General features: G+C 65.7%; 83 protein-coding genes (1 of these 83 running past the window's edge). 46 read left to right on the forward strand and 37 right to left on the reverse strand.

The annotated features are described in order from the left end of the window. Positions 1 to 225, reverse strand: the start of a protein-coding gene (gene phhA / locus DVT68_RS11665; protein ID WP_114825361.1) for a phenylalanine 4-monooxygenase. 669 nt of this gene lie to the left of the window's left edge; 225 of the gene's 894 nt are visible here — the first part of the coding sequence; the start codon lies at positions 223 to 225; its stop codon lies beyond the left edge, outside the window. Positions 226 to 375: 150 nt separating this feature from the next. Here phhA and DVT68_RS11670 point away from each other — a divergent pair, with 150 nt between their 5' ends. The 13 genes from DVT68_RS11670 (at position 376) to DVT68_RS11730 (ending at position 9226) form a co-directional block, all read left to right on the forward strand. Beyond that, positions 376 to 852 (forward strand): Lrp/AsnC family transcriptional regulator, encoded by a 477-nt coding sequence (locus DVT68_RS11670; RefSeq protein ID WP_114825214.1) that lies wholly within the window; start codon positions 376 to 378, stop codon positions 850 to 852. 55 nt (positions 853 to 907) lie between these two features. Next, on the forward strand, positions 908 to 1723 hold the full coding sequence (locus DVT68_RS11675) for a lysophospholipid acyltransferase family protein (RefSeq protein WP_114825215.1): 816 nt from the start codon (positions 908 to 910) through the stop codon (positions 1721 to 1723). Beyond that, on the forward strand, positions 1720 to 2724 hold the full coding sequence (locus tag DVT68_RS11680) for a YheT family hydrolase (RefSeq protein ID WP_114825216.1): 1005 nt from the start codon (positions 1720 to 1722) through the stop codon (positions 2722 to 2724). Before DVT68_RS11675 ends, DVT68_RS11680 begins: the two co-directional genes overlap by 4 nt. Before the next feature lie 128 nt (positions 2725 to 2852). Then, positions 2853 to 3257 carry a DUF3224 domain-containing protein gene (locus DVT68_RS11685; RefSeq protein ID WP_114825217.1) on the forward strand — a complete coding sequence of 135 codons (405 nt, stop codon included), beginning with the start codon at positions 2853 to 2855 and terminating at the stop codon, positions 3255 to 3257. Positions 3258 to 3319: 62 nt separating this feature from the next. Then, positions 3320 to 4414 (forward strand): PQQ-dependent sugar dehydrogenase, encoded by a 1095-nt coding sequence (locus tag DVT68_RS11690; RefSeq protein WP_199536030.1) that lies wholly within the window; start codon positions 3320 to 3322, stop codon positions 4412 to 4414. Positions 4415 to 4458: 44 nt separating this feature from the next. Beyond that, complete coding sequence (locus DVT68_RS11695; RefSeq protein WP_114825218.1) at positions 4459 to 5079, forward strand: YbhB/YbcL family Raf kinase inhibitor-like protein; 621 nt, start codon at positions 4459 to 4461, stop codon at positions 5077 to 5079. Between the two features lie 132 nt (positions 5080 to 5211). After that, the gene (locus DVT68_RS11700; RefSeq protein ID WP_114825219.1) at positions 5212 to 5367 is read left to right on the forward strand and encodes a DUF1328 domain-containing protein; all 156 of its coding nucleotides are present in this window, start codon (positions 5212 to 5214) and stop codon (positions 5365 to 5367) included. Between the two features lie 88 nt (positions 5368 to 5455). After that, positions 5456 to 5824 carry an ElaB/YgaM/YqjD family protein gene (locus tag DVT68_RS11705; protein WP_114825220.1) on the forward strand — a complete coding sequence of 123 codons (369 nt, stop codon included), beginning with the start codon at positions 5456 to 5458 and terminating at the stop codon, positions 5822 to 5824. A 34-nt stretch (positions 5825 to 5858) separates the two neighbouring features. Then, positions 5859 to 6326, forward strand: coding sequence for an ABC transporter ATP-binding protein (locus DVT68_RS11710; protein WP_114825221.1), 468 nt, complete (start codon positions 5859 to 5861; stop codon positions 6324 to 6326). Beyond that, entirely contained in the window at positions 6323 to 6613 is a 291-nt protein-coding gene (locus DVT68_RS11715; protein WP_114825222.1) for a hypothetical protein, read from the forward strand. The genes DVT68_RS11710 and DVT68_RS11715 overlap by 4 nt, the downstream gene beginning before the upstream one ends. Then, a complete protein-coding gene (locus tag DVT68_RS11720; protein WP_114825223.1) occupies positions 6610 to 7776 on the forward strand; it encodes an AI-2E family transporter in 1167 nt (388 codons plus the stop codon). Before DVT68_RS11715 ends, DVT68_RS11720 begins: the two co-directional genes overlap by 4 nt. Further along, complete coding sequence (locus tag DVT68_RS11725; RefSeq protein ID WP_114825224.1) at positions 7776 to 8234, forward strand: GNAT family N-acetyltransferase; 459 nt, start codon at positions 7776 to 7778, stop codon at positions 8232 to 8234. The genes DVT68_RS11720 and DVT68_RS11725 overlap by 1 nt, the downstream gene beginning before the upstream one ends. Positions 8235 to 8269: 35 nt before the next feature. After that, entirely contained in the window at positions 8270 to 9226 is a 957-nt protein-coding gene (locus tag DVT68_RS11730) for an alpha/beta hydrolase family protein (protein ID WP_114825225.1), read from the forward strand. A 79-nt stretch (positions 9227 to 9305) separates the two neighbouring features. Here DVT68_RS11730 and DVT68_RS11735 read toward each other — a convergent pair whose 3' ends face one another. The 4 genes from DVT68_RS11735 to DVT68_RS11750 all read right to left on the reverse strand — a co-directional run bounded on the left by DVT68_RS11735 (position 9306) and on the right by DVT68_RS11750 (position 16313). Continuing rightward, positions 9306 to 10067, reverse strand: coding sequence for an SDR family oxidoreductase (locus tag DVT68_RS11735; RefSeq protein ID WP_114825226.1), 762 nt, complete (start codon positions 10065 to 10067; stop codon positions 9306 to 9308). Next, positions 10064 to 11545 carry an efflux transporter outer membrane subunit gene (locus DVT68_RS11740; protein ID WP_114825227.1) on the reverse strand — a complete coding sequence of 494 codons (1482 nt, stop codon included), beginning with the start codon at positions 11543 to 11545 and terminating at the stop codon, positions 10064 to 10066. Before DVT68_RS11740 ends, DVT68_RS11735 begins: the two co-directional genes overlap by 4 nt. A 109-nt stretch (positions 11546 to 11654) precedes the next feature. Continuing rightward, positions 11655 to 14855 (reverse strand): efflux RND transporter permease subunit, encoded by a 3201-nt coding sequence (locus tag DVT68_RS11745; RefSeq protein WP_114825228.1) that lies wholly within the window; start codon positions 14853 to 14855, stop codon positions 11655 to 11657. Between the two features lie 261 nt (positions 14856 to 15116). After that, on the reverse strand, positions 15117 to 16313 hold the full coding sequence (locus DVT68_RS11750; protein WP_114825229.1) for an efflux RND transporter periplasmic adaptor subunit: 1197 nt from the start codon (positions 16311 to 16313) through the stop codon (positions 15117 to 15119). A gap of 145 nt (positions 16314 to 16458) precedes the next feature. Between DVT68_RS11750 and DVT68_RS11755 the strand changes: the two genes are divergently transcribed. After that, positions 16459 to 17409 carry a LysR family transcriptional regulator gene (locus DVT68_RS11755; protein ID WP_114825230.1) on the forward strand — a complete coding sequence of 317 codons (951 nt, stop codon included), beginning with the start codon at positions 16459 to 16461 and terminating at the stop codon, positions 17407 to 17409. Positions 17410 to 18031: 622 nt separating this feature from the next. Here DVT68_RS11755 and DVT68_RS11760 read toward each other — a convergent pair. Next, positions 18032 to 18826 carry an undecaprenyl-diphosphate phosphatase gene (locus DVT68_RS11760; protein ID WP_114825231.1) on the reverse strand — a complete coding sequence of 265 codons (795 nt, stop codon included), beginning with the start codon at positions 18824 to 18826 and terminating at the stop codon, positions 18032 to 18034. Positions 18827 to 19202: 376 nt separating this feature from the next. Here DVT68_RS11760 and glnA point away from each other — a divergent pair, with 376 nt between their 5' ends. The 4 genes from glnA (at position 19203) to DVT68_RS11780 (ending at position 23857) form a co-directional block, all read left to right on the forward strand. Continuing rightward, positions 19203 to 20618: a type I glutamate--ammonia ligase gene (glnA, locus tag DVT68_RS11765; protein ID WP_114825232.1), complete on the forward strand. Its 1416-nt coding sequence runs from the start codon at positions 19203 to 19205 to the stop codon at positions 20616 to 20618. Positions 20619 to 20977: 359 nt separating this feature from the next. After that, positions 20978 to 22507 carry a copper-containing nitrite reductase gene (nirK, locus tag DVT68_RS11770; protein WP_114825233.1) on the forward strand — a complete coding sequence of 510 codons (1530 nt, stop codon included), beginning with the start codon at positions 20978 to 20980 and terminating at the stop codon, positions 22505 to 22507. Continuing rightward, positions 22507 to 23280 (forward strand): formylglycine-generating enzyme family protein, encoded by a 774-nt coding sequence (locus DVT68_RS11775; protein ID WP_233523439.1) that lies wholly within the window; start codon positions 22507 to 22509, stop codon positions 23278 to 23280. Before nirK ends, DVT68_RS11775 begins: the two co-directional genes overlap by 1 nt. Positions 23281 to 23290: 10 nt before the next feature. Beyond that, a complete protein-coding gene (locus DVT68_RS11780) occupies positions 23291 to 23857 on the forward strand; it encodes an SCO family protein (protein ID WP_114825234.1) in 567 nt (188 codons plus the stop codon). Between the two features lie 33 nt (positions 23858 to 23890). On the opposite strand, the gene DVT68_RS11785 is transcribed toward DVT68_RS11780, so the two are convergent. The 5 genes from DVT68_RS11785 to DVT68_RS11805 form a co-directional block, all read right to left on the reverse strand. Beyond that, positions 23891 to 24232 carry a zinc ribbon domain-containing protein YjdM gene (locus DVT68_RS11785; RefSeq protein ID WP_114825364.1) on the reverse strand — a complete coding sequence of 114 codons (342 nt, stop codon included), beginning with the start codon at positions 24230 to 24232 and terminating at the stop codon, positions 23891 to 23893. Positions 24233 to 24305: 73 nt separating this feature from the next. Further along, positions 24306 to 24977, reverse strand: coding sequence for a MarC family NAAT transporter (locus tag DVT68_RS11790; protein ID WP_114825235.1), 672 nt, complete (start codon positions 24975 to 24977; stop codon positions 24306 to 24308). A 276-nt stretch (positions 24978 to 25253) separates the two neighbouring features. Then, a complete protein-coding gene (locus tag DVT68_RS11795; RefSeq protein ID WP_114825236.1) occupies positions 25254 to 29405 on the reverse strand; it encodes a response regulator in 4152 nt (1383 codons plus the stop codon). Between the two features lie 36 nt (positions 29406 to 29441). After that, positions 29442 to 30572 carry a response regulator gene (locus DVT68_RS11800; protein WP_114825237.1) on the reverse strand — a complete coding sequence of 377 codons (1131 nt, stop codon included), beginning with the start codon at positions 30570 to 30572 and terminating at the stop codon, positions 29442 to 29444. A 348-nt stretch (positions 30573 to 30920) separates the two neighbouring features. After that, a complete protein-coding gene (locus DVT68_RS11805) occupies positions 30921 to 31634 on the reverse strand; it encodes a DUF6796 family protein (protein WP_114825238.1) in 714 nt (237 codons plus the stop codon). A 129-nt stretch (positions 31635 to 31763) separates the two neighbouring features. On the opposite strand from DVT68_RS11805, the gene DVT68_RS11810 reads away from it, so the two are divergent. Together DVT68_RS11810 and DVT68_RS11815 are read left to right on the forward strand one after the other, a co-directional pair. Continuing rightward, entirely contained in the window at positions 31764 to 32411 is a 648-nt protein-coding gene (locus tag DVT68_RS11810; RefSeq protein ID WP_147281720.1) for a hypothetical protein, read from the forward strand. 165 nt (positions 32412 to 32576) lie between these two features. Continuing rightward, a complete protein-coding gene (locus DVT68_RS11815) occupies positions 32577 to 33440 on the forward strand; it encodes a TOBE domain-containing protein (protein WP_233523440.1) in 864 nt (287 codons plus the stop codon). Between the two features lie 44 nt (positions 33441 to 33484). On the opposite strand, the gene DVT68_RS11820 is transcribed toward DVT68_RS11815, so the two are convergent. From DVT68_RS11820 to DVT68_RS11850, 7 genes are all read right to left on the reverse strand, one after another. Beyond that, entirely contained in the window at positions 33485 to 34813 is a 1329-nt protein-coding gene (locus tag DVT68_RS11820) for a hypothetical protein (protein ID WP_114825241.1), read from the reverse strand. A 405-nt stretch (positions 34814 to 35218) separates the two neighbouring features. Next, positions 35219 to 36211, reverse strand: coding sequence for a hypothetical protein (locus tag DVT68_RS11825; protein WP_114825242.1), 993 nt, complete (start codon positions 36209 to 36211; stop codon positions 35219 to 35221). A gap of 162 nt (positions 36212 to 36373) precedes the next feature. Then, positions 36374 to 37180 carry a MipA/OmpV family protein gene (locus DVT68_RS11830; protein ID WP_158543496.1) on the reverse strand — a complete coding sequence of 269 codons (807 nt, stop codon included), beginning with the start codon at positions 37178 to 37180 and terminating at the stop codon, positions 36374 to 36376. 110 nt (positions 37181 to 37290) lie between these two features. After that, positions 37291 to 37752 carry a thioredoxin domain-containing protein gene (locus DVT68_RS11835; protein WP_114825244.1) on the reverse strand — a complete coding sequence of 154 codons (462 nt, stop codon included), beginning with the start codon at positions 37750 to 37752 and terminating at the stop codon, positions 37291 to 37293. Beyond that, positions 37749 to 38933 (reverse strand): sialidase family protein, encoded by a 1185-nt coding sequence (locus DVT68_RS11840; RefSeq protein WP_114825245.1) that lies wholly within the window; start codon positions 38931 to 38933, stop codon positions 37749 to 37751. Before DVT68_RS11840 ends, DVT68_RS11835 begins: the two co-directional genes overlap by 4 nt. Positions 38934 to 39024: 91 nt before the next feature. Then, positions 39025 to 41463 carry a TonB-dependent receptor gene (locus DVT68_RS11845; RefSeq protein WP_199536031.1) on the reverse strand — a complete coding sequence of 813 codons (2439 nt, stop codon included), beginning with the start codon at positions 41461 to 41463 and terminating at the stop codon, positions 39025 to 39027. 105 nt (positions 41464 to 41568) lie between these two features. Beyond that, positions 41569 to 41964, reverse strand: coding sequence for a DUF2946 family protein (locus tag DVT68_RS11850; protein WP_147281721.1), 396 nt, complete (start codon positions 41962 to 41964; stop codon positions 41569 to 41571). An 803-nt stretch (positions 41965 to 42767) separates the two neighbouring features. Between DVT68_RS11850 and DVT68_RS11860 the strand changes: the two genes are divergently transcribed. The 3 genes from DVT68_RS11860 (at position 42768) to DVT68_RS11870 (ending at position 46524) form a co-directional block, all read left to right on the forward strand. After that, a complete protein-coding gene (locus tag DVT68_RS11860; RefSeq protein ID WP_114825248.1) occupies positions 42768 to 45062 on the forward strand; it encodes a TonB-dependent receptor in 2295 nt (764 codons plus the stop codon). Between the two features lie 65 nt (positions 45063 to 45127). Next, the gene (locus tag DVT68_RS11865) at positions 45128 to 45814 is read left to right on the forward strand and encodes a Fe2+-dependent dioxygenase (protein ID WP_114825249.1); all 687 of its coding nucleotides are present in this window, start codon (positions 45128 to 45130) and stop codon (positions 45812 to 45814) included. Then, the gene (locus DVT68_RS11870; protein WP_114825250.1) at positions 45811 to 46524 is read left to right on the forward strand and encodes a tetratricopeptide repeat protein; all 714 of its coding nucleotides are present in this window, start codon (positions 45811 to 45813) and stop codon (positions 46522 to 46524) included. The genes DVT68_RS11865 and DVT68_RS11870 overlap by 4 nt, the downstream gene beginning before the upstream one ends. Before the next feature lie 59 nt (positions 46525 to 46583). Here the strand turns inward: DVT68_RS11870 and DVT68_RS11875 are convergent, their stop codons facing one another. Together DVT68_RS11875 and DVT68_RS11880 are read right to left on the reverse strand one after the other, a co-directional pair. Further along, on the reverse strand, positions 46584 to 47267 hold the full coding sequence (locus DVT68_RS11875; RefSeq protein ID WP_114825251.1) for a Fe2+-dependent dioxygenase: 684 nt from the start codon (positions 47265 to 47267) through the stop codon (positions 46584 to 46586). A gap of 11 nt (positions 47268 to 47278) precedes the next feature. Then, positions 47279 to 49672 carry a TonB-dependent receptor gene (locus tag DVT68_RS11880; protein WP_158543497.1) on the reverse strand — a complete coding sequence of 798 codons (2394 nt, stop codon included), beginning with the start codon at positions 49670 to 49672 and terminating at the stop codon, positions 47279 to 47281. Positions 49673 to 50020: 348 nt separating this feature from the next. Here DVT68_RS11880 and DVT68_RS11885 point away from each other — a divergent pair, with 348 nt between their 5' ends. From DVT68_RS11885 to DVT68_RS11910, 6 genes are all read left to right on the forward strand, one after another. Next, a complete protein-coding gene (locus tag DVT68_RS11885) occupies positions 50021 to 50707 on the forward strand; it encodes a response regulator transcription factor (protein WP_114825253.1) in 687 nt (228 codons plus the stop codon). Then, positions 50704 to 51999, forward strand: coding sequence for a sensor histidine kinase (locus tag DVT68_RS11890; protein WP_114825254.1), 1296 nt, complete (start codon positions 50704 to 50706; stop codon positions 51997 to 51999). Before DVT68_RS11885 ends, DVT68_RS11890 begins: the two co-directional genes overlap by 4 nt. A gap of 237 nt (positions 52000 to 52236) precedes the next feature. Further along, positions 52237 to 54366 (forward strand): TonB-dependent siderophore receptor, encoded by a 2130-nt coding sequence (locus DVT68_RS11895; RefSeq protein WP_114825255.1) that lies wholly within the window; start codon positions 52237 to 52239, stop codon positions 54364 to 54366. 248 nt (positions 54367 to 54614) lie between these two features. Further along, a complete protein-coding gene (locus DVT68_RS11900) occupies positions 54615 to 55625 on the forward strand; it encodes a two-component system sensor histidine kinase NtrB (RefSeq protein ID WP_114825256.1) in 1011 nt (336 codons plus the stop codon). After that, the gene (gene ntrC, locus DVT68_RS11905; protein ID WP_114825366.1) at positions 55618 to 57015 is read left to right on the forward strand and encodes a nitrogen regulation protein NR(I); all 1398 of its coding nucleotides are present in this window, start codon (positions 55618 to 55620) and stop codon (positions 57013 to 57015) included. The genes DVT68_RS11900 and ntrC overlap by 8 nt, the downstream gene beginning before the upstream one ends. Before the next feature lie 11 nt (positions 57016 to 57026). After that, positions 57027 to 57485, forward strand: coding sequence for a GNAT family N-acetyltransferase (locus DVT68_RS11910; RefSeq protein ID WP_114825257.1), 459 nt, complete (start codon positions 57027 to 57029; stop codon positions 57483 to 57485). Between the two features lie 14 nt (positions 57486 to 57499). On the opposite strand, the gene DVT68_RS11915 is transcribed toward DVT68_RS11910, so the two are convergent. Both DVT68_RS11915 and DVT68_RS11920 read right to left on the reverse strand, forming a co-directional pair. After that, positions 57500 to 59965, reverse strand: coding sequence for a sensor domain-containing protein (locus DVT68_RS11915; RefSeq protein WP_114825258.1), 2466 nt, complete (start codon positions 59963 to 59965; stop codon positions 57500 to 57502). Between the two features lie 199 nt (positions 59966 to 60164). After that, on the reverse strand, positions 60165 to 61292 hold the full coding sequence (locus DVT68_RS11920) for a hypothetical protein (protein WP_114825259.1): 1128 nt from the start codon (positions 61290 to 61292) through the stop codon (positions 60165 to 60167). A gap of 117 nt (positions 61293 to 61409) precedes the next feature. Here DVT68_RS11920 and DVT68_RS11925 point away from each other — a divergent pair, with 117 nt between their 5' ends. Together DVT68_RS11925 and DVT68_RS11930 are read left to right on the forward strand one after the other, a co-directional pair. Next, a complete protein-coding gene (locus DVT68_RS11925) occupies positions 61410 to 62693 on the forward strand; it encodes an acetyl-CoA C-acetyltransferase (RefSeq protein ID WP_114825260.1) in 1284 nt (427 codons plus the stop codon). A 31-nt stretch (positions 62694 to 62724) separates the two neighbouring features. Continuing rightward, complete coding sequence (locus DVT68_RS11930) at positions 62725 to 63261, forward strand: energy transducer TonB (protein WP_114825261.1); 537 nt, start codon at positions 62725 to 62727, stop codon at positions 63259 to 63261. Positions 63262 to 63358: 97 nt separating this feature from the next. Here DVT68_RS11930 and DVT68_RS11935 read toward each other — a convergent pair whose 3' ends face one another. The 5 genes from DVT68_RS11935 to DVT68_RS11955 all read right to left on the reverse strand — a co-directional run bounded on the left by DVT68_RS11935 (position 63359) and on the right by DVT68_RS11955 (position 68055). After that, positions 63359 to 65224 carry a phospholipase D-like domain-containing protein gene (locus tag DVT68_RS11935; protein WP_114825262.1) on the reverse strand — a complete coding sequence of 622 codons (1866 nt, stop codon included), beginning with the start codon at positions 65222 to 65224 and terminating at the stop codon, positions 63359 to 63361. Positions 65225 to 65246: 22 nt separating this feature from the next. Beyond that, positions 65247 to 65810: a YceI family protein gene (locus DVT68_RS11940; protein WP_114825263.1), complete on the reverse strand. Its 564-nt coding sequence runs from the start codon at positions 65808 to 65810 to the stop codon at positions 65247 to 65249. Continuing rightward, positions 65807 to 66280 (reverse strand): SixA phosphatase family protein, encoded by a 474-nt coding sequence (locus tag DVT68_RS11945; RefSeq protein ID WP_114825264.1) that lies wholly within the window; start codon positions 66278 to 66280, stop codon positions 65807 to 65809. The genes DVT68_RS11940 and DVT68_RS11945 overlap by 4 nt, the downstream gene beginning before the upstream one ends. A gap of 42 nt (positions 66281 to 66322) precedes the next feature. Next, positions 66323 to 66955 carry a ParA family protein gene (locus tag DVT68_RS11950; RefSeq protein WP_114825265.1) on the reverse strand — a complete coding sequence of 211 codons (633 nt, stop codon included), beginning with the start codon at positions 66953 to 66955 and terminating at the stop codon, positions 66323 to 66325. 83 nt (positions 66956 to 67038) lie between these two features. Beyond that, positions 67039 to 68055: a hypothetical protein gene (locus DVT68_RS11955; protein ID WP_114825266.1), complete on the reverse strand. Its 1017-nt coding sequence runs from the start codon at positions 68053 to 68055 to the stop codon at positions 67039 to 67041. A 376-nt stretch (positions 68056 to 68431) separates the two neighbouring features. Between DVT68_RS11955 and DVT68_RS11960 the strand changes: the two genes are divergently transcribed. Continuing rightward, entirely contained in the window at positions 68432 to 68632 is a 201-nt protein-coding gene (locus DVT68_RS11960; protein WP_425477484.1) for an antitermination protein NusB, read from the forward strand. 166 nt (positions 68633 to 68798) lie between these two features. Here the strand turns inward: DVT68_RS11960 and speE are convergent, their stop codons facing one another. Then, positions 68799 to 69653 (reverse strand): polyamine aminopropyltransferase, encoded by an 855-nt coding sequence (gene speE, locus DVT68_RS11965; RefSeq protein WP_114825267.1) that lies wholly within the window; start codon positions 69651 to 69653, stop codon positions 68799 to 68801. A 277-nt stretch (positions 69654 to 69930) separates the two neighbouring features. Here speE and speA point away from each other — a divergent pair, with 277 nt between their 5' ends. From speA to DVT68_RS11990, 5 genes are all read left to right on the forward strand, one after another. After that, entirely contained in the window at positions 69931 to 71820 is a 1890-nt protein-coding gene (speA, locus tag DVT68_RS11970; protein WP_114825268.1) for a biosynthetic arginine decarboxylase, read from the forward strand. A gap of 279 nt (positions 71821 to 72099) precedes the next feature. After that, positions 72100 to 72885 carry a 3-hydroxybutyrate dehydrogenase gene (locus DVT68_RS11975; protein ID WP_114825269.1) on the forward strand — a complete coding sequence of 262 codons (786 nt, stop codon included), beginning with the start codon at positions 72100 to 72102 and terminating at the stop codon, positions 72883 to 72885. Positions 72886 to 73000: 115 nt separating this feature from the next. Further along, the gene (locus DVT68_RS11980; RefSeq protein ID WP_114825270.1) at positions 73001 to 73753 is read left to right on the forward strand and encodes an acetoacetate decarboxylase; all 753 of its coding nucleotides are present in this window, start codon (positions 73001 to 73003) and stop codon (positions 73751 to 73753) included. Between the two features lie 5 nt (positions 73754 to 73758). Next, a complete protein-coding gene (locus DVT68_RS11985) occupies positions 73759 to 74949 on the forward strand; it encodes a DUF3734 domain-containing protein (RefSeq protein ID WP_114825271.1) in 1191 nt (396 codons plus the stop codon). 16 nt (positions 74950 to 74965) lie between these two features. After that, positions 74966 to 75826: an NAD(P)-dependent oxidoreductase gene (locus tag DVT68_RS11990; RefSeq protein WP_114825272.1), complete on the forward strand. Its 861-nt coding sequence runs from the start codon at positions 74966 to 74968 to the stop codon at positions 75824 to 75826. A gap of 162 nt (positions 75827 to 75988) precedes the next feature. On the opposite strand, the gene DVT68_RS11995 is transcribed toward DVT68_RS11990, so the two are convergent. The 4 genes from DVT68_RS11995 to DVT68_RS12010 all read right to left on the reverse strand — a co-directional run bounded on the left by DVT68_RS11995 (position 75989) and on the right by DVT68_RS12010 (position 80589). Further along, on the reverse strand, positions 75989 to 76735 hold the full coding sequence (locus tag DVT68_RS11995) for an SPOR domain-containing protein (protein WP_114825273.1): 747 nt from the start codon (positions 76733 to 76735) through the stop codon (positions 75989 to 75991). After that, the gene (gene argS, locus DVT68_RS12000) at positions 76736 to 78427 is read right to left on the reverse strand and encodes an arginine--tRNA ligase (RefSeq protein WP_114825274.1); all 1692 of its coding nucleotides are present in this window, start codon (positions 78425 to 78427) and stop codon (positions 76736 to 76738) included. It lies immediately after the preceding gene. 481 nt (positions 78428 to 78908) lie between these two features. Further along, on the reverse strand, positions 78909 to 79577 hold the full coding sequence (gene radC, locus DVT68_RS12005; RefSeq protein ID WP_114825275.1) for a RadC family protein: 669 nt from the start codon (positions 79575 to 79577) through the stop codon (positions 78909 to 78911). Positions 79578 to 79683: 106 nt separating this feature from the next. After that, entirely contained in the window at positions 79684 to 80589 is a 906-nt protein-coding gene (locus DVT68_RS12010; RefSeq protein ID WP_114825276.1) for a LysR family transcriptional regulator, read from the reverse strand. Positions 80590 to 80707: 118 nt separating this feature from the next. Between DVT68_RS12010 and DVT68_RS12015 the strand changes: the two genes are divergently transcribed. The 5 genes from DVT68_RS12015 to DVT68_RS20715 all read left to right on the forward strand — a co-directional run bounded on the left by DVT68_RS12015 (position 80708) and on the right by DVT68_RS20715 (position 86526). Then, positions 80708 to 81448, forward strand: coding sequence for an SDR family oxidoreductase (locus DVT68_RS12015; protein ID WP_114825277.1), 741 nt, complete (start codon positions 80708 to 80710; stop codon positions 81446 to 81448). Positions 81449 to 81501: 53 nt separating this feature from the next. Beyond that, the gene (locus tag DVT68_RS12020) at positions 81502 to 82401 is read left to right on the forward strand and encodes an SDR family oxidoreductase (RefSeq protein WP_114825278.1); all 900 of its coding nucleotides are present in this window, start codon (positions 81502 to 81504) and stop codon (positions 82399 to 82401) included. Between the two features lie 84 nt (positions 82402 to 82485). Next, complete coding sequence (gene coaBC / locus DVT68_RS12025) at positions 82486 to 83691, forward strand: bifunctional phosphopantothenoylcysteine decarboxylase/phosphopantothenate--cysteine ligase CoaBC (RefSeq protein WP_114825279.1); 1206 nt, start codon at positions 82486 to 82488, stop codon at positions 83689 to 83691. After that, a complete protein-coding gene (dut, locus tag DVT68_RS12030) occupies positions 83688 to 84143 on the forward strand; it encodes a dUTP diphosphatase (RefSeq protein ID WP_114825280.1) in 456 nt (151 codons plus the stop codon). Before coaBC ends, dut begins: the two co-directional genes overlap by 4 nt. A 67-nt stretch (positions 84144 to 84210) precedes the next feature. Continuing rightward, entirely contained in the window at positions 84211 to 86526 is a 2316-nt protein-coding gene (locus tag DVT68_RS20715; RefSeq protein WP_114825281.1) for a phosphomannomutase/phosphoglucomutase, read from the forward strand. A gap of 85 nt (positions 86527 to 86611) precedes the next feature. Here DVT68_RS20715 and DVT68_RS12040 read toward each other — a convergent pair whose 3' ends face one another. The 3 genes from DVT68_RS12040 to DVT68_RS12050 all read right to left on the reverse strand — a co-directional run bounded on the left by DVT68_RS12040 (position 86612) and on the right by DVT68_RS12050 (position 88533). After that, positions 86612 to 87253 carry a DUF4124 domain-containing protein gene (locus DVT68_RS12040; RefSeq protein WP_114825282.1) on the reverse strand — a complete coding sequence of 214 codons (642 nt, stop codon included), beginning with the start codon at positions 87251 to 87253 and terminating at the stop codon, positions 86612 to 86614. Between the two features lie 111 nt (positions 87254 to 87364). Then, positions 87365 to 88012: an orotate phosphoribosyltransferase gene (gene pyrE / locus DVT68_RS12045; protein ID WP_114825283.1), complete on the reverse strand. Its 648-nt coding sequence runs from the start codon at positions 88010 to 88012 to the stop codon at positions 87365 to 87367. Between the two features lie 23 nt (positions 88013 to 88035). Further along, positions 88036 to 88533, reverse strand: coding sequence for a GNAT family N-acetyltransferase (locus DVT68_RS12050; protein ID WP_114825284.1), 498 nt, complete (start codon positions 88531 to 88533; stop codon positions 88036 to 88038). A gap of 45 nt (positions 88534 to 88578) precedes the next feature. On the opposite strand from DVT68_RS12050, the gene DVT68_RS12055 reads away from it, so the two are divergent. The 3 genes from DVT68_RS12055 to DVT68_RS12065 all read left to right on the forward strand — a co-directional run bounded on the left by DVT68_RS12055 (position 88579) and on the right by DVT68_RS12065 (position 91057). Continuing rightward, positions 88579 to 89349 (forward strand): exodeoxyribonuclease III, encoded by a 771-nt coding sequence (locus tag DVT68_RS12055; RefSeq protein WP_114825285.1) that lies wholly within the window; start codon positions 88579 to 88581, stop codon positions 89347 to 89349. Beyond that, positions 89339 to 90658: an AmpG family muropeptide MFS transporter gene (locus DVT68_RS12060; RefSeq protein WP_425477486.1), complete on the forward strand. Its 1320-nt coding sequence runs from the start codon at positions 89339 to 89341 to the stop codon at positions 90656 to 90658. The genes DVT68_RS12055 and DVT68_RS12060 overlap by 11 nt, the downstream gene beginning before the upstream one ends. A 99-nt stretch (positions 90659 to 90757) precedes the next feature. Continuing rightward, entirely contained in the window at positions 90758 to 91057 is a 300-nt protein-coding gene (locus DVT68_RS12065; protein ID WP_114825369.1) for a hypothetical protein, read from the forward strand. On the opposite strand, the gene DVT68_RS12070 is transcribed toward DVT68_RS12065, so the two are convergent. Beyond that, the gene (locus DVT68_RS12070) at positions 91054 to 92172 is read right to left on the reverse strand and encodes an anhydro-N-acetylmuramic acid kinase (RefSeq protein ID WP_114825286.1); all 1119 of its coding nucleotides are present in this window, start codon (positions 92170 to 92172) and stop codon (positions 91054 to 91056) included. The genes DVT68_RS12065 and DVT68_RS12070 overlap by 4 nt on opposite strands. 5 nt (positions 92173 to 92177) lie before the next feature. Next, the gene (locus DVT68_RS12075) at positions 92178 to 93617 is read right to left on the reverse strand and encodes an OapA family protein (protein WP_114825287.1); all 1440 of its coding nucleotides are present in this window, start codon (positions 93615 to 93617) and stop codon (positions 92178 to 92180) included. Positions 93618 to 93800: 183 nt separating this feature from the next. Here DVT68_RS12075 and tyrS point away from each other — a divergent pair, with 183 nt between their 5' ends. Next, a complete protein-coding gene (gene tyrS, locus DVT68_RS12080; protein ID WP_114825288.1) occupies positions 93801 to 95012 on the forward strand; it encodes a tyrosine--tRNA ligase in 1212 nt (403 codons plus the stop codon). Positions 95013 to 95297 lie beyond the last annotated feature (285 nt).

Here is a 95297-nt window from a genome sequence, read left to right on the forward strand (position 1 = left end):
GATGCCGCCGTCGCCCAGGCCGAAGCGCTCCACGCCGGCGAGGAACTCCTGGCAGGCGCGGCCCGGCAGCAGCTCGCGCTGGCGCTTGTAGAGGGTGTCCCACACCTCGTGATCGGTGCGGCTGTAGTCCGCCCAGGGCTGCTCGACCACGCCGGTGGCGTACACCGGCACATAGCCCCGGTCGGTCTGATGGTGTTCGACGCGACGTGGCGTGGTGGAGTTCATGCTGGGCTCCTGGCGGCGGCAGCCGTCGGCTTGCTCGGAATGGCCCAGCATAGGGCCGATGCCGCGCACGATGATTGTTTTGTTGCTCCATTAACACGCTGCAGAGCAATAATCTTGCGCGATCGCGAACATCATTGGAGTTTCCTTGCCATGGCGAACCTGGACCGGATCGACCTGCGCATGCTCGCCGTCCTGCAGACCGACGGCCGCATCACCAACGCCGACCTGGCGGAACGCGTCAGCCTGTCGCCGTCGGCCTGCCTGCGTCGCCTGCAGCGGCTGGAGTCCGAGGGGATTCTTACGGGCTACACCGCCCAGGTGGATCCGCAGGCGGTAGGACTGGGCCTGGAGGCCTTCGTCAGGGTGCAGCTCAGCAAGCATGAGAGCGCCGCGGTTGAGCGCTTCGTGGAACTGGTGAACGGCTGGGACGAGGTGGTGGCCTGTTATGCGCTCACGGGCGCCATGGACTACCTGCTGCACGTCTATGTGACTGACCTGCAGGATTTTTCGCGCTTCCTGCTTGATCGTTTGCTGAACGCCGCGGGCGTCGGCGACGTCAATTCCAGCTTTGTCCTGCGTACAGTGAAGCGTTCGGCTGCTTTACCGCTGGCCCAGTTGGAGCGCTGAGGGGAGGCGCGACACGGGGCGCAGGGATGCCACTAACGCTAAACTAACCCGACTGATGAACACCCACACCGTTTCCGCCCCGGCTCGTCGGGACATCCTGCGACCCCTGCGTTACGTCTGGCGCGTGCCGCTGCTGCTGCTGCACGTGGTGCTGGGCGTGCTGCTGTGCTCGCTGATCCTGAGCTGGGGGCGCCATGCGGTGATGAAGAATGGCCGCGAGCCGTTCCCGCACCGCACCATCCGCTGGTGGTCCACCGCGCTGCTGCGCATCTTCGGACTGCGTTCGGTGCGGGTGGGCAAGCCGCTGGCCGATCCGGTGCTGTTCGTGGCCAACCACACCTCCTGGCTGGATATCGTGCTGCTGCACAGCCAGCGCGCGGTCTGCTTCGTCGCCAAGGCGGAGATCGCCCGCTGGCCGCTGGTCGGCTGGATGGCCGCCAGCGGCGGCACCATCTTCCATCGCCGCGGCAGCAACCATTCGCTGGCGGCGGTGATGCAGTTGATGGTCGAGCGCCTGCGCGGCGGCCGCTCGGTGGCGGTGTTTCCGGAAGGCGGCACTGGCCACAACGGCGTGTTGCGGGTGTTCCACGCGCGCATCTTCCAGGCCGCGCTGGACGCCGAGGTTCCGGTGCAGCCGGTGGCGCTGCGCTTCGCGCGCGACGGGCGTCGGGTGATCGACACCGGTTTCCGCGAGCACGAGAACTTCATGCAGAACTTCCTGCGCCTGCTCGGCGATGCGCCGCAGGACGCCGAGGTGCACTTCCTCGAGCCGGCGCCCGCCACGCCGGAGGCGCGCCGTCGCATGGCCGAGCTGGCCCGCGAGCGCATTGCGCTGGCGCTGGAAGACAAGCCGGGCCAAGGCAACGCATGAGTCTGCCGAGGGGGAAGGATTTCCTGCCGCCGTGGCCGCTGCGCAGTGGCCACCTGCAGACCATGCTCTCTTCCAGTGGCGTGCGTCGGCTGATGCTGCCCAGGGCCGCCCAGGTCGTGCAGGACGGCGCCGAGCCGGTGCTGGTGAATGGCGGCGACGGCGTGCGCCTGACCGGCGCCTATACCGCGCAGAAGGCGATACCGCAGTCGCGGGGCCTGGCCGTGCTGTTCCATGGCTGGGAAGGCAGCGTTGACTCCACTTATGTGCTGCAGACCGGCAGCCGCCTGCTCGCCGACGGCTGGGACATCTTCCGGCTGAATTTCCGCGACCATGGCGACAGCCATCACCTCAACGAGGCGCTGTTCCACTCCTGCCGCATCGACGAAGTGGTGTACGCGCTGGTCGACATCGCGCAGCGCTACCCGACGCGGCCGATGGCGTTGGCGGGTTTCTCGCTCGGCGGCAACTTCGCCCTGCGCGCGGCGATGCGTGCGCCCGCCCTGGGCCTGCCGCTGAGTTATGCGCTGGCCGTCTGTCCGATCATTGATCCCCGCGAAGGCCTGTTTTCGCTGGAGGAGGCCGCGCCGTGGTTCTACCAGGCGTACTTCATGCACAAGTGGCGGCGCTCGCTGCAGGCCAAGCAGGCGGCGTTTCCGCACCGCGACTACTTCGAGCTGTCCGAGCTGAAGCAGAACCTGCGCGGCCTGACCGCATCGCTGGTCGCGCGCCACACCGACTTCGGCTCGCTGGAAGCGTATCTGGACGGCTATTCGGTGGCAGGCCGCGCGTTGGAGAGCCTGCACGTCCCGGCCACCATCCTGACCGCGCGCGATGACCCGGTGATTCCGGTGGACGCGTTCGAGAAGCTCGACCTGCCGGCGAACGTGGAACTGGACATCGCCGCCTATGGCGGCCATTGCGGCTTCATCCGTGGTTGGGACATGACCAGCTTCACCGACGAGTACATCGCCGCGCGCTTCAACGCGATCGTCGCGGACTGAGCACCCTTCGACATGTACGAGCGCGCTCTGTGCGCCGACGCAAGGGAGCGCATACGGGTAGCCTGACGTGGCTGCGGAGCTGCCGAGGGTGGTACGGTGCCTGCAGCCCATGCGAGGAAGCCGCCGAAATGACCAGGCAAGCCCGTGGAAGCTTCGAGGTGAAGATCACGCCCCAGCCGCCGCAGGAAGGCGTGGGCGATCCCGGCGTTGGTCGACTCGCCATCGAAAAGCAGTTTCGTGGCGACCTCGAAGGTAGCAGCCGGGGCCAGATGCTGGCGGTGGGCACGGCCGTCGACGGCTCGGCCGGTTATGTCGCGATGGAGTGGGTGAGCGGCAGCCTGCACGGCCGGCGCGGCAGCTTTGCGCTGCAGCACAGCGGCAGCATGCATCGGGGCTCGCCGCAGCTATCGGTGACCATCGTGCCCGACTCGGGAACGGACGCGCTGGCGGGGCTGGCCGGCACGCTGGACATCAAGGTGGCCAACGGCGAACACCACTACGAACTCGACTACTCGCTGCCGGATCTGCCTTGAGCATTTCCCTGACAGCCGGAGTAGCGTTACGCTTTTTCATCGCCCCTTGGGATACACCGTCCATGCGCAAGTTCATGTTCGCCCTGTTGGGGCTTCTTGTCGCCCATTCCGTCGCCGCCTCGCCGCAGCTGGACAAGCTCACGCTGCCCAAGGGCTTCCAGGTGGCGATCTATTCCGACCAGGTGCCGAACGCCCGCGAAATCACCCTGGGCGCCAAGGGCACCGTATTCGTCGGCTCCAACAGCGCCGGCAAGGTTTATGCCCTCACCGACAGCAAGGGCGTGGGCAAGGCGGACAAGGTGCGGGTGATCGCCAGCGGCCTGCAGCTCCCGGTCGGCGTGGCCTTCAGGAATGGCGACCTGTACATCTCGGCGGTCAGCAAGATCCTGGTCCTGCGCGACATCGAGAATCATCTGGACAACCCGCCCGCGCCAGAAGTGGTCTACGACAAGTTTCCGACCGAGACGCACCACGGCTGGAAATTCATCGCGTTCGGGCCGGACGGCAAGCTCTACGTGCCGATCGGGGCGCCGTGCAACATCTGCGACAAGGACAAGGATTACGCCAAGCTCACCCGCATGAACCCCGATGGCAGCGGGTTGGAGGATGTGGCCTACGGCATCCGCAACACGGTCGGCTTCGACTGGCAGCCGGGCACGAAGCAGCTGTGGTTCACCGACAACGGGCGCGACCTGATGGGCGACGACATGCCCAGCGACGAGCTCAACAAGCTCAGCCACATCGGCGAGCACTTCGGTTATCCGTATTGCCACCAGGGCGACACGCTCGATCCGGAGTTCGGCCAGGGCAAGAGCTGCAAGGATTACACGCCGCCCGTGCTGAAGCTGGGCGCGCACGTCGCCTCGCTCGGCATGCGCTTTTACGAGGGCAGCCAGTTCCCGGCCAGCTACAAGGGCGCGATCATCATCGCCGAGCATGGCTCGTGGAACCGCACCAAGAAATCCGGCTATCGGGTGATGACCGTGCGCCTCAATGGCGACAAGGTCGTCTCGTACGAGCCGCTGCTGGACGGCTTCCAGCAGAACGAACAGGCGTGGGGCCGCCCGGTCGACGTGCAGCCGCTGCCCGACGGCAGCCTGCTGGTGAGCGACGATCTGGCGGGCGCGGTGTATCGCGTCACCTACAGCAAGCCCTGAGGCGACGCCTGCTTCATCGAAATTCATGTTCCAGGAGAACGACCTTGCAACTGCGCAGCGACAACTTTGAACACGGCCAGCCCATTCCGGCGCGCCTCGCCTTCGGCAAGCGGGCGTCGCCGTTCGCACTGTCGGACAACCTGAGTCCGCACCTGGCATGGAAGGATGCGCCGCATGCGACGCGCTCCTTCGTGCTCACCTGCCTCGACTTCGATGTGCCGAGCAAGCCCGACGACGTCAACAAGGAAGGTCGCACCGTGCCGGCCGACCTGCCGCGCGTGGAGTTCGTGCACTGGCTGATGGCGAACATTCCGGTGGAATGCGGCGAGCTGGCCGAAGGCGCCTGCAGCGACGGCATCGTGGCGCGCGGCAAGCGTGCGCCGTATGGTCCGCCCGGCAGCGTGCAGGGTCTGAATGATTACACCGGCTGGTTCGCTGGCGACCCGGACATGCGCGGCGAATACCTCGGCTATGACGGCCCGTGCCCGCCGTGGAACGACTCGCTGCTGCACCACTACCACTTCCGCCTGTATGCGCTGGACGTGGACACGCTGAGGCTGGCCGATGGCTTCACCGTGGCGGAGCTGCGCGCCGCGATGGATGGCCATGTCGTCGCGGAAGCCGAGCTGATGGGGACCTATACGCTCAATCCGGCGCTGGCCTGAATCGCAGCGCGCGGAGAGCGTGAACGGGCCACAACGCGTGGGCGCCGTGAGCGATTCTTCACGCCCGCAAGGCATGCCCTGTGGGTGAATGGCGGCGGGGCGATTCGCTGCCCCGCCCTTGAGGAACGCATCATGCTTCACTACGCCCTGGTCTTCCTGGTTATCGCCATCATTGCGGCGCTTTTCGGTTTCACCGGCATCGCCGGCACGGCGGCGGGCATCGCCAAGATCCTGTTCGTCGTGTTCCTCATCTTCGCGGTGATCGCCTTCTTCCGGCGCGCGAGCTGAGTGGCGGCGTGGCGAAGCCCTCGGGCTTCGCCAGAGCCTGACCGGCAGCCTTGGGTTACAGTGATCCCCCGCCTCATCGGAGAACGTCATGAACAAGCAAGTGCAGACGAATGAGGAAGAAAGCGGCGCAGCCGGTCGCATCGAGGAACGCGCCGAACGCATCAAGCAGGCCACCTCGAGCGCGGTGGCGAGCACCAAGGAAGCCGTCGAGCGCGCCGCCGACTACGTCGAGGAAAACCTGCATCGCGCCACCGACAAGGCGGCCGACGCCGCCACCCGCGCCAGCGCCAAGACCGATGAATACCGCGAGCGCAGCCGGGAAGCCTACGACCAGGCGATCGACCGCGCCGACGAATGGCTGGACCGCGCGCGCGACTACGTGCGTGAGAAGCCCGTACAGTCGGTGGTGATCGCCCTTGGCGCCGGCTGGCTGCTTGGCCGCATACTTCGCCGCTGACACCACGACGCTCAACCAGCTCTGAGGACAGCGGATGGACCAGACCGGACGCGATGACGCGCCCGCGGCTCCCGGCGAGACGCCGGCGCCGCCTGCACCGCCCGGTCTGCTGGAGGACATCAGCCGGCTTGGGCAAGCCTTCCGCAAACTGTTTGGCGCGCAACTGCACCTGCTGGCGGCCGAACTTGGACTGGCCCGCCGCGCCGTGCACTGGCTGCTGGCGGCGGGTCTGGTGGCCACCGTGGCCGCGGTCGGTGTCGGCATCACCCTGCTGGGACTGGCTGGCGTGCTGCTGGCCCGCTGGTTTGACTCCTGGGTGTGGGCGTTGCTGGTATTGACTTTGCTGGAGCTGGGGGTACTGGTGGGCGCCATCATGCTGTTCCGCCGCTGCATGCACTGGATGAGCCTGCCGGCGACGCGTGGCGAGTGGAATGCGATGATGCGTGAAACCCTGCAACGCACCGAGCCGCAGGGCGAGTCCCGTTCGGAGGACAGGCCATGAGCCTGATCAAGCAGCTGCATGCCGTGCGCACGGCAAGGCATCACGCACAGACGGCTCGACAGGAGCTGGCGACGCCGGCGCACGCCCTGTTGGCGCGCGGCCGGCAGTACCCGTTGACCACGGTGGGCGTCGCGGCCGGCGCCGGCTTCGTGCTCGGCCAGTTCGACGTCCATCCGCTGCGCGTGCCCGGCCTGGGCGCCCTGCTGGGCGGCACCGCCGCCGAAGTGGTTGGTCAGGCGGCCCGCCTTGTCGCCGAATACGTGCAGGATCATTTCGACACGCCATGATGACCACTGAGTCGCCTGTTTCGCCGGTCACCAATGGGGACGCGGCGCGTACGCCGCCGCCCGCCGAGGCCATGGCGCCGCCGCGCGAGCCGCGGCCGGCCTTGGTGCGCGTACAACGCACGCAGAGCGCGCGCCGGAACCTGCGTGGCATCCGCATCGTGCTGAACATCTTCCTGACGCTGGCGCTGCTGTACACGGTGACGCTGACCAAGGACTTGCTGATACCGCTGGTGCTGGCCTCGTTCATCGGCCTGGCGCTCAACCCGATCGTGGCGCGTTGCGCGAACCTGGGCGTTCCACGCTGGCTCGGCGCGAGCGTGCTGATGATCGGACTGATCACCGCCCTGGGCGCCGGCATCGGCATGCTGACGCAGCCGGCGCTGGGTTGGTTCCACGAGGCGCCGACCGCCATCCGCAGCTTCGTACCCAAGCTGCGCTCCGTGATCCAGCCGCTGGAAGCGGCCAATCGCGCCACGCAGAGCCTGACCGGGCCGGTGCACGCACAGCAGGCGACGCCGCCATCGTTGTCCATCACCGCCTGGGACGTGGTGTCCACGACGCCGAAGGTGCTCGCCGGCGTGCTCACCGTGGTGCTGCTGGTGTTCTTCTTCCTGGTCTATGGTGATCTGATGCTGCGGCGACTGGTGCAGGCATCGCCCGGCTTTGGCTACAAGCGCCACGCGGTGTCGATCGTGCGTGGCATTCAATACGAAGTGTCGCGTTACATCCTCACCGCCACGCTGATCAACCTCGGCCTGGGCGCGGTCACCGCCGGCATGCTGTGGCTCTACCACATTCCCGATCCGGTGCTGTGGGGCACGGTGGCGATGCTGGCCAATTTCATTCCCTACGTGGGCGCCATCAGCACGACCGCGGTGCTCGCCGTGGTTGGCCTGCTGAACTTCAACGACGCCGGCTCCGCCCTGCTGCCGGCGCTCACCTTCGCCGGCATCACGGCGTTCGAAGGCAACGTGGTGACGCCGCTGATCCAGGGACGCCGCATGCGGCTGAGTCCCATCGCCATCCTGTTGTGGCTGCTGATCTGGGGCTGGCTGTGGGGAATCCCGGGCGCCCTGCTCGCCGTGCCGATGCTGACCAGCGCGAAACTGGTGGCGGAACGCGTGCGCGGCTGGAGCTGGTTCGCAAAGATGGTGCAGCGCTGATGAACGCGCTGGTGGTGCGTGACATCGCCCCCAGCGATTTCGAGGCGTGGAAACCGCTGTGGGATGGCTACAACGCGTTCTACGCACGCAGTGGGGCGACAGCCTTGCCGGAAGCCATCACGCTTTCCACCTGGGCGCGCTTCTTCGACGCCGACGAACCCGTGCATGCGCTGGTAGCCGAACGCGACGGCCAGTTGCTCGGCCTTGCGCATTACCTGTACCACCGCAGCACCATCAGCATCGGCAACAACTGCTACCTGCAGGATCTGTTCACGGTGGAAGCCGCGCGTGGCATGGGCGTGGGCCGTGCGCTGATCGAGGCCGTGTACGAGCATGCGCGACAGGCCGGCTCACCGCGCGTGTATTGGCAGACCCACGAGAGCAACGCCACCGCCATGCAGCTCTACGACAAGGTGGCCGAGAAGTCGGGATTCGTGGTGTACCGCAAGCTGCTTTAGCGCCGCGCGAAATCTTCCGCAGAAGGGAACATCCGATGCGAGTCGAACCACTGACGCCGGTACGCACCAACCCCTTGCGAACGCGGGTCGTCGTGTTCCTGCTGATGCTCGCAGGGACGTCCCTTTGGTGGTCCCAGCCCGCGCACGCAAGCGGTGACCAGCAGCTTTGCGCTCCATCGTCGAACGCCGGCGGCGTGGCGACACGACGAGCGACTCTCGCCGGCGTTCCCGCCATCCTGCGCATGCCGGCGCACACGACCAGGCCGCCCATCATCCTCTGGCACGGCTTTGGGCCACCCGCCAGCGCCGCCGCGATCATGGAGGCGTTGCCACTCGATGAGGTCGCTGCGGTAAAGGTGTATCTGGACCTGCCGATGTTCGGTGAGCGGGCGCCTGCGGGTGGCACGAAGGAGCTGGCGCGACGGCAGGCGAAGGACGTGGGGCTGGAGGTATTTGAGCCGATCGTGGTGGGTGCAGCCGATGAGTTGCCGCGAGTCGTGCAGGCGCTGGAGCAGCAGGGATGCGCGAAGAGGGCTGACGCGATCGGGCTGGTGGGCTTCTCTGCCGGCGGCGCGGCGGCTCTCTACGCCATGTCGCAACGCGAACAACCGGTGGATGCCGCGGTGCTGATCAATCCATCGACCGGGCTCACCGCATCCGTGCAGGCCTTCGAGCAGGCGACTGGTCATCATTACGCGTGGTCGCCTGCCTCACGAGCGTTGGCGCGGCAGACGGATGCCGCCGGCCATGCCGCCGAGATCGCCGGGACCGTGCCGCCGCCTGCGCTGCTGTTTCTGCAGGGCGCTGACGACACGGTGATGGATTCGCGCTCCATGACGGAGCTCGACGCAAGCCTGCAGAAGTTCTATCGCAGAAGCGAGCAGCGACTGAAGGTGACGCGCCTGCCAGGTGTCTCCCATCAGTGGGCCGCCGATCCGCAAGCCCTCGCCAGCGTGCGCCAGGCCGTGGCGGCGTGGTTCAACGCATACTAACGAGCGGTGGATACCTTCCAGCCGAGATTTGCCCATCGCGGTTTACATCAAGAATCGCTGCATACCGCAGTACTCGTGATCACCAATCGATGCGCTGCCGGTCGCGAAAGAATCCACCGTTGACGGCCGGGCGCGAGGGCAGGGTGGCGGCCCATACGATGCCCGCCGCGCCATCGGCGACGGGACGGCCTCCGTGGCCGCCCATGTCGGTGGCGACCCAGCCGGGACATACGGCGTTGACCAGGATGCCGGTGCCGGCGAGTTCACCAGCAAGCAGGCGCGTGTGGCTGTTGAGCGCGGCCTTGGACACGCGATAGGCGGGACAGCCTGTGCCTTCGCTGTCCATCGCGCCGCAGCCGCTGGAGACGTTGACGATGCGGCCGTAGCCGTGGCGCTGCATCAGCGGCAGCATGGCCTCGGTAAGTTGCCAGGCGCCGAGCAGGTTGGTTTCCAGCGCCTGGCGCACGATGCCCAGGTCCACCGAAGAGGCCTGGCTGTCGATGTCGAAATACGCGCCGGCGTTGTTGACCAGGATGTCGAGCCGGCCGTAGTCGGCATCGATGCGCGCGACCAGCTCCTCGATATCCCGCGTCAAGGTGACGTCGAGCTTCACCGGGATCACCGCACCACCTTCGCGGCGCAGTTGCCGGGCGGCCTTCTCACCGGCCAAAGGCCTGCGGGCGCCGAGCAGCACGGTCATGCCCAGCTGCGCCAGTTGCCGCGACACCTCGAAACCCAGCCCGCGATTGCCGCCGCTCACCAGCGCCACCCGTTGCGACGGTTCCGGGTCGGGCGCCTCGCGGCGACGGTGCGGCCTCCCCGGAAACGTCACCGCGTTCATGGCGCCGCGGCCAGTTGGTCGCAACGCTCGCTGGCGCAGGCCTGCCAGCCACCCCCCAGCGCCTTGTACACCGACACCGCCCGCACATTGATCGCGGCCTGTGCATCGGCCAGCGAATCCTCGGCCTCGAGCTGGGTGCGTTCGGCATCCAGCAGCTGCAGGAAGTCGGCGGCGCCCTCCTGGTAGCGGATGCGCGCGAGGTCGGCGGCGTGGCGGCTGTTGGTCACCTGGTCCTCGAGCTTCAGCACCCGATCGCGCTGCAGGTTGTAGCCGACGATCGCGTTGTCGACGTCTTCGACCGCCTGCAACACGGTGCGCTGGTAGTTGGCCAGCGCCTCGTCAGCACGCGCCTCACTGGCATGGACGTTGGAGCGCACGCGCTGCACGTTGAGTCCCGACCAGGTGATGCTGGGCGCAATCGACCAGGCGCGCGACGCAGGCCCGCCGAAGTCGTTGCTGCGACCGGCAAGGAAGCCGAGGAAGCCACCCAGCGAGATATGTGGGTAGTAGTCGGCCTTGGCCACGCCGATGCGCGCGTTGGCGGCGGCGAGTTCGCGCTCGGCCACGCGCACGTCCGGGCGGCGCTCCAGCACGTCGCCTGCGTTGCCGATGGCAAGCGCGACGTCGATGGGTTTGAAGCCCTGCGGCGACAGGTCGACGTCCAGTTCACCCGGGCGCTCACCCAGCAGCACCGCCAGGCGGGCGGTGTCGTTCTGCGCCAGTGTCTGCAGCGTGGGCAGCTGCGCTTCCACGAACTTCAGCCGCGCGGTGGCGCTGGCCACGTCCTGCTCCGAGCCGGTGCCGATGTCGGAGCGCGCATGGATCAGGCGCAGCGACTCGCGCTGGTTCTCGATGTCGCGGTTGGCCACGTCGATGCGCAGCTGCACGCCGCGCAGGTCGAAGTAGTAGCGGGCCACCTCGGCAAACAGCGTCACCTGCGCATCCTGCAACGACGCCTCGCTGGCGCCGGCGTCGGCGCCGGCCGCCTCCACCGAACGGCGGATGCCACCGAACAGATCGATTTCCCAGCTGGCGTCGAAACCCGCCTGGTAGCTGGTGACGGTGGTGCGCTGGTCGGTGAAGCCCGGCTGCTGCCCGCGGCTGCGCGAGTAGTTGGCGACCGTTTCGACGTCGGGAATCTGCTGCGACTTGGCCACGCCCAGCAGCGCGCGCGATTCACGCAGGCGCGCATAGGCGATCCTCAGGTCCGGACTGTTGGCCGCCGCTCGCTGGATCAGCCCATTGAGCGTGGGGTCGTTGAACTGCTTCCACCAGTCGGCCTGGAAGCCTTCCGTGGACTCGTGCGTGGCGTTGACGCCCTGCATGGCCAGCGGCTGCTCCTGCGGCGCGTGATAGTCGGGGCCGACGCTGACGCAGCCGGACAGCATGATGGCGGCGGCGATCGCCGTGGCTCGCTTGGCTTTGGTGCGTGCAGAGAGCGGTCGGCAGGCGTGTGCCGTGGTTGCGGCCAGGTCCATGAAGCCGACGCCAGCTGAAAGCGAGTCGCCAGGTTGACCCCTCACCCCAGCCCTCTCCCCGTAGGGAAGAGGGAGAAGCGCGTTGGTGAAGTTCTTGAAGAAGGACATATCAATGCTCCTCAATGAGGTTGCTGGCCTGCGCGAGGCGCGCGGCCTTGCGGGCGCGGCGGCGTTCGCTCGAGCGTTCCGCCCAGCCGCGCACCAGCACGTAGAACAACGGAGTGAAGATGAGACCGAAGAAGGTGACGCCCAGCATGCCGGCGAACACCGCCACGCCCATCGCGTGGCGCATCTCCGCGCCGGCGCCGTGCGAGGTCACCAGCGGCACCACGCCCATGATGAAAGCGAACGAGGTCATCAGGATCGGACGCAGTCGCAGGCGAGCGGCTTCCAGCACGGCCTGCACGCGGTCCATGCCTTCGATGATCTGCGCTTCGCGGGCAAACTCCACGATCAGGATCGCGTTCTTGCACGCCAGGCCCACCAGCACGATCAGGCCGATCTGGGTGAAGATGTTGTTGTCACCACCGGAGATCCACACGCCCGAGATGGCGGACAGCAGCACCATCGGCACGATCAGGATCACCGCCAGCGGCAGCAACAGGCTCTCGTACAGCGAGGCGAGCACCAGGAACACCAGCAGCACGCACAACGGGAACACCAGCACCGCGGTATTGCCGGCGAGGATCTGCTGATAGGTCAGCTCGGTCCACTCGAACGACATGCCGTTGGGCAGGTTGTCGTGCGCAAGCTTCTCGATCGCCTCCTGCGCCTGACCGCTGCTGAAGCCCGGCGCCGGACCACCGTTGATCTCCGCGGTCGGATAGCCGTTGTAGTGCTGCACGCGATCCGGGCCCACGCCCTGACGCACGGTGAGGAAGGACCCCAGCGGCACCATCTCGCCGCTCGCGCTGCGCGTCTTGAGTTGCAGGATGTCCTGCGGCTCATGGCGGAAGCCGGGCTCGGCGGACACGTTGACCTGGTAGGTGCGACCAAACCGGTTGAAGTCGTTGACGTAGAGCGAGCCGAGGTAGGCCGTCATGGTCTGGTACACGTCGGACAGGTCAATGCCCTCCGCCTTGGCCTTCTCGCGGTCCACGTCGGCGTCGACCTGCGGCACGCTGACCTGATAGCTGGAGAACAGGCCGGCCAGCGCGGGCACCTTGCTGCTGGCCTGGATCAGGCCCTGGGTCTGCTTGTACAGCTCCTCGAAGCCGGCATCCGAGCGGTCCTCGATCTGCATGCGGAAGCCACCGATGGTGCCCAACCCCATTACGGGCGGCGGCGGGAACACCGCGATATAGGCATCCTGGATCGCCGCGTACTTCTGGTTCAGCGCGGCGGTGATGGCTCCGGCCGACAGCGAGGCGTCACGGCGCTCCTCAAACGGCTTGAGCGTCACGAACACGATGCCGGAGTTGGTGCTGTTGGTGAAGCCGTTGATCGACAGGCCCGGGAACGCCACCGCACTTTCCACGCCCGGCTGCTTCAACGCGACATCGCTCATGCGGCGGATGACATCCTCGGTGCGGTCGAGCGAAGCGGCATCGGGAAGCTGCGCGAAGGACACCAGGTACTGCTTGTCCTGCGCCGGCACGAAACCGGTCGGCACGTGGGCGAATCCGAACAGGCCAAGCAGAACAAGACCGCCGTAGATCATCAGTGCGATCGAGCTGGAGCGCAGGATGCGCTTCACGCCACTGACGTAGCGGTTCGCGCCGCTGACGAACAGGCGGTTGAACGGGCGGAACACCCAGCCGAACGCGCGGTCGATGAACAGGCTGAGCTTGTCCTTCGGGGCGCCACGTTCCTGCAGCAGCAGGGCGGCCAATGCCGGGCTGAGGGTCAGCGAGTTGAATGCCGAGATCACCGTGGAGATGGCGATGGTCAGCGCGAACTGGCGATAGAACTCGCCGGTGAGGCCGCTGATGAACGCAGCCGGCACGAACACCGCGCACAGCACCAGCGCCGTGGCCACGATGGGCCCGGTTACCTCGTTCATCGCCTTGCGCGTGGCTTCCTTCGGCGACAGACCGTGCTCGATGTGGCGCTCGACGTTCTCCACCACCACGATCGCGTCGTCGACCACGATGCCGATGGCCAGCACGAGGCCGAACAGCGACAGCGCGTTGAGCGAGAAGCCCGCCAGCAGCATCACCGCGAAGGTGCCGATCAGTGACACGGGCACCGCCACCAGCGGGATGATCGAGGCGCGCCAGGTCTGCAGGAACAGGATCACCACCAGCACCACCAGCGCGATCGCTTCGAACAACGTGTGCACCACCGCCTCGATCGAGCCGCGCACGAAGATGGTCGGGTCATAGACGATCTGGTAGTCCACGCCCTGCGGGAAGTCCTTCTTCAGGTCCGCCATCAGGGCGCGGACTTCGTCGGAGATCTGGATCGAGTTGGACCCGGGGCGCTGGAAGATCGGCAGCGCCACCGCCGGCTGGTTGTTGAGCAGGCTGCGCAGCGCGTAGTTGTTGGAACCCAGTTCCACGCGGGCGACATCGCGCAGGTGCGTGAAGGAACCATTGGCATCCTTGCGCACGATGATGTTGAGGAAATCCTCCTCGGTGATCAGGCGACCCTGCGTGTTGATGTTGAGCTGGAAGGCCGAGTTGTTCGGCCCTGGCGGCGCATTGAGCGCGCCCGCAGCCACGGCCACGTTCTGTTCCTGGATCGCATGCACCACGTCGCCGGTGGTGAGCTGGCGCGACGCCAGGCGCTCAGGGTCCAGCCACACGCGCATGCTGTACTCGCCCGCGCCGAAGATCTGCACGTCGCCGACACCGTCGAGACGCGCGAGCTGGTCCTTGATGTGCAGGCGCGCGTAGTTCGACAGGTAGAGCATGTCGTAGCGCTTATCCGGCGAGATCAGGTGCACCACCATGGTGAGGTCGGGCGAGCTCTTCTGGGTGGTGACGCCCAGGCGCTGCACTTCCTCAGGCAGACGCGGCAGCGCCTGCGACACGCGGTTCTGCACCTGCACCTGCGCGTTGTCGAGGTCGGTGCCCAGCGCGAAGGTGACGGTGAGCGTCATCGCGCCGTCGCTGGTCGACTGCGAGCTGGTGTACAGCATGCCTTCCACGCCGTTGATCTGTTCTTCCAGCGGCGTGGCGACGGTCTCGGCGATCACCTTGGGGTTGGCGCCGGGATAGCTGGCGCGCACGACGACGGTCGGCGGCACCACCTCGGGGTATTCGCTGATCGGCAGCTTGAACAGCGCGATGCTGCCCGCGATGAGGATCAGCACGGAAAGGACGCCGGCCAGAATCGGCCTGTCCACGAAGAATTGGGCGATTTTCATTGCGTTCGTCCTGTTGCGCTTTGGCGCCATTCCCGCGCGAGGCGGGGACTTGGGAAGGCTTGTTCGCGAAATGCGGGGACAAGCCGGCCCTGGCCCTCTTCTCAAACGAGATAGGGCATTCATTTCTTGCCGTTCACTTTTCCAACCCGTCATCCCGGCGCAGGCCGGGATCCAGCAGAACCAGTCGTGATACGTGCCTATACCTTCATGCGGTATCGCTACTGGATTCCGGCCTGCGCCGGAATGACGGGCTAAAAGCCGTTATTTCTGTTGCGCAGCGTTCTTCCCACCGCTGCTACCCGCCATGGCGATCTGCTTGTTCGGATCCAGGCTGCGGGTCTCCATCGCCACCTTGGTCGGGTTCACTTCCACGCCGGGGCGCACGTGCTGGATGCCGCTGACGACCACGGTGTCCTTGGCGTCCAGGCCTTCCGTCACCACGCGCAGCCCGTCGAGCAGCGGACCGGTGACCACGCGGCGGTATTCCACCTTGCGGTCCTTGTCGATCACGTAGACGAACTTGTTGCCGAGGTCGGTGGCGATGGCGCGATCGTCGACCAGTGCACGCGGCGTACGGCTGTCGCTGCGCAACTGGATGCGGACATACAGTCCCGGCGTGTAGCGCGAATCGGCGTTGTCGAACACCGCGCGCAGGCGGATGGTGCCGCTGCCGGCGCGCAACTGGTTGTCGACGAAGTCGACGCGGCCGGTGTGCGGAAAGCCCTGCTCGTCGGCCAGCGCCATCGAGATGTCCGGCGAGCCGCCGTGTTCGCGACGCAGGCGATCGAACTTCAGGTAGCTGTGCTCGTCCACATCGAAGTAGGCATAGATCGGGTCGATGCTCACCACGCTGGTCAGCACATCGTTGCTGGTGACCAGGTTGCCGGGGGTGACCAGTGCATTGCTCACGCGGCCGTCGATCGGCGCACGGACTTCGGTGAAGCCGAGGTTGAGTCGTGCGGCGTCCAGCGCCGCCGTGGTCGAGGCGACCTGCGCCTTGGCGCTCTGCGCCGCGGTGGCCTCGCGCTCGGCTTCTTCCTTGGCGATGGCGTGCTGCTCGAGCAGGCGTTCGGCACGCTCGGCGTTGGACTGGGCCAGCGCCTGTTCCGACTTCGACTGGCTGAGGTTGGCGCTCAGGCGGTCGACTTCGGCCTGGTAGGGGCGGGGGTCGATGCGGAAGAGCAGGTCGCCCTTGCGAACGATCGCCCCTTCCGTGAAGTGCACCGAGTCCACATATCCACTGACGCGCGGGCGCAGCTGGATGGTGTCGACTGCTTGCAGGCGGCCGGTGAATTCGTCGGCGTCGTCGACCGGGCGCACCAGCACCTGGGCCACGGTGACTGCGGGTGGCGGCGGTGGGCCGGCCTGGGCGTGGGTGTCGCTGCTATGGCCCAGCAGGGCCCAACTGCCGCCCACCACGGCTAGGGTGAGAATGGCGAGGATCCATCGTTTTTTCATGTCGCGCTCCCAGAATGATCCCATCGGGGTCGGGGTACCCCGGCGGACAGGCTCGAGAGAATAGGTGTACGATATAGTTCAATAAATACCTTTTTGTGCAACGCAATAGTGACTGCCAGTCACGAATGAGGTAAGAAACGGGCCTATGGAAGACTTTGCCGCAATCTCCGCGTTTGTCCGCGTGGTCGAGGCCAAGAGCTTCGCCGCTGCCGCCGCCCAACTGGGCATGACCCCCTCGGGGGTAAGCCGCGCCGTGTCGCGGCTGGAGGAACAGCTGGGCGCCCGCCTGCTGTTCCGATCGACCCGATCGTTACGATTGACCGACGATGGGGCCTCGTTCCATGCGCGTTGCAAGGAGATCCTTGCCGATCTCGCCGAGGCCACCGAGGCGCTCGGTTATGCCGCGCGCAAGCCCACCGGCAAGTTGCGCATCGGCGCTCCGGCTTCCGTGGGCCGCACGGTGCTGATCCCGCGCCTGGCCGAATTCGAGCAGCGCTACCCGGACATCCGGCTCGAGCTGTCGATGTGCGATTACCCGTACGACCTCAACGAGGAAGGCATCGACTGCGCGGTGCGGGTCGGGCCGCTGGAGGATTCCAGCCTGATCGCGCGCAAGATCGGCTACCTGCGCAACGTAATCATCGCCTCCCCGGACTACCTCGCCCGGCACGGCGCCCCGCAGAGCATCGAAGACCTGAAGAACCATCGCTGCATCAACTACATTCAGCCCAACGGCCGCCCGCGGCAGTGGCAGTTCGACACGCCCAGCGGGCAGGTCGGGATCGACATCGACGCCCACATGCTGATCAACGACGCCGAGTCGGTGATCCAGGCGGTGGTATCGGGGTTGGGAATCACCCAGGCCCCCCACGTCATCGCTTCCTGCATGCTCGACTTCGGCAAGCTCGAGCTGGTGATGACCGACACCATCTCCACCGGCAAGCCGGTATGGATCGTCTACCCCCAGAAAAAGCACCTGTCGGCCCGCGTGCAGGCCTTCATCGAGTGGGTACGCGAGGTGTTCGAGCAGACCAACGAACCGGGCAAGCACAAGAAGCCGGCGGTGGCTGCGGTGCAGGAGCGGTTGAGCGCGTGAGGGTTGGCGAAGCTGAGTGCGCTCCGCAATGACGTTCCGTTGCGAAAGGTAGGCGGCGCTGTCGCGAGCACCCGCCCCTAACCATCGTAGAGGTGGCTATGTCACTGTGAAAGTGGCAATGCCCCGGCCTTCTCCCCGGAGGGGAGAGGGAGAAGTCACGAAGCGAGGCGAAGAAGGGAGTTGCTTTAAGTCCTCTTGGCAACGGCGCGTTGCGGTGTAGCCGCACCGTTCGAGGTAGCAAGTAACTTATCCGGCTTGCGCCAGTCGTCAGGCTCTATTCCCCATATCGCCACGAGCCCTGGCTCTGAAGGCCATTTCTTTGGGTTACTTTTCTTTGGGCCAGCAAAGAAAAGTGACTCGAGCGCCGGCAGGGGATCGAAACGCCCGCCGCGTAGGCGGCACGCCGGCGGGAACGCGACAACCGGAGACTGACGCGACTGGGTGACTCGCTTCGCTCGCCCCTTCGGGGCCGCCCTTCGGGGCCGCCCTTCGGGGCCGCCCTTCGGGCGTTCTCCGCGCTTCGCGCTCCGTCCGGCCTACGCCGGGACGACGAAACCGAAGACCGAGGCGACAGGCTGTCGCGCCACAGATGCTCTCCTGCGACGAAGATGGGCGCGTTAGCTCACGCGCCCGCCGGCACCAGCAACAACAACGCGATACCCAGCACGATGCGATAGATCGCAAACGGCGTGAAACGGTGGGAGCGGATATAGCCCAGCAGCCACTTCACCGCGATGAAGCCCACGATGCCCGAGACCAGGAAGCCCACGATCAGCGCCGTCCAGTCTTCGTGCACGCCGCCTTCCTTGACCACCTTGAGCAGCTCGTAACCGCTGGCCGCGTACATGGTGGGAATACCCACCAGGAAGGCGAACTCGGTGGCCGCTGCGCGGTTGCTGGTGCCGGCCAGCATGGCCGTGAAGATGGTGGCGGCCGAACGCGACGTGCCCGGGAAGATGCCGGCGATCATCTGCGCGATGCCAACCAGGATCGCCACGCGCCAGGTCACCTCGCTGCGATCGGGCTGGCGTGCGGCCAGGCGTTCGGCCGCGAGCATCCACACGCCGCCGATCACCAGCGCCCACGCCACCGGCGTCACCGCCTCGGGCAGCTTGAAGCCGAGCTTCACTGCAATGAAGCCGAGCACCGCCGTGATCAGGAAGGCCACGATGAGCTTGGCCAGGTAGTCGCGGTTGGCCGGGTCCCGCCACTGGGTGAACAACTGCCAGATGCGGTTCCAGTAGATGAAGGTCACCGCGAGGATGGCGCCGGCCTGGATACCCACGTTGAACAGGTCCGAGCGCGCGCCGAGCCCGAACTTCTCGGCGATCAGCAGGTGGCCCGTGCTGGAGATGGGCAGGAACTCGGTGATGCCCTCGACGATGCCGAGCAGGATGACGTTGATCAGGTCGCTCACGAAATCTCCAGAAAGTTGGCCGGCGCCGGTTCCATGCCGGCGCAAAGCGGCATAGCTTAGGGGACTTGAGTGGCGTTTTTGGGGCGCAGCCGGAGGGTTGTGCGCCTTTGATCCTGTCATCCCCAGCGAAGCAGTGATTCAGCGCCTTCGGGGGCTTGCCAGGACGACGCTGGATTTCTGCTTGCGCATCAAAGGCGAGCATGAAGTGTATTGCACCATCATGGTGCTAGTGTACGCTTCATGATCGTGCAACACATTTGCTCCACGATCGTCCGTGATAGCCTAACTTGTTGATGTACAAAGAACCGTCAGCTTGGCACAAGCCTTGCTCAGACGCTTGTCGTTTTCCTCATCTATTAGCCCGCCGAGGTTGTCCATGTCGTCCGCCGTCCAGAAAGTGCTCGATCTGATCCAGGAACACGAAGTCGAATTCGTCGACTTCCGCTTCGCCGACATGCTCGGCAAGCACCACCACACCACGTTCCCGGCCCACGCTATCGACGAGGGCACCTTCGAGGACGGCAAGATGTTCGACGGCTCGTCGATCTCCGGCTGGAAGGGCATCAACGAGTCCGACATGATCCTGATGCCGGATCCGGAAACCGCTTACATCGATCCGTTCAGCTCGCACACCCAGATGGTCCTGCACTGCGACGTGCTCGAGCCGTCGACCATGCAGGCCTATGGCCGCGACCCGCGCTCCATCGCCAAGCGCGGCGAAGCGTTCCTGAAGTCGACCGGCATCGCCGACACCGCCTTCTTCGGTCCGGAGCCGGAATTCTTCATCTTCGACTCGGTGCGCTGGCAGAACGACATGGGCCGCGTGTTCTACGAAATCGGCTCCGAGGAAGCCGCGTGGAGCTCGCGCTACAAGTACGAGGACAACAACACCGGTCACCGTCCGGGCGTGAAGGGCGGCTACTTCCCGGTCAGCCCGGTCGACTCGCTGGGCGACCTGCGCGCCGACATGTGCAAGGTGCTGGAGTCGCTGGGCCAGGTCGTTGAAGTGCACCACCACGAAGTGGCCAATGCCGGCCAGTGCGAAATCGGCACGCGCTTCAACACGCTGGTGAAGAAGGCCGACGAACTGATGACCATGAAGTACGTCATCAAGAACGTCGCCCACCAGAACGGCAAGACGGTCACCTTCATGCCCAAGCCGATCGTCGGCGACAACGGCAGCGGCATGCACGTGCACCAGTCGCTGTCGAAGGACGGCAACAACCTGTTCGCGGGTGACCTGTACGGCGGCCTGTCGCAGACCGCGCTGTGGTACATCGGCGGCATCTTCAAGCACGCCAAGGCGATCAACGCGTTCGCCAACTCCACCACCAACAGCTACAAGCGCCTGGTGCCGGGCTTCGAAGCGCCGGTGATGCTGGCCTACTCGGCCCGCAACCGCTCGGCCAGCTGCCGCATTCCGTACGTGTCGAGTCCGAAGGGCCGCCGCATCGAAGTGCGCTTCCCCGACCCGATGAACTCCGGCTACCTGGTGTTCACCGCGCTGATGATGGCCGGCCTCGACGGCATCATCAACAAGATCGACCCGGGCGCGCCGGCCGACAAGGACCTGTACGACCTGCCGCCGGAAGAAGAGAAGAACATTCCGCAGGTGTGCTCCAGCCTCGACCAGGCGCTGGAATCGCTGGACAAGGACCGCGACTTCCTCAAGGCCGGTGGCGTGTTCACCGACGACTTCATCGATGCGTACATCGAGCTGAAGATGAAGGAAGTCACCGCGTACCGCGCCAGCACCCATCCGCTGGAATTCCAGATGTACTACGCGATCTGATCGCGACCCACCCGGTGGGAAGGAAGAACGGGCGCTTCGGCGCCCGTTTTTTTGTGGCGGCAACGGTGGCGCCGTAGAGACGTGACATGACTGACCCAATGGCAGTCCGCCGGAAGGGCTTCGACAGCGCCATTCATACCTGGAGCGCGCCGGCCAGGTGCGCGCTAAAACCAGTGGTGCACGGGCCTTGCCGTCCGCGGTCGACCCATGGATGCCGCCGCCAGTCTAGTCGCTGAATGTTGACGGGTTACTCACGGTAGGCGTGACAAGCTGATTTTTGATTAGCCGCATTCTCGTCGTCGACGCCTATCGGGAATGCCCCGGCCGGCGCGACTGTTGCGCCGAAAGGGGATACCACCATGAAACTGCTTACGACCATCCTGTCGTTTGGGTGCGTTCTGGCGTTGGCCGCCTGTTCGGGCAAACCTGCGGGCGATGCGGCGACGCCGGCCGCGGCGGGCCAGACCCAGGCTTCGGCCTCCCAGGCTTCAACCACGCCGGGCGATTTCGGCCCGCCGCAGGGCGAGCCCATCCATGCCGTACTCGGCGTGCCGCCGAACGTGCCGCCGCCGATCAATCGAAATTATCCGGCCAAGGTCATTGTCGATCTCGAAGTGATCGAGAAAGACATGGAGATCTCCGAAGGCGTCACCTACACCTATTGGACCTTCGGCGGCACCACGCCCGGCAGCTTCATCCGCGTGCGCCAGGGCGACACGGTGGAGTTCCATCTGAAGAACTCGCCGACCAGCAAGATGCCGCACAACATCGACTTGCATGGTGTCACCGGTCCCGGTGGCGGCGCCGCGTCGAGCTTCACCGCGCCGGGCCACGAGAGCCAGTTCACCTTCAAGGCGCTCAATCCCGGCATCTTCGTCTACCACTGCGCGACCGCGCCGGTGGGCATGCATATCGGCAACGGCATGTACGGCCTGATCCTGATCGAGCCGCCGGAAGGCCTGCCGAAGGTCGATCACGAGTACTACATCATGCAGGGTGACTTCTACACCACCGGCAAGTACCGCGAGAAAGGCCACCAGCCATTCGACATGGACAAGGCCATCGACGAGCATCCGACCTACGTGCTGTTCAACGGCCACGAGGGATCACTCACCGGTGACAACGCGCTGACCGCCAAGGTCGGCGAGTCGGTGCGTCTGTTCGTCGGCAACGGCGGCCCGAACCTGGTGTCGAGCTTCCACGTGATCGGAGCGATCTTCGACAAGGTCTACTACGAAGGTGGCAAGCACGCGCAGGAAAATGTGCAGACCACGCTGATCCCTGCCGGCGGCGCGATGATGGCCGAGTTCCATGTGCGCGTACCGGGCAGCTACGTGCTGGTCGACCACTCGATCTTCCGCGCCTTCAACAAGGGCGCGTTGGGCATCCTCAAGGTGGACGGGCCGGAGAACAAGGCGATCTATTCGGGCAAGGAAGTGGACGCGGTGTACCTGGGTGATCGCGCCGAACCGAACCTGCAGGCGGTGGCCGTCGCCGCCCAGGCGCACGCCACCGGCACGCTGAGCAAGGACGAACAGATCGCCGCCGGCAAGCAGCTGTTTACCGGCACCTGCTCGGTCTGTCACCAGGCCAATGGCGAGGGTCTGGAGGGCGTGTTCCCGCCGCTGGCGAAATCGGATTTCCTGGCCAAGCTGAGCAAGGAAGACCTGATCGGCATTCCGCTGCACGGCCATACCGGGAAGATTACCGTCAACGGCAAGGACTACGACTCGGTGATGCCGCCGATGGGCCAGCTCACCGACGACGAAGTGGCCAACATCCTCACTTTCGTACTGAACAGCTGGGGTAACCCGGGTGGGCAGATCAGCAAGGAAGAGGTGGCCAAGGTACGAGCTGCGGGGCCGCCGGCTCCCGCCGCAGGACACTGATGGGAACGTTCGTGATGCGTTGGGCGTGGTTGATCGTGGGCTTGGGCGCGGCGGCGCCGTCGCTGGCGGCGAACTACGTGCCCTTGCCCGGCGGCAGCTTCGCCAGTGTGATCGCCGCCGACAACAAGACCGCGCCCGCACAGATCGCGCCGTTCCGCTTGCGCACCGAGCCGGTGACCAACGCCGAGTTCCTGGCGTTCGTCACCGCGCATCCGGAGTGGCGGCGCGACCGCGTGGCCTCGGTGTTCGCCGATGGCCAATACCTCTCACATTGGGCCAGCCCCGACACGCTGGGCGCCGATGCGCTGCCGCGGCAACCGGTAACCCGGGTCAGCTGGTTCGCTGCGCAAGCCTTTTGCCAGAGTGAGCAGGCGCGGCTACCGACCTGGTATGAGTGGGAGTTCGCGGCCGCGGCCGACGCACACCGCCCCGATGCCCGCGGCGATCCCGCCTGGCGAGATCGGATACTCAGCTGGTACACGCGACCGTCCAACACCGCGCTCCCCCTGGTCGGGGGCGATCCGGATGTTCACGGCGTGCGCGACCTCAATGGGCTGATCTGGGAATGGGTGGACGATTTCAACGCGCTGCTGGTGAGCGGCGACAACCGCGACCAGGATGGCGCTGACAAGCTGCGCTTCTGCGGCGCCGGCGCCGCCAATCTGCGCGAGAAGGAAAACTACGCCACATTGATGCGAGTGGCGATGCTGTCGGCCCTGAAGGCTGCGGACACCACAAACAACATGGGCTTCCGCTGCGCGAGGCCCAAGTGAGGGTAAAGCTATGAAGCGCCTGTGGATCGCTTGCCTGTCCCTGCTGTTGCTCGCCCCGGCGTTCGCCGCGGCGCCGCTGCCGAGTGATTCGATCTACCAGCTGGGCGTCAAACTCACCGATCAGCAGGGACACAGCTGGCCGCTATCGGAACGACGCGGGCGGGTACAACTGGTGACGATGTTCTACACCTCGTGCACCATGGTGTGTCCGATGACCGTGGACACCATGAAGCTCACTCGCAAGGCCATCGACGAGCCTGCGCGCGACAAGCTGGATCTGCTGGCGGTGAGCTTCGATCCTGCGCGTGACAGCGTGGAAGCCTTGCGTCGCTATGCCGACAAGCGGCAGCTGGACGCTCCGCACTGGACGCTGGCCCGCGGGGATTCGCAGGATGTGCGCGCCCTGTCAGCACTGCTGGGCCTGCAATACCGGCAGTTGCCCGATGGCGACTACAACCACTCCACCGAGCTGATCCTGCTCGATCCGGATGGTCGCATCATCGCCCGCACTTCGATCATCGGGCGGCTCGACCCGACCTTCGTGGAAGCCGTGCGCAAGGCGCTCGCCACCGGCTGATGGCGGCGCCTCTCCCAGCGCGATTCGCCTGCATCACGCCTTCTTGAGGAAGCACACCTTCAGCACCAGCCCCTTGATCTTGTCGGAGTGGCCTTCGATGTGTTCGGGGTCACCGTCGACGAGGCGGATATTGCGGATCACCGTGCCCTGCTTGAGCGGGATGGAAGAGCCTTTGACCTTCAGGTCCTTGATCACCACCACAGTGTCGCCGGTGTTGAGCACGTTGCCGTTGACGTCGCGCACGACCATCTCGGCGTCCTCGGTCCGCGCGGCAACCTGCGGCCACTCGTGACCGCAGTCCGGACAGATGTAGTTGTCGCCATCCGGGTACGTGTTCTCCATGCCGCATTGCGGGCAGGCGGGGATATCGGACATGGGCATGGCAAGTTACCGCGCTGAAAAAACGCAATTATAAACCGTGCGCCGGTCGCTGCAGGCGCGACCTCGCTCAGCGCGCGATGATGCCCCACGCATTCAGCAGGTCGTAAATGCCGTTGATGGCGAACTGCACACCGATGCACACGAGCAGAAAGCCCATCACGCGCGCCATCGCATCCACGCCGTTTTCGCCGAACAGTCGCAGGATCGGGCTCGCGCCGCGCAGGCACAGCCAGAAGACCAGCCCGAACAGGACGGTGATCGTGATCACCGCCAGGTGGACGTTGTATGTGAGATTGCGCTCGGGAATGCTCGACGCGGCGCTGATGATGAAGGCGATCGTGCCCGGCCCGGTGGTGCAGGGCATGGTCAGCGGGACGAACGCGATGTCACGCACTGGCGTCGACGGCGAATCGCCAGCCATCTCCGCCTGCACTTCGTCCTCGCCAGCGCGGGCCGGCGGGAAGAGCATGCCGAAGCCGATATACGCCACGATCATGCCGCCGGCCAGCCGCAACCCGGGTATGGAAATGCCGAACACGCTCATGATGGCCCTGCCGGCATAGAAGCACAGCAACAGCACGACCATCACGTAAATGGTGGCGCGGAAGATCTGCCGATTGCGCTCTTTCTCGGGAAAGCGCCCGGTAAGCGCCAACAACACAGTGGCGCTGGTGAGTGGATTGGCGATCGTTATCAGGCCAAGCAAACCGACCATGACATCTTCGGAGAAAGTGTGCATGGACGTCGACTTCCCGTATGCGAAATGGGCGACGCGATCATTCTGGTGCCGAAGGGCATGACGAAACCGTGACTGACCTCGCTCCGGGTCGAGCTCGCGCTTGAACGGGCGGCGCCTGTCGTTTTCCTGAAGCCTGGTGCTCCCGCGCTGTGGCGCTTTGCTCCGCCGCAGAACGACGCAACGCGAGCACAGCAGAGATTGTGCGGCAGTCGATATCGTTGTGTTCACCCGCGCTTGACGAAAGCGTTGCTGATGACGAAAGCCGAATCGAGCATCTCAGCCTTGTCGCCGCGAGCGCGGTTCAGGCAGTACGCCAGCGGCATGCAGCTTGGCCAGGCCTTCGCGTACCGGATGGAGCGCCTCCATCACTTTGGCCAACAATTCCTCTATTCGTTCACGCGGCGCATTCGATTCGCACGCGTCCTCCAGCGCGCTGGCGACTACCGCCACCGCGTCGGCGCCGATATTGGCGGCGGAACCTCGCAAGGTGTGGGCCATGCGTCGGGGCGCGCCGGTATCGGCATCCGCCTCGGCGGCGTGGAAAGACTGGTCGAAGTCCGTGGTGCTCTGGAGAAACAGCGAGAGCACGCGCAGATACAAAGACATGTCGTTGGCGCATCGCGCTACGCCGCTGCGCTGATCGATGCCTGGCAAATCCAGCTCCTGCCCCGGATCGGAGGCCTTCGCCTCCCCACGACTTTGGGACGGCGTGATCCAGCGCGCCATGGTGGCGAACATCGCGCCGATATCGAGGGGCTTGGCGATGTGATCGTTCATGCCTGCGGCGAGGGCGCGCTCCCGATCGCCAGCCATGGCGTCGGCCGTCATGGCGAGGATCGGCAGCCTGGACAGGCCGAGACGCTCCCGAACGGCGCGGGTGGTGGCGTAGCCGTCCATCACCGGCATCTGGCAGTCCATCAGCACGCCATCGAAGCGGGTGTCGGTCGCCAGCGTTTCCAGCGCTTCCTGGCCGTTGGTGGCCATCACGACCTCCACCTCGGCATTGCGCAACAACTGCTGCGCCAGTTCCCGGTTCAATTCATTGTCCTCGACCAGCAGCACGCGGGCGCCGGCGAGTGCGGCCATGGCCTGGTTCTGGCGATCCTGCCGCTTGTCCACGCGCGCCACCGGCCCGGTGGTCTTGCCGACGGCCTTGGCAAGCGCGTCGAGCATGATGGACGGCGTCACCGGTTTGGTGAGCACGCTGCTCAGGGTGACACCACGCTGGCGTACCTCCTCCATTACCTCGTCGCGACTGAATGCGGTGACCATCACGATGGCCGGCGTGTGGCGGCCGCCAGATGACTGCAGGCGATGGACAGCCTCCACTCCGTCCATGACCGGCATCTTCCAGTCCATCAGCAGCACCTGGTAGGGACGGCCCTCGCTCTCGGCGTCGGCAACTCGCCGCAGGGCCTCTTCGCCGCTGCAAGCCACCTGGGCAAGCACGCCAAGCCCATTGGCCATCGCCGAAAGGACCTCGCGGGCGGACTCATTGTCGTCCGCCACCAGCACGCGCAGGTCGCGCAACTCGGCGGCAAGCGGCGCACGTTCCTGCCTGGCGCCCTGCGGCGCGCGGAAGCGGGCCTCGAAATGGAAGGTGGACCCGTGGCCTTCCTCGCTGTCGACCCAGATCCGCCCGTCCATCAATTCCACCAGCTTCTTCGAAATGACCAGGCCCAGACCCGTGCCGCCATAGCGCCGCGTGATGGACGAGTCGCCCTGCACGAACGACTGGAAAATGCGGGACCGCTGCTCCTCGCTCATGCCGATGCCGCTGTCCTTCACCCAGAAATGAAGCACGACCGAGTCATCCGCGCGCTTGACCTCGCCAACGCCGATGACGATCACCCCCTGCTCGGTGAATTTCACCGCGTTGTTGCCCAGGTTGAGCAGCACCTGGCCGAGACGAAGGGGATCGCCTATCAGCGCGGCGGGAAGGTCCGCCGCCATTTCGAACAACAGCTCCAGGCCTTTCTCCTGTGCACGGAAGCCAATGATGTTGGCGATGTTGTCCATCACGTCGTCGAGACGGAAATCGACGTGCTCCACATCCATCTGGCCGGCTTCGATCTTCGAGAAGTCCAGGATGTCGTTGATGATGCCAAGCAGGTTCTCCGCTGAGCGGTGCACCTTCTCGACGTAATTGCGCTGGCGGCCATCCAGGTCTGTCTGCAGGACGAGATGACTCATGCCAATGATGGCGTTCATCGGCGTCCGGATCTCGTGGCTCATGTTGGCCAGGAATGCGCTCTTGGCGTGCGTGGCCTCCTCGGCGATCTCCTTGGCCCGGATGATGGCCAACTGCGCGGCCTTGCGCTCCGTGATGTCGACGAACCACCCGAGCATCCCCGGCTCGCCTTCGTAGTCGATGGGCATGTAAGTGGCGAGCATGTCCCTCTCGCGCTGCTCGCGGTCGTACATGCAAACTTCCCGGCTGGCCACGACCTGCCCTTCGAGCAGGAGTCTGCCAATCTCGTCGCGTTCGTCGCGGTTGACGTACAGCCGGATGGCTTCCTCGCCGGGCTGGATGCCAAACGTTTCGGCGTATTTCGGGTTGGCGAAACGGAGCAGGCCGTGCGTCGAGATGGCGACGCCGACCGGGCCACGGTCCAGGATGTCGCGAAGCCGCTCCTCGCTCCGCTGCAACGCAGCCTCCATGGCGCGCCGGCTGCTCACATCGCGGACCGAGGCGCACACGGATTGGCCCTGACCCGCCAGCTCGGGCAGGAACGACAGGCCGATCTCCACCGAGATCTCCGAGCCGTCCTTGCGAATGCCGTGCAGGTCAGCGCCGATGTTGCCCATTTCGAGGCTGTCGCCCCGGTCAAAGAACTGGCGGCGCAGATTCTGGTGATGCAGGGCCGCCGCGTCCGGCACGAGCTTCTCGACACGGGCGCCGACCAGCTCGCCGGGGCCATATCCAAAGATCGCTTCAAGCTTGGTGTTGACCAGCACCATGACGCCACGCTGGTCGACGATCATCATGCCGTCGGGCGCTGACTCGATGATGCGCCCGTACCATGTCTTGGCCGTCTCGATGGTTTGCTGCTGCGCCTCGAGTTCAGCCGTTTGCTGCTTCAGGCTCTGCGCCTGCTGCTGCGTCTCGTGCAGCAGCTGGTTGGTGCGCAGCGTTCGGTGGATGATCTCCAGGTTCATGGCGAACATGGGCAGCAATTCATCGAGCAAATCGCGCTGGGCGGCGCTGAAAGTCGACAGGGTGGCGAGCTCGAGCACGCCCCACAACCGCTTCTTTCTCAGTACTGGCAGCACCAGCACCTCGGCGGCGGCGGCCGCGCCCAGCCCGGAGGCAACGCGCAGATAGTCGGCGGGTGGCTGGGCAAGGGTGATCGGTCGGCGATCCACCGCGCATTGCCCGGCAATGCCCTTGCCCAAGGCGATCGTCTGCTCGGCATGCTCGGCCGCATAGTGACCAAGCAGGCGCAGCGGCCCCCGTTCGTCTCCGAGGCTGTAGAACGCGCCGCAACCGACCGGAAGTAACGAGGCAATGGCCGACAGGAAGCGGTTCGCCAATCCGGCCGGATCCGACACCGACTGCATGTCGGCGGCGATCGCCGCGACATGGGTCTTTATCCACCGACCATCCGCGGCGCGCCTGGCCTCCTGCTGCAAGCTGCTGATGGCCCGGGCAAGGTCGCCCGGCTCGTTGGGATAATCCGTATAGGGCACCTCGACGTCCAGGCGGCCGGAGCCGAGTGCGTTCAGGGTGGCCCCCAGCCTGATGGCTGGCCGCCGGATGGAAAGACTGACCAGATAACCGAACAACACTCCGGCGCATACCCCCAGCGCCAGCATCCACACGGTGGTCCGCGTCGCCTTCTGGAAGCGGGCGGTGGCCAGCTTCACCTCCTCATCCGCGCCCTCGCGCTTCATCTGCTCGACGTGGGCGAGGAGATCCTTGGCGGTCGCGTCGGCATGTCGAAATTCGGGCGACATCAGCAGCGTAGGGGCGTCCCGATCGCTGCCGGCTGCGGTGGCCGTATCAAGCGCGGACAGCACCTGATCGATCTGCTGCTTGTAGGCGCTGAACGCCACGTCGAAATCGGAAAGGCTGCGCTTGATCGCGTCGCGATAGATATGCGCGCGCGTGAGCTCGACTTCCTGTCGCGTGAGGGCCTCGGCGTCGGCCAGGTTGCGCAAGGCCTCGCTCCGCTCCGGGCCCGCGTTCAGCAATACGGCTTCGCGAAGGTTCTGCCCGATGTCCGCGAGCGCCGCCCGGGCTGCCTCAATGTGGGCCAGGCCGACCACATCCTGCTCATAGAGCTGGCTGATCTGGTCACGCTGCTGGCGCAAGGTGTTCAGGCTGAACATCCCGAGTAGCACGGCCAACAGCAGGATGCCGCCAAAGCCGACCTGAAGGCGGAGGAGCAGTGTCCAGCGTTGCAGGCGATCGAGCAGGGCGCTCATGGTGAGGTGTGACTCCCCTGTGGCCGGGCTACAGCATCAGTCGACGGTGTTCTCCCGCTCTTGCGGATCATGGTCGACAAAACGTCGTGCAATGGCTTGGAAGGTACCCTGCAGCTCGACAAAGGCATCGACGATGTCGGGGTCGAAGTCGATGCCACGACTGGCCACGATCCGCGCGGCGGCCTCCTCATGTGGCATGGCCTTCTTGTAGACGCGTGCGCTTCTCAGCGCGTCGTACACATCGGCGACGGCCATCAGGCGCGCCGATAGCGGAATCGCTTCTCCCACCAGCGCATTTGGATAGCCGCTGCCGTTCCATCGCTCCTGGTGGCAGTAGGCCATCTCCTTGGCGACCTTCAGGAAGGGCACGTCCTTGCCAAGCCCATCCTCCGCACGCTGGATCGCGTCGCGCCCCAAGGTGGTATGCGTCTTCATCACCTCGTATTGTTCGGGCGTCAGGCGACCGGGCTTGAGCAGGATGGCGTCGGGAATGCCCACCTTGCCGATGTCGTGCAAGGGCGCTGAATGGAAAAGCAGCTCGCGCGTGCTGGGGTCAAGCTCACCGGCGAAGCGTGGATGATCCTTCAGGTGATCGGCAAGCGCCTTCACGTAGTACTGCGTTCGCCGGATGTGGTTGCCCGTTTCGTTGTCCCGAGTCTCGGCCAGCGAGGCGAGCGCATGAATGGTGACTTCCTGCACCGCCGTCACCTCCGCCGTGCGACGCGCCACTTCCTGCTCGAGAAAGACATTCTTGTCGCGGAGGAAATCGCCCGATGCCTTGAGGCGAAGGTGGTTAGCGATGCGCACCAGCACCACCGTCGGGTTGAACGGCTTGGTGATGTAGTCGACGGCGCCGAGGATCAGTCCGCGTGTTTCGTCTTCCATCGCATTGAGCGTGGTGAGGAAGATGATGGGGATGTCCTTCGTGGCCGGGTTCACCTTGAGCTGCTTGCACACGTCGAAGCCGGACATGCCAGGCATCACGACATCGAGCAGGATGATGTCCGGTCGCTCGCGGCCAGTCGCCACGCGCAGCGCCTCCTCCCCGTTGTCCGCCAGTTCGACGGTATAGAGCGGCTTGAGCAATTCCGACAGCATCAGCTGGTTGTCGAGCCCATCATCGACCACCAGCACCTTGGGAGCCTTCGCGACATCATTCCCACCCATGCCGACTTCTCCTACGCAGTCTTGTGCGTGAGTCGTGGCGCCCTTGGTGAGATGTCCACGGCTATGCCTCGCAGTATATCCGGCGCATCAGCGTGCCGTGCTCATGCGTTGCGTAGACGATGAAAATTCACGGGAAATTGACGGGTTTCGTTTGCATCGCGCGAAGGCACCATCGAGACCACAAGATATCCACGCCGCGTTGACGCCGGCGTATTCGGTCGAGGGATCGCGTCGATGCCAAGAAGCGACTCGTGCAAGAGAGTTCGCTCGCGCACATCGCCGTGGTTGTGGATAAGCGACGGAGCGTGACGTATCTGCCGGAGCGTCGGGCCAGCGAGAGACTCACGCTTAGCGCGCTGATGCCATCCCATCCATAACCTTGATCGCCGAATCCGCCGATCGCGTGGTGACGACAGACATGATGAAGAACAGCAAGAACGACAGGTTGATCGAACCGCCGACGAGCACCGAACCCAACGGCGCCGGAATGGCGGTGGCGAAGGTTTGAATCAGAAGCGCCGGCGCCGCAGGCGTGAACAGCGCCATCCAGCGCGGATAAGCAGTGCGCCTTAGTGCAATCAACAGCGGCAGCGCCAAAAGGCCTACATAGGAAAACACCTCGGCTCCCAGATAGAGCCGCGCGCCGAAGTCGTGAATCTGCGCGTAGAGCGTCATCAACGCCGGTGGCGCCATTGGCCTCGCTGCGGCGACGGCCTTCATGGAAAGCGCCTTGGCCGCCCAGTACACGTGATAGCTGGACCCGAACAGATAGATCATCGTCATGGCGAGGGCGATCGCAGCCCCGAGTCGCGGCTGGCGGTCGCGGATGTTGAGGTACACATGCCAGAAGCCGAACAGATAAAGCAGCGTGCACCAGGGCGCGATGCCCGCGCCGAGCAGCACGCGCCAGGTCGGCGCGGCCACCACGATCTCGCGCAGGTGAGCCTGGAACTCCGCGCCGCTCACCGCAGCGAAATACAGGCCCTGGTCCCCCAGGAAAAAGCCGAACGCGCCTATCGCGCCGAGGATGCCGGCCCATGTCCTTTGTTCGGATGGATGCATGGATCCCCGCGCGACTGGTTGAAGGTGGCCGCCGTGTCGCCATCCGGGCGTTCAGTGCCCACGATGGACGCCTATATCACGCCCGCACGGTTAAGGTCGTCAATCCGGTCGAAGCCTCGAGCAACTTCCATGGCGACCACACACATCAGCCCTCAGTGGATGTCAGGCCTCGGCCTGCGCGCGCGCAAGGGAGGCGCCGTGGCGGTCGGCGTCGCCGTTGCGGAAGGTGTGCCACGCGTCCTGCTGTCCACCAGGCTGCCTACCTGCGACGACGAGGACCGCCTTTCCCTCGAACCGTATCGCATGGCGGCAGACATGCCGCGCAGCCCGGAAGGCCGGGCGAGCGACGAAGCGATGGCGATCGTGGCGGAGGGCCGCCGCCGCCAGGATCAGATGGCGGCGGGCAACCTGCACGCCATGCTCCGGCAACTGGAGGCGCCCGGCTCCAAGCCGGCCGTCGCCGCGTTGTTGGTGAATCGCGCCGGTTGGATTACCGACCTTCTCGGGTACAGCCTGGCCTGGGCGCAACATGTGCCGGTCGCCGAGAATCTGGCCGTACGCGACGCGCTGCGCTTTGCCGCACGCCAATGCAGGATCGATCTGGTCGAGCTGGATGAAAAGTCCCTGCCTGACCTGGCTGTCACGACGCTCGGCATGTCCTCGATCGACATCGCGGCGCGCCTGAGGAAGCTGCGTCCCGCCAGGGGCAAGCCCTGGCGGAAGGAGCAAAAACTGGCTTGCCTCGCCGCTTGGGTCGCGCTGACAAACCGGCGCTGACGCGAGCGCTTCCGCCGTTGCTGGCTGAAGCGCTTGCCGCGCCTGGGATGGGCCGCCAATGGCACCCGTCACCTTGCGCCAAGGGGCGCCAAGCTCGACGCGCACGCTGACGCGAGTCGCAGTCACAGGGATGCCACCGGGCTGCCTTGCCGCCTCGCCAACGCGATGTCGTGCTCCATCGGCCAGCGGGCGGGCTTACACTTCACGCCATCTCAGCGAGGGAAGGCCGTTTGCATGCTCGGGCTCAAAGGCACGCTTTCCATCGAGGTGGACGGACACTTCCTGGGCGGTCGCGAGCGCATCGAGCTGCTGGCCAGGATCGGGGAATCGGGCTCCATCTCCGCCGCAGCGCGTGCCGTGGGCATGAGCTACAAGGGCGCGTGGGACGCCGTCGAGGCGATGAACAACCTGGCCGGTGAACCGCTGGTATCGCGCGCCGTAGGCGGTCGTCGCGGTGGCGGCACGCAGTTGACCGATCGCGCCAGGCGCCTTATCGAGGTTTACCGCGCCATGGAGACGGCGCACCAGCAGTTCATCCGACAATTGGGCGGGCCTCAACAGGCCGCGATGGGGGAGCTCGAACTCGTGAAGCGACTCATGATACGCACCAGTGCACGCAATCAGCTCGTCGGCGCCGTCGTGGCGGTGGAACCCGGCTCGGTCAACGACCTTATCCACCTCGAAATCCAGGGTGGGCAGCGGATTGTCGCGACGGTTACCCGCGACAGCACCCGCACGCTTGGCCTCGCGCCCGGCAAGGAGGCGATGGCCCTGATCAAGGCCTCCTCCGTGCTTATCGGATTGCCCGGCGAAGGCCTGCGCCTTTCCGCGCGCAATCAACTCGCCGGCAAGGTAAGCAAGGTCGTCCGCGGCGCCGTGAACGCCGAGGTCTCCATCCAGTTGCAGGGCGGCAACGTGGTGGTGGCCACCATCACCAACGCGAGCACGGAGGCGCTCGCGCTCGCCGAAGGGGTGGAGGTGCTGGCCATCATCAAGGCCTCGAGCATCATCATCGGCACGATGGACTGAGGCCTCGCCCGCCGCCCGTGCGAGCGGCGGCGCCACAGGCGATGTCAGAACTTGTAGGTGATCATCAACCGGTTGTAGGTAAACGGTTCGTTGCCGGGGTTGAGATTGTTGGCGCCGCCAACGGAGCGCTCCCAGCGATTGCGTATCGTCAGGCCCTTCAGCCACTGGTCCGCGTTGTAGATGATGTCGAAGTACACGTTGTGGCTGTTGCCGCGCAGCTCGGTGTCGTATTGGGCGTAGGCGGCGACCAGCTGCAACTGCTTCTGGAAGAAGTAGTAGGACGCGCGCGCTTTCCATGCATAGCCCGGGCCTTGCTCCACCAGGCCGCGGATCATCGACGTGGTGAACAGTGGGTCCGTCGCGTAGTTGGTGGTGTAGGGCGAAATGAGCGCACCGTTGCCGACCGCGCCGGACTGATGCTCGAGCTTGTTGTACGCAATGTCGATCTTGCCGTCGTAGATGGACGTTCCAAGATCGATACCCCAGGCCTCGCTGCTCACCTTGGAACCGGCGACACCAAACAGTTTGGTGTGCGTATCGACAAGGATGTTGCCGTCGCTGCTGTTCTGGTTGACGTACTGCGCCGATATGAACGGGTTGAAGTGCGTTTCCGTATGCAGCGTATAGGTTCCAACGAGGTACGCCATGCGGGCAAAATCGATGAAGTCGTAGTACCACGCTTCACCCTTGAGGCTGTCGCTGGTGTACGTCACACCCCCAGCCCAGGTGCCTTCGGCCTTCGGCGCCGTGGCCGGCAACGAGCCGTTGTTACCGTACATCTCGTCGCCATGGTAGATCGACGGGTAGTACAGATTGTCCGCATACATGCCGGTCGACGTGCGGCTCTTCCACGTGAACTGCCGAATGCCGATGAGGTTCCAGCCGGTCGCTGGCGTGACGATGGTACTGATGGCGTTGTAGGAGGACGGGATGACGCGCGAATCGTTGTTACCCATCCACGGCGTGCTGAGATACTGGTAACCGCCGCGCACCTGTATCCAGTGATTGGCGAATTGCGCGTAGGCCTGGCTGAAAGCGCCGATCGACGAATAAGGACCCATCAGGGACACGTCGATCTTGGCCGGGTTGTCCGATTGTGTGTTCAGTGACGACGCCACGGCGAACGAACCGCCAATGCTGAAGCCGCCGAGAAACGGGGCCGTGTTGGCATTGATCAATGCCGCCAGGGAGAAGGCATGAGCATCCGGTGTCGCATTGGTGTCGTACAAACGGCTGAAGTCGTAAGCCCGAAGCTCACCGTCGACGTGACCGTTGTCGAAGATGTCGTTGAAACTGGAATCGCTTGCGCGTGCCGGCGAGCCCAGCAGCGAAAGTACGGATACGGCCACCAACGCAACGAGCTTCTTGGGCATGACGTTCCCTTTGGCCTGGATGCAAAAAAATCTGCTGTCACTTGCAGCGCTAATGCGCGAAAAGCGCGAGCGAAAAGCGAGGGAGGATCAAACGTGCTCAGGGCGTTGGCCGCGACCCGGGGGGCGTCACCACCGCTATATATTTGACTATATAACGCTGCCTTTGGCGGTGCCAGCGGGCTGGCCTGCCTCTGGGCGCTGGGGTTTCTCACAGCCCGGTCAGCAGCTTGCTTGCATGCAAGTGCTTGAAAATACGAAAAAGCGCCGTTCGGCGGCGCAACCGCCTGCGTCAGCGATCGCCCGTCCGGGACATCCAGGTCCGCGCCGACCGGTGACTCAGACAGTTGGCTGCGACATTCCGAATGATGGTCGCCATTGTCGTTCCAGGCGCCATCCCACTCGCCATCAATGGATCGAGGCGGAAGGTATGACGCGGCAATCGAGCGAGCAGCCGAAATACGCCATGCCCCCGGGATAGTCGATCGTCATCACAAATTGGTGGAGCACGTTGCCGCCCACAGCGCCTTCCGGAGGCTTGTCCATGATCGACGCCATCATCTCGTGGAAGTTTGTGTCCGGCCGCTCGGTGAACCACACGGGGCCGACCGACCAGCCCGCGATTTCCACCAGCGGCACTTCAATCATGCGTGATCCGGAGCGGGGAAACAGCTTGTCGCCGTTCTCGACCCAACGCCACTCGGGGTGCGCCGAATGCCAGCGTTCCAGTTGGCTTCGCGTGATGTAGCTGGTCACGCCAAAGCCGTTGACGGTCGGCGTGCCGGTAACCCGCTGTCCCGACTCACTGGGGGCAGCCGTGGCGCCGGTGTCCAGCAGCATGTCGAGCAGCTGGCCGTCCACGCGAATCTCCACGCGTGGAAAGGCTCTCAACTTGCCGCCGTTTGCATCCTTCTGGAAGCCCAACGTAAATGCGTGAAGGTCCTGCGTCGGCGTCCAGTCCTCACTCTGAAGGATCAGCTTCTTCGACGGGTAATCAAACGTCCAGATCCGACCGTCGAGATAGCTCGAGCCAAGCAATCCGTCCGCTGAGCTGATGGGGTGTGCATCATCGTAAGTCATCGCCCCGGAGCACCTGCTGGTGGGCCCGGGAATGCCGCGTGCTTGCTTGTAGGTTGGGAGGGTCGCCGTGGGCACGTCGCCGCCATCGAATACGCAATGGCCGGCTTTCAATTTCAGGCGCGCGGCGACTGCCTGCCTCAGCAAATACAGTCCATCGACGCCACCGCCACCCGTATCGACGAGGAGCTTGAGGTGCTCTCCCGATTCGGTCTCAGGGGTGGCGAAAAAATGCCCGGCTTCGAAAACCGTGGGCACCTCGTAGGCAGGGGAAGGCGCGGTGGCCAAGCCTGCCGTGGCAATCAGACTCCATACGGATGGCACGTCAATGCTCCTTCATTGCACCAGCGTAGGCTCAATGAGGAGCAAGGTTGGGCGCAAGGTGCCGATCGTCACGTCTCAAAGTTAGTCTCTGGCGTGATGCATTGCGCCGCTGATCGATGGGCGCGCGGTACATGTCACTGCACGCCCCCGATCGATCGCCCGTCAGAGGAATCGATAGACAAACGCCAGCGTGCTGGTGAGCTGGTTTGGCGAGCCATACTTGCGCACCAGAGGACTGTCGCCTGCCGAGCCGATCAGGCGGGCATAGTTGATCGACAGCGCGAAGCCGGTGTGCAGGCTGGTGGGCATGAAGGCGGAGTACTGGATGACAGCCTCCTGCGAGCCGGCGCCGGGCTGCCAAGGGTCCACCCCCAGCGCTTGCGCCTGCACTGGCGTCACGCCGAAGTTACGGCGCATGGCTGCGCCGTTCGTGCCCTGCCACTGCAATTCAAATTCATGCATGTAGTACCAGATGCTCGGCAAGCCTACGGTGCTGTAGACGCGCCAGTAAGCGCCCGAGCCCCCGATGTCATGACTCAGATCGGTACCCACGCTCAGCCAGCTGGTGAAGTCGTGCTCGATGTAGCCACCCGCGTTGATGCGCGAGGAAAAGGAATCCATCGCGTCCAACGGCGGCGGATGCAGCTCCGAGCGATCACGCCCCCACGTAAAGTTGGCGTACAGCCCGCCATGCCATCCATCCGAATGAATGAAATCCACGGTCGCGCCATCGTAAGTCGACAGGGTGATGTGCCATGGAAGCTCGAGATGGACGAAGGGAACCACCACATTCCGGGAATTCTCGGCTCCCGGCCACGCCGGCAGGCGTTGCAGGCCAATGCCAAGGATCCGGTTGCTATCGTAGGAGCCGCCCTTGGTATCAGTATCGTCCTGGGCGTGTGCACCCACCGACCATGCGAGGGTCACGCAGATGGCGACGATCTCAAACCGCTTGTAGATCCCTTTCACCGCATCTCCTCCCTGCGCGCGTGCGCATATCCGGGTGACGACGAGGGACTCGGGGTACTTTACTGACTCAAGGTGATGAATCCGCGAAGCGTGGCCTCAAGCCGGCGGTATCAGGGCTCCAGTTGCTGCAGCACGGTCGCATTGAGCAGCCCGCTGATGCCACGTCGGCTGCCGTCGGAGCGGACCACGAGGACATGTGGCATCTCTCCGCCCCAGGTCGGATCGAGCAGGTAGTTGAGATGGTCCGGTACGTCCTCCGCATAGGCGCGAGCCTGGAACCCGTCCATCCCCGCACGGTGCAGACGTTGCGCGATCGAGTCGCGGGCAGCGATGGGGTCCGTCGCCACAATGACCAGTTCGATGCGATCCGGATGCGCCTTATGCAGGCGGGACAGCGCCTGCAGGTTGGCCTCGCAGTAGCTGCAATCGAGCGACCAGAGTGCGATCAATCGTTCGCCCTTCGCCGGCGCGGCAAGCAGCGCCGAAACCTGGGAGGCGTCGAGAGGACGAACGTCGGTGGCTGCGCAGGTGGTGGCGAGCGCCAGTGCGAGCATGGCCAGCAGGTATTTCATGGCGCCTCCTCGTTGGTGGGCAGCAGGCGGAAGCCAGTCGTCGTGTTCCAGGCGACGTAGGTCTTGCCCTGACGCATCAGCAGCTGTGGCGAGCCCACGGCGGCGACGCTTTCCGCCAACGCGCGTGGCGGCTGGAAGTTGGCGCCGCCATCCAGCGATTCACGAAGCATGAGTGTGTAGCCCTTGGCGTCCATCTGGTTCCAGACCAGCCACACATGGCGATCCTGCGCGGCGACATCCGCGTGAGATGCGCCGGCGCTGGCAAATTGCAGGGTGCGTTTCGCTGGGTGTCCCGGATCCAGTTGTCCGTACCACAGCGCCGGACCCTGGCTCGCTTCGTACCAGACCGCGTGACGTACGCCGTCATGGCTGATGGCCAGACCCGGTCCATGGTGGGGACAGCCGGCGATCTGCCAGTTCGAGAAGGTGGCGCGCTCGGCCGACGAAGGGTTCGCGCCAAGTCCGAGCACGGCATACGCATGGTCGCGGACGTTGTCGTCGTAGATCGCCCGGAAGAAAGCCGCGATGTTGCCATCTGGCGTTTGTGCGAGAGCGATGCGACAACACTCGCAGCTCTGGTCCGCCAACTTGCGCTCAGGGGCGAAATGCGCGCCTCGATCATCCGACCAGCTGTAGTACACCGCCGCGCCGAGATAGGGCTGGCCAGCGTCCTTGGCCGCATTCAAGTCACGCTTGTCGATCCAGGCGACCACCACTCGGCCGTGGCCATCCACCGCTAGAGCATCGAAGCGGTGAGTGATCTCCGCTGCATCGTGGTGCACGGTGAGCGGCGCGGAAAAGTGCGCGCCGCCATCCAGCGAACGGGCAAACCGCACGAAGCCGGTATAGGGCTGGGCGCGCGGCTGTGACCAGCTGACATAGACCTCCCCATCGGGGCCGAACGCCAGCTTGGGTCGATTTTCGCCTTCGGCATAGATCGGCTCGGCGTCCGCATTGACAGCGATCGGCTCGGCGAAATGGCGCCCGAGGTCGTCCGAGCGGCGCAGCCAGACGTGACCGTCCTTCGCATCGACCATCCACAGGTGGCCTTGAGGATCGAAGGCGGCGCTGGCGCCGAGTGGCGCGCCGCCTTCCTTCGACATCGCGGCGTCGTGCGCCGTGGCTGGTAACGCCACAAGCGCAAGCAGCGCAGCGAACACGAAGCCGCCGGCTCGATGCATGGATCGCAAGCGCAAGCAGCGGCGACGGACGACGTCGGCCATTCCGCCGACGGGCCACGGGAGAGCGGGAGACGCGCCCTCGCTGCGGAATTCAGTAGTCATAGTTCAATCCCACGAAGACAGTCCGCTGGGGATAGGGGTGCGGACTGACGAAGTATTTCTGGTTGCCGATATTGTCGACGCCGATCGAGGCGGTGAGACGCGGCTCCAGGCGGTAGCTGACCTTGGCGTCGAAAACGCTGTAGCTGCTGATGCCGCCGTAGACGTCCTGATTGATATCGGTGTTCAGCAAGGTGCTGTACGCGCCGCTGGAATAACGATAGCCCAGCGCATAAGTCAGGCGATCATTCGGGTGGTAGGTCGCCGACATCCGCGCGCGCCACCGTGGAATGCGCGGAAACTGCTTGCCGACCGCCGCCGGAGCCAGCGTGTCCTGCTGCACCACCGATTCGGCGTAGGTCACGCTGCCGGAGAAGTTCAGGCCTTCAACGAAAACATCTTCCTCGTCGAGCGCGGACTCCACACCCCGGATGCGCGCGCGATCAATGTTCTCGATCTGGGTGAGGTTGGGGCTGATGGAGGTGTCGGTCTGCGAGAAGAGAGCGTTGTGGCGATTTTCCTGGAACAGCGAGACGCGAAAGACGCCCGTGCCCCAGCTGTACAGCGTCGTCCAATCAAACGATCGCGAATCCTCGGGCTTCAGGTTCGGATTGTTCTGAACCAGCTGGCTTCCGCTGGTGACCTGCTGGTACAGCTCGGTCACCGTGGGATAGCGGATGGCGCGACCAAAGGAGAGGCGTGTCGCCAGCGCCTGGGTGATCTGGAAATCCAGGGCCGCCTTGGGCGAAAAATCGCTGCGCTGTTGATTGGGGTAGGTGGCCAGGTTCGGCGTGGTGGCCACGTTCCGGTTGAAGCCATCGAACGCGCGCCAGTATTCCTGACGTCCTCCCAGGGTCAGTGTCCAGCGCGGCGCGAGTGTCCAGACATCCTGCAGGTAAAGCGCCTGCGTGCGCGTTTCGCCACCGGAGGCCGCAGTCAACGCGCCGTTGGGACCCGAACTCCAGTTGGCAAGGGCGTAGGTGTTCTGCTTCAGCAGGAAATCATCGATGTGGTAGCCAAAGGTCAGCTCGTGGGTTTGCCCGAACAGCGGCGCCGGGCGCCACGTGCCGCGCAGATCACCGGTCTGCCAGCCAGTGCCGTCCTGGACCTGGTTGCTTCCCACATCGCTCTGCCCGTACCGAGATGCCGAGCGCGAATTGTCCTTGAGGAAACGGTAGTTGCTGTATGCCGCATGCCAATCAAAGGCGCCATGCGTGTCGCTGCCCACGGACAGTGCATTGACCATGTGCAGTTGCTCGGCCGAACCCGGATTGAGGCCCGAGACGGTATAGGCGTGGCCATCGATGCTTGCGCTGCCGTTGTAGAACGGCTGTCCGGTGGACGTGTTGGTGAGATAGCTCTGGACCGACGTCGTCGAGTCGTTGTGCCACAAGCCGAAGGTGTAGATGGCCTGGATCTCGGGCGTGATATCCCAGCCCAGCTTGAGCTTGCCCTGGTCCTGCAGCGAATGATCGATCGAGTAGGCGCCGAAGACCATGCGCGCCTTACCGCTCTGATCCAGGTCCTGATAGGCCCCGGTGACCGGCGTGGCTCCCGCTCCCGCAGCCTTGCTCGACAGTGCGCTGGTCGAGAAACTCATCGGGTGGCCCTGGGCGTCGAGATGATCGTAAGTGACCCAGAGTGAGATTGGCCCCCAGCGATTGCCCGCCGCCAGGTTGAAGTCGCCGCTCATGTTGCGCTGGCTCGTGCCGTACAGGTCGAAGTTCTCCATGGCGCCGGTAACGGCCGCGTGGAACTCCGCCTTGGTCGGCATGCGCGTCTCGAGGGTGACCACGCCGCCCATCGAGTTGCCGGGATAGAGCGCGCTGAAGGGCCCGTACATCACGTTCACCCGGGCGATCTCGGCGGGCGACACCAGGCCCCATCGCGGGGGAAAGCTGTAGCTGTTGCCGAGCAGGTTGGAGAGCAGCAGGTCGTCCGCATAGACCAGCGACTCGGCGCTGGACACGGTGCCGGTGGTGCGCGTGGCGACGATCCCGTTGCGGTCGCCGATATAGCGTTCGCGGACCTCGATGCTCGGCAGATACTTCAAGGATTCAGCCGTCGTCATGAGGTTGACGGTGTCGTGGATTTGCTGGGCGGAGAGGCTCTCGACCACGGCCGGCGCCGTGGCAAGCGCGATGGGGAGCGGCTTGTCGGCCGTGCCGGTCACTGTGACCGGCGCGAGCGTGGAGGCATCGTCGGGTGTCGCGACGGAAGCAACGGCGGGGAGAGCGGCCACCGCGGCGGGATCAATGGATTGCGCCAGCAGCCCGGGTGACATCGTGGTGAGCGCGCCAGCCAGCGCGGAGACGAGCGCGACGGACAACGTCGATCGACGCCATGCGATGCGCACATCGAGCGACGGGGGCAGGTGAACAACAGGTGCGACGGTGCGATAGCGACGGCGCGGATGATGGAGGCCAGTCATGGGGGAAAAAATCCAGCAGCGGGGAACGACGAGCTGCGCACAGGCGAGCGCGCATAGGCGCACGCCAACTTCGTGTGAGTCGCAGCAGTAGGGGTCGTGACTGGATTAGACGAGCGGTGGTCCGCGGGAATGCACGTCCAGCGGCGCGACCGACGGCGCGTCCGGAGCGACACGCGTGATCGCCGGGGAAGCCGCCGGCAGCGCCGGTGGCAGCACGAGCGCCGCGGCCATGAGCGCCGGGCTATGGCTGATCAGCGAGCAATAGCCGCAGGCGTCGGTCGAGGGTAGTTGCCCGGAGTCGGGTGGGGCGTGCCGGTGATCCTGGCTGGCGTGCTGTTCCGGGCAATCCGCGCCCATCGCCATGTCCATGTCCATGGCCATGACGTGGAGGGCCACCGGCGATTCCAGCACGCGCGACACCGTGGGGACGAGCGCCAGCAGCCCCATGGCGGCGATAGCCAGCCAGGCGATCAATCGCTGATGTGCGCATTTACGGAGCAACGCTGTCCTCGGAAACTCCAACCCTGGAGTGGGCGCAAGAATTATGCACGGGGCATCGATTCGCCGAAAACCGTTGCGGCGAATCACCACACAGTGTTACGGCCGGCCTTGAAGCTTCGGATGAAACAGAAGGAAGGACGTCGCTTGAGCCATGTCGGCTCGCATGTCGTCACAGGGCTACCGTGGTCCGAAATGCCGAGCTAATACGTTCACAGCATCGCCGCACATCGACCGCGCATGAGCATCGGCGTCTGCGGGATTTGCTCCTGGTCAAGCAAGCGCGAGTCGCCGTGGGCGCCGCCCGCATAGAGATGCCGAACCCACATGTGTGACGCGGCCAGGGTGATGCTGCTTCGGCGGTCAGGTAGCAGGGACGTCGGTGTGGTGCTGCAAGCTGCGAGCGCGCCGCGTGGCGTCACGAAGTCGAGGAAGGCGCGCAGCTTCAGCGGCAGCGGCGCTTGCCTCTTGTGTATGAGGTGAGTCGGTTGCGGCGCTACGTTGTGGCTGGCGCCCTGACCGGGGCGATGGCTCCCATAGCAAGAGTCCCTTCGCGCGGCGTGGCTGGTACTCCCGATCTCACAGGCGCCAACGGCCGCCGAACCCGGGCGAAGGCCGAAAGCAATTAGTTGCGAACTCATATTGCGAATCATTCGCATTTGACGATAGACTCGCCGGGCTGTCGTCGTCCGCAGCTATTTGCGGTCGGCTCTCAACACATCCCCATCAGTGCAAGGCGCCAACGAGCCCAGAGTTGTCTGGGCGCGACGGCTTCGGCTTGCCCAAGCGAAGGATCGACCGCCCCCATGTCCACCCAGCCCCACCTTTCCTCGACCGCCCACAGCCCGTTCAAGCTGATGGCCAGCGCCCTGGGCCTGGCGCTGGCGTCCACGACGGCGGCCGTCGCCTCGGATGTCGCGCAGGATGCTGCGGATGCGAAGAAGGACGCCAAGGATCTGGATGGCGTCAAGGTCGAATCCACCGTGGTCAATTCCACCTCTCCCAAGTTCACTGCACCGCTGCTCGACACCCCGCGCTCGGTGACCGTGGTGCCGCAGCAGGTGATCCAGCAGACCGCGGCGACTTCCTTGCTCGACGTGCTTCGCCAGGTGCCTGGCATCACGTTTGGCGCCGGCGAAGGCGGTAACCCGACCGGTGATCGCCCGATCATCCGTGGCTTCGACTCGCAGAGCTCGATCTTCATTGACGGTGTGCGCAGCTCCGGCTCGCAGTCGCGCGAAATCTTCGATATCGACCAGGTCGAAGTCACCAAAGGCCCGAGCTCCGCCTATACCGGCCGCGGCAGCGTGGGCGGCAGCATCAACCTTGTCACGAAGATGCCGCAGACCCAGGACTTCGTTCGTGCGACGGCAGGCATCGGCACGGACAATTACTACCGTGGCACGGTGGACTGGAACCAGCAGGTCGGCTCCGATTCCGCCATCCGCCTCAACGTGATGGGCCACGAGAACGACATCCCTGGCCGCAATGGTCCGGACTACAGCCGCTGGGGCATCGCGCCATCGGTCACGTTCGGCCTGCATGCGGATACCAGCGTCACGTTGAGCTATTACCACCTGAAGTCCGACGACACGCCGGACAGCGGCATTCCTTATAACAATCCGTTCGCCGCGACGAGCCCGAATGCACGCCTCAACGGCAACGGCAAGCCGATCTCCGTGCCGCGCGACACCTACTATGGTCTGCTCGATCGCGATTTCCAGAAGACCACCGACGACGCTGGCACGATCCTCGTCCGCCACAATTTCGGCGACGGCTGGGTGCTTCGCAACACCACGATGTATACGCGGTCGACCAACAATTACCTGTGGACCCAGCCGGACGACAGCAACGGCAATTTCCTCGTGAACGGTGGCGTGTGGCGTCGCGCCAACAGCCGTAACACGGCCACCACCAACCTGACCAACCAGACGGACCTTACGGGCGAGTTTGAAACCGGCTCGTTGCATCACACGCTGGCCACCGGCATCGAGCTCAGCGGCGAGAAGACCAACCGCACGCAGTACCTCGTCGACCCGGCGAAGAGCGCAACGGACACGCACAACATCGGCTCCATCGTGAACGGCGCCTGCAGCAGCAAGTACGGCATCGGGGCGGCGTCCAACTACTGGTGCGCGCCGGTCTACGACCCGAATCCGAATGATCCGTTCGTGGGTACCATCATCGGCGGCCAGAACCCGGCTCGCATCGTCACCGACTCCAGTTCGGCATGGGTGTTCGACACCGTGGACTTCAATCCGCAGTGGTCGGTCAACGGCGGTTTCCGCTTCGACAGTTTCCGCACGCGGTCGACGGCGACGACGACATCCACGGGCGTCGTCACCCGCGTCAGCAACGACTCCAATTTCTGGAACTACCAGCTCGGCGTGGTGTACAAGCCGGCCGCGAATGGCAGCATTTACGTGTCCTGGGGCACCTCGTCGAACCCGCCGGGTGTCGACGCCGGCGATGGCGCCGATGGCATCGCAGTCACCAACGCCGACCTCAAGCCCGAAGACAGCCGCAATATCGAAGTCGGCAGCAAGTGGGATGTGTTCAACCAGAAACTGTCGCTGACCGCAGCCGTGTTCCGCACCGAGAAGACCAATGCGCGCGTCGCCTCGGCAGGCCGCGGCAGCGCGCAGATCAACGTCGGCGAGCAGCGCGTGGACGGTGTGGAGCTGAGCTTCAACGGCAACGTGACGGATCGTTGGAACATCTTCGGCGGCTACACCTTCATGGACAGCGAACTGGTGAAGACCGCTCCTGCCGACGTGGCCAATCAGGGCAATGAATTTCCCAATACGCCCAGGAACAGCTTCACGCTGTGGACAACCTACGCGATCACCAGCAGCTGGTCGGTCGGCGGTGGCGCCTACGCGCAGAGCAAGGTCTACGGCGACACCGCCAACACCAAATGGGCGCCCGGCTATACGCGCTTCGACGCCATGGCGCAGTACCGCGTGAACGACCACCTGTCGGTCCAGCTCAATATCCAGAACCTGACGAACAAGTATTACTTCGATCAGGCCTATGCCACGCACTACGCGCATGTGGCGCCGGGACGCGCCGGCATTCTCACCTTCAATCTCAGTCTCTGATCTCCTGCATGGGAGGGCGGGCGCCGGTGTGGCGCCTTGCCTTCCCCTCAAAGGCCCACAGTCCCATGTTGCTCCATGTCGCCGACGTACTTACCCAGGATGAACTAGCCCAGTGCCGCGAGATGCTATTGCGAGCGGCGTGGGTCGACGGTCGCGTCACCGCCGGGCAGCAATCGTCCATGGCCAAGGACAATCTGCAGTTGCCCGAGGCGTCCGAAGAAGCCACGACCCTCGGCGCGCTGGTTCATGCCGCGCTTGAGCGCAACACGACATTCTTCGCGGGCGCATTGCCACGGAAGGTCTTTCCTCCCTTGTTCAATTGCTACCAGGGTGGACAGTCGTTCGGTTTCCACGTCGACAATGCCGTGCGCTACGACCGGACCACGGGAAGCGCCCACCCGGTCCGCACCGACATTTCCGCCACGTTGTTCCTGAGCGAGCCCGATGAGTACGACGGTGGTGAGCTGATCGTCGAAGACACTTACGGCTCCCATACCGTGAAGTTGCCGGCAGGGCATATGGTGCTTTACCCGTCGAGCAGCCTGCACCAGGTGACCCCGGTCACCAGGGGGCGCCGACTTGCTTCGTTCTTCTGGATTCAGAGTCTGGTGCGCGAAGAAAGTCGTCGCCGACTGTTGCTCGAACTCGACGTGTCCATCCAGAGCCTTCAGGCGGCGGGCGCCCATCAGCCCGATGTGCTGCGCCTGACCGGCGTCTACCACAACCTGCTGCGCGCCTGGTCCGAGACGTGAACGAAGAGGCGCTTGGCGAAGACCTGTTGCGCGACTTGCTCACCGCGGATCCGCAACGCGCACACGAGGAACTTCTGGCCCGCGCCCACAAGGGCGACGCGGGCGCTCAAGCTGTGCTGGCCCAGGCTTATCTCGAGGGCCTGGGCTGCGCTCCCGCCGCCGAGGAAGCTCACTACTGGTTCCAGCGCGCCGCCCATGCACGCGAACCGGAAGCGATGAACATGCTCGGTCGGTGTTACGAGAATGGCTGGGGAGCGCCTGTCGATTACATCATCGGCGCCACGTGGTATCGCCGTGCCGCCGAGTCTGGTTCCGCCTGGGGCATGTACAACTTCGCGCACGTGCTGGCGAATGGTCGGGGCATCAAGGCTGATCGCGCCGCGGCGTTCCAGTGGTTTGCCCGAGCGGTGGAACGCGGGCACGGGCGCGCGATGCACTTCCTCGGCCAGTACCACGAGTACGGCTGGGAGACTCCCGTGGATGCCGCGAAGGCGCATCAGCTTTACCGCCGATCGGCGGAGACGGGCGATTACCGCGGGCTATGCAGCTGGGCGTCGGTGCTGGCGAGCGAAGATCGCATCGAGGAAGCGGTGGCGTGCCTGAAGCAGGCCATGCCTCTCGCGCCGCCTTACTTTGTTGCTGCGCTCAAGGAACAGCTGGCGGCATCACCCCACGCTTCCTTGCGGGCGCTGGCGATGTGGGGCGCCTGAGCGGGCCCAGCGTCCTGCTCAGTAGCGAGTGGTTCGGGCTTCGAGCGCGCCGAACTGGCTCAGAGGTCGGCCCAGTAGCGGATCAGGTTGTGATAGATGTTCGTCAACTGACGGACCTGCGGATCATTGCGGCCAAGGCGTCCCACGAGTTCCTGGATCGCATTGTCCATGTCGAACGTCATGCGTCGGGCGTGGGTGTCCTTGATCATGCTCTGCACCCAGAAGAACGAGCAAACGCGCACACCGCGCGTCACGGGTGTGACCAGGTGCAGACTCGTCGACGGATACAGGACCAGGTGTCCGGCGGGGAGCTTGACCTTGTGTGAGCCGTAGTAGTCCTCGACGACCAGCTCGCCGCCGTCGTATTCATCGGGCTCGGAGAGAAAGAGCGTGACCGAGAGGTCGGTGCGGATCCGCAGGCGCGTGAGCCTGTCGCCGCGGATGCAGTTGTCGACATGCTCGCCGAAGAACTGTCCAGGCCGGTAGCGATTGAACAACGGCGGAAATATTTCCAGCGGAACGGCCGCGGAGATGAACAACAGGTTGTTGGTGAGCGCACTGATGATGCGCTCGCCAAGCTTGCGCGCCACCGCGCTGTCCGGCGGAAGCTGTTCGTTCTGCTTCACTTCCGCCGACTGGGCGCCGGCGGTTGAGCGTCCGTCCTCCCATTCATGGGCATCCATGATGCGGCGGAACTCCGCCACTTCATCCTTGCTCAGAACGTCGGGTATGCAGATGAGCATGCGTGGATCACCTAGAACGTGACGTTGGCGCTCAGCGTCAGGCTCCGGCCCGGAGCCACCATGATGAAAGGCTGGGCGCTTTGGTAGAGCGAATCGTAGTACGTCCGGTTGAAAATGTTCTGGGCGTACAGCTTCATGGTGACGTGGGTGCTCACCCTGGCCTCGGCAAAGGCGTCGAAGCGCCAATAGGACGGCAGCAGGGTCGGGTTGGGCGGATTGGGGTAGGCGACACCGCCGTTCGCAGCCAGCAGCGAGCCGCCCTTGATCTGGGAGGCGTAGACACTCTGGCCGCCAAGCTCCAACCAATTGTTGACCTGATACTTGGTCAGGAGGTTGAAGGACTGGTGGGCGATGTTGGCCAGCTGCAGCCCGACGTTGGTCGGGACGATCGACTTGGTGATCCTGGACTGCATGAGCACGAGGCCGCCCAATACACTCCAGCGATCGGTGATCTTGCCGGCGACTTCGAAGTCCAGGCCTTTGACGCGATAGGCCGCTCCGGAGACGATCTCGCCGCTGGTGTAGCCGGGCAGGTTGGCCGGCGCCGTCTCGCGAGCATTGGTCACCTTGGTCTGGAACGCCGCGGCCGTCGCAAGCAGGTGACGGTCGAAGAGTTCCCACTTCGTTCCGATCTCGGCCGCCTTGCTCTTTTGCGGGCCGTAGATCTGCGTGGCGTTCTGGGTCGGCGACAGGCCGCCATAGCCGCTGGAGGTTGCATCCAGCTCATCGCCCACCGGGTCGGCCGCCGTGGCATAGGCTGCGTAGATGCTGCCATTGGCGGCCGGCTTGACCACGATGCCCGCGTTGTAGCTGGTGATGCCTGAGTCGTCCGTGCGCGAGCTGGTGTTGTTCGACGCGGTGATCTTGTAATCGTCGTAGCGTATCCCGCCATTGACGATGATGAAGTCGTTATAGCTGGCGGTATCCATCAGGTAGCCGGCGCTGGTGTCGACCTTGTACCTCAGTGGATTGCCGGTCAACGCAGGCGTATGCGCGCTGTAGATGTAGTTGATGGGGTCATAGACGCTGACGATGGGGGCGCCGCTCGAGGTGATCGCGACCGGGCCCGTGGTGAGTTCCGAGGTCAGGCCCGTGTAGCTGTCGATGCTGATCTTTTCGCTGGAGAATTCGCCGCCGAGTATCGCCGTGTTCTTGATCGGGCCGGTATCGAACCTGAAGATGGCCTGGGGCTGGTCGGCCAGCACCGTGACGGGTTCGTAGCGGCTCTGCGCATTGAGCTGCACATAGCCGGAGAAATGCGTCGGCGTGGACGCGTAGGGCGCCGTGACGGGATTGGTCGCGCTCGGGTTCTCGGCAATCGTGCCGATGTAGTTGAGTAGCGAATGGCTCGCCCGGGCGTTGTTCTCGAGTGTCACCGCTTCGTTCACGTCCCACTGCGCGTCGAGTGTGCCGAGATTCTGGGTCGACTTGGTGAAGTCGCGGTTGATCGCGCCGTAGAACGTGTCGCGCGGAACGTCGCCTTCCGTCACCGGTTGGCGTGTGACCTGGTTGTACGGGACACCGAAGTCAGGCAGGCCCCACAGGTGGGTATACGAGTAGCCAGCCTTCACGGTGAAGTTCGAGGTGGGCTTGAAGGTGACCGCCGTCGCGATGCCGGTGCGGTTGTCGGTGGAGAAGTTGCGGCCCGGCACGTCGGCATTCTGAGCCATGCCGTTGATGCGGAAGTCGAGCTCGGGGCTCAGCGAGCGGTTGATGTCGAACGTTCCGCGCTTCATCGACGCGGTGCCGACATCGCCATCGAGCTTGGTGAAGTCGACGTCGCTGGCTTCCTTGGTGACGATGTTGAGGGCGCCGCCGGTCGTGCCTCGTCCCGCAAAGGACGACGCCGGGCCACGCAGAATCTCGATCTGCTCGGTGTTGAAGTTCTCGCGGATGCTCACGCCCGGATCGCGCACGCCATCAACGAAAACGTCGTTGCGGGCGTCGAAGCCGCGAATGAAGAAACGATCTCCGAACGCATTGCCGCCTTCACCCGACCCCAGCGTGACGCCCGCGGTCGAGCGCAACACGTCGCGCAGCGAGGTTGCGTCCTTGTCTTCCAGCGCTTCCTTGGGGATGACGGTCACCGAGCGCGGCGTGTCCAGCACCGGCTGTGTGAACTTGCTCGACGAAAGCCGATCGACCTTGTACGGGGCCATCGGATCCGCGAAGGGATTGGCGTCAAGGACGGTGCCCTGAACGGTGATCTTCGGCAGCACCTGCGCCTGGCTGGCGTCGCTGGATTGGGTATTGGTGCTGGTAGTGATGCTGGTGTTGCCGTTGCTGTCCTGCGCCATGGCCGGCGGCATCGCCGCAAACGCGAGCGCAACGCAGGAGCTGAGCAGGGTGGCTTTCAGCGAGGCGTTGTCGAGCTGCCTGAGCGGCGCGGGGGTGAGGTCGACCATCGATCGGCTTCCAGATTGTTGTATGAGTAAAGTCGTTGCGTTCGTGGGCTTGTCATCGGCGCCATCGGTGCGCCAGGCGCGACGCCGTTGGCCCAGGACTCCGCCTTCTTTCCGGCGGTCCGCCCCGGGGCGGCACTGTCGGCGCGGGGGACCGGCCCGGGCGCAGGAAGGGCAAGCCGCGACCTGGCCTGTCCGGTCCGGGCGCAAATTCATGCGGAAATGACGCCCACGGGCTTCGCATCACGCGCCGTATCAAATACGAACGATTCCTATTAATGTATTTGACGAACGTCAAATCATTGTCGGGGCCAGCATCGGTCACCCGGCGACGGGGAGCGGTCAGGGCTGATGGGCAGGAACGTGCTGGTGATCGAGGACAGTCCCGGCCAGGTAGCCAACCTGTATGGCTACCTCGAGCCGCGAGGCTTTGTGCTGGACGTGGCGCTCGACGGCAAGGCGGGACTGGATCTGGCCTTGCGCGAGTCCTATGACGCCATCGTGCTGGACTGGATGCTCCCGGGCATGGACGGTCCCACCGTCGTGAGGCAGCTGCGCAATGCGGGCTCGACCGTGCCCGTGTTGATGCTCACGGCCCGGTATGAGCTCGATGACAAGATCGAAGGCTTTCATTCGGGCGCGGATGACTATCTCACCAAGCCGTTTGCGCTGGCTGAGCTTGAGGTGCGGCTGGAATCACTGATCGCTCGCGCCCAGGGGCGTCGCCACACGCTCCAGGTGGGCGACCTCCAGTTCAACGTCGCCACGCGCGAGGCCCGCCGCGGGGAGATGCGCCTTCAACTCTATACCGCCATTACCAACCTGCTTGAAGTGCTGCTCAAGGCGAGTCCGGGCGTGGTCAATCGCAGCGTGCTGGAGAACGCTGTGTGGGGCGACAGCGTGCCGGACCGGGATCTGCTGCGCTCTCACATGTACGAACTGCGAAAGCGCGTCGACGGACCCTTCCCGGTGAAGTTGATCCGAACCGTGACGAAACTCGGCTATCGCATCGCCACGCCTGAAGAGCTCGATTCATGAGCGGCCATGCAAGCCTTCGCAGGCGACTGGTCATCGGCGTGGTCTGCTTTACCACCGCGATCACCATCACGACCACGGTCATCGGCCTGTGGTTCGACGAGCAGGCCGAACATCGTGTATGGGAAGCGATGTTCAGAAGCGCGTCCGTCCATCAGGTGGCTGACGCGCAGGAAAGTCGACGGCTCGTGGAACCACCGTTCCTGGCGTTCGGCGCCAAGGCGGGCACGCCGGCTCCAACGGAATTTTCGGGTCTGGCCCCGGGAATTCACGACGGCATGCGGCTTGGCGATCGCACTTACGTGATCGATGTCGAGGCGGGCGACAAAGGCCCGGTTGTCCTCGCGCTGGACACCACCGACCTGGCGCGACGCAAGTCAAGGCTCGATCTGGAAATGATCGCTTCCGCCCTTGTCATTGTGTTGCTGCTGATTGGCGTGACCTATCTGGCGGCCCAGTGGCTGGTCAAGCCATTGATCAAGCTGAGCACCGTCATGGCGAAGCTTCAGCCGGGCGCCAGTGGCCAGCAGATTGAAGTGCGACCCTCGGATCCGGCGGAGGTGGTCGTGATAGTGAATGCCTTCAACGCCTACCTCCGGGAAATCGACGGATACGTCGCAAGAGAGCGCAAGTTTCTCAAGATGGCCAGCCATGAGCTGCGCACGCCACTCGCGGTCATGTCCGGCGCGGCGGAAGTGGCCATCGAACAGCCGACGATCGAACTGGCGAGGACGCACATGGCGCGCGTCATCGATGCATCCCGGTCCATGCACGATCTGGTCGAATTGTTGCTCGCCCTGGCTCGTGACCCGGCGCGGTTGCAGGCAGGTGTGGTCACGGTGGACCTGGCGAGGCTTGTCCCGAAGATCGTCGCCGAGCATGAACATCTGCTGGAAGGCAAAGAGCTCGCGATCACCTACGGCGACATGTCCGCTACCGAGATGTCTCTTCCGCTGCCGATCGCCGCGTCCGTGATCGGAAACCTGGTCCGCAACGCCATCGAGAACAGCAGCCGGGGCGCCATATCGGTCTCGCTGGAAAACGGTGAAACACTCGTCATCAGGGATCCAGGGACGACCATGTCCCCCGAGGAGCGAAGCCGGCTGCAAGCCAAACTCGCACGCGCAGGCGTGGGCCGGGGAGATGGCATCGGGCTTGAACTCGTGGAGCGGCTTTGTGATCACGCCGGCTGGATGCTGGAGTTGCAGCTGGGCGCCACCGGAGGCACGACGGCGAGATTGGGTTTTCGATCCGGCGAAGCCACGCGCGCCCCCTGCATGGTTGCCAGGATGTAGCCCGGGGCACCGCCTTCGCGGCGAGCTTGATCCAACGCCTGATGGTCTGCCGGGTGTCGCCGGCCAGGTTTTGGCTTTCGCCTCCCAGGGGATACGTCGCAAGAACAGGGCGCCTTTTTGCCGCAGGCTCAGGCAGGAACTTGATTTCTAAATACGACTGATTATCATCTGCGGCAAGAACACTAACGAGCCGTGCCGCCCCTGAGCACGGCCAAACTGCCCCAGGATCCATCGCCCATGTCTGCTTTTATCTGCAGAAGCACGCTTCTGGCAGCGATCTCGCTCGCCTTGGCGAACCCGGCTCACGCCGCTGACCCGGCCGACGGCGCGACGCCCTCGTCCAGCAGCACGACGTCCCCGTCCAGCAGCACGCAAGGGGACGACAAGAAGAGTGTCGACCTCGAGGCCGTCAACGTCGTCTATTCCACGACCAAGACCGAGACGCCCGTCGTCGAGATCCCGCAGTCGGTGAGCACGATCACGCCCGACCGCATGCAGCTCTATGGCGTGCAAGGCCTGGACGAGGCCGTCCGCTACATGGCGGGCGCGGTGGGCGGCAGCTACGGCGCCGACCCGCGCAGTGACTGGATCCTGGTGCGCGGCTACGACCCTGCGAAGTTCCTTGATGGCCTTGCGTTGCCGAATGGCGCCTGGACCGCGGATTCGCGTCTCGAGCCCTACGGCCTCGAGCGCGTCGAAGTGAACAAGGGTCCGTCTTCCACCATGTATGGCCAGCTGCCGCCCGGCGGCATGATGGACATGACCAGCAAGAGCCCGAGCCTGGAGGCGCCGCACGAGGTCATCGCGACCGTGGGCAGCTTCGGCCAGAAGCAACTGGCGGGCGATACCGGCGGCCAGCTCGACAACGATGGCCATTGGCTGTGGCGCGTGGTGGCGCTGGCGCGGCAGGGCGATTCGAACATCAAGCATTCGAAGGACGACCGCTATTACTTTGCGCCGGGCCTGACCTGGCAGCCGGACGACGACACCTCCTTCACCCTGTTGCCGCGTTACCAGCGCGCCCTGTCTGTCGGCGTGGGCGGCTTCCTGCCCTCGCAAGGCACGCTGTATCCGAATCCGAACGGCCAGATCCCGCGCGACGTGAATCCGGGCGAGCCGGGCTACGACCACTACTGGAAGACCGACGAGTCCATCGGTTACGACTTCTTCCATCGCTTCAACGACGTGTGGTCGTTCCGCCAGGACCTGCGCCTGCAGAACGAGAAGGTGGATCACCGCTCCATCGGCAGCCTGGGTCTGGAGGAAGACCTGCGCACCCTCGATCGCTACAACTATCCGCTGGTGGACCACGCCAACGTGTTCGCCGTGGACAACCAGGTTGACGCGAAATTCGATCAGGGCAGCGTGCAGCACAACGTGCTGATGGGCGTGGATTACCTGCACAGCCGCAACGACTACAAGTCCGGCTTCGGCGCCGCGCCGTCCATCGACATCTTCGATCCGGTCTACGGCCAGCCGATCCCGCCTGCGCCGTTCACGTACCACACCAACAGCCTGCTCGAGCAGCTGGGCGCCTACGCGCAGGACCAGGTCACCATCGGCAAGTGGGGCATCACCGCCGGCGGCCGGCAGGACTGGGTCAGCAACGATGTCCAGGACCTGATCGCCGGCACGCGCGAGAAGCAGAACGACAACGCGTTCTCCGGTCGCCTCGGCGTGAACTACACCACCGACGTCGGCCTCGTGCCGTACCTGGCGTATTCGCACTCGTTCAAGACGACAGTGGGCACGACCTTCGACGGCAGCGCGTACAAGCCGACCACGGGTGACCAGTACGAAGGCGGCCTGAAGTTCCAGACCCCCGATGGTCGCACGCTGATCACCGGCGCCGTCTATCAGCTCACGCAGAAGAACGCGCTGACGGTCGACCCGAATCACCTGTTCTTCTCCCTGCAACAGGGCCAGACCCGCACGCGCGGCGCCGAGCTCGAAGCGAATGTTGCGGTGACCGATGCCCTGAGCATGACGGCCGCCTATGCCTATACCGACGCGAAGGTCACGCACGCGAACGACGCCACGTTGGGCAAGCAGGTTGCGCTGGTGCCCAAGCAGCAGGCATCGCTGTCGGCCGACTACAGCGTGCGCGGAGGCGCGCTGGCCGGCCTCGGCTTCGGCGGTGGCGTGCGTTACATCGGCCCGCACTACGGCGACGCGAACAACGAATTCCGCACCGGCGGCTACGTGCTTTACGACGCCAACGCCCATTACGACGTGGACCGCTGGCGCTTCCAGGTCACCGCCGCCAACCTGTTCGACCGCACCTACGTCAGCGCCTGCAACAGCGCCATCTGGTGCTATTACGGCTACCCGCGAGAAATCACGGTTTCCGCCCGTTATCGCTGGTAACCGCCCCGGCGGACTCCCCGGTCAGCGTCCCGCCGCCGCTTCGGCGGCGGGCGCCTTCAGGCGCTCCACCTCAGGGTGGCCAAGGCGGGACGGGGCTTTCGGCTGAAGCCGGATTCCCGTTTCTCGGGGCCATCCTCGCCTGCGAAAAGCGCAGGAAATTACCGAGACAGGCAACACCACGGCGGCCTCGGCCAGACGCGCCGCGCCGGTGGATTGCACCAAGCCCGGGCATTGTCCATGATGGTGCAATGGGCGAGACAGCAGATCGTGGCTGGGCCGAGCCGCTGGCCACCGGGGTGGCGCTGGCGGACGGGCAGTTGCGCCTGCGCTGGGTGAATCCGGCGCTGGCGGAGCTGCTGGATATCGGACCGCGCAGCGCGGTGGGGCAGTCGCTGGCGGTGTTGCTGCACCGGCCGGAATGGATGGCGCTGGCGCATCGCGCCTTGCACGAGCCTTCGCCGATGCAACTGCGCGGCATCGAGGCGCCGGCAGATCGCAGCGACGGCGGACGCATGGACGTGTCGATGCAGCCGCTGGCCAATGGCGACCTGCTGCTCGAGGTGCACGCGCTGGCGCCCGCGGTAGCTGCAGAAACGCCGTTATCGGCCACGCTGCGCGGCTTTGCGCACGAGGTGAAGAACCCGCTGGCCGGTCTGCGCGGCGCCGCGCAGCTGTTGCAGCGACGCCTCGATGACGAGCAGCTGCGCTCGCTCGCGGGCATGGTGATCGCCGAGGCCGATCGTCTTGCCGCGTTGGCCAATCGCCTGCTGCGCCACGGCGGCGCGGCGCGACTGGGCCCGGTGAATATCCACGAACAACTCGAGCGCCTCGGCGACCTGCTGTTGGCCGAGCCGGCGCCGCCTGGCATCCGGCACGACTACGACCCCAGCCTGCCCGACGTCCACGGCGACGCCGACCGGCTGCTGCAAGTGCTGCTCAACCTCGCCCGCAATGCCATCGAAGCCGGCGCGCGCACGCTCACTTTCCGCACGCGCGCGGAACCGTCGGCGCGGTTGGGCGATCGCGTGGCGCGCATGGCGCTGCGGGTCGATGTGATTGACGACGGCCCCGGGGTGCCCGAGGCCTTGCGCGACACCCTGTTCGAACCGCTGGTCTCCGGTCGTCCCGACGGCAGCGGCCTGGGCCTGGCGCTGGCGCGCGAGATCGCGCGCGAACACGGCGGCGAGCTGCGTTACGCCAGCCGCCCGGGCGAAACCGTATTTTCCCTCTATCTGCCGATGGGGCATGGCCATGACTGAGCCACGTGCCGAGATCTGGATTGCCGACGACGACCGCGGCGTGCGCTTTGTGCTGGCGGAGGCCCTGCGCGATGCAGGCCTGAACGTGCGCGAGTTCGGCAGCGGTGACGAGGTGCGCGCCGCGCTGCGCGATGCGCGTCCGGCGCTGCTGCTCACCGATGTGCGCATGCCTGGCGAAGACGGCCTGACCCTGCTGTCGGCGCTGAAGAACCAGGGCGTGGGACCGGTGATCGTGATGAGCGCCTACACCGATGTCGCCACCACGGCGGCGGCCTATCGCGCCGGCGCCGTGGACTACCTGGCCAAACCCTTCGATCTCGACCAGGCGGTGGCGGCGGTGCAACGCGCGCTGGCCGATGTGCCGGCGGCGACTGCCGTCGCGCCACCGCCGGCGCCGCCCACGCATGCCTTGCTGGGCGAAAGCCCGGCCATGCGCGAAGTGTTCCGCCTGATCGGCCGCGTCGCCGCGAGCGATCTCAACGTGCTGATTACCGGCGAGACCGGCACCGGCAAGGAGCTGGTGGCGCGAGCGCTGCATGAGGAAAGCGCGCGGCGTGACAAGCCGTTCGTGGCGCTCAACACGGCGGCCATCCCGAGCGAACTGCTGGAGAGCGAGCTGTTCGGCCACGAGGCCGGCGCCTTCACCGGCGCCACGCGCCGACATGCGGGACGATTCGAGCAGGCCGAGGGCGGCACGCTGTTCCTCGACGAGATCGGCGACATGCCGCTCGCCTTGCAGACGCGGTTGCTGCGCGTGCTCGCAGGTGGCGAGTTCTATCGCGTGGGCGGGCGCGAGCTGATCCGCGGCAACGTGCGCATCATCGCCGCCACCCATCAGGACCTCGATACACGCGTGGCCGCCGGCCAGTTCCGCGCGGACCTCAAGCATCGCCTGGACGTGGTGCGCATCGAGCTGCCCGCCTTGCGCCAGCGTCGCAGTGACATCGCGCTGCTGGCGCAGCATTTCCTCGCCGCCGCCGCGCGTGAGCTGAAGCTGCCGGCCAAGCGTTTCTCCAAGGCCGCGCTGAAGGCCATCGCGCAGCGCGACTTTCCCGGCAACGTGCGCGAACTGGAGAACCTGTGCCGACGGCTGGCGGTGATCGCGCCCGGCATGGAAATCCTGCCCGCCGACCTGGGCAACTCCGCGGCGTCATCGAGCGCCGGCGGCTGGACCGATGGCCTGCGCGAATGGGCGGTGCAGGCGCTGGCCGATGGCGAGGTGGACATCCACACCCGCGCCCGTGAGGCGCTGGACCAGACCCTGCTGCAGGTGGCGCTGGAAGCACACGAAGGCCATCGGCAGCACGCCGCGGCTGCGCTTGGCGTGGGCCGCAACACCCTGACCCGCAAACTGGGGGCCTCGCGACCGCGACGCCCCTCCAAACCCTGAGTCGACGCCGCATGACCATCACCATCCGCAACGCCGCACGCGCCGACATCGCCGACATCGCCGCCTGGAACCAGGCCATGGCTTGGGAGACCGAGCAAAAGGCGCTCGATCCCGCCGTGCTCGCGCGTGGCGTCAGCGCCGTGTTCGACGAACCGCGCCGCGGCTTCTACCTGGTCGCCGAGCGCGACGGCGTACCTTGTGGCTGCCTGCTGGTCACCTACGAATGGAGCGACTGGCGGGCCGGCGACTTCTGGTGGATCCAGAGCGTCTACGTGGCCGAGGCCGCGCGTCGTGGCGGCGTGTTCCGCCAGCTCTACCAGAACGTGCGCGATCGCGCCGCGCAGGCGCGTGCGGTGGGCCTGCGCCTGTACGTGGAGACGGAGAACGAACGGGCGCAGCGCACTTATGCGGGCTTGGGCATGGAGCGCTGCCACTACTTCATGTACGAAGAGGAGTTTCCGCGGGGCTGAGGCGGCGACTCGCCTCAGTCTTCCGCCAACTGCAGCGCGAGTTCCTCCGGCGGCAGCGCGCCGCCGAACAGGAAACCCTGCAGCAATGAGCAGCCGGCGCTGCGCAGGTGCTCGGCCTGGGTGATGGTCTCCACGCCCTCGGCCACTACCGTCATGTCCAGGCTGTGCGCCATGGCGATGATGGCGTCGGTGATGGCCGCGTTGTCGGCATCGGTGGCGATGTCACGCACGAAGGTGCGGTCGATCTTCAGCGCGTCGATCGGGAAGTACTTCAGGTACGACAGGCTGCAGTAGCCGGTGCCGAAATCATCCAGCGCCAAGCTGACGCCCAGTTCCTTGATGTGCTGCATGAGCGCGCGGCTCTGGTCGCCCGCCGACATCACCATGCGCTCGGTCAGCTCCAGTTCGATCAGCGACGGCGGAAGCTGCGCCTCTTCCAGCGCCGCCTTCAGCGTGGCGTGGAAATCCGGGTGCTGGAATTGCGGCGCGGCCACGTTGACCGCCACCACGATCGGATGCCCGCTGCGGTACCACTCGCCAGCCTGCCGGCAGGCCTCGCGGATCACCCACTCGCCGATCGGCACGATCAGGCCGGTTTCTTCGGCCACCGGGATGAACTCGTCGGGCAGGTAGACGTCGCGGCCATCGAGCTGCCAGCGCAGCAGGGCCTCGGCGCCGACGATGGTGTCGGTGTTGGCGTCGACCTTGGGCTGGTAGTGCAGGTGCAGGTGGCCGCGGCGCAGGGCCTTGCGCAGGTCCTGCTCGATGCGCAGTCGCGCGGCGGGGCGTTCGCTCATCGACGGCATGTAGAAGCGGTAGCCGTTGCGGCCCTGCATCTTCACTTCGTACATGGCGATATCGGCATTGCGCAGCATCGACTCCGCGTCGTGCGCGTCATCGGGATACACGCTGATGCCCACGCTGAAGCTGACATGGCTCTCGCCGGGCCGGCTCGCGGCCTCGGACTGCCACAGGCGCATCAGCTTCTCGCATAGCTGGCTGGCGCCGGTGCGCCCATCCACGTGCGAGAGCAGCACCACGAACTCGTCGCCACCCACGCGGCTGACCGTGTCCTCGTTGCGCAGGCTGCCGCGCAGGTGCTCGGCGAACGCGCGCAGCATGCTGTCGCCGGCCGTGTGGCCGAGGGTGTCGTTGATCTGCTTGAAGTGATCGATGTCGATATGCAACAGCGCCGCCTGGTCGTGGCGGCGCAGCGCCGACGCCAGCACCTGTTCCAGGCGCGACTGCAGCAGGCTGCGGTTGGGCAGGCCGGTCAGCGTGTCGTGCTGGGCCAGGTGCGCCATCTTCAGCGCCAGCGCACGTGTTTCGCTGACATCGTGGAACACCAGCACGCCGCCGATCACGCTGCCCGCGTGGTCGTGGATCGAGGCGGCCGAATCCTCGATCGGCGTCTCGAAGCCGTTACGGTGCAGCAGCACGGCGTTGCCCTTTAGCTCGACGATGGCGTCGCGCGTGATGGCGTCGGTCAAGGGGCTGAGCATCGGTTCGCGGGTGCGGCCGTCGATCAGCCGGAACACCTCGCTCATCGGTTTGCCCACCGCCTCGGCGTGGGTCCAGCCGGTCATCGCCTCGGCGATCGGGTTGAGCGAGGTGACGCGGTCCTGCAGGTCGGTGGTGATCACTGCGTCGCCGATCGAGCGCAGGGTCACTTCCGCCAGCTCGCGTTCGCGGAACAGCGCTTCCTCGTAGGCCTTGCGCTGGCTGATGTCCTGGATCTGCGCCACGGCGTTATAGGCCTCGCCGTCGCCGTTGCGCACCGGCGACACGCTGAGCAGCACGTGCACGCTGTGGCCGTCGCGATGGATGTAGCGCTTCTCCAACTGGTAGGTGTCGCGCTCACCGGCGCGCATGGCGCGCGCCATTTCCCGCGACATCGCCACGTCGTCGCTGTGGGTCAGGTCGGGCAGGGCCATCGACAGCAGTTCCTGCTCCGAATAGCCGAGCATCTGGCACAGCGCGTCGTTGACCCGCAGCATGAGGCCGCCGGTGGAGACCAGCGCCATGCCGATGGGCGCGTGCTGGAAGGCGCCGTAGAAGCGTTGTTCGCTCTCGCGCAGCTGGGTCTCCAGGGCATGGCGCGCGGTGATGTCGATGAACACCGTGAACACGCCGCGCACCTGGCCGTCTTCATCGAAGTCGGGCTGGAAGTTGCCGTGCACGTAGCAGCGGGCCTTGCCGCTGAACAGTTCGCCCTCGTACACCGCCGGCAGGCCGTCGAGGGCCTGCTGCAGGCAGGCGCCCGCCTGCTCCATGCTCCAGTGATCCATCACCTCTTCGACCGTGTGGCCGACCAGCCGGGCTGGGTCGACGCTCATCCACGCCTGGTGGGTGCCGTTGGCGAAACGAAAGCGGCGATCGCGGTCGATGTAGGTGATCAGCGCGGGCGCCCCGTGCAGGACATGCGAGGCCCACGGGTCCTCGTTGCCGGTCGGTGTGAACTCGCGATCGCTTTGACGCATCTAGGTTGACGCCCGCCGGCGCACCCTCCGCGCCCATCGCCGCATGATGCGCCAACTTCGAGTCACTGTGCAGATGGCCAGTGATCGGGGCGCGCCCCGGTTGTGATGAAGCTCGCGTTGCCGTCCCTGAAGGGATCGGCAGCAGTACGTTCGCACGTCTTCCCCGCTTGCGCGGGAATGACGCGTGCATGAAGGTTCGCTAGTGCAACGGCTGCACCGGCGCGCTGAGCTGCCCGTCGGCATCCAGCTCGATGCGTCCCAGCGCATGCAGATCAGGCGCAATGCCATGGCGTTCAGCCAGCTCGCTCACCAGTGGCCCCAGCGCGTTGGGGTGCAGTGGATAGCCATGCGCCAGCACGCGGGCGCGGCCACCACCGCTGCGCTGGGCGAGCGTCACGGCGACCACGCCGAGTCCGGGCGCCTCGTGCGCGTACAGCGCCGGGGCCTGGTAGTCGGTCTCGACAGACGCCAGCGTCTCCAGCAGGTAACCGGCGCCGGGCGTGCCGGACGCCAGCACCATCGGCAGGTGGTGGGCCTCGAGCAGGGCGGCGTACTGGCGCAGTTCGAACACCACGCCGGCGAGGTCATGGGCCCGTTGTGCCGGCTCGCCGGCGTGGGCGCGCAGCCAGTCGGCCGGCGACTGCACCTGCACCTGGCCGTCGCGGTAGAGCAGGGCCAGGCCACGTGCGCTCAGCGTGGATTCCTCGCGATAAGGCGTGAGCAGCGCCGCTTCAAGCAGCGTCCACAGCGGGGCCAGGTTGACGTGCTCGTATTGCACGCAGGTCAGCGCCAACAGGTCGTTGCGGCTGAGGTAGCGGGCGTGTTCCAAGCGCACGCCGAGCGTGCGCATCAGCCAGTCCGCGGTGCGCTGGCCCGCTTCGCCGCGGCCGACCAGTTCCACTTCGAGCTGTTCCGACAGCGTTTCGGCAAGGGCCTCGGGCGCCAGCAGGGAGATCGGCAGCAGGCGCATCGGGCCGTCGGCAAAGGTGGCCTCCGGCTCCAGCGGCTGGGCGGGCATGTGGCCTTCATGGGTGCCGAAGGCGACCACGTTTTCCACATGACCGCGCGGCACGCGACGGGCCAGCTCATCGAGCGTGCCCCACACCGGGAAGCCCGGGCGCAACAATTCCACCGCGTCGAACAGGGCGCCGGCGATCGCCAGCCGCGCCTCGCCGACCTGCGGCACCAGACCATGCAGGTCCTCGGCCACCAGGGCAGCCAGTTCGGCCGCCTCGTCGCGGCTCAGGGTCCGGCGCGAGGGAGCGTCCCCGGCCGACAGTTCCAGCGCCAGCACCACCGGTAGCGCGACGAGCGATTGAGCTTCCACGGATGACCAACCCGAACGGCAAAGAACCAAATTCTAGCATTCGCGACTTTTTGGGCTTCCGTGGCGCAACGGCGCGGGTTAGCCTTGACGACTCGGCTTTTCTGGACCGTTCCAGCCATGGAAAACACGCTCAAGCGCGTCGGTGTGATCGGCGGTATCCGCATCCCGTTCTGCCGCAATAACACCGCCTACGCCGATGTCGGCAATTTCGGCATGTCGGTGAAGGTGCTTGGGTCGCTGGTTGAGCGCTATGGCCTACATGGTCAGGAACTGGGCGAAGTGGCGATGGGGGCGGTGATCAAGCACTCCTCCGAATGGAACCTGGCCCGCGAGGCTGTGCTTTCCTCGGGCCTGGCGCCGACCACCCCGGCGATCACCACGGCGCGCGCCTGCGGCACTTCGCTGGACAACGCCATCATCATCGCCAACAAGATCGCCACCGGGCAGATCGAGGCGGGCATCGCCGGCGGTTCGGACACCACCAGCGACGTGCCGATCGTGCTGGGCGAGCGGCTGCGCAAGCGCCTGCTGGCGGTCAATCGCGCCAAGGGCTGGCAGGACAAGCTGCGCGCCGCCAGTCAGGGCTTTTCCTTCCGGGAATTGAAGCCGGCCTTTCCGGGTGTGGCTGAGCCGCGCACCGGCATGTCCATGGGCGACCACTGCGAGAAGATGGCCAAGGAATGGCGCGTCAGCCGCCAGGCCCAGGACCAGCTCGCGCTGGACAGCCACCACAAGCTGGCGGCCGCCTACGAGGCGGGCTTCTTCGAAGATCTGGTGGTGCCGTTCCGCGGTTTGAAACGCGACGGCTTCCTGCGTCCCGATTCCACCCTGGAGAAGCTGGCTTCGCTCAAGCCCGCCTTCGACAAGAGCTCCGGCCAGGGCACGCTCACTGCGGGCAATTCCACCGGCCTGTCCGATGGCGCCGCCGCGGTGCTGCTGGGCACCGAGGAATGGGCGGCCCAACGCGGGCTCAAGGTGCAGGCGTGGTTCCGCGATGCCGAAGTGGCCGCGGTCGACTTCGTGCATGGCGAGGGCCTGCTGATGGCGCCCACCGTGGCTGTGCCGCGCATGCTGGCGCGCCATGGCCTGACCCTGCAGGACTTCGACTTCTACGAGATCCACGAAGCCTTCGCCGCCCAGGTGCTGTGCACGCTGCGTGCGTGGGAGAGCGCCGACTACTGCAAGAACCGCCTCGGGCTCGAGCAGCCGCTGGGCGCGATCGATCCGGCCAAGCTCAACGTGCACGGCTCCAGCCTCGCCGCGGGCCATCCGTTCGCGGCCACCGGCGCCCGCGTGGTCGCCACGCTGGCCAAGCTGCTGGAGCAGAAGGGTTCCGGTCGCGGCCTGATTTCCATCTGCACGGCCGGTGGCATGGGCGTCACCGCCATCCTCGAACGCTGAGCGGCGCCCGCGCGCCGCACGCGACCTGGCGATGTTTCGCTTGCGTACGATGGTCGGGCTGAGCGCGTTGGCCCTGCTGGTCGGCATCGCCGGCACCGCCTGGCTGAGCAGTTTGACCAGTGACTGGGACGGCCCACCGGCCGGCCACGCGGTGAGCCACGCCAATCCGATCCGCGCCGTGCTGCGTCGTCATCCGCGTCCTGCGCGGACGGCGGTCGCCGGCGCGCATCACGTCCTGCCTCCCGCTGCGGCGACGACGCGATCGCCGGCGGTCGCCGACCCGCCCAGCCTCACGCCGGTGGACATGCCTCCGCTTGCTGCTTCGCCTTGGAAGCGCGAGCCGCTGGTGAATGGTCGGGTGCTGCTGCGTGTCAGCGTCAATGGCGCCGGCCAGGTGACCCGGGCCGAGGTGGCCCACGGCAGTGGCAATGCAGGATTGGACGATCGCGCGCTGCGCACCGTGCAGCACTGGCGCTTCGCGGTTCCGGCGGATCACCCGGACGGTCTGACCGGTGAACTGCTGATGCGCTTCGACGCCGACAGTCCACCCGTCGCCCGCAGTCCTTGATGCATGAGCGCAGGCCGAGCGCGATCCATCGTGGCGAACGGCGACAACGTGCTCAATCGATGGATTGAAACGCTGCGTTCGCGCACGGGGCGCCCTGCTACAGGACGCCCTTTACGCCGGCGCCGAACGCGGTGATCAGGCGCGTGTAGATCAGCTTTTGCGAAACGTCCACCTCCGGGAAGTCACCCACCGGCGTGTAGCAACTGAAGAAGCCGGGATCGCTTGGACGCATCGGTGTGCAGCCCGCCTTGAGGTCGTAGCTGGTGGCGTAGCGATAAGGCCACAGGTCGAACACCGGCAGGCTTGCCGAGACGTCGCCGATGGCCATGCTCAGGCTGCTCTGCTGGCGCGGCGCCACCACCCAGGCGTTCTCGGGTTGGGTGTCGCGCAGGATGCTTTCGCGCAGCTCGCCGGCGAAGCGCGCGTCGTAGACGATCACGCCCGCCTCGGTGTTGTAGTGGTCCGAGCGCGGATCGAAGTTGTGTGAGCCGACCATGGCGAAGTCGTCGTCCACCACGATCGATTTGGCGTGCAGGCCGAAACGCCGGCCCGGCGTGATCAGCGGGGCGGGGCGGTTGCGCTTGGTCAGGCCGCGGCTGCCGAGCAGGCCGCGCTCGGTGCCCATGCGGCGACGGACCTTGTTGCCCGCCTGCGCCGGCGCCACCGGCCCTTCGTCGGCGGACGCTTCGGCGTTGTCCTCGGCCGGTCCGGCCGCGTGCGGTTTCATCTCGTAGATCTCGAAACCGTCTTCCTTCAGGTAGTGCTTGCGGTGCTTGTAGGACAGCGCATACACGGCGAACGCGTCGGTGGAGGCCAGCGAGTTGGTCGACACGATGATGCGGGGGGGCGACGGGTTGTTGCGCAGGCGCGCGAACACACTCTGGGCGCGCTTGCTGAGCACCAGATAGGGAGTCTGCAGCACGACCTCCTCCTTCGCGGCCCCGATCAGGCGCATCAGGTGGGCGGTGAATTCGCGGGCCTGACGCTCCTGCGGTTGCTCGGTCTTGGCGGGCAGGTCGCTGAAATAATCCACGCGGCCGGTGCGCAGGGTTTCCGACACCAGCGCGTCGTCCAGCCAGTCGCCGTCCTCGGACTCGGACTGCACGCGCGCCACGCGTTGTGGATGGGTGTAATGCGGCGGGGGCAGCGGCTTGGGCTCCTTGTCGCCGAGCAGCTGGCCGTTGACGTCTCGCAGATGGGTCAGCGGGGTCGAGCGCTTGTGGTTCCAGAATTTCTCGAAGCTGGCGGCCATCGCCTTGGCCGCCGGGCCACCCACCATTACGTCGCGGTCGACGTAGTCGAAGTCGTCGTCCCAGTCGAAGTAGCGGTCCTGGTAGTTGCGCCCGCCGGTGATGCCGATGGTGTCGTCCACCAGCAGCAGCTTGTTGTGCATGCGCTGGTTGAAGGTCATGAAGCAGCACACGATGCTGGCGCTGAACTCCACCACCGAGGTCTGCGCCTTGTGGAAGGTGGGGTTGTACAGGCGCACCTCGAGGTTCTCGTGCGCGGTGGCCAGTCGCTCGAGCTCCACCGGGTCGCCGAAGGAGAACAGCTGGTCGGCCAGGATGCGCACCTTCACGCCACGTCGCGCCGCCTTGAGCAATTCATTCAGCACCAGCTGGCCAGCGTCGTCCTGGTCCCAGATGTAGGTCTGCACGTCGATGCTGTGCTGCGCGGCGCGGATCAGGTTGAGCCGCGCGACCATCGCCGCCTCGCTGTCGTTGAGCAGGGTGACCACGTGCACGGGCTGTTCGGCGGTGGAGTCGGCCATCGCCTGCTGCGCGGCGGCCAGCAACGGCGAGTTGATCGCGCAGTGGTCGGGTTGGTCACAGTCGAGCGCGTGGCTGGTCTCGGCCGCGACCAGCGCGTCGGCGCGCCGCATGCGCGCGGGCGACACGCTGCATCCCGAGATGGTCAGGATCGCAACGAGCAGAAAGTAAAAGGCGATCCCGCGCTGGCGCATGGGCGGATGATACGGGGAGCCTTCAGCGCTTGGCGTAATCCAGGCTGATCATCATGCCCAGCTCGACCTTGTCCGACAGCGCGGCGCGGTGGCCGCTCATCCCGTAATCGCTGCGCTGGATGGTGCCGCGCACGGATATCACGCATTGCTGCGGCGAGGTGAGCGGGCAGCGCGAGGGCAGCAGCTCGAAATGCGCGGGATGGGTGATGCCGCGCAAGGTCAGCGTGCCGTCCAGCTCGCCACCCTTCTCCAGCGTCGCCAGCGATATCGGTTCGGACACGAAGCGGATCGAAGGATAGTGCGACACATCGAAGAATTCCGGCGCAAGCACCCAGCGCCGGATGCGGTCCGAACTCATCTGGATGCTGTCGACCGTGATGCGCGCGTCCACCACCGCGGTGTCGTGCAAGGCGCTGAGGGTGACGTCGCCGTCGATCTCTTCGAAACGTCCTGCGATCTGGCTGAGCCAGAACAGGCGCACGCCGAAGTCGGCGTGCGAGCGGGTGGGATCTATTCGGTAATCGGCGGCATGGGCCGGTAGTGCGGCCAGCAACAGCAGGGCGCTGCGGGCGAACCACCGGATCATGGGGACCAGAAGGCGTCCAGTCGGGCGTTGCCGGGTTCGAGCGCGCCGTCCAGGTGCAGCACCGCCAGGCCGCCGGGAGGCATGCCGCGGAATTCGTCCGAGCGGCCTTCCACCAGCAACGCCACCAGCCGCTCGATGCCCGGGTTGTGGCCCACCAGCATCACCGTGCCGGCATCGCCGTGCTCGTCCAGCAGGGCGAGCAATTCGCCGGGGGTCGCTTCGTAGATGTCGTCGGCAAACTTCAGCGCCGGCTCGTGCTTGAGCGCGGCTAGCGCCAGCGAGGCGGTGCTGCGCGTGCGTTCGGACGGGGAGCACAGCACCAGGTCCGGCTTCAGCCCGCGCTTGGCAAGCCATTTGCCGGCGGCGCGCGCCTCCTGTTCGCCGTGTCCGCTCAGGCGCCGGCTGTGGTCTTCCCCACCCTTGGGGGCCGGTTGAGCCTCGGCGTGACGCAACAGGATGAGCTCGTGCATGGTTCATGCTCCTTCAAGGAGGTGGCCGGCGGGCCGCCTGGTTCAATGCTGGCGTTTGATCCAGCGCAGGAGATGTTTCCAATCCTCCTGGTGGCTCCGGACGTTTTCCGAAGCGTAATCAAAGATGCCCTTGCCGAGTGCGGTGAGCAGCACATAGGCCTGGCTGTCACGCAGCTGCGCCACCAGCGGAAACGGCGCCTTTTCGGCCAGCAGCGTCATGGCGTCCTGGCTGGCGTTGGTCCACGGCTTGAGGCGATTGCCCACCAGTCCCACCGGCAGTTTGCCGCGCTTGATGCGACCGATCTGTTGCAGGTGCCCGAGGAAATCGAACGTGGCATCGAGGTCAAACGTTGACGGCAGCACCGGCACCAGCACCACGTCGGCTTTTTCCAGGTAGGGCTCCAGATCGCGCTCCTGGGCGCCAGCCGGTGTATCGATCAGCACGCGCTGGGTGTCATCGGGGAGCCTTTCCAGCGACTTGCGTCCGCCTTCCATCGCCAGCACCCCGGGCACGCTGTCCGGACGGCGGCTGGCCCAGCGGAATCCGGACAGCTGGCGATCGGCGTCGACGATGGCGGTGTGCTTGCCGTCCTGCGCCCAGTGCGAGGCCAGTTGCGTGACCAGCGTGCTCTTGCCGCAACCGCCTTTGCTGCTTGCTACCAGTACCGTCAGCATGATGCTGCCCCTGTGACCAGGTCTGGTCCAAGCCTACACGATGGCGCGGGCAGCCTGGCAAGCGTGGAAAGCAACCATGCGGTTCAGCCGGCCTTGCCGGGTTCCCAGTCGGCCGGGGCGTCGACGGCGATGTTGTAGTCGCGCAGCGCGGTGAGCATCAGGCTCATCTCGGTGCCGCCGCTGCGGGCCAGCGTTACCAGATGCTGGGCCAGCGCGGCGTCACCCGTGGCGCGCGCCGACAGCTCGGAGAAGCTGCTCACCTGCCACACCAGGTTGCGGCGGGCGCGGCGGGCGTCTTCCTGCTGGGCCGGGTCGTCGGCCAGCACTTCGCGCAGATGCAGGCCCAGCGAGCGGGCCAGCGGGCTGGAACCCCATTCGAGCAGCTTGCCGAGCTTGAGGCAGTCGGCCTTCACGCCGGCGTCGCCGGCCCCGTCCTCGCACAGCCGGGCGGTCGCCTGCAGGCTGGGTTGCGGTTGTGTCCCGGCCAGGCCGAACACCATGGTCATCTGCACGCCGATGGCGCCGGTGGCCGACAGCGGGTTGATCACGGCCGGCGGCGGCGGCAGCAGGGCCACTGTGGTGGCCAGCGCCTTGAGGCTGGACCCGGTGTAGTCGTCGTAGAGCTTGGCGGCGGCGGCCTTGGCCAGGTCGTCGCGGGCCGCGTCGGTCTTGCCGTCGTGCGCGTCCTGGCCGAGCTTGAGCAGCCACACGGCGGCGTTGTCCGGGGCTTGCGCCACCAGCTTGTCCATCGCGTCGGCATTGGGGCAGGCGTCGGCCTTGGCGTCGCAGTCGGTCAGGCGCACCCAGTTGATCTCCGGACCCGCCCCCTCGGCCTGGGACGCACGCTCAATCAGGCTGTGGAAGCTGTTGAACTCGGGCACGTCGACCAGCGGCCGCGCCAGCAGGGCGCCGCCCAGCAGCGGGATGGGCGCGGCCTGCGGGGCGATCACGCTGACCAGGTCCTTCTGGAAGGCCAGCAGGGCCTTGCGGCGCGCCACCTCTTGCTTGTCGAGCGTCGGGGCCTTGGTCTTGGCCGCCAGGGCGGGGCCCGCGAGGGCCGCAAAAACCAGTCCGAGCGCCAGCAGCTGCCGTCCGCGCATGGAAAAATCCTTGTCAAAGCGAAGCGGGCAGCATACCGCCGAAGCACTAAGGCGCCACTGAATCAGTCTCACGCGCCGGCGCCCGTCCTACCTGTTTGCAGGGGGCAGGGCCGTCGGTGAAAGCCGGCCGGCCGCCGGTCGAACCAGCGGACCGAGGTCCTGCGGACAGGCAGGACGGGCCGCAACGTATTAAATTCAAAGTGATGGGGTGGCCTTCCAGGCATCCTGACGACGGCGAGTCTGAATCCGTGTTGCCTTAAGCTCGCCTGATCCGCCGGAAGCGTGAGGCGCGAGATTGAGCGCCAGCTTGCTAGCATGGCCGCTTCGCGACGCCCCGGGATGGCCTGGCCATCCTGCGCAGCACAGGAGACTGCTAGTGAACGACCTTTCCATGTTGGCCGACGCACACGCGGCCCCCTGGTTCGTAGGCTGGGGCACGCTGGCCCTGATCAATGCAGGCCTGGCGCAGGGCAAGAACCGCAGTGGCCTGCTGTGGTTCTTCCTCGCGCTGGTGTTCGGGCCTTTCGCCACGCTGGTGCTGGTGATCATGCCCAAGGCAAGGCAAACCTTGTTCTGAGCACCCGCAGGGCTGTGAGGGCCGGCAGCCTGGTGCTGGCTTTCCGCGTACAAGGCCGCGAAATGAAAAAGGAGCTGGCCTCGACGCCGGCACGGCGCGTTGACCAACTCCTCCGATGGCGACGGGCGGGCAGGCTTGCGCCCCGCCGCCCATCCCCGATGTCGGCTTACTCGCCCAGCGCCTCGCGCATGAACTCCGGCTGCGCCAGCGCGGCCTTGTGCATGTCGGCGTTGTAGTAGCGGGTGGCGAAGTTCTTGCTCAGCGCGCCGCGCTCGCGGAAACCGGTCAGGTCGCCGCCCTTGCGGACCATGGTGCAGCTCCACCAGCCGGTCGGGTAGCACGGCTGCGGGAACGGCAGGGTCTTCACCGCGCTGAAGCCGGCGGTGCGCATGGCCGAACGCATGGACTTGATCAACTCGATGTGCGCGATCGGCGATTCCGATTGCTGCACCAGGATGCCGCCGTGGCGCAGGGCCTTGTAGCAGCTGGCGTAGAAGGCGGCGTTGAACAGGCCTTCGGCCGGGCCGACCGGGTCGGTCGAGTCGACGATGATCAGGTCCAGCGATTCCGGCTCGGCTTCCGCCATGTACTTGATGCCGTCGATGAAGAGCAGCTCGGCGCGCGGGTCGTTGTTGGAATCGCACAGTTCCGGGAAGTACTGCTCGGCCAGGCGCGTCACGCGCTCGTCGATCTCCACCTGCACCGCGTGCTCCACTTCCTCGTGCTTGAGCACTTCACGCAGCGTGCCGCAATCGCCGCCGCCGATGATGACCACGCGCTTGGCGCGCGCATGGGTGAACAGCGCCGGGTGGGTCATCATCTCGTGGTACAGGAAGTTGTCGCGGCTGGTCAGCATCACGCAGCCGTCGATCACCATCAGGTTGCCCCAGTCGGTGGTCTGGTAGATCTCGATGGTCTGGAACGGGGTTTTCTCGGCGTGCAGCAGCTTCTCAACGCGGTAGCCGATGGAGGAGCCGGAGGCCTGGTGGGCTTCGGTGAACCAGCTGGGGTGCTGCGACATGGGGGCGTTCCTGACGATCGATGGGTTCAAAGAGCGCGAATTGTAGCCGAACCGGCGCCATCTTCCCGTTTTCGCTGGGAAACGCCGCCGGCACATTGTCACAAGACGCCGTTACAATAGCCGTCCGGACCGCCGGGCTCAGCCCGCATAAGATCCGTCAGGTCAGTCCGGCCCCGCGGCGTGCGAGGCTTCCGGCCGGCTGACTTTGTTTCGTCAAGGCTCGCCGCTGCGACGACATGTAAAGGGTGTGTCACGCCCGTTATTGAAGGAACCCTCCATGTCGAAGCACTGGAACATCGACGCTGCCCGCCATACCTATGCCGTCCCGCATTGGGGCGACGGCTACGTCGACGTGAACGCGGCCGGCCATATCGTGATGCGCCCGCATGGCGCGAAAGGCCCGGCCTTGTCGCTGCCGGCCATCGTGGACCGCGCCCGCGCCGAAGGCCTGCGCCTGCCGTTGCTCGTTCGTTTCCCGGACATCCTCGCCGACCGCCTCAAGCGCCTGCAGCAGGCGTTCGCCAAGGCCATCGGCGAGTGGAGCTATGCGGGTGGCTATACGGCGGTCTATCCGATCAAGGTGAACCAGCAGCGCGGTGTGGCCGGCGAGCTGGTGGCGGCGGGCGAACATGGTTTCGGCCTCGAGGCGGGTTCCAAGCCCGAGCTGATGGCGGTGCTGGCCATGGCCCGCCCCGGCAGCATCGTGATCTGCAACGGTTACAAGGACCGCGAATACATTCGCCTCGCGCTGATCGGCCGCAAGCTGGGCCTGCGCGTGCACATCGTGATCGAGAAGCTGTCCGAACTCGACCACGTGTTCACCGAGTCGAAGGCGCTGGGCGTCGAGCCGTTGCTCGGCGTGCGCGTGCGCCTGGCCTCGATCGGCGCTGGCAAGTGGCAAAACACCGGCGGCGACAAGGGCAAGTTCGGACTCTCGCCCAGCCAGGTGCTGACCCTGGTCGAGCGCCTGGAACAGGCCGGGCTCAAGCACACGCTCAAGCTGCAGCATTTCCACATGGGCTCGCAGATTTCCAACGTGCGCGACATCGCCAACGGCATGCGCGAAGCCACGCGCTACTTCGTGGAACTGAAGCGCATGGGCGTGCCGCTGGAGATCGTCGACGTCGGCGGTGGCCTTGGCGTGGACTACGAAGGGTCGCGCTCACGCAGCCACAACTCGATCAATTACTCGATCGAGCAGTACGCCGCCACCATCGTCCAGTCGCTGGCCGAGGCCGTCGCCGAGGAAAACCTGCCCGCGCCGCACATCATCACCGAGGCCGGCCGCGCGATGACCGCGCACCACGCGGTGATGGTGGTGAACGTGACCGAAGTGGAACCCGTGCCCGCCGGCAACATTCCGTCGGCGCACGAGCATGAGCCGGCCGTGCTGCGTCGCCTGCGTGAAACCTGGGACGAACTCGACCAGCGCCCCGCGCTGGAACTGTTCCACGAGGCCCAGCATCACGCGGCCGAAGGCCAGGCGCTGTACGCGTTGGGCCAGCTCAACCTGCAGGACCGCGCGCGCCTGGACGACATGTACTACGCCATCGCCAACGCCGTGCGCACCCGCCTGCTGCCGGCGGAGCGTTCGCATCGCCAGGCGCTGGACGAGCTGGACGAGAAGCTGGTCGACAAGTACTTCGTCAATTTCTCGGTGTTCGAATCCGTGCCGGATATCTGGGCGATCGACCAGATCTTCCCGATCGCGCCGATCGCGCGCCTCGACGAGGAACCGACCCGCCGCGGCGTGATCGTCGATCTCACCTGCGATTCCGACGGACGCATTGACGACTATGTCGATGCCGAGGGCGTGGACGTGAGCCTGCCGCTGCACGCACTGAACGAAGATGAGAGCTATCGCCTCGGCATCTTCATGGTAGGCGCGTACCAGGAAACGCTGGGCGACATCCACAACCTGTTCGGCGACACCGACGCGGTGAACGTGCGGGTGGACGGCGATTCGTACGTCTTCGCACACAAGCGTCGCGGCGACACCACCGACCTGATGCTCGACTACGTCGGCTACGACCTGGAAGCCCTGCGCCGCAGCTACCGCGAGCGCATCGCCGCCGCCGGTGTCGATGGCGAGGCGGCCGAGCAACTGTTCGTCACATTGAACGAAGGTTTGACCGGCTATACCTATCTGTCCGAAGGCGCGCACTAAGTTTTTGCCCGTCATTCCGGCGCAGGCCGGAATCCAGTAGCGGGACGGTGCGGTTTTCGCGAAAGAAATCACCGTTGTCGCGAAGACCTCCCAGTACGGCCACTGGATTCCGGCCTGCGCCGGAATGACGGAGTAGGAAAGGTTCATCCAAGCCGTCCATTCGTCGCACGGATGCATGCATACAAGCTGTGCCAGCCTGCTCGTCCCCACGGACAGGCTGTGCGATACACAACCTGATTCCGTTTCTGCTTTCCCCGTTCCCCATCGACAGGAGTGGTTATGGCAAGTCTCGACGGCAAGGTGGCACTCATCACTGGCGCGGCCAGCGGCCTGGGCAAGGCGATCGCTGAGCTGTATGCGAAGAACGGCGCCGCGGTGGCCATCGCGGACATCAACCAGCAGGCCGCGGACGCGACCGCAGCCGAGATCAATGCAGCAGGCGGCAAGGCCATCGGCGTCGCGATGGATGTCACCGATGAGGCCGCGGTCAACGCCGGCACCGAGAAGGTGGTCGCCACATTCGGTCATCTGGACATCCTGATCTCCAATGCCGGCATCCAGATCATCAACCCGATTGACCAGTTATCTTACGCGGACTGGAAAAAGATGCTCGCCATCCATCTCGACGGTGGCTTCCTCACGACGAAGGCGGCGCTCCAGCACATGTACAAGGGCGATCGCGGCGGCATCGTGATCTACATGGGCTCGGTGCATTCGCATGAAGCCTCCAAGCTCAAGTCCGCCTACGTCGCCGCCAAGCACGGCTTGCTCGGTCTGGCGCGCACGCTGGCGAAGGAAGGCGCAGCCCACAACGTGCGCTCGCACGTGATCTGCCCAGGCTTCGTGCGCACGCCGCTGGTGGAGAAGCAGATCCCCGAGCAGGCCAAGGAGCTGGGCATTAGCGAGGCCGACGTGATCAAGAACGTGATGCTCAAGGACACGGTGGATGGTGTGTTCACCACCGTCGACGACATCGCGCAGACCGCTCTCTATCTCGCCGCCTTCCCCTCGGCAGCGCTCACCGGACAATCGATCGTGGTGAGCCACGGCTGGTACATGCAGTAAGCGTCGGACCTCGCCCCTGCCATGCCGGGCGAGGTCGATCCGCCGCATTCCATCGATGCCAGTCCGCGCGGGGCAGGTCGCACCGCGCGGGCAGCTTGCCAGGAGCGCCACCGCCATGAAGATTGCTGACGTGAAGGCCAATGCCTTCGCCATGCCGCTGACCAGCCCCGCATTCCCGCTGGGGCCTTATCGCTTTGTCGATCGCGAATTCCTAGTCATCACCTATCGCACGGACCTCGATGCCCTGCGCGCGGTGGTCCCCGAACCGCTGCAAGTGACCGAGCCGCTGGTCAAGTACGAATTCATCCGCATGCCCGACTCCACCGGTTTCGGCGACTACACCGAGTCAGGCCAGGTCATTCCGGTCAGCTTTGAAGGCCAGCATGGCGGTTACGTGCATTCGATGTATTTGAACGACCATCCGCCGATCGCCGGAGGACGCGAACTGTGGGGTTTCCCCAAGAAACTCGCGAGCCCTGAGCTGGCGACAGAGATAGATACCCTGGTCGGCACGCTCGACTACGGCAAGGTGCGCGTGGCCAAGGGCACCATGGGCTTCAAGCATCGCCTGGCGGACCATCAGGCGGTGCTGGCCTCGCTGGCCGCGCCCAACTTCCTGCTCAAGATCATTCCGCACGTGGATGGCTCGCCGCGCATTTGCGAGCTGGTCCGCTATTACACGACCAATGTCACGCTCAAGGGCGCCTGGACAGGTCCGGCGGCGCTGGAACTGCATCCCCACGCGCTCGCGCCGGTGGCCGATCTGCCGGTGTTGAAGGTGGAGTCGGCGCTGCACTTCGTCACCGACCTGACCCTCGACCTGGGCACGGTGGTGTACGACTATCTCGCTGATCGAGCCGAGGGCTGAGGCGTATGGACGTCCGCAAGAATTCACCGGAATCCAGGCTGTCCGATCCCGACCGTCTGCGACAGCTCCACCAGCAATATCAGACCACCGCCCTGGTGCTGCAGGGTGGTGGCGCCCTGGGCGCGTACCAGGCGGGTGTGTACGAAGCGCTGGATGAAGTCGGCATCCTTCCCAACTGGGTCGCCGGCATCTCCATCGGCGCGCTCAATGCGGCCATCATCGCCGGCAATGCGCCGGAGCATCGCGTCGCGCGCCTGACCGAGTTCTGGCACACCATCTGTCGCCCGCCGTTGTGGCCGGCATGGGCGACCGCGCCGCTGGACCCGGGCGCCTGGGAGTTGCCGTGGCAAAACGGCCTGAGCGGCCTGGCCGCGCTGCGCGCCCTGGTCGAGGGGCAGCCCGGCTTCTTCAGTCCGCGTCCGTTCCCCCTGACGCCCTGGCGTGCCTCGCCGGCCTCGGCGAGCTGGTACGACACTTCCCCGTTGAAGTCGACGCTGGAGCGGCTGGTGGATTTCGACCGCATCAACCACAAAGGCGCACTGCGCGTCTCCGTGGGCGCGGTGAACATCCGCACCGGCAACTTCGTCTATTTCGACAACACCCAGGGCCCGCTGCGCGTCGAGCATTTCATGGCGTCGGGCGCTTTGCCGCCGGGGTTCCCGGCCATCGAGGTGGATGGCGAGTTCTACTGGGATGGCGGCATGGTCTCCAACACGCCGCTCTACAAGGTGTTGTCGGACCCGTCGTGCCGTGACTCGCTGATCTTCCAGGTCGATCTGTGGAGCTCGCGTGGCGAGCTGCCGTGCGATCTGGCGGAGGTCACCTCGCGCGCCAAGGACATCCAATATTCCAGCCGCACCCGCCTCATTACCGAATACATGGGGCAGCGGCAGCGCCAGCAGCGCATACTGCACGACCTGATGGCGCTGGTGCCGGAAGACCAGCGCCACCAGTCCGCCTATCGCCAGGCGCAGCTCCACGCCAGTGGCGCACTCGTCAACCTGTTCCACTTGATTTACCGCAACAAACCGTACGAAGGGCATTACAAGGACTACGAATTCAGCTTCGACAGCATGCGCCAGCACTGGAGCAGCGGTCTGGACGATCTGCGCTGCACGTTCGCCGAACCGGACTGGTTCGAGCTGCCGAGCGGCGAGCATCCCTTCGTGACCCACGACGTCCATTGTGAAGATTGATCCACAGAGAATATCCATGAGTCTTAAAGCTGCATTTATCGGACTGGGAGCGATGGGCACGCCCATGGCCGGTCACCTCAAGTCGCGCGGCCTGCTGCATGCCGTCGCCAGCCGCACCCAGGCCAACGCCGACGCCGTGGCGAAGGAACTCGGCGTCGCCGCGCCGTCGTTGAGCGACATCGCCGCCCAGTGCGACGTGATCGCCTTGTGCGTCACCGCCGATGCCGATGTGCTGGGCCTGGTTGATGCCTTGGCCCCCCATCTGAAGAAGGGCGCGATCGTGGTGGATCATTCCACCGTCGCGCCGGATACGGCCAAGCAGGCTGCGACCAAGCTCGCGGCCGTCGGCGCGCACTTCCTCGACGCGCCGGTATCCGGCGGCGTGGAAGGCGCGAAGAACGGCAAGCTCTCGGTGATGGTGGGCGGCGATGCCGCCGTTCTGGAACGCGCGCGCCCTGTGCTCGAGGCTTATGCGCTGCGCGTGACGCATCTCGGTGATGTCGGCGCCGGCCAGGCCACCAAGGCGGTGAACCAGGTGCTGGTCGCCGGCATCGCGCAGGGCGTGTGCGAAGGTCTCGCGCTCGCCGAGGCGCTGGGCCTGGATCCGGAACGCCTGCTGCCCACCCTGGGCGCTGGCGCCGCCGGCAACTGGTTCCTCGAAAAGCGCGGCGCCACGATGCTGCGCAACGAGTTCAGCGTGGGCTTCAAGCTCGGCCTGCTGCACAAGGACCTGGGCATCGTGCGCCGCATCGCCGAAGGCGCTGGCGTCAACCGCAACGTGATCGAGCGCTCGCTGGCTGATTACGCGGAGCTGATGAGCCAGGGTTATGGCGACGATGATATTTCCGGGTTGATTCGGCTTAAGCGGAAAGGCTGAGGCGTTCGTCACTCACGACGCCACACACTTCACCGTCATTCCTGCGAACGCAGGGATGACGATGTTTTGGGGACGCGCGCAGTGTCCTGCTTGCACCTCAAACAAAAAGGCCGCATCAAATGATGCGGCCTTTTTCACGACTGGAATCGACGAGGCGTGAACTTACCGCCCTTCCTTCAACGCGATCGCATTGATCCCGGCCGAGGCCAGGCGCTGCTTGGCCGACTCCAGCTCGGTGGCGGAATGGAACGGGCCCAGGCGCACGCGGTTGTAGGTCTGGCCGTTGACGTTCACCGGCGCCACGTTGGCCACGAAGCCCTGCATCGCCAGCTTGGCCTTCAGGCTTTCGGCATCGGCCGGGCTCGGGAAGGCGCCCACCTGCAGCAGATAGCCACTGCCGGCCGGGCTAGCCCCGGTGGCGGTGGCCGGCGCCTGCGCATGCACGGCGGATTCCGGCGCGGGCGTGATGGCTTCGCTCACCGCGGCGGGACCCGGCGCGGGCTTCTGCGCCGCCGCCTGTGCCTGGGCCTGCGCCGCCTGCTGGGCCGCCTGCTGCTTCTGCTGCTGCTCGGCCTTCGCCTGGGCGCTGATCACCGCATCGGGGATGCGTACTTCCTTCTCCGACAACACCGAGTAGAAGTCGTACTGCGGCTTCTTCGCGGCAGGCGCCGCGTCGGTGGCCGAGGTGGACTCGTTGCTCGCGGCGCCGGCGTCGCTACCGCGCTGCGCGGTGGCCTGCGCGTTGGGCTGCGGGCCTTCGGCGCCGCGCGGCGCCATAGGCAGGTGGCCACGCATGCCGAACATCAGCAGGGCGCCGATCAGGATGCCGATGACGGCCCAGCCCCAGCCCGGCATGCCGCCGCTGTTGTTGCGGACGGCCTGTCGACCCTTGCCCTTGCGTGCTGCCATTTACATCTTCTCCGGGGCACTGAGTCCCAGCAAATCCAAACCGTTGCGTATGACCTGGCGCGTGGCGAGCGCGAGCGTGATGCGAGCATTGCGCAATTCCGCGTCGTCCACGATCCACTTGTGCTCGTGATAGTAACTGTGAAGTGCGCCGGCCAGTTCACGCAGATACTGGGCGATCAGGTGCGGTTCCAGATTGGCCGCGGCGGCCTCGACCACCTCGGGGTAGCGCGACAGCTCGGTGAAAAGATCCTGTTCATGGAGGCTGTCCAGGCGGCCCAGCTGGCCGACGCCGGCCTGGGTGTCGACCGGCGGCAGGCCGCGCTCGGCCAGCTCCTCCAGCACGCGGCACACGCGGGCGTGGGCGTACTGGATGTAGTAGACCGGGTTGTCGTTGCTCTGCGAGCGGGCCAGGTCGATGTCGAACACCAGCTGCGAATCGGCCTTGCGGGCGATCAGGAAGTAGCGGGTGGCGTCGCGGCCGGCTTCCTCGATCAGGTCGCGCAGGGTGAGGTAGCTGCCGGCGCGCTTGGAGAGCTTCACCTCTTCGCCGCCGCGCATCACCGTCACCATCTGGTACAGCACGTAGTTCGGGTAGCCCTTGGGGATGCCGGTATCCAGCGCCTGCAGGCCGGCCTTCACGCGGGCCAGCGAGCCATGGTGGTCCGAGCCCAGCACGGTGACCGCATTGACGTAGCCGCGCTGCCACTTGGACAGGTGGTAGGCCACGTCCGGCACGAAATAGGTGAACGTGCCGTCGGACTTGCGCATCACGCGGTCCTTGTCGTCACCGAAATCGGTGGTGCGCAGCCACAGCGCGCCGCCTTCCTCGTAGGTATGGCCATGGGCGACCAGTTCGCGCACGGTCTCTTCCACCTTGCCGTCGCTGTAGAGCGAGGATTCGAGGTAGTACACGTCGAAACCGACGCCAAAGGCGGCCAGGTCCAGGTTCTGCTCGCGGCGCAGGTAGGCCACGGCGAAATGACGGATCGCCTCCAGGTCGTCGGCATTCTTGGCGCCGGTGACCACGTGGCCTTCCACTTCGACGCTGTCGCCGTTCAAGTAGGCCTGCGCCACGTCGGCGATGTAGTCGCCGCGGTAGCCGTCTTCAGGCCAGCCGGCGTCATTCGGCGTGAGGCCGCGTGCCCGGGCCTGGGTGGACACGGCCAGGTTGTGGATCTGCACGCCGGCGTCGTTGTAATAGAACTCGCGCCTGACGTTCCAGCCGGTGGCGTCCAGCAGGCGGGCCAGGCAGTCGCCCAGCACGGCGTTGCGGCCGTGGCCCACGTGCAGCGGGCCGGTCGGGTTGGCCGAGACGAACTCCACGCCCGCCACCACGCCGTTGCCGCTATGGCTGCGGCCGTAATGGTCGCCGGTGGCCAGCATCTGGCCCACTTCGGCGTGGTAGGCGCCAGGGGCCAGGAAGAAGTTGATGAAACCCGGGCCGGCGATCTCGACCTTGCCCACCAGCGTGTTGGCCGGCAGGGCGGCCACCAGCTTCTCGGCCAGTTCGCGCGGCTTGGCGCGGGCCGGCTTGGCCAGAAGCATGGCGGCGTTGGCGGCGAAGTCGCCGTGGTCGCGGTTGCGCGCGCGTTCGATCACGAAGTTCGGCACTTCGAGGTCGGCGGGCAGGGTGGAGTCGTTCTGCAGGGTACGAATGGCCTGCAGCAGCAGTTCACGCAGCTGTTCTTTCACGGCGTTGGTCAGGCGACGATGGAACCCCCAATCCTAACAGACCGGCGCTGGCAAGGCCGGTCCGCCAGCAGGTCCGGCTGCTGCTGCGCTGCGGGGGAGAAGTCTGTGGATAAGTCTGTGGGGAAGCGGGAGCCTGTTGGAGCCAGGCGCGCTCCATTTCCGGAAGAAATGCCACTGTAAGAAAAAATAGTCAATCCATTCAACGCTTTGAAAGACACACTTGAGGGTCTCGGAAGCAATCGACTGGAAAGTGCCGTCTCAGGCTGAATGTGCATAAGTCGCGGAGCGAGTCACCAAGCCGCCTGCGGACACAAATGCAAGTTGCGCGTCATGCCGCTGTCATGCGGCGCCGCCACACTCTCCTCCGTCCCCCGGCACCTCCCCGCTGACGGGACGGGAGATCGCCGTTGCTCCTTTCTCCCCACAAGACGGCTAGACGGCGCGGATCTCCCCCCGCGCCGTTGTTTTTTTCAGGATCGGCTCAGAGCTGGCCCAGCGCCGCCATCGAGGTCGGCTCGCCGCTGCCGATCACCAGGTGATCGAGCACCCGCACCCCCACCAGCTGCAGGGCATCGCGCAATTCGCGGGTGATCTGACGATCGGCCGCGCTGGGTTCGGCGACTCCGGAGGGGTGGTTGTGGGCAAAGATCACGGCCGAGGCGTTGTGGGCAAGGCACGCCCGCACCACCTCGCGCGGATGCACGCTCGCGCCGTCCACGGTGCCACGGAACAATTCCTCGAAGGCCAGCACGCGGTGGCGGTTGTCCAGGTAGAGGCAGCCGAACACTTCGTAGGGCAGGTGGCGCAGGCGGGCGCGCAGGTAGTCGCCGCTGTCGCGCGGGTTGGCCAGGGTGGGGCGCTCGGCCAGTTGTTCGGCCAGCGCGCGGCGGGCCAGTTCCAGCGCCGCGACCAGGCGGGCCCGCTTGGCCGGGCCGATGCCACGGAGGCTCACGCGGGACGGGTCGGCCAGCAACGCAGAGAGTCCGCCACGGTTGCCCAACAACTCGCGACCGAGGGCGATGGCGTCCTTGCCGCGCACGCCGCTGCCCAGCAGCACGGCGATCAGCTCGGCGTCGGACAGGGCGCCGCCGCCCCGGCTCAACAGTTTTTCGCGGGGACGTTCCCCTTCCGGCCATTCACGAATGCTCATCCGAACAGGCTGCCGGCGAGACGCCTTGCTTGCCCACTCGTCTCCCGCCGCGCTCGGTTGTCCGGCGTGCCGCCGCGGGTCGGCAAGTCGACGCCTGGCAAGGCCGTCAGCCGGGGGGCGGCGGCAGCTGTCGGGCGAATTCCGCGCTGATCCAGTCGATGAAGGCGCGAACCCGGGGCGAGAGCTGGCGACTGTGTGGGTAGAGCACGTAGACCGGGGAGGGCGCCGGCGGATGGTCGGCCAGCACCTCGACCAGCGCGCCGCTGGCCAGATCCGGCTGCACGCGGTAGCGGGGCACCTGGATCAGGCCCAGGCCCAGGCGCGCGGCGCCGACGTACATCTCGGCCCCGGCCACGCTCAGCGTGTGCGGCAGGTCGACGTAGCGCAGCTCGCCGCCGACCCGGCACTCCAGTGGCAACACGCCGCCCGTGGCTGACGATACGAAGCCGACCATGTGGTGGCCGGCCAGGTCGTCCGGGCTTTGGGGCGTGCCGTGGCGCGCCAGGTAGTCGGGACTGGCGTAGGTGCCTTCCTCCAGCAGCGCAATGCGTCGGCCGACCATGCGGCTGTCGGCCGGCTGCCCCACCCGCAAGACACAGTCCACGCCCTCCTGGACCAGGTCGACGTAGCGGTCGCCCTCGCCGATGCGTAGCTGGATGCCCGGATAGCGCGCGAGGAAAGCAGGCAGGCCGGGAAGCATGAAGTGGCGGGCCAGTGTGCCCTGCACATCCACCCGCAACAGGCCACTGGGCGTGGCGCCGGTGAAGGCGGCCTCGGCTTCCTCGATCTCGGCCAGGATGGCCAGGCAGCGCTGGTAGTAGGCCTCGCCATCGAGGGTGGGCCGCACCTGGCGCGTGGTGCGCTCCAGCAGGCGCACCTTCAGCCGCGCCTCCAGCGCCTTGACCGCTTCGGTAACGGTGGAACGTGGGAGTTCCAGGTCCTGCGCGGCCTGGGTGAAGCTGCGTCGCTCCACGATGCGGGCGAACAGGCGCATGGCGTCGACCTTGTCCACGACATTATTCCCGTTATCCGAATAGTGTTGCTGGATTTCAGCAGATTATCCGTGACACAGGAAAGTCCATCCTCTCGCTGCCGGCATTGGCGCCGGCTCCCACGAGAGGAAGCTTCCCATGTCTGCATCCCCATCCAAGGTGGCCATCGTCACCGGCGGCTCGCGCGGCATCGGCGCGGCGGTATCCGAACGGCTGGCGCGCGAAGGCTTTGTCGTCGTCATCAACTACGCCGGCGACGCCGCTGCGGCCGAATCGCTGGCGCGCAAGATCGAGGCCGGCGGTGGCCGGGCGCTCACCGCACAGGCGGACGTCGCTGATCCGGCCGCGGTTCGGCGTTTGTTCGACGCGGCCGAGACCGCCTTCGGCGAGGTTGATGTACTGGTCAACAGCGCCGGGATCATGCATCTGGCGCCGATAACCGAAGCCGATGACGACCTGTTCGACCGCACCATCGCCGTGAACCTCAAGGGCAGCTTCAACGCCATGCGCGAGGCAGGCAAGCGCCTGCGCCAAGGCGGTCGCATCATCAACTTCTCCACCAGCATCGTCGGCACCTACCTGCCGACCTACGCGATCTACGCCGCCACCAAGGCCGGTGTGGAAGCGATGACCCATGTCATGGCCAAGGAGCTGCGCGGGCGCGGCATCACGGTCAACGCCGTGGCCCCCGGCCCGACCGCCACCGAGCTGTTCCTCAAGGGCAAGTCGCCCGAGCTGGTGGACCAGCTGGCGCGCGCCGCCCCGCTGGAACGGCTGGGGCAGCCGGAGGATATCGCCAACGTGGTGTCCTTCCTCGCCGGCCCCGACGGCGGCTGGGTCAATGGCCAGGTCCTGCGCGCCAATGGCGGTCTGGTCTGAATGTTTGCTTCAGGCGCCGCCCTCGCGTGGCGTCGATGTTTCCGGAGACTTCCATGAACGAGATCATCGTCATTACGGGCGCTTCCAGCGGATTCGGCCTGATGGCTGCGCGCGCCCTGGCCCACGCCGGCCATACCGTTTATGCGGGCATGCGCGACACCGCGGGGCGTAATGCGCCGCGCGCCCAGGAACTGCACGCCTATGCGCAACGGCACGGTGTCGACCTGCGCGCCATCGAGATGGATGTGGCGGACCAGGCCTCGGTCGATGCCGCCATCGCCCATATCGTGGCCGCGCATGACCGGTTGGACGTGGTGGTGCACAACGCCGGCCACATGGCCTACGGGCCGGCCGAGGCCTTCACGCCCGAGCAGTTCGCCGCGCTTTACGACGTCAACGTGCTTGGTACCCAGCGTGTGAACCGCGCCGCGTTGCCGCATCTGCGCCGGCAGGGGCGTGGCCTCCTGCTGTGGGTGTCCTCCAGCAGCACCCGTGGCGGCACGCCGCCCTACCTCGCGCCTTACTTCGCGGCCAAGGCGGGCATGGATGCGCTGGCGGTGAGCTATGCCGGCGAGCTGGCGCGCTGGGGCATCGAGACGTCGATCTTGGTGCCCGGCGCGTTCACCCAGGGCACCAACCATTTCTTGCATGCCGGCGCCCCTGCGGACGAGGCGGTGGCGAAGGCCTACGCCGAGGGCCCCACGGCCGATCTGGCCGAGGTGGCGCTGAAGGGACTGGCGGCGCTGGAACCGGCCGACGCCGACCCGCAGTCAGTCGCCGAGGCCATTGTGGCCGTGGTGCAGGCGCCGTTCGGGCGGCGGCCGTTCCGCGTGCATGTCGATCCCTCGCAGGATGGCGCCGAGGTCGTCAACCGCATGGCCGATCGGGTGCGGGCGGAGCTGCTGCGCCGTATCGGGCTGGACGATGTGCTGCATCCCCGCGTCACGGCCTGAGCCCGCCGCCTGCGAGCATTGAGCCGAGCCATACTGGCGATTCCGGTAAGCTACCCAGCCAAACGGTTGTCAGGCCCAAACACCATGAGTCTTGCCCAACGCCGCATCCTGCTGGGCGTGTCCGGCGGCATCGCCGCCTACAAGTCCTGTGAGCTGGTCCGCCGGCTGCGCGACCTCGGCGCCGAGGTGCGCGTCGTGATGACGGAAGGCGCCACGCATTTTGTCAGCGCCACCACCTTCCAGGCCCTGTCCGGCCAGCCGGTGCGCACCAGCCTGTGGGATGCGGAAGCCGAAGCGGCCATGGGCCATATCGAGCTGGCGCGTTGGGCCGAACGCATCCTGATCGCCCCCGCCAGCGCCGACCTGATCGCGCGCCTGGCGCACGGCTTCGCCAACGACCTGCTGACCACGGTCTGCCTGGCCAGCGCGGCGCCGCTCTATGTCGCCCCGGCGATGAACCAGCAGATGTGGGCCCATCCTGCGGTGCAGGCCAACGTCGATACCTTGCGCCAGCGTGGCGTGTACCTGCTGGGGCCCGCTTCCGGCGACCAGGCCTGCGGCGACATCGGCTCGGGCCGGATGCTCGAACCGATGGAGCTGCGCGAAGCGTTGGCGGCCTCGTTCGGCAAGCCGGTGCTGCGCGGCCTGAAGGTGGTGGTCAGCGCCGGGCCGACCTACGAAGACATCGATCCGGTGCGCTTCATCGGCAACCGCAGCTCCGGCCGCATGGGCTTCGCCGTGGCCGAGGCCGCCGCGCAGGCGGGGGCCGAGGTCACCCTGGTGGCCGGCCCGGTGAGCCTGGCCACCCCGCAGGGCGTCGGGCGTCGCGTCGACGTGCGCAGCGCCGCCCAGATGCGCGATGCGGTGGTGGACGCCACCGCCGGCGCCGACATCTATATCGCCGCCGCGGCAGTGGGCGACTATCGCCCGGCGCAGGTAGCCGATCACAAGCTCAAGAAGCACGACGGCGCCGCGCTGGAACTCAGCCTGGCCGAAAATCCCGACATCCTGGCCACGCTGGCTGCGCAAACCGTGCGCCCCTTCTTGGTCGGCTTCGCCGCGGAAACGCATGATGTCGAGCGTTATGCGCGCGACAAACTCAAGCGCAAGGGACTGGACATGATCGCCGCCAACCAGGTCGGCGGCGGCCTCGGCTTCGAGGCTGCCGACAACGCGCTCACCTTGTATGGTCCCGAGGGAGCCATCGAGCTGCCGCGCGCCTCCAAGACGGAGCTGGCGCACCAGCTGGTCGCGAGGATCGCCGAGCGTTACCAGGCGGTGCGCGGATGATCGAGGTAGAGCTGAAGATCCTCGACCCCCGCCTGGGCGACACCATCGAATTGCCACAACCGGCCACCGCCGGCAGCGCGGGCATGGACCTGCGCGCCGCCATCGAGGCGCCGCTGACCCTGCAGCCGGGCGAGAGTGCGCTGGTGCCCAGCGGCATGGCGATCCATATCGGCGATCCGGGCTGGTGCGCGCTGATCGTGCCGCGCTCAGGCCTGGGCCATAAGCATGGGCTGGTGATGGGCAACCTGGTCGGCGTGATCGACGCGGACTACCAGGGCCCGCTGATGATTTCGTGCTGGAACCGCGGCTCGCAGCCGTACACCATCGCAGTAGGCGATCGCGTCGCCCAGCTGCTGCTGGTGCCGGTGGCGCAGGCGCGGCTGAAGGTGGTCAAGGAGTTCGCGCCGTCGCAGAGGGGCGAGGGCGGTTTTGGATCGACCGGGGTCAATTAGGCGCGCCGGACGGGCGCAATCGGCGCCCGATACCGTGCGACATGAACTTCCTGTTTGGGGACAGGGCATGGTGAAGATCAGCTTGGGCGGGCGGCCGTCCTTGGCAAGCATCGATTGGCAGCGACTGCTGCCGCTGGTGGTGGGCACCCTGCTGGTGCTCGCGGGCGTGTTTTGCCTCTGGCAGACCTGGCAGATCGTCGACGAGGGCAACGCCGCCGGGCGAGTGCATGCGGCGCAGAGGCAGGCCGTCGAGGCCGTGAGGGCGGAGATCGCACATAAGCGGGGGCAGGTGGAGGCCGCGGTAAGCGCCACGGATCCAGTCGCGCTGGTCGCCGACCCCGCGCAGGGCGCCGCCACGCTGCGCCCGCTGATTCCCCAAGCCTTGGCGGTGGATATTTACAGCGGCAGTCTCGATGAAGTGCTTCATGCGAATTTCCGTGCCTTCGGTTACGGCAAGGCAGCGCAACTGATGGCGGCGCAGTCAGCCGACGGCAAACCGTTGGCGCAGACTGTCCCAGATAGCCGCGGCGGCCGAGTGCTCAGCGTGGTGGCGCCAGTCGGGTCGGCCGCGCATCCCCAAGCCTGGGTGTGGGCGGCGCTGCCGTTCGCACCGGTGGAGGCAAGTTTCAAATTGATTTCACCCGAAGGCGGTCGACTTGAGCTGCGCCAGGGCGATGACCGTGGCGACCTCCGGTTGCTGGCGACGGGCAGTGCTTCGGCCGTACGCGAGTCCACGGGTGTACCGGTGGAAGGTACGACTCTGAGCGTGGTGGCGGCCCTGCCGCAGGCCTACATCGTACTGCCCCGCCAGTGGGCGTTGACCGGACTGCTGGGATTGCTCGGCATCGGCGGCGGCGTGTACCTGTTCTGGCTGCGCGCCCATCCCCGGCGCCAGCAAGCGGCCGCGGACGAGCCGGTGTTCTCCGAGCTGCTGGCGAACCCGCCCGAACCGGAGCAGCCCGCCGCCCCACCGCGCCGGGTGGCGGCGCCTCCCGCCCCTGTCACGGTGGATCCGTCCATCTTCCGCGCCTACGACGTGCGCGGCGTAGTCGGCAAGACGCTGACCAAGGACGTGGCCCGCCTGCTTGGACAGGCCATCGGTACGTTGATGCGGGAGAAGGGCCTGCTGGAAACCGTAGTGGGCCGCGATGGCCGCCTGTCCGGGCCGGAACTGGCCGGCGCCCTGGCAGACGGCCTGCGCGAAGCCGGCGTCGATGTCATCGACGTGGGCGCGGTTCCCACCCCTGTGGTGTATTTCGCGGCCTACCGCTTCAACACCGGCTGCGGTGTGGCGGTCACCGGCAGCCACAATCCGCCGGACTACAACGGCTTCAAGATCGTCGTGGGTGGCGAGACCTTGTCCGAGGGGGCCATCCAGGATCTGTACGAACGCATCAGCAGCGGCAAGCTCGAGCGCGGCGGCAAAGGCAACCTGCGGCACGTGGACGTGCTGCCCGACTACATCGAACGCATCACCTCCGACGTGCAGGCCGAGCGCCGCCTCAAGGTGGTGGTCGATTGCGGCAATGGCATCGCGGGCGCCGTGGCGCCACAGGTGCTCGAGGGCATCGGCTGCGAGGTGATCCCGCTCTACTGCGACGTGGATGGAGCCTTCCCCAACCATCACCCCGATCCGTCCGACCCGCACAATCTGGAAGACCTCATCTTTGCGGTGAAGCAGACCGGCGCCGATCTCGGCGTGGCTTTCGACGGCGACGGCGACCGCCTGGGCGTAGTCACCCGGGAAGGCGAAATCATCTTCCCCGATCGAACCCTGATGCTGTTTGCGCGCGACGTGCTGTCGCGCCAGCCGGGCGCCACCATCATCTATGACGTGAAATGCACCGGCCATCTGAAGGGCGAGATCCTCGACGCCGGCGGCAGCCCGATGATGTGGCGCACCGGCCACTCGCTGATCAAGGCCAAGATGCGCCAGACCGGCGCCGAATTGGCCGGTGAGATGAGCGGCCACTTCTTCTTCAAGGAGCGCTGGTACGGTTTCGACGACGGCATCTACGCCAGCGCGCGCCTGATGGAAATCCTCGCGGGCGACCTGGAAGAACGCAGCCCGGAAGAGATCTTCGCCAGCTGCCCCAAGGGCGTGTCCACGCCGGAGCTGAAGGTGGAGATGGCCGAGGGCGCGCATTACCGCTTCATCGAGGCGTTCCGCCAGAAGGCCCACTTCGGCGACGCCACGCTCACCACCATCGATGGTGTGCGCGCCGACTGGCCGGATGGCTGGGGCCTGGTGCGTCCCTCCAACACCACGCCGATCCTGGTGCTGCGCTTCGATGCGGACAACGAGCCGGCGCTCCAGCGCATCCAGCAACTTTTCCGTCAGCAATTGCGTGCGGTCGATCCCGCACTGAAGCTGCCGTTCTGAAAATGAAAACCCCGGTGTGACCGGGGTTTTGGGTGAGCGCCGGCCCATGGGCCAGCGCGTTGTTCGAGCCGCAGAGTTGCTTTGCTTACTGCGCCTTGGCCTGTGCAGCCTTCAGTTCGCGATAGCGCTGAAGGTCCTGCTCATTTTTCTTGGCGGCGGCATCCCGCGCGCTCTCTTCCCGGTCGAGCAGGCTGCGCTGGTGGGACACCACGTCGCGCTGCTTGGCGATGCTGTCGTTGAGGAACTTGGGTACCGGCTGTTTGGCCCGCTCAAGGTCGCCGGCGCGCGTCAGCAGGTCGGTGAGCGCTTTCTCCTGGGTCCGGAGATTGGCGCGCGTGGTCTCGATCTGTTGATCGATGTGGTCCAGGTTCTGCTGCAACGAGATCTTGTAAGCATCCTCAGTGGGATAGGCAGACAGGACCTGAGAATCCTGGCGCTTGCGCTCCAGCTCCGCCTTATCCTGCGCAGCCTGCCGCTCGGCCGCCTTCTGCGCGGCGGCGCGTTCCTCCGGACTGAGCTGGCGATCGACATGCTGCACCACCAGACCGCGGTCATTGACCAAGTCATAGCCGAATTTCATGGCATCCGACGTCAGGCTGTCGCTGTAATGCGGCAGGCCGCTGGCATCTGTCCAACGATAACGATAGCTGGGCTGCTTGGTCTGGGCCTGCACCTGCACGCCGGTCGCCATCGCCAGCACGGCGACGGCAAAAATCGTTTTACGCATCAACAAATCCCCCTTGTCGGCCGAGTATAGCCGGCGCCGCGGCGATGCCCTAAACGTTGCCATGCCCAGCCTGTCGCCAATGTGACCGGTATCGCCAACGCTGCCCGGCGATCAGCCGCCGACGCCGTACTGCTGGCGATAGGCCAGCAGGCGCGCATGCTCGCTGGCGAGCTCGGGGCGCTCGCCAGCATACGACAGCACATCACCCAGGCTGGTGATGGCGATCACCGGAATGCCGAACTCGGCCGTCACCTCCTGCGCCGCCGACAGCGCGCTCTGGCCGCGCTCCTGGCGATCGAGCGCGATCAGCACGCCGGCCGGGGTGGCGCCCTGCGCGCGGATCAGCGCGAGCGACTCGCGCACTGCCGTGCCGGCGGTCATCACATCGTCCACGATCAGCACGCGGCCCTTGAGCGGTGCGCCGACCAGCACGCCGCCTTCGCCGTGGTCCTTGGCCTCCTTGCGGTTGTACGCCCAAGGCAGGTCGCGGCCATGCCGGTCGGCCAGCGCGATGGCGGTGGCGGCGGCCAGGGCGATGCCCTTGTAGGCCGGGCCGAACAACATGTCGACCTCAATGCCCGAATGCACCACCGCTTCTGCGTAGGCGCGACCCAGCTGGGCCAGCGCGGCGCCCGAATCGATCCGGCCCATGTTGAAGAAATACGGGCTCTGGCGACCGGACTTGAGGGTGAAGTCGCCAAAGCGCAGCACTTCGCGCTGCAGGGTGAGTTCGATGAAATCGCGCTGGTAGTCGTGCACGGCGGTTCTTCTCTTGATCGGATTCAACGGGGCAGGGCGCACAGCATGAGGTACTGCGGCCCGGAACGCCCGCCATGGTACAGCCCGCCGGTCTCCCGGAAGCCGGCGCGCAGATAAAGCGCCAGACCCGGCGCGTTGCGCAGGTTCACGGTGAGGGCCACGTCGCGCGCCATCGGATGGCGCAGCGCCATGTCGCGCATGGCGGCCATCAGCGCCAGCCGGCCCAGTCCACGGCCTTGCCAGCGCGCATCAATGAAGAACGAGCGCAGTCCCAGCGTGGGGTGCTCGAAGTCGACGCCGGCGAGCGTGCGGGCGTGCTTTTCCACGCGATAGAAACCAATGGGCTCGCCATCGCAAAGGACAGCCATGGGCTCGCTGCCTTCGCAGCTCTCGGCGTCGGCCAGTGAATCGGCGACGCGGCCGACGAAGGCGTATTGCTCGTCGTGAACGCCAAGCGCGAGCAAGGCCGGACGAAGCGGCGCATCCACGGGTACGACCTGGATGTCAGGGCGGTCAGTCATGATTGCTATGATGGCCCATCCAACGGAAGCTAGGGCGCCCCTGACATGCGCATCATCAGTCTCAATGCCAACGGCATCCGCTCGGCCGGCACCAAGGGTGTGTTCGAGTGGTTGCGTCACCAGAAGGCCGATGTGGTCTGCCTGCAGGAAACCAAGGCGCAGGAAGACCAGCTGACCGACGCCATGTTCCGGCCCGACGGCCACCACTGCTTCTACCGCGACGCCACCAGCAAGAAGGGTTACAGCGGCGTGGCGATCTACGCCAAGCGCGAACCGGACGAGGTGCTGACCGAGTTGGGCTGGGCGCCGTTCGACACTGAGGGGCGCTACATCGAGGCGCGCTTCGGCAAGCTCAGCGTGGTGTCGCTGTACGTGCCGTCGGGCTCGTCCGGCGAGGAGCGTCAGCAGTTCAAGTTCGAAGTGATGGACTGGATCTCGCCGATCTTCGCCAAGTGGATGAAGAGCGGCCGCGACTACGTGTTGTGCGGCGACTGGAACATCGTGCGCAGCGAGCTGGACATCAAGAACTGGCGCTCCAACCAGAAGAACTCCGGCTGCCTGCCGGAAGAGCGCGGCTGGCTCAACGATCTGGTCGAGAAGCATGGCTGGGTGGACAGCTACCGCACGCTCCATCCCAAGGGCCAGGACTACACCTGGTGGTCCAACCGCGGCAACGCGCGCGCCAACGACGTGGGTTGGCGCATCGACTACCAGATCGTCACGCCGTCGCTGCGTGATCGACTGAAGCGCTGCGCGATCTATCGCGACGAGCGGTTCTCCGACCACGCACCTTATACGGTCGACTATGCCGACTGAGCCGGCGCCGGTGAAGAAGCCGGCCAAGGTCTCGGTGTGGCACGCCTTCGCGCAGCCCGCCGCGTGGACGATGTTCCTGCTCGGCTTTTCCTCGGGCCTGCCGTTCCTGCTGGTCGCCGGCACGCTGGCCTACTGGCTCAAGGAAAACGGCATCGAGCTCAAGGACATCACGATGATCGCGAGCGCGGGCATGACCTACGCGTTCAAGTTCCTGTGGGCGCCCTTGCTGGATCACTGGAAGCTGCCGCTGTTCTGCCGGCTGGGGCAGCGACGCGGCTGGCTGCTGTTCGCGCAGCTTGGCGTCCTGGCGGGCCTGCTCGGCATGGCCGTGCTCACGCCACTTAACCTGGCGCCGTTCGTGGGCGCCACGCTGGTGGTGGCGTTCTTCGGGGCGACCCAGGACATCGCTGTCGATGCATATCGCATCGAGATCGCGCCCACTTCGGAGCAGGGCGCACTGGTGGCGACCTATGCGCTGGGTTATCGCATCGCGCTGATCGTGGCCGGTGCGTTCGCCCTCATCCTTGCCGACCACATGTCGTGGACACGGGTCTACCTGTTGCTGGCGGCGATCATGGTCATTCCCATCGGCACGACGCTGTGGGCAGCCGAACCGCAGGTGATGCGCCATACGCCGCGCGGCTGGGGCGAGGCCATGCGCGAGAGCGTGGTCGACCCATTTGCCGACTTCTTCCGTCGCTACGGCTGGTGGCTGGCGTTGGTGACGCTGTTGTTCGTCCTGCTCTTCAAGATTCCCGAGCAGGCCACCATCGGTGGCGTGATGAGTCCGTTCTATCGGGACATGGGCTTCAGCAAGACCGAGATCGGCACGGTGACCAAGATCTACGGCATCTGGGTTGGCATCGTTGGCGCCTTCGTGGCCGGTGCGGCCGTGGCGCGTTGGGGCGCATGGCGGGTCCTGGGCGTCGGCATGGTGGCCATTGGCCTGAGCAATCTCCTGTTCCTTTGGCTCATCGCCCATCCGGGCAACTTGCTGGTACTGACCCTGGTGATTTCCGGAGACAACTTCACGCAAGGGTTCTTCGGGCCGCCCACGGTGGCTTTCCTGTCGTCGCTGGTGAACCGCCAGCATACGGCCACGCAGTACGCCTTGCTCAGTTCGCTGGTGAACCTGCCGGGCAAGCTCCTGGGTTTCTTCGCCGGTGGCATCGCCAGCGCGACGGGCTACGGTTCCTTCTTTGTCCTGACGGTGGTCTCCGTGATTCCGGCCACGCTGCTGTTCACCTACCTGTGGCCGCGTTTCAGCCATGACCAGCCGACCGCGACCAACGCGGACAAGGCGGAATAACGCATAACGTGCATCAGCCAAGCGGTCGATTCACTCGACCGTTGGCCTGTGACAAGATGTGTGCCACAGGGGGCTTATGACTTGCAGGAGGGAGTGTCCGTGCCGGACCTCGTCATACGCCATATCGACAGTCTCATGGCCGAGCGCATCAAGGCGCTCGCCAAGGAGCGGCAGTGGTCGATCAATGACGTGGTGCTGCACGCACTGCGGCATGGCCTCGGCATGGCTTCGACCAACCTGTTTGCAGAAACCATGCTCGATCCCGGTGACCTGACCACGCTAGCCGGCCAATGGGATGCCAAGGAGAAGGCTGCCTTCCAGGAAGCGGTGCAGGCGCTGTCGCGCACGCCGGCCACCCAGCTGGCGCGGGTGAACCTGCCGCTGGAAGACGACAACTAGCGTGGCGCTGGGTAAACCGCGCCGAGCACACGCGGGCCGCGCGCTCCCGTGACCGCGGGCAGGTTGCCCGGCAGGCCAAGCAGGCGCTGGCGCGCCAGCCAGGCAAACGCGGTTGCTTCCAGATAATCCGGATCCACGCCGTGGTCGGCGGTGCTGCTGAGCACGCGGGGTGCGAGCAGTTCCTCAAGGCGTCGCATCAGCACGCCGTTGTGCACACCACCGCCGCAGGCCAATACGTCCGCCGCATCCGCTGCATGGCGATCGATCGCGTCAACGACGCTGCGTGCCGACAGCTCCAGCAGCGTGGCCTGCACGTCGGCGGCAGCCACGGCGGACGCCCGGTGGTGGGAGGCAAGCCAACCCAGGTGGAAATGTTCGCGCCCGGTGCTCTTTGGCGGCGCAAGCGCGAAGTAAGGGTCGGCCAGCAGTTCGTCGAGGAGCGCTGCGTCGACCCGACCGGATGCGGCGAAGGCGCCGCCGGCGTCATAGGCCCTGCCGTGGTGCTGCAGATTCCACGCATCCATCAGCCCGTTGGCGGGACCGGTATCGAAGCCAAACACGCCGCCATCCGCGGCTAGCACGGTGATGTTGGCGATGCCGCCCAGGTTGAGGACTACACGCGTGCGCCGGGGCTGCGCCAACAGCATGGCGTGTACCGCCGGCAATAGGGGCGCGCCCTGGCCACCGGCTGCGACGTCAGCGCGACGGAAATCGGCGACCACGTCGATGCCGCAGCGTTCGGCAATCACCGAAGGGTCACCCACCTGCAGCGTGAAAGGATGTTCGCCAGCAGGCCGGTGGCGCAGCGTTTGCCCGTGCGAGCCAATCGCCCGCACTGCGTCACGCTGGGGTTCGTTGCGCGCCAGCAGCGCGTTCGCCGCGTCGGCAAAACATGCGCCGATGGCCACGTCCAGCCTGCCGTAGGCATCGAGGTCGAGCCGGGTTTCGTCCTGGGCCACCGCAAGGATGCGTGCGCGCAGCGCATGCGGCCACGGGTGCGTCAGCGCATCCACCAGTTGTGGGGCGCCGTCCGCGAAGCGCACCAGCGCGGCATCGATGCCGTCGGCGCTGGTGCCCGAGATCAGGCCGAGGTAAAGCGCCGAAGCATCGTTCACGGTGATCAGTCGTCGTTACGTTTCGTGCCGCTGGCCTTGGCCAGTTTGATATTGGCGTCCAGGCTCTTCAGGCGGGCCAGCTGCGGCTGCACCACCTGCGACTTGAACTTGGCCAGCTGCGCGGCGGGCAGCGGCTCGGGCTTGGGCAGCGTCACCGTCTGCGGGTCACGCTGCACCTCGTTGACGCGGAACTCGTAATGCAGGTGCGGGCCGGTGGCCAGGCCGGTCATGCCGACATAGCCGATCACCGTGCCCTGGCTTACGTGCTGGCCGACTTTTTCCGGACCGAACTTGGACATGTGGCCGTAGGCGGTGCTGATCGAACCGTTGTGCTGGATGATCACGAAGTTGCCGTAGCCGTTCATCCAGCCCTTGTACTTGATCACGCCATCGCCCGCCGCATGGATCGGCGTGCCGGTGGGCGCCGCGTAGTCCACGCCTTTGTGAGCGCGCATCAGGCCCAGGATCGGATGCATGCGCGCGGCGCTGAACTGCGAGGAGATGCGCGTGAAATCGACCGGGATGCGCAGGAACGACTTCTGGATCGGGCGGCCGTCCTCGCTGAACCAGCCGTAGCTGCCGTCTTCCTTCTTGAAGCGGTACGCGGTGTAGCGGTCGCCCTGGTTGACGAACTCCGCCGCCACGATGTCGCCCTCATGCAGGTAGGCGCCGTCGCGGTACACGTCGTCGTAGATCACCGTGAAGCTGTCGCCTTCGCGCAGGTCCTGCACGAAGTCGATGTCGTATTTGAAGAGTTCAGCGAGCTTGAGCACCATCTGGTTGCTCATGCCAGCCTTGGAGCCGGCGGCGAACAGCGAACTGTCGATGGTGCCGTGCGCCACGTGCTCGCGGTGATCCACCTCGCGGGTCTGCGCGGTCACCGTGGCCTTGTCGCCATCGAAACGCATGATGGTGCGGTTCGCTTCATCCTTGTCGAAGCGGATGCCCTTGAGGCTGCCGTTTCTGTCCAGCAGGAAATCGAACTCCTGCCCCGGGCTGATGTGGTGCAGCGCCTTGGCGTCGCCCGACTGGTCGACTACGTGCTGGACGTCGGTGAGGCTAAGGCCCTGGCTCTGGAACAGGTCCGACAGTGTCTGGCCCGGCTGCACCTGCACGATGTGCCAGTCTTCGACGGTGGGCGTGCGCACCACTTCAGGCGCGGCCTTGGGCAGGGCGAGCGGCAGCACGGCGTGCGCGGTGGACGTGGTGTCCGGGCGCATGGCGCTGGCCCAGGCAGGAATAAGGAAGCCGGAAACGGCGGTGATCAGCAGCGCGGTGCCGGCGAGCATCCAGCGCTCGCGATGCCAGCGAATCGGCTCCGCATCACCATTGCAACCAAAGGACCAGTGGGCGCAACGTTCATAAAAGTGAGAGTGGCGACGCTGCGCCTTTCGACGCATGGCCAGTTTGCGCGCTGAACGCGCGATCTCGTTTCTCTCACCCATGCCCGGTGTTCCCCAGGTACCAAATTTCTAATTGGCGCGTACCATAGCGAGCTTGTGCAGAGAGCGTCAACGCCTTTTCCATCAATGGGTTGCACGATCTTTTTGGTTAACACACAATTAACGGAATGCCCCGGGAAGCTATGATTTCCGGTGACGTCCAGACAACGAAAATTTGAGGAATACATGAACGAGCTTGAGCAAGCGCTGGCCACCATCTCGCGCGGCGCCGACGAGATCATCAAGCAGGAAGAGCTGGTCGAGCGCCTCAAGCTCGGTCGCCCACTGCGCATCAAGGCGGGCTTTGATCCGACTGCGCCGGACCTGCACCTGGGCCACACCGTGCTGCTCAACAAGATGCGCCAGTTCCAGGACCTGGGGCACCAGGTGATTTTCCTGATCGGCGACTTCACCGGCATGATCGGCGACCCGACCGGCAAGAACGTCACGCGCAAGCCGCTTTCCCGCGAGGACGTGCTGGCCAATGCCGAGACCTATGCCGAGCAGGTCTATAAGGTGCTGGACAAGGAGCGCACCGAGCTGCGCTTCAATTCCGAGTGGTTCGGCCAGATGAGCGCCGCCGACATGATCAAGCTCGCCGCCCAGCACACCGTGGCGCGCATGCTCGAACGCGACGACTTCTCCAAGCGCTTCGCCGGGCAGCAGCCGATCGCCATCCACGAGTTCCTCTATCCATTGGTGCAGGGCTACGACTCGGTGGCGCTCAAGTGCGACGTCGAGCTCGGCGGCACCGACCAGAAGTTCAATCTGTTGATGGGCCGCGCCCTGCAGGAACACCACGGCCAGCTGCCGCAGATCGTGCTGACCATGCCGCTGCTCGAAGGCCTGGATGGCGTCAACAAGATGTCCAAGTCCCTGGGCAACTACATCGGCATCAATGAGCCTGCGATCGACATCGTCACCAAGACGCTGAAGATCGGCGATGAGCTGATGTGGCGCTGGTTCGAACTGCTCAGCTTCGAGACCACGATGGACGACATCGCGCGCATGAAGCAGGAAGTGGCCAGTGGCGCGCTTAATCCGCGCGACGCCAAGCTCAAGCTCGCGCGCGAACTGGCCACGCGCTTCCACGATGCGGCCGCTGCAGAGCAGGCGATTGCCGGTTGGCACGCCGTCGTGCGCGGTGAAGGCGACACCAGTCTGTTGCCGCTCACTGAAATTGCAGTGCCCGCGGAAGGGCTGCGCCTTGCTGCACTACTTACTGCGGCAGGCCTCACGCCAAGCAATGCAGAGGCAAACCGCAAGCTGAAAGAACGCGCCGTGCGCATCGATGCGGAAGTGGTCGAAGATGCACAGCGCGTGTTTACCCCGGGATTCGAGGGGGTTTTGCAGATCGGCAAGCGCAACTTCGCTCGCGTGTTGTTGACTCAAGCGTGAGTTCGTCGCGACGACGCAACGTCGTCGCGATCGAAAAATGAAAAGAGTTTCGCGTGAGAACAACGCTTTACGCGAAACGCGAAAAATAATTTCAGAAATTGCTTGTCAAAGGTGGGGGGCATGCCTATTATTCGCCTCCCGCCGCTGGCATCGCCCTCCGGACGGCAACATCGAAAACGAAAATTCTTCGAACACGGTGTTGACGGACAGGAAAAACGATGTAAGATGAGCGGCTCACTCGGAACGAAATGTTCCAGCGCTGAAACGGAAACGGTCAGCAAGTGA

The organism is Dyella solisilvae, assembly GCF_003351225.1.
GTDB lineage: Bacteria > Pseudomonadota > Gammaproteobacteria > Xanthomonadales > Rhodanobacteraceae > Dyella > Dyella solisilvae.

Bases quoted from the DNA above. Each gene is read 5' to 3' on its own strand.
- DVT68_RS11670 (WP_114825214.1), top strand. From the start codon at position 376: ATGGCGAACCTGGACCGGATCGACCTGCGCATGCTCGCCGTCCTGCAG.
- DVT68_RS11675 (WP_114825215.1), top strand. From the start codon at position 908: ATGAACACCCACACCGTTTCCGCCCCGGCTCGTCGGGACATCCTGCGA.
- DVT68_RS11680 (WP_114825216.1), top strand. From the start codon at position 1,720: ATGAGTCTGCCGAGGGGGAAGGATTTCCTGCCGCCGTGGCCGCTGCGC.
- DVT68_RS11685 (WP_114825217.1), top strand. From the start codon at position 2,853: ATGACCAGGCAAGCCCGTGGAAGCTTCGAGGTGAAGATCACGCCCCAG.
- DVT68_RS11690 (WP_199536030.1), top strand. From the start codon at position 3,320: ATGCGCAAGTTCATGTTCGCCCTGTTGGGGCTTCTTGTCGCCCATTCC.
- DVT68_RS11700 (WP_114825219.1), top strand. From the start codon at position 5,212: ATGCTTCACTACGCCCTGGTCTTCCTGGTTATCGCCATCATTGCGGCG.
- DVT68_RS11705 (WP_114825220.1), top strand. From the start codon at position 5,456: ATGAACAAGCAAGTGCAGACGAATGAGGAAGAAAGCGGCGCAGCCGGT.
- DVT68_RS11710 (WP_114825221.1), top strand. From the start codon at position 5,859: ATGGACCAGACCGGACGCGATGACGCGCCCGCGGCTCCCGGCGAGACG.
- DVT68_RS11715 (WP_114825222.1), top strand. From the start codon at position 6,323: ATGAGCCTGATCAAGCAGCTGCATGCCGTGCGCACGGCAAGGCATCAC.
- DVT68_RS11720 (WP_114825223.1), top strand. From the start codon at position 6,610: ATGATGACCACTGAGTCGCCTGTTTCGCCGGTCACCAATGGGGACGCG.
- DVT68_RS11725 (WP_114825224.1), top strand. From the start codon at position 7,776: ATGAACGCGCTGGTGGTGCGTGACATCGCCCCCAGCGATTTCGAGGCG.
- DVT68_RS11730 (WP_114825225.1), top strand. From the start codon at position 8,270: ATGCGAGTCGAACCACTGACGCCGGTACGCACCAACCCCTTGCGAACG.
- DVT68_RS11735 (WP_114825226.1), bottom strand. From the start codon at position 10,067: ATGAACGCGGTGACGTTTCCGGGGAGGCCGCACCGTCGCCGCGAGGCG.
- DVT68_RS11740 (WP_114825227.1), bottom strand. From the start codon at position 11,545: ATGGACCTGGCCGCAACCACGGCACACGCCTGCCGACCGCTCTCTGCA.
- DVT68_RS11745 (WP_114825228.1), bottom strand. From the start codon at position 14,855: ATGAAAATCGCCCAATTCTTCGTGGACAGGCCGATTCTGGCCGGCGTC.
- DVT68_RS11750 (WP_114825229.1), bottom strand. From the start codon at position 16,313: ATGAAAAAACGATGGATCCTCGCCATTCTCACCCTAGCCGTGGTGGGC.
- DVT68_RS11755 (WP_114825230.1), top strand. From the start codon at position 16,459: ATGGAAGACTTTGCCGCAATCTCCGCGTTTGTCCGCGTGGTCGAGGCC.
- glnA (WP_114825232.1), top strand. From the start codon at position 19,203: ATGTCGTCCGCCGTCCAGAAAGTGCTCGATCTGATCCAGGAACACGAA.
- nirK (WP_114825233.1), top strand. From the start codon at position 20,978: ATGAAACTGCTTACGACCATCCTGTCGTTTGGGTGCGTTCTGGCGTTG.
- DVT68_RS11775 (WP_233523439.1), top strand. From the start codon at position 22,507: ATGGGAACGTTCGTGATGCGTTGGGCGTGGTTGATCGTGGGCTTGGGC.
- DVT68_RS11780 (WP_114825234.1), top strand. From the start codon at position 23,291: ATGAAGCGCCTGTGGATCGCTTGCCTGTCCCTGCTGTTGCTCGCCCCG.
- DVT68_RS11785 (WP_114825364.1), bottom strand. From the start codon at position 24,232: ATGTCCGATATCCCCGCCTGCCCGCAATGCGGCATGGAGAACACGTAC.
- DVT68_RS11790 (WP_114825235.1), bottom strand. From the start codon at position 24,977: ATGCACACTTTCTCCGAAGATGTCATGGTCGGTTTGCTTGGCCTGATA.
- DVT68_RS11795 (WP_114825236.1), bottom strand. From the start codon at position 29,405: ATGAGCGCCCTGCTCGATCGCCTGCAACGCTGGACACTGCTCCTCCGC.
- DVT68_RS11800 (WP_114825237.1), bottom strand. From the start codon at position 30,572: ATGGGTGGGAATGATGTCGCGAAGGCTCCCAAGGTGCTGGTGGTCGAT.
- DVT68_RS11805 (WP_114825238.1), bottom strand. From the start codon at position 31,634: ATGCATCCATCCGAACAAAGGACATGGGCCGGCATCCTCGGCGCGATA.
- DVT68_RS11810 (WP_147281720.1), top strand. From the start codon at position 31,764: ATGGCGACCACACACATCAGCCCTCAGTGGATGTCAGGCCTCGGCCTG.
- DVT68_RS11815 (WP_233523440.1), top strand. From the start codon at position 32,577: ATGTCGTGCTCCATCGGCCAGCGGGCGGGCTTACACTTCACGCCATCT.
- DVT68_RS11820 (WP_114825241.1), bottom strand. From the start codon at position 34,813: ATGCCCAAGAAGCTCGTTGCGTTGGTGGCCGTATCCGTACTTTCGCTG.
- DVT68_RS11835 (WP_114825244.1), bottom strand. From the start codon at position 37,752: ATGAAATACCTGCTGGCCATGCTCGCACTGGCGCTCGCCACCACCTGC.
- DVT68_RS11840 (WP_114825245.1), bottom strand. From the start codon at position 38,933: ATGCATCGAGCCGGCGGCTTCGTGTTCGCTGCGCTGCTTGCGCTTGTG.
- DVT68_RS11845 (WP_199536031.1), bottom strand. From the start codon at position 41,463: ATGACTGGCCTCCATCATCCGCGCCGTCGCTATCGCACCGTCGCACCT.
- DVT68_RS11860 (WP_114825248.1), top strand. From the start codon at position 42,768: ATGTCCACCCAGCCCCACCTTTCCTCGACCGCCCACAGCCCGTTCAAG.
- DVT68_RS11865 (WP_114825249.1), top strand. From the start codon at position 45,128: ATGTTGCTCCATGTCGCCGACGTACTTACCCAGGATGAACTAGCCCAG.
- DVT68_RS11875 (WP_114825251.1), bottom strand. From the start codon at position 47,267: ATGCTCATCTGCATACCCGACGTTCTGAGCAAGGATGAAGTGGCGGAG.
- DVT68_RS11880 (WP_158543497.1), bottom strand. From the start codon at position 49,672: ATGGTCGACCTCACCCCCGCGCCGCTCAGGCAGCTCGACAACGCCTCG.
- DVT68_RS11885 (WP_114825253.1), top strand. From the start codon at position 50,021: ATGGGCAGGAACGTGCTGGTGATCGAGGACAGTCCCGGCCAGGTAGCC.
- DVT68_RS11890 (WP_114825254.1), top strand. From the start codon at position 50,704: ATGAGCGGCCATGCAAGCCTTCGCAGGCGACTGGTCATCGGCGTGGTC.
- DVT68_RS11895 (WP_114825255.1), top strand. From the start codon at position 52,237: ATGTCTGCTTTTATCTGCAGAAGCACGCTTCTGGCAGCGATCTCGCTC.
- DVT68_RS11900 (WP_114825256.1), top strand. From the start codon at position 54,615: ATGGGCGAGACAGCAGATCGTGGCTGGGCCGAGCCGCTGGCCACCGGG.
- ntrC (WP_114825366.1), top strand. From the start codon at position 55,618: ATGACTGAGCCACGTGCCGAGATCTGGATTGCCGACGACGACCGCGGC.
- DVT68_RS11910 (WP_114825257.1), top strand. From the start codon at position 57,027: ATGACCATCACCATCCGCAACGCCGCACGCGCCGACATCGCCGACATC.
- DVT68_RS11915 (WP_114825258.1), bottom strand. From the start codon at position 59,965: ATGCGTCAAAGCGATCGCGAGTTCACACCGACCGGCAACGAGGACCCG.
- DVT68_RS11925 (WP_114825260.1), top strand. From the start codon at position 61,410: ATGGAAAACACGCTCAAGCGCGTCGGTGTGATCGGCGGTATCCGCATC.
- DVT68_RS11930 (WP_114825261.1), top strand. From the start codon at position 62,725: ATGTTTCGCTTGCGTACGATGGTCGGGCTGAGCGCGTTGGCCCTGCTG.
- DVT68_RS11935 (WP_114825262.1), bottom strand. From the start codon at position 65,224: ATGCGCCAGCGCGGGATCGCCTTTTACTTTCTGCTCGTTGCGATCCTG.
- DVT68_RS11940 (WP_114825263.1), bottom strand. From the start codon at position 65,810: ATGATCCGGTGGTTCGCCCGCAGCGCCCTGCTGTTGCTGGCCGCACTA.
- DVT68_RS11945 (WP_114825264.1), bottom strand. From the start codon at position 66,280: ATGCACGAGCTCATCCTGTTGCGTCACGCCGAGGCTCAACCGGCCCCC.
- DVT68_RS11950 (WP_114825265.1), bottom strand. From the start codon at position 66,955: ATGCTGACGGTACTGGTAGCAAGCAGCAAAGGCGGTTGCGGCAAGAGC.
- DVT68_RS11955 (WP_114825266.1), bottom strand. From the start codon at position 68,055: ATGCGCGGACGGCAGCTGCTGGCGCTCGGACTGGTTTTTGCGGCCCTC.
- speE (WP_114825267.1), bottom strand. From the start codon at position 69,653: ATGTCGCAGCACCCCAGCTGGTTCACCGAAGCCCACCAGGCCTCCGGC.
- speA (WP_114825268.1), top strand. From the start codon at position 69,931: ATGTCGAAGCACTGGAACATCGACGCTGCCCGCCATACCTATGCCGTC.
- DVT68_RS11975 (WP_114825269.1), top strand. From the start codon at position 72,100: ATGGCAAGTCTCGACGGCAAGGTGGCACTCATCACTGGCGCGGCCAGC.
- DVT68_RS11980 (WP_114825270.1), top strand. From the start codon at position 73,001: ATGAAGATTGCTGACGTGAAGGCCAATGCCTTCGCCATGCCGCTGACC.
- DVT68_RS11985 (WP_114825271.1), top strand. From the start codon at position 73,759: ATGGACGTCCGCAAGAATTCACCGGAATCCAGGCTGTCCGATCCCGAC.
- DVT68_RS11990 (WP_114825272.1), top strand. From the start codon at position 74,966: ATGAGTCTTAAAGCTGCATTTATCGGACTGGGAGCGATGGGCACGCCC.
- DVT68_RS11995 (WP_114825273.1), bottom strand. From the start codon at position 76,735: ATGGCAGCACGCAAGGGCAAGGGTCGACAGGCCGTCCGCAACAACAGC.
- radC (WP_114825275.1), bottom strand. From the start codon at position 79,577: ATGAGCATTCGTGAATGGCCGGAAGGGGAACGTCCCCGCGAAAAACTG.
- DVT68_RS12015 (WP_114825277.1), top strand. From the start codon at position 80,708: ATGTCTGCATCCCCATCCAAGGTGGCCATCGTCACCGGCGGCTCGCGC.
- DVT68_RS12020 (WP_114825278.1), top strand. From the start codon at position 81,502: ATGAACGAGATCATCGTCATTACGGGCGCTTCCAGCGGATTCGGCCTG.
- coaBC (WP_114825279.1), top strand. From the start codon at position 82,486: ATGAGTCTTGCCCAACGCCGCATCCTGCTGGGCGTGTCCGGCGGCATC.
- dut (WP_114825280.1), top strand. From the start codon at position 83,688: ATGATCGAGGTAGAGCTGAAGATCCTCGACCCCCGCCTGGGCGACACC.
- DVT68_RS20715 (WP_114825281.1), top strand. From the start codon at position 84,211: ATGGTGAAGATCAGCTTGGGCGGGCGGCCGTCCTTGGCAAGCATCGAT.
- DVT68_RS12040 (WP_114825282.1), bottom strand. From the start codon at position 87,253: ATGCGTAAAACGATTTTTGCCGTCGCCGTGCTGGCGATGGCGACCGGC.
- DVT68_RS12050 (WP_114825284.1), bottom strand. From the start codon at position 88,533: ATGACTGACCGCCCTGACATCCAGGTCGTACCCGTGGATGCGCCGCTT.
- DVT68_RS12055 (WP_114825285.1), top strand. From the start codon at position 88,579: ATGCGCATCATCAGTCTCAATGCCAACGGCATCCGCTCGGCCGGCACC.
- DVT68_RS12060 (WP_425477486.1), top strand. From the start codon at position 89,339: ATGCCGACTGAGCCGGCGCCGGTGAAGAAGCCGGCCAAGGTCTCGGTG.
- DVT68_RS12075 (WP_114825287.1), bottom strand. From the start codon at position 93,617: ATGGGTGAGAGAAACGAGATCGCGCGTTCAGCGCGCAAACTGGCCATG.
- tyrS (WP_114825288.1), top strand. From the start codon at position 93,801: ATGAACGAGCTTGAGCAAGCGCTGGCCACCATCTCGCGCGGCGCCGAC.